The sequence below is a fragment of the Bradyrhizobium sp. IC4060 genome (genome assembly GCF_020193715.1).
GTDB lineage: Bacteria > Pseudomonadota > Alphaproteobacteria > Rhizobiales > Xanthobacteraceae > Bradyrhizobium > Bradyrhizobium yuanmingense.
The window spans coordinates 283,073-385,273 of sequence record NZ_JADYVJ010000006.1; the positions used below are offsets into that span (position 1 = coordinate 283,073).

The window sequence follows — 102,201 nt, forward strand, 5'->3', positions numbered from 1 at the left end:
TGCGAATTATAGGATTCAAGTTGCTGGCTCGTATCAGCCAACCCTAGTTGGACGGGCTGCTCTCCAATCGGCATCGCTCTGTCGGCCGGAAAGTAGGAGAACATTGCTTTCGTGGGATCGAGTTGCTGCTCCAGCGTCGTATACATAAGCTGGCGCACAGGAAACTCGCCGTTGATGGAAGGGGTCGCATGATGGATTGTAAGGTTCAGATCAATACTACTGCTGCCCTTCAGTCTCGTGAGTTCCTCGGTGAGAGCCCTCTGTGCAGCTTGCAATCCTTGCTGCCCCATTGGCGAATTCAAAAAATTCATTGCCTGTGCAGCGTCTGCAAAACGCTGGCCCATGCTCTGGAGTGCAAAGTTCGGAATCATACTAGGAAGAAGAGCTTCGAGGAGACTAATCTCTTCGGGCTCCGCTCTAAAAGAACATTTGACCACGGTTGGACGACTTGGGTCATTTGTAATGGCGGAAGGCAGCAGCCGCTGCGGCATATGCGGAGACAATAGACCCAACTGGAATAACGTTTGTTGGCTCTCGTTTTGAATCCTAGGAGCGAGCAGGCCCTTTGCTAGTCGTATTGCTTCGAGAATGGTGGTCTTTCCAATTGCGTTGGGTCCGATAATGACGTTGACGAGAGCCGTGAATTCTACGTCGATATTCTCCAGTGCTCGAAAATTGCTTATCTGCAATCGCCGCAAGTGCATTCCAATCCTCCACCCTGCTCGGACGTGTACGTTAGCTACGGCCGATCTTCGCTCATCTAGTCCTCTAGCGGAAGTTGAAAGTTATGGGAATGCCGAACGTGCTTCGGTGGCGGGACGGTTGACGAATGCACTGCGAGGCTGGCGGCCTTCTATCGCGGACGCCGCTTCGGCGGCCGCTTCAAAAATTCATCCGGTTCGGCGCCCAGGGTTTGCGCGAGCTTTCCGATTATCTTGATGCTCACGAAGAACGAGCCCTTCTCAAGTTGGCTCAAATAGCTCCGGCTAATTCCAGCCTCGTACGCGAGATCGTCTTGCGATAGCCCCTTAGCGCTACGCAAGCGGCGCAGATTCGTGGCGAACGTATCCCGCAGGTCCATGCGGAAAACGTTGCCTGTTGTTCGATATATTACACCTCGATATACTGAACAATCTGTTCGAGGAGAGGTGCCGATGGCGAATGCGCCGAAAGCCCGAAGTCTGAAAACCCTGGCGGGGCGTCCGCTAGGCCGAGGTGGATTGCGCAGGATGCTAGACGTGGACGAGGTGCTTGCCGTCATTCCGGTAAGCCGAACGACCCTGTTCAGGATGGAGAGGGACCGCTTATTTCCACCCAGCTACAGCATCAGCGCTAACCGCCGTGCGTGGTATGCGGATGAAGTGTTGGCGTGGCAAAAAGCCTTGCCGGTCAACGACCGGATAAGCCGAAGAACCGCGAAAATCGAAATCGGCGTGGCAAACGGTGTCAACTCGGCATGCTGCAACGCAACATCCGGCCCCCGCGCGGTCGCAAAGGGCAGGTCACGAGATGCCAAATCGTTTCACCTGCAAAAGGCTGTGAAACGTAAAAAAGTAGTGCTTGAGTAGGGCTGGAGTAGGGACAGCTAGCGTCAGAAACCGTGGTATTATTGTAAGACGATAGGCAAGCTTTTGATTTTCTTCTTGTATTTTGGTCGGAGCGAGAGGATTTGAACCTCCGACCCCTAGTCTCCCAGACTAGTGCGCTAACCGGGCTGCGCCACGCTCCGAATGCCGTTCCATTAGCTAGGATCGCCGCTTTGCGCAAGGCGAGGCCGCAGCATTTTGGTGTATCCGCCCAAGCGGGGCCGGAACTGCCCCGCAAAGCCGGGGACCGCCCTAGCCCTCCTTCAGGGCCTGATCCAGCATCTCGCGACAGGCGACGAGGTCGCCGAGGACCCGCTCCAGCCGCTCGCGGTCGAGCGCGCTGGGGCCGGCGGGCACGGCGGCGCCGCCTTTGCGGAAGGTGGTGAGGATCTCCTCGTCGTCGACCTCGGTGAAGCGGAAGTCGATGCCTTCCTCTTCATCGCCCTGATAGTCGTCATCGTCGGTGTCGGTGATGCCCTTGATGGGGGCCTCGTCCTCGGGCTCCATCAGGCTGGCGCCGATCGCGTCCTCGATGGCGCCAAAGGAGACCGCGGCCGCGCTGTCGGCGAGGCCCTGCACCGATTTGACGCCGTGCTCTTTCAGGATCCGCTGCACCCCGCGGATGGTATAGCCTTCGCCGTAGAGCAGCCGGCGGATGCCTTTGAGCAGGTCGACGTCGTCAGGGCGATAATAGCGGCGGCCGCCGCTGCGCTTCATCGGCTTGATCTGGGAGAAGCGGGTCTCCCAGAACCGCAGCACGTGCTGCGGAATGTCGAGTTCCTGCGCTACTTCGCTGATGGTTCGGAACGCATCCGGCGCCTTGTCCAAAGGCCAGTCCTTTCCGAAAGGCGGTTACGCCTCTTCTTGAGCCTGGGTGGCGTCACCGTTGGTACGGTGCTGGGCGTTGATCCGCTGCTTCAGGATCGCCGACGGCTTGAACACCATGACGCGGCGCGGCGAGATCGGCACCTCGGTGCCGGTCTTCGGGTTGCGGCCGATGCGCTGGCCCTTCTTGCGCACCATGAAGGAGCCGAACGAGGACAATTTCACCGTCTCGCCCTTCTCCAGGCAGTCGGTGATCTCCTTCAGCACGAGTTCCACGAAGGCAGACGATTCCGTGCGCGATAGGCCCACCTTCTGGTAGACGGCTTCGCACAGATCGACACGCGTTACGGTTTTGCTGGTCTCGCTCATCGCCCTGCCCCACCTCACGGCGAACAATTCTTGTCTGAAATTATGAGCTTACGATACGGCGGTCAACACCGCACATCAATGCACACGTCGCGATAATCGGCGCGGATTCCGGCAAAATTTTATCGGTGTGGCTTACCAGCGCACCAGCGCGGAGCCCCAGGTGAAGCCGCCACCCATGGCCTCCAGCAGGACCATGTCGCCCTTCTTGATGCGGCCGTCCTTGCGCGCCACCGAGAGCGCCAGCGGGATCGAGGCCGCCGAGGTGTTGCCGTGACGGTCCACCGTCAGCACCACCTTCTCCGGCGCGATGTGCAGCTTGTGCGCGGAAGCGTCGATGATTCGCTTGTTGGCCTGGTGCGGCACGAACCAGTCGATGCCGTCGGCATCGAGCCCGGTCGCCTTGAAAGCATCGACGATCACGTCGGTGATCATACCGACCGCGTGCTTGAAGACCTCGCGGCCCTCCATGCGCAGATGGCCGACGGTCTGGGTCGAGGACGGCCCGCCGTCGACGAACAGCTTTGCCTTGTGGCGGCCGTCGGAGCGCAGATGCGTGGTCACGATGCCGCGGTCGGTCGCGGCATTGCCGGGCTGCTCCTGCGCCTCCAGCACCACGGCGCCGGCGCCGTCGCCGAACAGCACGCAGGTGCCGCGATCGTTCCAGTCGAGGATGCGCGAGAAGGTCTCCGCGCCGATCACCAGCGCGCGCTTGTAGGCCCCGGTGCGCAGGAAATTGTCGGCGGTGGCGAGCGCGAACACGAAGCCCGAGCACACTGCCTGCAGATCGAAGGCCGCGCCATGATTGATGCCGAGGCCGTGCTGCACGGCGACGGCGGTCGCGGGGAAGGTGTTGTCGGGCGTCGAGGTCGCCAGCACGATCAGCTCGATCGATTGCGCGTCAACGCCGGCATCGCGGAGCGCCGCCTGTGCCGCCTTGATGGCGAGGTGCGAGGTGAACTCGCCCTCGGCCGCGATGTGCCGCTCGCGAATGCCGGTGCGCTGCACGATCCACTCGTCGGAGGTATCGATGCGCGCCGCCAATTGGGCGTTGGTCACCACCTGCTCCGGCAAGTAAGAGCCGCAGCCGAGCACGACCGAACGAATCTGAGTCACGAAACATCCTCCGGCGCGGGCTGCACGAATTTGAGTGCACCACCCTCGCGGTTGAGCATCTGATTGATCTTGTTCAGGAGATCGTAGTGAGCCATCTCATAGCCAACATCGATCGCATAGGCAAAGCCTTCGGCGTTGGTTCCGCCGTGGCTCTTGACCACCACCCCGTTTAGTCCCAGCAGCACGCCACCATTGGACTTGTTGGGGTCCATTTTGTCGCGCAGGGCCTGGAAGGCGCTGCGCGCGAAGAGGTAGCCGAGCTTGGACATCCAGCTCCGCTGCATCTCGTGACGAAGCAATTCCGCCATCTGCCGTGCGGTTCCCTCGGCCGCCTTCAGCGCGATGTTGCCGCTGAAGCCTTCGGTGACGATCACGTCGGCGAGCCCCTTGCCAATGCCGTCGCCCTCGACGAAACCGATATAGTCGAGCTCCGGCAGGTTCCGCGCCCGCAGGATCTCGCTGGCCTCGCGGATCTCCTCGTGGCCTTTGATCTCCTCGGCGCCGATATTGAGCAGCCCGACCGTGGGCCGGGTTTTGTTGAACAGCACGCTCGCCTTGGCCGCGCCCATCACCGCCATCGACACCAGATGGTGGGCATCGCCGCCGAGGGTGGCGCCGAGGTCGAGCACGACGGACTCCCCGCGCAGGGTCGGCCAGATCGCCGAGATCGCCGGCCGGTCGATGCCCGGCAGGGTGCGCAGATGGAAGCGCGCCATCGCCATCAGCGCGCCGGTGTTGCCGGCGGAGATCGCGACGTCCGCCTCGCCCTTCTTGACCGCGTCGATCGCGAGCCACATCGAGGAGGTCTTGCGGCCGCGCCGCAGCGCCTGGCTCGGCTTGTCCTTCATGCTGACGGCGACGTCGGTATGGATGATCTTGGAGGCGGCCTTCAGCTTCGGGTGCTGGTCGAGCTCGGGCTCGATCCTGGCGCGGTCGCCGACCAGCAGGAACTCGGTGTCGCGATGCCGGCCAAGCGAGATGGCGGCGCCCGGAATGACCACGGCGGGGCCGACATCGCCCCCCATGGCGTCCAGCGCGATGCGAACCTTGCTTGGCATGTAAGTCCTGGAAACCTGGTCTGGTGCGGTCTTGGGATCAGCGGGGCCGCAAAATGGGTTCGCCACCGGTACGGCGGCCGGCCAAGCGCCACGCCGCACCCGGACCGGGGCGCGACAATAGCGTTTTGTACCCCCGAAACAACCTCTTGCCCCCAGCCTTTTGCATTCGGGGCAATCCGGCCGCCGGGCGCGGATTTCGCGAGAAATCCATTGAAATCAGAGAGATAAACAGCTGTCTCAAACCATCAGGGCAAATGGCTCGCGTCCCCTGGCAAGGCAGCCGCGAGCCAAAATGCCCCTCATTGGCCCTTCTTCTTGTCCTGCAATGCCTTCAGCACGGCGAAGGGATGGTCGTCGGGGTCGGGAGCGGTGACCTCCGCCTCGAACACGGCCCCCTCCTTGCGTGGATAGGGATCGATCGCCAGGAACAGGACGTCGGTGGCGAGCCGGCCGAGGTCGATGATGCCGCCCGTGATCGGCTCGGGCGGGTCGGCAACCTCGGGCGGCGCCTCGTCGTCCTGCCCCTCCTCGATCAGATCGGCCAGGCGGCGCGCCTCGGCCTCGGGGGCGAACATCAGGTCCACCTCCTCCTCGATCTCGCTCTCGATCGGATCCAGCGTGACGACGCAGGTCTGGCCGATCCGGCCTCGAACCAGGCCCGTGACCTGGACCCGCCCGCCGCTTTTCGGCACGACATCGAAGCTGGCATGGGCGGACAGGATCTCGCGCAAGCCCGCGACCTCCGCCATCGCCTGCCGCTCGGCCACTGAGGCCTCGAGCTCGCGATGCAACCCGCCGTCCGGGATTTGCGCAACGATAACGGGCGCCCGCCAGGGATCGCGCTCGGTATCTGGTCGGCTCATGGCGTGACATCCTGTGACAGCGCCCGGGGAAACTTGAAGGACGCGCGCAGCAGCGCGGCGTCGTCGGTCCGGCCAAGATCGGCCTCGCTGGCCCTCGCATAGGCCGCGAGCCGCTCCGCCTGGTCGAAGCCGGTCCCATTCAAGATATTCTTGCAGATCGCCGCTGCCAGCGCCTCGCCGCCGGCTTCCATCGCCTGGTCGTAGGCCTGGACGCGGCCGTAGAATGCCTCGCCGAAGGCCCGCATCCGCTTCGGCACGGTCTGGTCGCCCACCCCCATCTCGCGCAGATTGTCGTCCATGTCCTCACAGAAGCGGTCGAACAGCGCCTGCGACAGCTCCGCGGCGCCCTGAACCGCGCGCAGACGGCGCAGCAGCAGCCAGAGATGCAGCAGCAACAGGTCGAAACGCCCGTTAACCGTATCGGGCACACCCAAGACCCGGTAAAACAGGGGTTCTCGCGCCTGCGTCACGATCATGCCATAGATGGCCTCAATGGTGCCAGGCGGGGTTCGCCGGGGTTTCCTGAAGTGATTGAACGGCCAAAGCATTGTGGTTTCCGCAAGCGGGCGCGCGCGAGTTGCATTCAGACGCCCAGCCCGGTACTTCAGCGCCTCGCGCGACGCAAGGGGACGGAATCAGTTCCGCTATGACGACAACGAACCAGATCAGCCTGCGCGCGGACATGCGGCGCGGCCTTCATGCCTGTTGGCGCGGCCTGCGCATGCTCGCGGCCACCGCCGTGATCGGCGTGGCCCTTGCAGCTTGCACCGGCGAGCAGTTCCAGAAAGGCTACATCCTGCCGCCCGGCGCGCTCGAGCAGATTCCGATCGGCGCGAGCCAGGATCAGGTGCTGATCGTGATGGGCACGCCTTCGACGGTCGCGACCCTCGACGGTGAAGTGTTCTACTACATCTCGCAGCGCTCGGAGCGCCCGGTCGCCTTCATGAACCAGAAGGTGGTCGATCAGCGTGTCATCGCAGTCTATTTCGACAAGACCCGGCGCGTGCGCCGGCTTGCGAATTACGGTCTCCAGGACGGCAAGATCTTCGACTTCATCAGCCGCACCACGCCGACGTCGGGTCAGGAGATGAGCTACCTCACCCCGCTGTTCAAGCTGCTCAGCTTCAACTGAGGCCGTCGAAGGATTCGATCGAAGCGGCTTGTCGCTTCGCGTCGAAAATGCGCGTCGAACGAGGCTCCTGAAGCCGCTTAATTCCATCGCAAGGTATATGGGCTTACGCCTGCGTCGTCGTGCCGCTCTCTGCGCGGCACTTGTCGTCGCGCGCGACTTGCGGTCGCACGTGCCGTTCCCTACGGTTCCCGCAAAGCAAAAAGCAGGAGTGGATTCGTGCATAAGCCTTTGTTGTCCCGCCGTCGTGTGCTCGCCGGTGCTGCCGGCCTTTCGGCCGCAGCGATTCTACCGCGATCGAGCCTTGCCGACTGGAAGCCCACTGAAAACGTTCGTCTCATCGTGCCGGCCGCGGCCGGCGGCTCGACGGACGTGATGGGCCGCCTCCTGGCCGCGCATCTGCAAACCGCCTGGGGTCAGTCGACTGTGGTGGAAAACCGCTCCGGCGGCGGCGGCACGATCGGCACCGCCGAGGCCGTGCGCGCCAAGCCGGATGGTCACACCATCCTGGTCGGCAACCCCGGCCCGAACGCGATCGCCTACAGCATCTTCAAGAACCTCAGCTACAAGCCGGACCAGCTTCAGCCGGTCTCGAACATGATCCGGATTCCGAACATCGTCTCGGCGCATCCGAAGACCGGCATCAAAACGATTCCCGAGCTGATCGCGTATCTGAAGGCCAATCCGGACAAGCTCAGCTACGCCTCCTCCGGCGTCGGCCAGAGCCCCCACCTCACCGGCGCCTGGTTTCTCCAGCTCACCGGCCTGAAGATGACGCACATCCCGTTCCGCGGCGCCGGCCCCGCGCTCCAGGCCGCCCTTGCCGGCGACATCCAGATCCTGTTCGACAATCTCTATCCGACCCTGCCTCAGGTGCAGAGCGGCACGCTCAACGGTCTCTGCGTCACCACGCCCGAGCGCAGCGACCTCGCCAAAGACCTGCCGACCATGCGCGAGAGCGCGCCGGAGCTGGCGAATTTCGACGTGTCCTCCTGGTTCGCGGTCTTCCTGCCGAAGGGCGCTTCGCCCGAGGTGCTGGGCGCGCTCAATCTCCAGGTCAAGGCGATGCTGGAGCGCGAGGACGTCAAGAAGCAGATCGCCGCCATGGGCGCCCGCGCCGACTACGGCACGCCCGAGCAGTTCGCCGCCTTCGTGGACGCCGAGACGAAGAAGTTCGCCGGCATCATCCAGAAGGAAGGCCTGCAGATGGACGTGCAGTAGGTCTCTCTCACGTCATTGCGAGAGAAGCGAAGCAATCCAGGCTGTCTCTGCGGAACGATGCTGGATTGCTTCGTCGCAAGAGCTCCTCGCAATGACGTCGGGAGAGCGTCGGATCGCCAAATCAAAAACCCCGCGGCTCACGCCGCGGGGTTTTCTCTTGTCGCGTCAGCGCCGCTCAGTGCGCCAGGATCGCCAGCAGCAGCAGGGCCACGATATTGGTGATCTTGATCATCGGGTTCACCGCAGGTCCCGCCGTGTCCTTGTAGGGATCGCCGACGGTATCGCCGGTCACCGCGGACTTGTGGGCATCAGAGCCCTTGCCGCCGAAATGACCGTCCTCGATGTACTTCTTGGCGTTGTCCCAGGCGCCGCCGCCCGAGGTCATCGAGATCGCGACGAACAGGCCCGTCACGATCACGCCGAGCAGCATGGCGCCGACGGCCGAGAACGCCGCCGACTTGCCCGCCGCGCCGCCGCCCGCGATCGCATAGATCAGGAAGTAGACGACGATCGGCGACAGCACCGGCAGCAGCGAGGGGATGATCATCTCCTTGATTGCCGCGCGCGTGAGCAAGTCGACCGCCTTGCCGTAATCAGGCTTGTCGGTACCCTGCATGATGCCCGGCTTCTCGCGGAATTGGCGACGGACCTCCTCGACGATCGCACCGGCCGCACGGCCGACCGCGGTCATGCCCATCGCGCCGAACAGGTACGGCAACAGACCGCCGAACAGCAAGCCCACCACGACGTAGGGATTGTTCAGTGAGAAGTCCGGATTGACGCCGGCGAAGTAGGGATGCTGGGCGGAGCGGGCCACGAAGAACTTGAGGTCCTCGTTGTAGGCCGCGAACAGCACCAGGGCGCCGAGACCAGCGGAGCCGATCGCGTAGCCTTTGGTGACCGCCTTGGTGGTGTTGCCGACCGCGTCGAGCGCGTCGGTCGACTTGCGCACCTCCTTCGGCAGTCCCGCCATTTCGGCAATGCCGCCGGCATTGTCGGTGACGGGGCCGAAGGCGTCGAGGGCGACGATCATGCCGGCCAGAGCCAGCATGGTGGCGGTCGCGATCGCGATGCCGAACAGCCCGGCGAGGCTGTAGGTGACCAGGATGCCGGCGATGATGACGATCGCAGGCAACGCGGTCGCTTCCATCGAGATGGCGAGGCCCTGGATCACGTTGGTGCCGTGGCCGGTGACCGAGGACTGGGCGATCGACTTCACCGGACGATAGTCGGTCCCGGTGTAGTATTCGGTGATCCAGATGATCAGGGCGGTGACGATGAGACCGACCACGCCGCACTCGAACAGCGCCAGGCCGGTGTAGTTGACGCCCTCGAGCTTGCCGAAGCCGATCAGGTAGTAGATCACCAGGGCGATGCCGATCAGCGACAGGATGCCCGTTGCGATCAGGCCCTTGTAGAGCGCGCCCATGATCGACTGGCTCGGCCCGAGCTTGACGAAGAAGGTGCCGATGATCGAGGTGATGATGCAGATGCCGCCGATCGCGAGCGGCAGCGTCATCATGTTGGCGAGGATCGGCGTCTTGGCGAAGAAGATCGCCGCCAGGACCATGGTGGCGACCGCGGTCACCGCATAGGTCTCGAACAGGTCGGCGGCCATGCCGGCGCAGTCGCCGACGTTGTCGCCGACGTTGTCGGCGATGGTCGCAGGGTTGCGCGGGTCATCCTCGGGAATGCCGGCCTCGACCTTGCCGACGAGGTCGCCGCCGACGTCCGCACCCTTGGTGAAGATGCCGCCGCCGAGACGGGCGAAGATCGAGATCAGCGAGGCGCCGAAGCCGAGCGCCACCAGGGCGTCGACGACGACGCGGCTATCCGGCGCGAGCTTCAGCGAATGGACCAGGAAGCCGAAATAGAGCGTCACGCCGAGCAGCGCCAGACCCGCCACCAGAAGGCCGGTGATGGCGCCCGCCTTGAAGGCGAGCTCCAGGCCGCCGGCCAGCGACGTCGTCGCGGCCTGGGCGGTGCGCACATTGGCGCGGACCGAGACGTTCATGCCGATGAAGCCCGCAGCGCCGGACAGGATCGCGCCGATGGCGAAACCGATCGCGACATAGAGCCCGAGGAAATAGGCAAGAAGCACGAAGATGACGATGCCGACGATACCGATCGTGGTGTATTGCCGCCGGAGATAGGCTTGTGCGCCTTCGCGCACCGCCCCTGCGATCTCCTGCATGCGCGGCGACCCCGCATCCGCGCCCAAGACCGAAGACGTCGCCCAAATCGCGTAGGCGACGGAAAGCGCTCCGCAGAGCACTATCAACCATAATGCTGTCATGTGATGTTTGCCTCAGATCCTTGATGTACCCCCGGCGCCTTTTGTTGTCCGTCGTGCGGTGCAGCGCCTTGATTTTGAACAAAGCCGCCCCCTTGCCCTTAAGGGACGGCTCCAGTCGGCCGCGAGCTTGCCAAAATCACATTGAGGGTGCAACGCCGGATCAGCCCGAAAAGGCCGATCTTGGCAGGTATTTAGGACCAAGCGCTGAGAACTCAGATGCCGGTTTGGAGCAATTCCTAGAAGTGGCTGTAGGACAGCCGCGTCAAAAGCAGATCCTGGCCCTGCCCGTCCAGGAAGCGCAGCGGCTTCTGCCCCTCCGTGATGGTACCGATTGCAGTCACGGCAACGCCGAGGGACTGCCCCGCGGCAATCAGCGTCTCGCATTGTGCCGGCGGAACGGTGCAGAGCACCTCGTAGTCGTCGCCCCCGGCAAGCAGCGTCTCGACAGACGCGACGTTGCGGGCGCGAAGGCCGGCTGCCGCGGCCGAGAGTGGCAGGCTCGTCACGTCGACCGAAGCCGCGACCCCGGAGGCGGCACAGAGCTTGGTCAGATCGCCGGCGAGGCCGTCGGAGACGTCCATCGCCGCGGTGGCATGATCGCGCAGGGCCGGCGCCAGCACGTTGCGTGGCTGCGGCACCCGATAGCGCGAGACCAGAAAATCCCGTGCCGCGGGATCGGAGGTCAGCGCGCTGGCGGCAGCCCCGCCTTTGAGCACGTCGAGGCCGAGCGCGGCATCGCCGATCGTGCCCGTGACCAGGACGCGGTCGCCCGGCCTTGCGCCGGTGCGGCCGATCATCCGCCCCTGAGGCACACGGCCGAAGGCGGTGATCGAGATCATCTGCGGGCCCGGCGTCGACACCGTGTCGCCACCGAGCAGAGGACAAGCGAAGGTCTTCGCATCCTCGCCCAGCGCGTCCGCAAAGGGACGCAGCCAGGCATCCTCCTTGCTGCGCAGCGCCAGCGTCAGCACGAAGCCTGCCGGCGTCGCTCCTTTCGCCGCGAGATCGGACAGGTTCACCCGCAGCGCCTTGCGCGCGATGTTGTCAGGCGGATCGCCGGCAAGATAATGCACGCCCTCCACCACCGCGTCGGTGGTGACGACGATGTCCTCGCCGGACGAGGACAGCACCGCCGCGTCGTCGACCAACCCGAACGCGCCGGGATCGGTCGCCAGCGGTTTGAAATAGCGCGCGATGAGGGAGTCTTCGCCGGAGGGATTTTGTGTGGTTTCCATCGGCGTCAGCCCCATCCACCGCTGTCATCGCCCGGCTTGACCGGGCGATCCAGTATTCGAGAGACAGTCGTGTTAGCCCGATAGGCCGCGGCGTACTGGATCACCCGCCTTCGCGGGTGATGACGACGGAGAATGGGGCAGTCGTCTCGCATCACTTCACCGCCCTCGCGGGAAACTACCCCCGCCCGAACTCGTCGCCGCGAAACTGCCGGCCGATCTGGTCGAGCACGGCGTTGACCATGCCGGTCTCCTCGCGGTCGACGAAAGCATTGGCGACGTCGACATATTCGGAGACCACCACCCGGCCCGGCACGTCCTTGCGATGCTGGAGCTCATAGGCTCCTGCCCGCAGCACTGCCCGCAGGATCGCCTCGATCCGCTTGAGCGGCCAGCCCTTCGACAGCGCCTCGTCGATCAGAGGATCGAGCTTCTTCTGGTCGCGGACGACGCCGGAGACGACGTCGCGGAAAAAGGCGGCTTCCGCCGGCAGATACGTCTCGCCCTCGACCTCGTTGCCGAGCCAATGGCTTTCGAATTCGGCAAAGATGTCGTTGATGCCCGCACCGGCGATGTCCATCTGGTACAGTGCCTGCACGGCTGCGAGCCGTGCCGCACCGCGCCGGTTCGCCTTCTTCTCGACAACGCCGGTCGGCTTCTTGGTGTTATCGGCCATGGCTTCAGGCCCGCGCCAGGCGGCGTTTAATGCGCAGCATCGCAAGCGCGGCGCGCGCGGCATCGCCGCCCTTGTTGAGCTCGCTGGCACGCGCCCGCGCCCAGGCCTGCGCCTCGGTGTTGACGGTGAGGATGCCGTTGCCGAGCGGCAGCTTCCGCGCCACGGCGAGGTCCATCAGCGCGCGCGAGGATTCCTGCGAGACGATCTCGAAATGAATGGTGTCGCCGCGGATCACGCAGCCGAGCGCGATCACCGCATCATAGGGCCTGCCGTTCGCCGCCGCGGCATCGACCGCGATGGCGACTGCCGCGGGGATCTCCAGCGCACCGGGAACCGTAATGACGTCGTGGGTCAGGCCGGCCGCCTTCAGCTCGGCCACCGCGCCGTCCAGCAGCGCATCCTGGAGATCGTCATAGAACCGCGCCTCGACAATCAGCGCGCGCGCGCCGGAAATGTCGGTCTGGTCCTTCAGGGGTGCGCGCCGCGCGTCTGCCATCGTTCAATCCGTTTCGAAAGGGGTCGGCGCTATGTAGTCGCCGGAAGCAGGTAAGCCAAGTTCTAAGAGACCGTCATTTCCGTCAGCCGCGCCGCGTAGCGGGCCATCAGGTCGACCTCGATATTAACCTCATCCCCGGCCTTCCAGCTGCCGATCGTCGTGACATCGAGCGTGTGCGGAATGATCAGCACCGAAAAGGTCACGTCTGCAACCGTATTGATCGTCAGCGAGACGCCGTCGAGCGTGATCGAGCCCTTGGTGGCGATGAACCGTGCCAGCTCCCGCGTCGTCGAGAGCACGAACCGCGCCATATCCGGCAAGTCCTCCCGGCTGACGATGGTTGCAATGCCATCGGCGTGGCCGGCGACGATATGGCCGCCGAGCTCATCGCCGATCTTCAGCGCGCGCTCGAGGTTGAGCCTGGTGCCGACCTTCCAGTGCTTGGCCGTCGTCAGCGCCAGCGTCTCGGCCGCGGTGTCAACGTCGAACCAGGTCCTTTGCTTGGAGTCCCTGCCATCCGCAACGCCCGAGGCAACCACGGTCAGGCACACACCGTTGCAGGCGATCGAGGCGCCGTCCGCAATCGTGCTCTGATCGTAGCGGCAGGCGATCCGCAGCCGGTGCAGCTGCCCCGGCGCCGTTGGCGTGAAGCTGACGATCTCGCCGATATCGGTGACAATGCCGGTGAACATTACGCGCGCTCGTAGATGGTGAGGTTATCCTTGCCGCAGGTCTCGCTAGCATGAACCTTGTAGGCCGGCGACTGCGTGATTTTCGACAGGGGCAATGCATCGAGCGCATCGACGCCGCCTTCGCCGACCGCTTCCGCTCCGCGGAACAGCCAGACCTCGTCGACGAGATCGGCCGCGACGAACGATGCCGCAACGCGGCTGCCGCCCTCGACCATCAGCCGTGTGATGCCCTTGTCCGCCAGCGCATGCAGCACGGCCGAAAGATCGAGCCCGGATGCACTCCCCGGAGGCATGCGCATGATTTGCGCACCGGCCGCGCCAAGGCGCGTCGCGGCGGCCGCTTCCGCAAGCTCAGACGCGATCACCCAAAGCGGCGTCTCGCGCGCGGACCGAACCAGCTGGCTCGATGCGGGAATGCGCAGGCTCCGGTCGAGCACCACACGCACCGGCGAGCGCGCCGCCATGCCCGGCAGGCGGCAGTTGAGCTGCGGATCATCCGCCAGCACCGTGCCGATGCCGACCAGGATGGCATCGCTTTGCGCGCGGAGCAGATGCACGCGGTTGCGTGCCGCCTCCCCCGTGATCGCAAGGGGCTTGCCGCCGGCCGCACCGATCTTGCCGTCAGGCGAGACCGCGAGCTTCAGGATCACATGAGGACGCTGGTCCCGGATGCGGCGGAAATGGCCGGCATGGTCGAACGCGGCCTCCGCCGCGCACAGACCGACGTCCACATTGATGCCGGCGGCGCGCAGGCGCGCATGGCCCTGGCCCGCAACTTCCGGATTGGGGTCCTCGATCGCCGCCACCACGCGCTTGATGCCGGCAGCGATCACAGCATCGGCGCAAGGCGGCGACTTGCCGAAATGAGAGCACGGCTCCAGCGTGACGTAGAGCGTGGCGCCCCGCGCTGCTTCGCCCGCCCGCCGCAACGCCTCGGGCTCACCGTGCGGACGTCCGCCTGCTTGCGTCCAGCCGCGGCCGACGATGACGCCGTCCTTGACGATGACGGCGCCCACGGCCGGATTGGGCCAGGTCCGGCCCTGCCCGCGCCGACCGAGCGCAAGCGCCAGCTCCATGAAACGGCGATCAGCATCCTTGGCCTCGCGGGCCTTCTGCGCGAACTGGTCTTCCAGGATGCGGAAGATCATTTGCGGATCGCGGCGAGCCGCGCTTCCTCCTCGCCGGAGAGCTCGCCGAGCACGTCGGCGAAATCCTTGGCCTCGCGGAAATTGCGGTAGACCGAGGCAAAGCGCACATAGGCGACGTCGTCGAGCGTGCGCAGATGCTCCATCACGGTCTCGCCGATCACCTCCGAGGAGATCTCGGCCTCGCCTCCGGTCTCGAGCTCGCGCACGATGGTGGAGACCATCTTCTCGACGCGCTCCGGCTCGACCTGCCGCTTGCGAAGTGAGATCTGCACCGAGCGCATCAGCTTGTCGCGATCGAACGGCACGCGGCGGCCGTTGCGTTTGATCACCGTGAGCTCGCGCAGCTGTACGCGCTCGAAGGTGGTGAAGCGGAAATTGCAGGCGACGCACACGCGCCGCCTGCGGATCACGGACGAGTCCTCGGTCGGACGCGAGTCCTTTACCTGCGTATCGAGACTGTTGCAGTTCGGGCAGCGCATCCGTGTGACCTTTATTTTCGCATGATCTCTTCGGAAAACCGGTACCCACTTTTCCGGATCATGCGGCGCCTTACTGGTAGATCGGGAACCGGTCGGTGAGCGCCTTGACCCGTTCCTTGATCGCAGCCTCCACCAGCGGCGCCTTGCCGTCGGAGGATTGCGCGATCGCATTGAGGACCTCGGCGATCATGCCGCCGACCTGCTGGAATTCGGCCACGCCGAAGCCGCGGCTGGTCGCAGCCGGCGTGCCGAGCCGAATGCCTGAGGTCACAAAGGGCGATTCCGGGTCGAACGGAATGCCGTTCTTGTTGCAGGTGATGGCGGCGCGAACCAGCGCCTTCTCCGAGACGTTGCCCTTCAGGCCCTTCGGCCGGAGATCGACCAGCATCAGATGATTGTCGGTGCCGCCGGAGACGATATCGAGACCATGGCCCTTCAACGTCTCGGCCAAGGCCTTGGCGTTCTCGACGATGTTCTTGGCGTAGACCTTGAAATCCGGACGCAGCGCCTCGCCGAAGGCGACCGCCTTGGCTGCAATCACGTGCATCAAAGGACCGCCCTGCAGGCCCGGGAAGATCGCCGAGTTGAGCTTCTTGGTCAGCGTCTCGTCATTCCACAGCATCAGGCCGCCGCGCGGACCACGCAGCGACTTGTGCGTCGTGGTGGTGGTGACGTGCGCATACGGCACCGGGGAAGCATGCACGCCGCCGGCGACGAGCCCAGCGAAATGCGCCATGTCGACCAGCAGGTAAGCGCCGACGCTGTCGGCGATCTCGCGGAAACGCTTGAAGTCCCAGGCGCGCGAATAGGCCGAGCCGCCGGCGATGATCAGCTTCGGCTTGACGTCTTCGGCCTGCTTGGCCACCGCATCCATGTCGATGATCTGGTCCTCGCGGCGCACGGTGTAGTGCGCGGCCTTGAACCACTTGCCGCTCATGTTCACGGGCGAGCCATGGGTGAGATGGCCGCCGGCGGCGAGATCCAGGCCCATGAAGGTGTCGCCCGGCTGCAGCAGCGCCAGGAACACCGCCTGGTTCATTTGGCTGCCGGAGTTCGGCTGCACGTTGGCAAAACTGGCGCCGAACAGCTTCTTGGCACGATCGATCGCAAGGTTCTCGGCGACGTCGACCCACTCACAACCGCCGTAATAGCGCGCGCCCGGATAACCTTCCGCGTATTTGTTGGTCATGACCGAACCCTGCGCTTCCAGCACGGCCCGGCTGACGATGTTCTCGGAGGCGATCAGCTCGACCTCGTGGCGCTGCCGACCGAGCTCACCCTTGATGGCGGCAGCGATTTCCGGATCGGCCTGCTCGAGCGAGGCGGTGAAAAACGAATCGGGCGCGGAGGCGGACTTGGGTGCGGTCATCTTGCGAATATCTCCACCGCCGCAGCCTTTTGGCGGGCTACGGGCGGGTCTGGTGTGGCGGTCGGAAGCACGCGCGATCTACCACATCGGCCGACCGCGGCCAAGCATTTGCGGGTCGGGCCTGATATTTATGCAAGATATGGTGGGATTGGAGGTTTTCAGCCCGGGAGCGGTCTTGCGAGATCCGCTCCCCGTCAATATCCGGGTGGGGCCGCTTTGGGCCTTATTTCTTGCCAGCTGCCGCCGGGGCAGCCGGCGTCGTTTTACAGCCCGGTATACCCCGCCTTCACGGGGTCGACGCTGCCGTCGAGCTGGCGCAGATAGGTCAGGCCGCAGACCGTCAACCTATGGGTGTCGGTCTCGCCGGCTTCCATCAGGATGTTGAGGTAGTTCGTGACCTTTTCACGCGCCTCGGCGCTGGCCGCCGCGGTGCGGTTGGCGAGCAGGTCGTAGGTCTGCATGATGCGGTCGATGGCAGCTTCCATGGCATCCTCTGGTTGGTCGGGATCTTGGGGGTTTTGATCAGGCAACCGCTCTGGCCTCGGTCTGCGCCTGGAACCGGGCGATCGCCCTGTTGGCCAGCCTGATCTTGTTGAATTCGCCCTGCTGGAGCAGCTTGACGATCAGGTGAAGCAGGCGGTCGTCGGTGACGAGAGTGTCCGGGATTGCGCCGGAGCGGCGAAGGTAGTTCGCGGCGATGGCGTAGGCCTCGCTGACGAGTTCCACGTTCATCACCCGAAGCCCGCGCTCGACCAGCATCGCCGTTTCTCCGATCCGAAGAAGATAAGCGCCGAGCCCGGAACTGGTTCCTGGCTGCCGGGGGGATTTTTTCGCAGGTGCAAAAAAATATCAACGCACCGGTCCGGGGCAACTCCGGACCAGCGCGCTTGGGGAAGTCAGGCACGTTCGGGAGGGCTGCCGGTCTTGTTGCGGGCCGGCTTCGCCCAGATCCCTTTAGAACTCAGAGGCGATAGAGGATCTGGTCGGTCCAGAACCGCTCCAGGCGGTGCAGCGACTTGTTGAGGGTCGCAAACTCGTCGCCGGAGATGCCGCCGACCTGCTCCACCGTCTTGACGTGCTTCTGGTAGAGCGCATCGACGATGCGGCGGACTTCCTGGCCCTGCGGGGTCAGGCGGATGCGCACCGAGCGGCGATCGACGCGCGAGCGCTGATGATCGAGGAAGCCGAGCTCGACGAGCTTCTTCAGATTGTAGGAGACGTTGGAGCCGAGATAGTAACCGCGCGTGCGCAATTCGCCCGCGGTCAGCTCCTTGTCGCCGATGTTGTAGAGCAAGAGCGCCTGGACCGAGTTGATGTCCGCGCGGCCGCGGCGATCGAATTCGTCCTTGATCACGTCGAGGAGCCGGCGATGCAGCCGCTCCACCAGAGTCAAAGCTTCCAGATAGAGCGACTGCACCGAACCCTGCTGGCCGGAGACGCGCTCTGCGGTATCTGCCGCAGTTGCGACGGCTTTCATCATGACACTTCCCCTGTTGTCGTTTTTATCGACACTTATTCGACGAAACTTGTGTCCCGTCTGATAGGTGCAACTTAAGAGGGGCGTTTGAAGATCGGCTTAAATAAGAGAATAAAGAGATCATGAATTTAAGACAGTGAATTGCGCATTAAGCCTGTGCCACAAGTACTTTTTGAAAGCCTCTGTTGACCTTCGCAAGGTCCTGTTCACCCTCCGTCCGCCGCTGTTGTCGCATTCCAGAACAGCCCCGCCCCGTTTCGAAACGCACGCGTAAGAGCTGTGGCGGAACCGGCTGGTCAATGAAAACTTACCGCGAATTTTAGGCAACCAGCGGTCAACCAAACGCAACATTCTCCTGTCCCGGACAAGCGCAGCAAGCGGCGCGCAGACCCGGGATCCCAGAAGCCAAAAGCGAGATATCGGAAAGATGGGCCCCGGCTCTGCAACGCATCACGCCGCAAACTTCGGCGTGCTGCATTGCGTCCGGGGCACGAGAGCGTGAGCGTGAATCTCTGCGCGCTACGGCGGCCGCTCGCGCGCGGCCATCCAGGCGAGCGCAAGATAAGCGGCAAGCATGAAGACCTCGACGCCGACCACGACGAGGCTGCCGCCGTAGATTCCCGGGAACATCAGCTCGATCACGGCCATCGACACCACGGTCGTCAGCCACACCACCGCGCCCCAGGGCGTCGCCAGCCAGAGGCCGACGGCGGCGACGAGCTCGATCACCGCGAAGTAGACCGTCGCGGCCTGCCAGGCCATCGACTGGTTCTCGAACGCCTCGTCCTCGCCGCCGACGAAGCCCGTGACCTGCGCCCAGTGATAGAGGCCTTTCAGGATCGAGAGCAGCGCCATCACCCGCAGGAACAGCACCAGCCGTCGGGTCCAGACATTGTCGTCGGACTCCGAGCGCTCCGAGGAGATCGCCGCCACTGAGAGCGCGCTCTCTCGGGCAGTGTCACGGGCAGCGTCCCTGGCATTGGCGCCGCCTTGGGCCGCATCGCGGGTGGAGATCTCGGACATGGCCCCTTCTGGCTGCTTCGGCCCGCAAAATCAATCGGCTGCCCAAGTCAGGTTCAGATCTGCCTTGCGGCAGGTCAAGCCGCGGTGACGGGAACCATGCGAGCTGGTATAAGAATAATTCCAGCCGGAGGAAGAGTGATGGCGATCAAATACGGACGTCCGATCGAATTGCGCGACGTTTCGCGCCGGGACAGCACGGCAGTGCCGCATGCCCTCGATCTGACCGTCCGTCCGCGCCGCAACCGCAAGGCCGAGTGGGCCCGGCGCATGGTGCGCGAGAACGTCCTCACCACCGACGACCTGATCTGGCCGCTGTTCCTGATCGACGGCACCAACAAGCGCGAGCAGGTCGCCTCGATGCCCGGCGTCGACCGCCTCAGCGTCGACCAGGCCGTGCGCGAGGCCGAGCGCGCGATGAAGCTGACCATCCCCTGCATCGCGCTGTTTCCCTACACCGATCCGTCCCTGCGCGACGAGGAAGGCTCGGAAGCCACCAACCCGAACAACCTGGTCTGCCAGGCCGTGCGCGCGATCAAGAAGGAGTTTCCGGAGATCGGTATCCTCTGCGACGTCGCGCTCGATCCCTTCACCAGCCACGGCCATGACGGCCTGATCTCCGACGGCAAGATCCTGAATGACGAGACGGTCGCCGTGCTGGTGCGTCAGGCGTTGGTGCAGGCCGAAGCCGGCTGCGACATCATCGCGCCCTCCGACATGATGGACGGCCGCGTCGCCGCGATCCGCGAGGGGCTGGACCGCGCCGGCCTGCTCGACGTGCAGATCATGGCCTATGCCGCGAAATACGCCTCCGCCTTCTATGGCCCGTTCCGCGACGCCATCGGCTCGGCCAAGACGCTCACCGGCGACAAGCGCACCTATCAGATGGATAGCGCCAACACCGATGAAGCGCTGCGCGAGGTCGAGCTCGACATCGCCGAGGGCGCCGACATGGTGATGGTGAAGCCCGGCATGCCCTATCTCGACGTGGTCCGCCGCGTGAAGGACACGTTTGCGATGCCGACCTTCGCCTATCAGGTCTCCGGCGAATACGCGATGATCGCCGCAGCCGCGAACAACGGCTGGCTCGACGGCGACCGTGCCATGATGGAAAGCCTGCTCGCCTTCAAACGCGCCGGCGCCGACGGTGTGCTGAGCTATTTTGCGCCGAAGGCGGCGGAGAAGCTGCGGGGCCAGACGTAAGCTGTCGTAGGGTGGGCCAAGCGAAGCGGGCCCACCGATTCATCCATCGTGTAAGTCGGCGGGCAATGGTGGGCACGGCGCAAGCGCGCCTTGGCCCACCCTAGAGGACCGCCCGATCCACCGCCCCCGAATCGCCGGAATATTTCGGCTTGCTGCCGCCCGCGCGCCCTTGGCACGGGCATGGCCTGTTCCCATGTCCTGCGGGGGGGGCTTCGCTGGGAGAACGGTCCATGTCGTACAACTCGGGCAATTCAGGAGGCTGGCGCGATGACGGCGCCATGCAACCGCATGCCTACGACCCTGACCTGCATCCGGAACTGTTCCGGGGCGTCGCGACGCGGCGGGTGTTCGCCTTCCTGATCGACATGGTCGTGATCTCGGTGCCGGTGATCCTCGGCTACATCTTCATCGCCTTGTTCGGCGTGGTCACCCTCGGCATCGGCTGGGCGCTGTTCTGGATCGCCTGGCCGGCCTCCGTGATCTGGGCTATCGTCTATTACGGCGCCAGCATCGGCGGTGCGTCCTCCGCCACGGTCGGCATGCGCCTGATGGACCTGGAGCTGCGCACCTGGTACGGCGCGCCCGGCTACTTCGTGCTCGGCGCCACCCATGCCGTGCTGTTCTGGGTGACGGTCTCGTTCCTGTCGCCGTTCGTGGTGCTGGTCGGCCTGTTCAACGGCCGCCGTCGCCTGCTGCACGATTTCGTGCTGGGAACGGTCGTGATCAACAATTCGGTTCGCATACCCACTCCGCAGGCGGCGCGGACGTGGTGAGCTAATCGATTGACCGGGGGCTTTTGGAGCGCGATGCTGATGCCTGTTTCGGAGGCCCACGACGTCCCTTGACCCAGCACTCGCGCGACACCCCCCAGTTTTACCTCACGGCGCCCTCACCCTGCCCGTATTTGCCGGGCCGACATGAGCGCAAGGTGTTCACGCATCTGGTCGGGGACCGCGCCGGTGACCTCAACGACCTGCTCACCCATGGCGGTTTCCGCCGCAGCCAGTCGATCGCCTACCGTCCCGCCTGCGACCAGTGCCGGGCCTGCGTCTCGGTCCGGGTCATCGCCAACGAGTTCCGCCCCTCGCGCAACTTCCGCAAGGTGATGGCCCGCAACGCCGACATCATCGGCGAGCAGCGCAGCGCGGTGCCGACCTCCGAGCAATATTCGGTGTTCCGCGCCTATCTCGACGCCCGCCACCGCCACGGCGGGATGGCCGACATGACCGTGCTCGACTACGCCATGATGGTCGAGGACAGCCACGTCGAGACCCGCATCATCGAATACCGCAAGCGCGGCCCCGACAGCGGCATCACCGGCCGCGGCGAGGAGCTGATCGCAGTGGCGCTCACCGACGTTCTCAGCGACGGCCTGTCGATGGTCTATTCGTTCTTCGAGCCTGGCCAGGTCAGCCGCTCGATGGGCACCTTCATGATCCTCGACCATATCGCCCGTGCGCGACGGCAAGGGCTGCCTTACGTCTATCTCGGCTACTGGATCGAAGGCTCCAAGAAGATGGACTACAAGGCCCGCTTCCTGCCGCAGCAGCGCCTCGCCCCCTCAGGCTGGCTGCGCATCGACGCGCAGGGCGACACGGCGTCCGAGCCGCAGGATTAGTGAATGGCGAGTAGCGAATAGGAGAACGCCCCCACTCGCTACTCGCCATTCGCCACTCACCCAAAGAACGTATCTGCCAGCAACTTCAGATTCAAAATCACGATGATGCCCGCGACGATCCAGGCGACCGCGGCAACCGACATCGGGATCGCGAACTTGCCCATCTTGCGCCGATCCGAGACGAAGCGCACCAGCGGGATCACCGCGAAAGGCAGCTGCATCGACAGCACGACCTGGCTGAACACAAGCAAATCCGCGGTGCCGCGCTCACCGTAGATCGCGGTGACGATGATCACGGGAATGATGGCGATGCCGCGGGTCAAGAGGCGGCGCGCCCAGCTCGGCAGGCGCAGGTCGAGAAAGCCCTCCATCACGATCTGGCCAGCGAGCGTCGCGGTGACCGTCGAATTGAGGCCCGAGGCGAGCAGCGCCACCGCGAACAGCGTCGAGGCGATGCCGAGGCCGAGCAGCGGCGACAGCAGTTCGAACGCCTGCTCAATCCCGGCCACGTCGGAGTGGCCGCTCTTGTGGAAGGTCGCAGCAGCGACGACAAGGATCGCGGCGTTGATGAACAGCGCCAGCATCAGCGCGATGGTCGAGTCCGTCGTCGCCCATTTGATCGCTTCGCGCCGGCCGGTGTCGTTGCGTTCATAAGCGCGCGTCTGCACGATCGAGGAGTGCAGGTAGAGATTGTGCGGCATCACGGTGGCGCCGATGATGCCGATCGCGATGTAGAGCATGTCGGAATTGGTGAAGATCTCGCTCTTGGGCACGAAGCCCCGCAAGACCTCTGCCACCGGCGGAGCCGCCGCCGCGATCTGCACCGCGAAGCAAACGGCGATCACCACCAGCAGCGCGATGACGAAAGCCTCCAGGAAGCGGAAGCCCCGGTTCATCAGCAGCAGCAGCAGGAAGGCGTCGAGGGCTGCAATCAATGCGCCGCCAATCAGGGGAATGCCGAACAGCAGCTTCAGCGCGATCGCCGTGCCGATCACCTCGGCGAGATCGCAGGCGATGATGGCCGCCTCGCAGGCGAGCCAGAGCAGGAAGTTCACCACCCGGGGATAGGAGGCGCGGCAGGCCTGCGCGAGATCGCGGTCGGTGACGATGCCGAGCCGAGCCGCCAGCGACTGGAGCAGGATCGCCATCAAGTTCGAGATCAGGATGACGGAGAGCAGCGTGTAGCCGAACTTCGACCCGCCGGCGAGATCGGTCGCCCAATTGCCGGGGTCCATATAGCCGACCGAGACGAGGTAGCCCGGCCCCACGAAGGCCAGCAACCGCCGCCACCACCGGCCGGCGGCCGGAATGGCGACTGTGGAATTGACCTCAGCGAGGCTCTTGGTGATGGGGGCGTCGGCGCGCCAGCCGGCGAGGTCGGGAGTCATGTGGGGTGATCGGGCATCCATATCGGCAGAATACCCAAGTTCATTCTTATTGCAACTCATTTGCAACTGCATCTAGCGGCGGGCATTCCCGCCGCCGACCGCGGAGATCGCCTCTTGTCGGGAAGCGGGTGGGTTTGGTGATCGTCGGGAGCGAACATTGGCGCACATTCGCCTTTGCAGGATATGCGCTATGTCAACGCCGCCTCGCCTCCCGGACACCTTCAACCGCCTCGCCTGGTCCAATCTCGCGGCGCAATCGGCCGAGCAGATTGCGCTCGCGGCAGCGCCCATCGTCGCCGTGCTGACGCTGGGGGTGGCCGAAGGCCAGACCGGCCTGCTGCAGACCGCGCTCACCCTGCCCTTCGTCCTGTTCGCCATCCCCGCCGGCGTGCTTGCAGACCGAATTTCCCGCCGCAGGCTGATGGCGAGCGCCGAGGCGCTGCGGGCGGTGGCGCTCGCGGCCGTCGTGCTGCTGCTCGCGCTGGGAGCCCTCAACCTGCCGCTGCTGGCCCTGCTCGGCTTCGCCGCCGTGTGCGGCACCGTGGTTTACAGCGTGGCCGCGCCGGCGCTGGTGCCCTCGCTGGTGAGCTCCAACCTGTTGCCGGCGGCGAATGCGCGCATCGAGCTGGCGCGCACCATCGCCTTCGCCAGCGGGCCTGCACTCGGCGGTGCGCTGGTTGGGTGGTGGGGCGCGAGCCCGGCGTTCGGCTTTGCCGCGGCGCTCTCGGCCATCGCGGTCGTGCTGCTCTCCGGCATCTACGAGCCCGCACGTGCGCCGGCGCCCCGGCGGCATCCGCTCCAAGAGATCCGCGAGGGCGCGGCCTTCGTGTTTCACCATCCGCTGCTGCGGCCGGTCTTCATCACCCAGTTCATCTTCAACACCGGCTGGTTCCTGCAGATCGCGGTGTTCGTGCCCTACGCCGTGCGCCATCTCGGTCTGAGCGCCGCCGGTGTCGGCACGGTGCTGACGATGTACGGCGTCGGCATGGTGATCGGCGCGCTCCTCGCCACGCGCGTGATGAAGCGCATCGCCTTTGGCACCGTGGTGGGGCTCGGCCCCGTCACCGGCTTTGTCGCCGCCTTGGTGATGGCGCTGACGGTGCTGGTCCCCTCGCCCTGGCTCGCGGGCTTGAGCTTCTTCCTGCTCGGCGTCGGCCCGATCCTATGGGTGATCTCGACCACGACGCTGCGCCAGTCCGTGACGCCGCCGCGCCTGCTCGGCCGCGTCTCCGCCATCAACATCATGAGCTACGGCGCCCGCCCGCTCGGTTCAGTGCTGGGCGCGCTCGTCGGCGGCCTCTGGAGCGCGGAGGCATGCCTCTATCTCGCCGCGGCGTTATTCGGCGTGCAGGCGCTGGTGATCCTGCTGTCACCGGCAGTGGGACTGGACCGGCAGCCAGACATGGTGGGAGATGAGGTGGCGGCGCGGTGCTGACCACAAGTGCATTGCGAGGAGCGTAGCGACGACGCAATCCAAGGTCCCTCCGTTGAGGGACCCTCGATTGCTTCGCTGCGCTCGCAATGACGGCGTCTGTTGAGGCCGCGGAGACTAACCCGCCAGATAGCGCTCGTAGCTGCCCCTGACCGGCTCGCTCGCGTCGACTTCCGGATCGAGCGTGTAGAGATCCTGCGCGCGGCCGATGCCGCGCAGCGCGTAGCGGCCGGTGGAGACGAGGTAGCGGCGGCCGGCGGCATCTAGGCCCTTGTAGAATTCGGACGAGGCCAAGAGCTCGCGATCCACCGAGCGGCTCATCGAGGCGATGCGGCTGACCTCGTTGACGGTCGGGCCGACCACGGTGAAATCAAGCCGGTCCTCGCTGCCGATATTGCCGTAGAAGACCTCGCCGACATGCAGGCCGATATAGGCTGACGTGGTCGGACGGCCCTCCGCCGCCCGCCGTTCGTTCAGCGCAGCGACATTCTTGCGGAACAGGTGCTCGGCGCGGAGCGCGGCCCGCCGCGCATCCGCCATGTCCTCGCCCCAGAACATCGCGAGCACGCCGTCGCCGATCAGCTTCAGTACGTCGCCGCCGGCTTCGTGGATCGGATCGATCACGGCCTGCGCATAGTCGTTGAGGAACGGGATGATCTCGTCGGGACCGATGCTCTCGCTGATGCCGGTCGAGCCGCGCAGGTCCGAATACCAAAGCACGGCATTGATGCGCTCGGTGACGCCGCGCGAGATGCGCCCGCGCAGCACCTGCTCGGAGGCGTCGCGGCCGAGATAGACCCGGCCGAGCGTGCGCGCGATGTCGACCTGCTGCGCCGACTTGATCGCGAGCCCCAACACCGGAACCAGATCGCGCAGCGCTTCCAGCTCCAGTCCGGAGAACCCGCTCGCGCGGCGGGTGGTCCAGCAGGAATAGAGGCAATCCATCAGGCCGAGCGCCCCGTTCTCGCCGAAGCGGTGGACGAAGGCGAGATAGTGCTTGTGGCCCTTCTCGGCGAGCTCGCCGATCTGCGAGAAATCCATCGACGGCGCATCGGCGAGATCGATCACCATCTCGTCGTGGCCATTCTCGAGCATGTGGAAGAACACCGAGCGGCGCCAGCTCTTGGCGGCGTCGCCGTCGGCGGTCGAGCCGTATTCGAAGGCATCGCTCTCGTTGCTGGGACGATCGCTCCAGCGGAAGCCGCGGCCTTCATAGATCGGATGCAGCGTGTCGATGACGACGAGGCCACGCGACAGTTCCAGCCCCTCGGCGCAGCAACGCTCGCAGAAGCCGCGGAGCAGTTCAATTTCAGGCAGGCCCGTGAGCCCCTGGCCGGTCAGCCAGTTCATCAGCGTAAGGCGCGAGGTCAATTGCATGCGCCATTATGGCGTGCATTCGTGACGAGCGGAAGCGGGGTATCTGCATACAACCCAAAGGCTCCCCGCGGGCAGCAGGTCGAATATGCCGCAGACGCGGTTGACGCGCTCTCGCCGCGAGCTGCAAATGCGCCGATGACACGGCCGATCAGAAATACGGGGACATGACCCGGCACCAGCTCCCGATCATCCTGGCGCTCGGCACCACGCAGACCCTCGCCTGGGCCTCCAGCTATTATCTACCGGCGCTACTCGCCGATCCCATGGGACGCGAGCTCGGTGTCTCCTCCAACTGGATCTTCGGTGCGTTTTCGGCCGCGCTGGTGATCTCCGCAATGCTGGGCCCGCGCATTGGACGGCAGATCGATCTCGTCGGCGGCCGTCAGGTGCTGTCGGCGTCCAACGTGACCATTGCCGCCGGCCTCGTGCTGCTTGGCATCTCGCAGTCGGTGATGGTGATGGCGATCGCCTGGCTGGTGCTCGGCATCGGCATGGCAATGGGGCTCTACGATGCCGCCTTCGCCGCTTTGGGGCGCATCTACGGCACCGAGGCGCGCAGGCCGATCACCGGCATCACGCTGATGGCGGGCTTCGCCTCCACCGTCGGCTGGCCGCTCACCGCCTGGGGCCTGTCGCATATCGGCTGGCGCGAAACCTGTTTTGCCTGGGCCGCCGCCAATATCCTGATCGGCCTGCCGCTCAATTTCTTCATGCTGCCGGTCATCAAGGGCGCCAAGCAGGCGGCAGCCGCGGCCGCGAAGCCGCATGTGCCGCTCGACCGCACCATGATGTTGCTGGCCTTCATCTTCGCGGCGGTCTGGACTGTCACCGGCGCGATGGCCGCGCATTTCCCGCGCATCCTGGAAACGATGGGGGCAACGCCAGCCGAGGCGATCGCGGCCGGCGCATTGATCGGGCCGGCGCAAGTTGGTGCCCGCATGCTGGAGGCCGGCTTCCTCAGCCGTTTCCATCCGCTGTGGTCGACGCGGCTCGCCAGCCTCACCCACCCGCTCGGCGCCGTGATCGTTGCGATTTTCGGTGGCGCTGCGGCGAGCGCGTTCGCGTTGTTCCACGGCTCCGGCAACGGCATTCTGACGATCGCCCGCGGCACCCTGCCGCTGTCGATCTTCGGCCCGAAGGATTTCGGCTATCGCCTCGGCATCATCGGCGCGCCGGCACGGATGGCGCAGGCGGTGGCGCCGCTCGCCTTTGGCCTGCTCATCGACCTCATGGGCGCCAAGGTGCTGATCGTCTCATCCGCGCTCAGCCTCTCGGCGCTGGCCGCGCTGTTCCTGATCCGCGCCGGCCGGCGGCCGGATTGACCAGACCTGAGCTTTCGCGCACAAGCGGGCCATGAGCGACGACGACAGCCCGCCCCGCACGTTTAACGGCCTCCTGCGCTGGGCGACCAGGCCGCCGCAGGCCTGGGGCGTTTATCTGCTCGCGATTCTCCTGGTCTGGCTGATCTCGTTCTATGCCGGCACGCTGAAACCGAAGAAGACGCCGGAGGCGAGCCCGCCGACAGCAACCGCGCCGAAGGGCTAAGCCACCTTCGACTCGCTGGTCGCAATCCCGATGCCGGCGAACACTGCGACCAGCCCCGCTAGAAGATTGGGCGTGATCGGCTCGCCGATCAGCAGCGCCGCCAACAGAGCGGCGGCGATCGGATTGACCGTCATCGGTCTGGCGACCCTGGTCGGCGTCGCCCGCGCCAGCGCCATGACCCAGAGGATGAAGGCGAGCGCGCCGCCGCCGATGCCGAGATAAACGCCGGCAATCCATTGCGCCGCCGTGAAGTGCTCGAGCGCTGCAAAGCTGCCTTTCGCCAACCCCGCCAGCACCAGTACGACGGCGCCCACGCCCATGCCGACGGTGAGAAAACCGAGCGCGCTCGAGCGCTGCATCAGCGGTCGCGACAGCACGTTGTAGAACGCCATGCAGAACACCGCACCGGTCATGATCAACTCGCCGCGCCATGCGCCCGGTGGGCTTTGCGCGAGGCCAGCCGCCAGCGCCGCCGACACGCCGAGCACAGCGATACCCACGCCCGTCATCTTGCGCGCCGTCAATCGCTCCACGCCGAGGACTGCGCCCACCAACATGGTGTGCAGCGGCAGCGTCGCGAGCGCGAGACTGGCGCGGGCGGCCGTCGTGTAGGACAGCGCAATGTTGTAGAGGGTGAAGAACAAGCCGAAGAAGCAGATGCCGAGCAGCGCCACGGCGGGCCAGTCCGGCCGCTGCGGCCAGCGCACGCGGAGCAGAAACGCGCAAGGCAACAGGCAGAGAAAGCCGATCCCCCAACGCAGGGCCGCGAGCAGGACGGGATCGGCGCCGCCGACGAGGTAGCGGGTGACGGCCGCGGCAGTCCCGCCGAAGCTGCTCGAGACAAGCGCGATCGTAACTCCGCCCCACTCGCCCACGACCTTCTCCTGTCACGGAGCTTTCGCGGGCCCTAGCATGATGCTGTTGCCACCCTTGTGGCAGCGGCCTCAGGGAAAGGTCAGTCGGTAAAACTCCGGCGCCATCCTCTGGCTGTCGCGCTGGGCGGTTGTCGTGGTTGATCCAGAGCTGCGCCTTCTCCTTGGCGAGCGTGTCTGCGATCTTCTGCATCGAGGCCGGCGGCGGCCGGAAGCTTGCCCCGACCGGATGCCCTTCCAGCTGGCGCGCTCTTCGCCCACATCACGGCGGATAGAGATCGCCATCACCTCGCTTCTCGTCCGGAGGGCTGGCTGGAGCATCGTGCACCGTCAACGGTCGCCGATCCGCAACCAATCGCGCCAGCTGCGGCGCGGCGGCACTGGTACCGATGAGCCGAAACACCACGCCGCTTCGATTGCCCCCGGCACGTACACCCTGCAGAGCATCTGACTCGTCGCAGAACAGCGCATAGTCGGGACCAACTCGCCGTGGGAGCGGCCCGGTTCGTGCGGGGCCCGCCGACGAATAAGGCGACTTGCGTTTCGGCGCCGACAGAATGTAGCCGCCGGCCACCTGCACACCCGCGACGCGGTCCGTACCGATCCCGTTGAGGGTGCCCAGGCGAGAAACAAGCGAGCCGGTCTTGTCAAATTCCCCACCGGCATACGTGCAGCCGGCCTCGGCCGCGCGGCCCGCCTCCCATCCGGCGTCGATGAAGTACGAACGCTTCGCACCCGTGCGCATGTTCATGTTCGGATCGGTACGTGCCACATAGGCATGAACCTCGCTCCCCAACTCGATGCCCTCCACCTTGATCTTCCAATTCCCATGCTCGGGCACCATGCCGGCTCCCGCGATGGTGGGCTCGACCGCAATCAGCCACACCCTGTTGTCACCCCAGTCAACGGGGGCATACGCACCGGTATAGGGCGGAAGCGCCGGTGCAGCGGGCGGCGGGGGTGGGGGACCGGGAGGCGCTGGACCGGCAGTCGACGAGGAGCTACGACCGCCGGGCGAGGTGAGCGTAACAATGACATTGTCCGTGCAGTTCTTCTTCATCCAGACTTCGGCAAAGCAGAGCACGGTATTGTCGGGGGGAAGGCGCCACGTCCATTCGACATGGTCGGGCTCTGCCATGGTTTGCCTGACGAAATGGATGTGCCCATCGCTCAGATAGTTGTTGCCGGCAGGCAGGAAGACGTCGAGCTTTGGACTTACGGAAACGCCGTCATAGTGGGTGACAAGCTCCCTCAGCTTGCCCTCGAGCTCCGACGTGCCGTTGTGAGGTCCGGTTGTCGGCCCGTAGCTGACATTGATCACCACGTTCGTTGTGCCAGAATCGACAAATGACATGATGTAATCGACTGCATCGGCGACGTAACCCTTCAGCCAGACGCCGGTCGCGTCACGAAGGCAGCTCTCGGGAAACTGCACGAACACGATATCTGCTTCGCAAGCGGGATCGGTCAGGGGATCTCCGGGCTGCCAACTTGGCGGATCGCGGCGCGCGATGCGTGCCGAGAGCGGAATGCGTCCGGCGAGGACATCCATTACATGTGCACCATGCGAGGCCTGATGGTTGAGGGTCTTGAAACCTCCACGCGCGTAGCAGCCATCCTCGTCGATCGTGTTTGCCCTCTTGTGCAACTGGATCCAGTCGTTGAGCCCAACCACGCCGGATATGGAGTCTCGAAGGAACTCGAGGCCGTAATTGAAATCGAACGGCTTCTCGCCAAAGACGTCGGCACCTACCGGGATCGGGACTCGGCCTGCGTGCTCGTTCTGATCCCAGACACCGCGCACGCGTGTCCCGGATGCGACACCCGCGATCCTTTTGACAAACTGAGCGGCCGCGAACGGACAGCCATCGTCGATCACGCCGATGAGGAGAGGTGTCGGTGGTTGTTCGCTCGCGGACCTGTTGCGCTGCGCACCCTTTTGTATGGCCGTCGGCTTCAACGGGAGGGACAGCTCGACCCGGGATACGTTGTCGTCCCACGCCCGGAAACTGTCCTTCTCGACAGCCCTTATGTAAGCCCGCATGGTCAGATATCGCGAGTTCGGGCTGGTCAGCCCGAATTCGGCGCCGAAGTCACTAGGACTCATGGCTCTCACAAAATTATCGGCCAGCCCGACGTGCTTAAGCTCCACGAACAGGAATAGCTTGGACTCCTGCTTGTCGAAAAAATCGAAGTTCTTAAATTCGCTCGCGATTGCGTACCGGAGGTACGGGTCGAAGCATCTCGGCAATTCCTCGGCCATGGAATGCTCTCCACTTCGGTTGCAGGGACGTGTTTCCTACGGAAATCTTGTCGAAACTTCGTAGTAGGCCTTGTCCCATAGTTCCTTCATCAGGAGGGACTGCGTAACAGTCCCTCCTGTGGTTTCCGAATAGAACTTGTTGGCATTGAGCGCCTGGTCAGCATGGAAGGGATTGAAATCCGTGCGAGAGTTACTGTCGGCGTGGCTGGCGTTGAATTTGCGGCTCTTGGTTGCCGTGCTCCCGAGACAACGGCCGACGAAGTACTCGCCCAAGGCGATACCCAGCATCCGCCCTGCCATGCTGTCGACTGGAAAATGGACTCCGGCCACGACCCGATTGGTTGCGATTCGTGCGGCCTGCCGGTCGAGCTGCTCGACGATCTCCGGGAATCCGGATGTCGTCTTGTGCAGGCTCAATAGCCGTTTCAGCACGTAGGCTACCGCGTAAGCCTGCGTCGCATGTCCGCTCGGGAAACTTCCGTGTCCCGGCGTCGTGATCATCGGCTGAACCTGGGCGTTGTATTCCACGGGACGCGAGCACCCCAGCGCATGCTTGAAGCGCATTTCCACGTAAACGCAGAATTGCAGGACCATGTTGATGAGCTCGAATGTCCGCCTGGTCCTCTCGGGATGCAGGTAGACGATCGAGGACCAGAAGGCATACTGGGGATCGATCTGCGCCATGATTTCTGTGGCGCGTTCGTTGCGCAGCTCGGCCCAGCTCACGACCATCTCAATCTGGTCTTGAAACGTCGATTGGACCGGACGCCCTAACTCCGCAATCACGTATGCGGGCGAGCGAACCAGGAATGCGTTCGGATCGGCGCCCGACACCTGAAGGGTGATGCCCTGCAGCATCTCCCCGACCGCTGTGTAGGCGCGCACCCACGGCTCCCAGCGATCCAATTGGGCTGGGTCTTCGATCGCCGGCAAGGCCGGCGCGTAGTAGTAAAAATACGGAGAGGTCGGTCGCTCCGGAACAACGATTGTCCCTTCGCGAGCGCGGATGAGTGCATCCACCATGATGGGATTGGCCCAGACGTCGCCGAGCGTGCCAATTATCGCCCCACCGGCCCCTCCAGCGCCGCCCGCTCCGCCTGCACCTCCTGCCCCCCCTGCGCCGCCGGCTCCGCCAGCACCACCTGCGCCGCCTGCTCCTCCCGCCCCGCCTAGTTGAGCCATTGCCTGCCTCCTTATGAAAACAAGTCGGTATGAGGTTAGTCAGCCTGTCGTCGGTAGTCCTGCCACTTCGAGGCAGCGAGCCCAGTGCCTGCCTGTTTCGAGATCCGCATTGGGGAGGCGCCCGATGTATCGATCTAGGGTCAAATGCGGCTCGAGCTCGCGCATCTTGCCCAAGGCTTCGCGGGCCTCCGCGACCCGTCCTTGCGAAACGAGTGCGATAGCGAGGACCCGCCACGTAGACGGATGCATGCGATTGAGAATGAGAGATGAGCGCGCGAGCTCTTCCGCCTCGTCGTATCGATGCGCCGATAGAAGCGCCGTGGCGCCCAGGGACTCGAAATAATACCGCTGCGGATCGAGCGGGGAGAGTTTCAGAGCGCGCCGCGTTGCGTCCACGGCTGCCTCGCCGTCGCCTTTGAAGGCGTCGACGGTGCCCCGGTAGAGCCAGCCCAACGCGTGGCTGGGGTTGGCATCGACGGCCTGCTCGCACCGCTTTCGGGCAGCGTCCAGGTCCTTCAACATGTGACAATAGACGAAGCCTTCGGTCGCAAGCGCAAGCGCGTCGGACGGGTCACGGTCGAGCGCCGCGCGAGTGGCGCTCAAGGCCTCGGCGGCCTCGCGTTTGCGGTCCTCGGACCAGCCGCGCGTCATGCGCAGGATGTACCAGTTGGCGAGCCAGGCGCGCGGGGCAGCTATTCGGCCGTGGCGATTGATCAGTTCCTCCAGCACCGTCCGGGTCTGGAGAAACTCCTCCCTGCTCGACCGGTGCATCAGGCGGATGCTGCCAAGCAGCAGCGAGTAGCTTTCTAGCGTCGGTAACGGCTGGGTCAGGATATGCTCGACCTCGGCATCGAAGACCGACAGATGCACTGCAGCGGCGATGCGGTGAGCCAGTTCGCTCTCCGGCTGCAGCAGATCGCCGATATTGCCGCTCAGGCGGTCGGTCCAGACGACTTGATTGGTTCGCGCCGCGGACAGCTCCGCCGTCACCAGAATCCGGTCCGCATCGACCACATAGCTGCCGCTGAGAATGTAGGTGGCACCGAGATGCGCCGATACTTCCGCCACATCGCTGACCCTGCCGCGAAATATGTTGGTCGACAGACGCGAGATCACCTTGAGGTTCGCCGATCTGGAGAGGCACCAGATCACGCTGTCCGCGATCAGGTTACCAACGTCGAGATGCTCCTCCGCGTCCTTGCGCGCGTCGAAGGGGATGACGGCGATCGTCGGCTCCATGGGAGTTCCATAGTCTCGCCGAGCTGCGAGGCTTGGGTGTGGACTGGCCGGACCAACGCGGTAGGCGCGAACCGGCTTGTCAAAGTGCTTGAGGATACAGTCGCCCAAATCTTCGCACAGCGCATCCACTCCGTGCGTCAGCTCGTCGCGCGCCGCAGCGCTGCCAATCGTCTCCCCCGGACTGGCCAGGCTGGCAAGAGCTGTCGCCAGTTGCTCATGCGCGGCCTCGCTGGCGATGGTTTCACCGGGACCGGCAAGAGTTGCGAGCCGGGCTGCGAGGTTGATGCCGGTGCCATAGATGTCAGTGCCGTCACTCCAGGCGGTGGAGGAGTTGATCCCCGCACGAAGCTGGAAGTGTTGATCTTCAGGCCGCCCGGTGTTCTGAACGGCGATACTCCGGTGCATTTCGGCGGCGGCATTGACGGCATCACGCACGGATTCGAAGCGGGCCATGAGCCCGTCTCCGAGGCTCTTCACGAGGCCGCCGCGATAACGCGGCAGAATTTGGCCGGTGGCAAGTTGGACGAAGTCGGTCCATCGACGCACCGCGGACGCCTCATGCTCCCGCATCAGACGCACGGACTCGACGAGGTCGACCAAGAGGACCACGGTGTCCTGCTGCACGAGGCCCATTGCTCGTCTCTCCGAAGCCCGGCCTCCGCTGACCGAGCTCTCAGGTGAATGGCCCTTAAGGCCGGTACTGCTTCACTACCTTGATGTTGACCGGACCTTGCCCGGCAGTTGCGAACTCAGCGCACGCACGTCCTCATCGAGCGCACGTCAATCCATACTGCGCAGCTGGCCGCTCGGTTATGAACCAGATCACGATTTGCGAAACGCCCGGGTGGGTCGCAATCGCGACAACTCAAAATGAAAACGCAAACTTCTTCTCGTCATGCGCGAAGTCACGTTCACTCACCGCTAATGCGGGCAGGTCTCGACCTCGACCGTGACGTGGCTGAGGCCCTTCAGCCCGGCGAGCCGCCGCTTGTAGACGGCCGGCTGCTTCGGCTTGTCCGACACCACCGAGAGCAGCACGGCACAATGGCCGGGGCCGACCTGCCAGAGATGCAGGTCGGTGACGCGATCCTCACCGACCTCCATGCGGGCGCGGATCACCCGCTCCAGCTTCTCGTCGGCGCGCACGTCGAGCAGCACCGCACCCGATGATTTGATCAGGCCGAATGCCCAGCTCGCGATCACGGCGCTGCCGATCAGACCCACCGCCGGGTCGGCCCAGACCCAGCCGGAATACATGGCAAGGCCGAGCGCTGCGATCGCCAGCACCGAGGTTGCGGCATCGGTCATGACATGGACATAGGCCGCGCGGAGGTTGTTGTCGTGCTGATGGTGGTGATGATCGCGCTCGTGGTCATGCTCGGCGTGGTCATCATGCGCATGGCCATGGCCGTGGTGATGATCGTGGCTGTCGCGCAGCAGCCACACGCTGGCGAGATTGACGCCCAAGCCGAGAGCAGCCACGGCCATGGCCTCGCCGTAGACGATCGGCACCGGATTGACCAAGCGCAGCACGCTCTCATAGGCGATCTCGACCGCGATCAGGCCGAGGATGATCGCGCTGGCGAAGGCGGCAAGATCGCCGAACTTGCCGGTGCCGAAGGTGAAATGCGCATTCCCCAGATGCCGCCGCGCGAAGCGATAGGCGAAGGCGGCAATGCCGAGCGCCGCCGCATGGGTGCCCATGTGCCAGCCGTCGGCGAGCAGCGCCATCGAACCGAACAGCGAGCCGGCGACGATCTCGCCGACCATCATGACCAGCGTCAGCACGACCACGAACCAGGTGCGGCGCTCGTTGTCGTCGTGCTTCTCGCCCAGGAAGGCGTGGTCATGGGTCCATTGTTCGATGGAATGGGAATGCATCGAATTCTCCAGAAGATTCAGCTCTGTTGGCCTCCAATATAGACGGCAGGCACCAATTTTCTAAGGACCAATCGTCCCGCGGATTGACAGTGCTTCTTAGTTTCGCTGTAATCTGCGCCATGGGGATTTGAGCGATCTCCCCACGAGGCGACAGGCCCAAGCATCGCGTCCCGTTTGGTTCTCGAGGACGCATCATGTCTACATTCACGACCATCTCATCCGACAAAATGGCACGGCTGATCGGCACGGCGAATGCGCCTGTTCTGATCGATGTGCGCACCGAGCAGGATTTCGCCGCCGACCGGCGGCTGATTCCCGGCTCCATCAAGCTCGGCCACGACAACGTGGCGGACTGGGGCGGCGCCTTCGCCGGCCGCCGCGCCGTAGTCTCCTGCCTCCGCGGCGAGAAGCTCGCGCAAGGCACCGCGGCCTGGTTACGCCAGCTCGGCGCGCAGGCCGAAACGCTGGAGGGCGGCTTCGAGGGCTGGAAGGCGGCCAAGCTGCCGCTGGTCGACGCCCGCAAGCTGCCGCCGCGCGATGCCAAGGGGCGCACCGTCTGGGTGACGCGGGCGCGGCCGAAGGTCGACCGCATCGCCTGCCCGTGGCTGATCCGCCGCTTCGTCGATCCGGGCGCAGTGTTCCTCTATGTCGCGCCGTCCGAGGTGGTCGCCGTCGGCGAGCGGTTCGGCGCAGCGCCCTTCGACATCGAGAACGTGTTCTGGAGCCACCGCGGCGAGCTCTGCACCTTCGACGTGATGATCGAGGAGTTCGGCATCGCGACCGCGCCCCTGCTGCGTCTCGCGACGCTGGTGCGGGGCGCCGACACCGCGCGACCCGACCTCGCGCAGGAGGCGCCCGGCCTGCTCGCGGCCTCGCTCGGGCTGTCGCGCATGTATGACGACGACCTCGAGCAGCTCGAGGCCGGCATGCTGCTCTATGATGCCTTCTACCGCTGGTGCCGCGACGCCACCACCGAGACTCACAACTGGCCGACCAACAAGGTGAAGGCGTAATGGACGTTCGCGCCGATCAAGCGGGAGCTGGTGCCGGTCACGGCATCAGCTTCAAGGAAGCTTTTCGCGTCTGGCTCCGTGTCGCCTGCCTGAGCTTTGGCGGCCCCGCGGGCCAGATCGCGGTGATGCACCGCATCCTGGTCGAGGAGAAGAAGTGGATCTCCGAAGGCCGTTTCCTGCACGCACTGAACTATTGCATGCTGCTGCCGGGACCTGAGGCGCAGCAGCTCGCGACCTATGTCGGCTGGCTGATGCATCGCACCGCCGGCGGGCTGATGGCGGGCGGGCTGTTCATCCTGCCCGGCATCATCGCCATCATGGGCCTCAGCTACATCTATGCCGCCTTCGGCAATGTCAGCTTCGTCGAGGCGCTGTTCTTCGGGCTCAAGGCGGCCGTGCTCGCCATCGTCGTCGAGGCGGTAGTGCGCGTCGGCAAGCGCGCGCTGAAGAACCGCATCATGATCGCGCTCGCGGCCGCGGCCTTCGTCGCCATCTTCTTCTTCGCGGTCCCCTTCCCGATCATCATCATCGCCGCCGGCCTCATCGGTTATGCCGGCGCCCGAAGCGGCCGTCCGGAATTCGCGCCGGCCGGTCACGCCCATGGCGGCGGCGCCGCGATCGACAGCATGCTCGGCGAGGCCGTGCCCGATCACGTCCGGCCCAACACGGCGCGCGCGATCCGCGTCGGTGCACTGTGGCTGGCGCTTTGGCTGGTGCCGGTGATAGCGCTGCTGATCGCCTTCGGCCAGGCCAACGTATTCAGCCAGATCGCGCTGTTCTTCTCGAAGATGGCGCTGGTCACGTTCGGCGGCGCCTATGCGGTGCTGGCCTATGTCGCCCAGCAGGCGGTCGAGCATTATCATTGGCTCAAGCCGCATGAGATGCTCGACGGTCTCGGCATGGCCGAGACCACGCCGGGCCCGCTGATCATGGTGCTGCAATTCGTGGGCTTCATGGCGGCCTATCGCGACCCTAGCGGCCTGTCGCCGATGCTCGCGGCCACGCTCGGCGGCCTGCTCGCGACCTGGGTCACCTTCACGCCCTGCTTCCTCTGGATCTTCGTCGGCGCGCCCTACATCGAGCGGCTGCGCGGCAACGCGGGCCTCGCCGGCGCGCTCAGCGCGATCACCGCCGCCGTGGTCGGCGTGATACTCAACCTGTCGATTTGGTTCGCGCTGCACATCCTGTTCCGCGAGACCGTGCCGGTGCATGCGTTTCCGCTGAACTTCGACATGCCGGTGCTGAGGAGCGTCGACGTGCCGGCGCTGGTGCTGGCGATCGCGGCGGCCACCGCGATCTTCCGGTTCAAGCTCGGCATGCTGACGGTGCTGGCGGGCAGCTGCGCGGCGGGCGTGGCGTTGCGGATGGCCGGGGTGATCTGATGCCAGGGACGTGACTAATCGTGAGTCCAGGATGAGTTGGAACGCCGCGGCCGAACGCCACCTAGGCAGGGGGCGTTTGGAGAAACAGCGATGCGTTTCCTTCTGGTTTTCAGTTTTCTGATCACCTTGGTCGGCGCTGCCGACGCCGCACAGGCGCGTCATCCACACCGGCGGCACGCGATTGTCCATTCCGGTCAGGGTATGGTCCCGTCCGGTCCAGCTTCGGGCTTCGCCTACGCGCCGCCGCCGGAAACCTCAGCTTATCCTGGCGCCACTGAACCTTATTTCGGCGCTTCTCAAGGTTATGCGCCCGGCGAAAAGGAGCGGTTTCTTCGCAGCTTGTTCAGTCCATAGACCCCGTTCCACCTTGGGCCGGCTCGCTGATGCCGCGGGAAAGCTGCTGAGTCGAACCCTGCAGCCTTCCCTTATTCACGTCGTAAGCGCCGACGTTTGTTAGCGTCGGGTTGGATCGTTTGTGCCGCCCGGACGGATGGTCTGAGGACCGCCCTGGCCGGAACCCGCGCCACTGCCGCCGCCGGCGCCTACGCTGGATCCCGTCGAACTGCCGGTACCTGCATCGCCCGCTCCCGTTCCACCCGCCGCGCCGCTCGTTCCGCCGCTGGTTCCTCCGGCCCCGGCGCTAGCGCCCGCACCCGCGCCGCCCGCTCCACCTGCGCCGGCCCCGCCTCCGGCACCTCCGCCCGCCTGCGCATGGGCGAACCCGATCGACGCGCCGGCAAGCAACGCACACATGGCGACTGAGAAGATTGTCTTTCGCATTGTTCAAACTCCGATTGACGATGACATGCCAATCGAAGCCGCGCGCAAACGTTCCTGATGATATTCATCGGAGGCTTTCAACATTGGTAGGAACGATGTCGCGCAACGTTGAATTGAATCTGGTCCCGCCACTCGCCCATCTTCCGCGACGCGCGCGTGACTCAACACAATGCGCCTTGAATCCCGGCTGCCGGCTACCGCATCATCATCCGCGAGATCGCTTCCCCGATCACCACCGTCGTGAAATGCGTGTTGGCGCGGCAATCGGACGGCATGATCGAGGCGTCGGCTACACGCAGGCCGCCGATTCCTTTCACGGTGCCGTCGGGGTTGACCACGCCATCCGGGTCGTCCAAGCCGCTCATACGGCAGCTGCCGGCGGCATGCTGGATGTCGCCCGTCTCGCGGCGCAGCACCGCTTCGAGCTCGTGATCGGGCAGGCTGGCGGCCTGCGGCAGCGTCAAATCCGTGTCAGCGAGCCTGATCCAGTCGGCGATGCCTGACAGCGCCGGCTGCAACGTGATGACCGCGAGGCGTTTCACCGCATCGATCATGCGCAGCATGTCGCGCGGATCTGCCAGCATGTTCTCCTCGACGACCGGATCGATTGCAGGATCGGTCGAGGCCAGCTTGAGCGTCCCGCGCGAATAGGCGTTGAACAGCCCCGCGCCGATCGCTCCGGGGTTCCCGATGCCGCGATGATTGAAGGCGATCAGGATCATGTCGCGCTTGCCGCCATTGGCGAGGCCCGAGGAATAGGTCACGCAGCAATTGGTGTGGCGCGTATCGGGATCAGTAGGGCGAAGCTCCTCCCGGAGCTGTATGGTGGCGCGAAACAGCGGGTGATCGAAGAAATGGCGGCCGACCGGCAGATCGCGCTCGACCGCGATCCCCATCGCCTTCAACTCCTCAGCCGGCCCGATGCCCGAGCGCAGCAGGATCGCCGGACTGTGGATGGCGCCGGCGCACAGCACGATCTGACGTGCGCTGATCTCGTCGGTGCCCTGCCCCTGGATATGGACGCGGACACCCGTTGCCCGTCCGTCGCTGATCAGCACACGATCGACCAGCGCATGCCCGCGGATCTCCAGATTGGCGCGCCCGCGCGCGGGCTCGAGATAGCCCTCGTTGGTGGTGATGCGGCGCAAGTCGCGGCTGTTGATGGGGTAGCACGCAACGCCCTCGCCGTCCGGGCCATTGACGTCGGCGCACCAGGGATAGCCGCTCGCAAGTGCCGCATCGCGCAAGCCGCGGTCGATCGGACCCCACTTTTGCAAAGGCGCGCGGTAGACCGGCAGTGGCCCGCCGCGGCCGTGGCCCTCGACATCGCCGAATTCCAGATCGTCCTCGATCACCGAAAACAGCGGCATCACCTCTTTCGCCGACCAGCCGGTGCAGCCATTGGCCGCCCATTCGTCGAACGCATCGGCAACGCCGCGGATCGCGATCTGGCCGTTCATCATCGACGAGCCGCCGAGCCCCTTGCCGCGCCAGTAGAAGCGCGGCTCCTGCCCAGCGACGCGGCGCGTCAGAAGATCGGGCCATTGCCATTTCTCCTGGTACTCGCGCTTGTGGATGATCGGGATCGGATTCGGCGTCCGCACCTCCCAGGGCGCCTCGTCGGCGCGCCAGTCGAGCCCCGCCTCGAGCAGCAGGACGCGCCGTGCGGGATCTTCGGAGAGCCGTGCGGCAACTGCGGCGCCGGCGGAGCCGCCGCCGACAACAATGACATCGTGCATCGCGCTACTTCTCAACGTTCCAGAACACTGGGATGGCGGACGGTATCAGACCGCGCAAAGTCGCGCGATGGGCGGCCGGCTGCGCGAACTGGCCCCACGGGATTCCGGGCGCCTGATCGTACATGACCGCCTGGATCTCGCCCGCGATCTTCTTCCGGTCCGCCTCGGCCGGCGCCTTGGCGAAGGCTTCCATCAGAGGGGTGATACGCGCATCGCATTGCCAGCCGGTGAAGTCGGCACAGTTGAAGGCAACCATGACATTGGTCAGCGGCGAGCCGAGGTCGAAGCCGCCGGCGTGGACGCCATAGACGCTCCAGCCCTCCTTCTTGGCGCGGCGCGCCAGCACGCTCGCCCAGTCCATCACCTGCAGATCGACGTTGAAACCTGCAGCCTTCAGCCGCTCGGCGAGCACCTGCGCCGAAACGCGCGGGGCTTCGAGATCGTTGGCCTGCATCACGATGACGGACTCGCCGGCATATTTGGTCGCCTTCAGTGCAGCCTTCGCCGCTTCGATCGAAGGCTTTGCGGCGGCTTCCGTGCCGGCCTTGCTCTCGTATGTGGTGCCGCAGGTGAAGTAGGTCGCGCAAGGCGTGGCGTATTTGGCGTCGAGCCCGAGCGCATCCAGCACTTCGCGCTGGTCGACCAGCTTCCACAGCACGCGGCGGATTTCCGGATCATCGAACGGCTTCGAGGCCGCGTTGAGACGGTAGGCGCCGGCGAACATGTTGCCGCCGGTGAAGTTGACGAGCTTGACGCGCGTGTTCTTCTCCAGCTGCGGCAGCAGATCGAACGGCGCGTACTGCATGAAATCGATTTCGCCGGCCTGCAGCGCAGAGGCGGCAGTCGCACCATCGGGAATGACGCGGACCTCGAGCGTGTCGACATTGACGCGCTTGCCGCCAGCCAGGAAGTCCGCGGGTTCGGGACGCGGCACATAGTCGCCGAACTTCTTCAGGATCATGCGGTCGCCGGTGCGATGGTCGGCCTTGCTGTAGACGAACGGGCCGGAGCCGACGATCTCGGTGATGCGCTGGTCGCCGGGCGTCTTCGCGATGCGCTCGGGCATCATGAAAGCGACCGGGCTGACGGGATTGCCGAGTGCGTCGATGACGAGCCCGGACGGCTCCTTCAGCGTCAGCACGAAGGTTTTCGCATCGACCGGCTCGAGCGAAGCCGTGATCGCAAAAATGCGGCGGCCGAGCGCGCTGCGGGTGCCCCAGCGACGCAGCGAGGCCACGCAATCGGCTGCCGTGACGGGCTGGCCGTCGTGCCATTTCAGGCCGTCGCGCAGCGTGAACGTATAGGTCAAGCCATCGGGCGAGACTTTCCAGTCCTGCACCATTTGCGGCTTGATGTCGCCCTGGGCATCCTTCGCAAACAGCGTATCGAACACCATGTAGCCGAACGTCCGCGAAATATAGGCCGTGGAGAAGTGCGGATCGAGCGTGACGATCTCCGCCTCGAGCACCGCGACGAGATTGCCCGCCGCATGCGCGGGCGCCGCCGCCAGCGCAAGGCCGACCAGCGCGGGAATGAAAGCCTTCAGTTTGAACATTGGAGTGTTTTTGCCTTTTGACCAGTCGTTTACAGTCGCCAGGAAAAGCAATGTTCGTGCCCGCACGTATGCGCTCATAGCTAGCTGCCACGCGCTTGCAGGATGCACATACTTAGGGTTGGAGAGCGAGGCTGTCGCAGCTCGTCATTGCGAGCGCAGCGAAGCAATCCAGAGTCTTTCCGCGGTGGGATTCTGGATTGCTTCGCTGCGCTCGCAATGACGTTGGAGCAGAGAGCACAACACGCGCTGTCGCCGCCCGGCTTGATCGGGCGACCCAGTATTCCAGAGACAGCTGATGGATACGGAGAAGCCGCGGCGTACTGGATGCCCCGCCCCCGTGCGCAATTGCGCACTAGGCGGGGGATGACAGCGTCGTTGTGGCGACAGTTGGGGCCAGTGCCCTACCCGATCACCCGACCGAACTTGTTCGACTTCGGGAAACCCTTCGGCGGCAGGCGGCCGGCGTCGGCGCGGGTGCCCTGCCATTCCGCCAGCTCCTTCATGGTCGCGGAGAATTCGCGTCCTGCGGAATCCTTCCAGGTCAGGCCCGCCTTGGCGTCGAATACCGCAACGTCGGACAGGCCGCCGTCCTTGTATTTCTGCAGGCGCACGCCGCGGCCGCGGGCCATTTCCGGCACCTGGTCGAGCGGGAAGACCAGCATCTTGCGGTTCTCGCCGATGACGGCGACGGTGTCGCCCGTCACCTCGGTGATCGCGCGGGCCTCGTTCGGCATGTCCACGTTGAGGACCTGCTTGCCCTTCTTGGTGGTGCCAACGCAATCGTCCTCGTTGACCACAAAACCCTGGCCCTCGTGGCTGGCGACCAGGAATTTGCGGCCGCCCTTGTTGACGAACAGCGCGACGGGCGCGGCCTCCTGCTCGAGGTCGATGAACAATCGGATCGGCTCGCCATGGCCGCGGCCGCCCGGCAGCTTGGCGACGTCGAGCGAGTAGAACTTGCCGTTGGTGGCGAACAGCAGCAGCTTCGAGGTCGTCTCGGCGAAGAAGGCGAAGCCGAGCTTGTCGTCCTGCTTGAAGGCGAGGCCGGAGAGATCCTCGACATGCCCCTTCATGGTGCGGATCCAGCCCTTGTCGGAGACGACAACCGTCACCGGCTCGCGCTCGACGAAGGCCTCCTCGATCGCGGCGAGGTCGTGCTCGGGCGCATCCGCGAAGGTGGTGCGACGCTTGCCGAGCGGTGTCTTCGGTCCGAACATGTCGCGGACCTTGCCAACCTGCTCGCCGACCTTCTTCCACTGCTCGGCTTCCGAGGCGAGCACCGCATTGATGCCCTTGAGCTCGGCGCGGAGGTTCTTGTCCTCGGTGCGGATCTCCATCTCCTCGAGCTTGCGCAAGGAGCGCAGGCGCATGTTGAGGATGGCTTCCGCCTGCACCTCGGTGAGCTTGAACGCCTTCATCAGCTCAGGCTTCGGCTCGTCCTCGGTGCGGATGATCCTGATCACCTTGTCGATGTTCAGGTATGCGATCAGGAAGCCGCCGAGCACTTCCAGCCGGTGCTCGATCTGCGCCTTGCGGTAGTTGCTGCGGCGGATCAGCACGTCGCGCAGATGGTCGAGCCATTCGCGCAAGCACTCCGCGAGCCCCACGACCTTGGGGATGCGCCCCTTGATCAGGACGTTGAGGTTCAGCGGAATCTTGTTTTCGAGCTCGGTGAGGCGGAACAGCGATTCCATCATCAGCGCCGGATCGACGTTCTTCGACTTCGGCTCGATCACGATGCGGACGTCTTCGGCCGATTCGTCCCTGATGTCGCCGACCAGCGGCAGCTTCTTCTGGTCCAGCAGCTCGGCGACCTTCTCGATCAGACGCGACTTCTGCACCAGGAACGGAATCTCTGTGACGACGACGGCCCAGGTGCCGCGCGCGCCCTCCTCCTGCGTCCACCGCGCCCGGACGCGGAACGAGCCGCGGCCGGTGGTGTAGGCTTCCGCAATCGCCTGCTTGGAATCGACGATGATGCCGCCGGTCGGGAAATCCGGGCCCTTGACCCATTTCAAGAGGGCCTTGGATTTCGCGTCGGGCTTCTCGATCAGGTGCAGCGCGGCGTCGCACAGCTCGGCGGCGTTGTGCGGCGGGATCGAGGTCGCCATGCCGACCGCGATGCCCTGCGCGCCGTTGGCGAGCAGGTTCGGGAAGCCGCCCGGCAGCACGATGGGCTCTTTCGACTGGCCGTCGTAGTTGGCGCGGAATTCGACCCCGTCCTCGTCGATGCCCTCGAGCAGAAGCCGCGCGACGTCGGTCATGCGCGCTTCGGTGTAGCGGTAGGCGGCGGGGTTATCGCCGTCGATATTGCCGAAATTGCCTTGGCCGTCGACCAGCGGATATCGTGAGGAGAAATCCTGCGCGAGGCGGACCATGGCGTCGTAGATCGCCTGGTCGCCGTGCGGATGGAACGAGCCCATCACGTCGCCGACGATCTTGGCCGACTTCTTGAAGGCCGTGCCGGGGTCGAGCCTGAGCAGGCGCATGCCGTAGAGGATGCGCCGGTGCACCGGCTTCAGGCCGTCGCGCGCGTCCGGCAGCGCACGGTGCATGATGGTGGAGAGGGCATAAGCGAGATAGCGCTCTTCCAGCGCCTCACGCAGCGGCACCTCGTGGATTTCAGCCGGTTCTTCCGGCGGAACGATTCGTTTTCCCATGCCGCCCGGTTAAACCGTGGAAGCGAATCGGGCAAGGATCGAATGGTTCCCTGTGGGCGACGTACTAGCCTGCCCAGCCGGCTGTGACGGTCTGGGTTGGGGCTGGACCAGGTGTTTGCGCAGGCGCCGGCGCATTGGTCAGGCAACGGCGGGCGGCCTCGATCTCGGCGTCGGTCGCGCCCCGCGACCGCGCCCATGTCTCTGCAGCGGCAGCGGAATATTTCGCCACATAGTACCGCACCACCGTGCACGAGGCCCGGCGAAACGCCCCGGGCTGCGGCTCGCCAGCCATGGCGTCGGGCGCGAACGCAAGCAGCGTCGCGGACAAGGCGAATCCCCTGATCAACATTTGGGCTGTCCCCCGATGTGGAACCTCAAGCCGCAAGTCCGCGCGGGCCGATTTCGTTCCAGGGAACTGCATGCTGCTGGGCAAGGCTGGGCAGCCATTACGTCATGGCGCCGGGATCGCCGCCCTCGCGTGCTGCCGCATCAGGGCGTTGATGAAGCCGGCTCGCGCATCGGAATGGCCTTGGCCGCGCGGCTCCAGCACGTGGCGGAGCAGGAATAGGCCGGTGAGCCGAAAACCGTCCTGGAGATCCTGCTCGGTGAGATCGCCCGCGGTTTCGCCCTGGCGCAGGAACGGCGGCAGCCGCAACAGCCGGTCGCGCCACGGCTCGCCCGCGCCGCGCGATACCGCGCCGCCTGATTTCGGCGAGACATAGATCAGGTCCGTGGTCTCGCCGGTCACGGCACAATTGTCCAGCGCCAGGCCAAAACCCAGCTCGGCGAGCATCGCCAGCTCGAAATGGATCAGGTGCACGGCCGCGCTGCCGATGTCGTCGAAATCGTCGAGCGAATGCTCAAGCAGCGCAAAGATCTCTTCGTGCGGATCGCGCTCCGGCAGCAGCCGCGCGACGGAGGCGAGATGGGTGACGCCGTAGACGCCGTGGGACGATGCCAGCAGCGTTGCCGCGCGCAGCTTCAATCCCTCGATCGTATAAGTGCCCAGATGCTCGTCGAGCCGCGCCCGCCACACCGCACTGACGCTGTTCCCCGGCTGCAGCAGCGGCCGCATCCGCGAGCCGGCGCCACCGCGGACGAGGCCGAGATGCCGGCCATGCGCGCGCGTCAACAGCTCGACAATGGCGCTGGACTCGCCATGCCGCCGCACCCCCAGCACGATGCCTTCGTCGGACCATTCCATAGGGGAAGTGTAGCGGATTCCGGCGTTCAATCGTAGGGCGGATTAGCCGAAGGCGTAATCCGCCAATCGCCCGTGCACGTCAAAGGTGGATTACGCTTCGCTAATCCACCCTACGGCGCCTCACGCGTTGAACCAGTCCCGCGCGTCGCCGCTGAAGGAGAAATACAGGCCCATCGTCGTCAGCGCGCAGGAGACGATCTCGATGGCGCTGTCGAGCTCCAGGCCCTTCTCGCCGATGATCTGGCCGAGCGAGATCACCGACAACACGAGGGCCGCCGCCAGCACCCAGCGTGGCCAGTTCTTGCGATGATGCGCGGCCAGCCGGACGAAATAGAGCAACAGGAGGATCATGCCGCCGGCGAGCAGCGTCCCGGTCATGATCATCTGCTCGGTCACCGCGGCATTGGGCGTGCGGTCCTGCACGGCGACCGAGACGGCGTCCAGCATCAACGATGCATAGAGCAGCGCTTCGAAGCGCTGGACGTTGGTGGGTAGGCTCATCGAATGCCGATCTTTTCTTGGTTATTCTTTTGGGAAGTCCAGGCCCATCTCGCGATAGCGATCGGGATCGTCGCCCCAGTTCTCGCGCACCTTGACGAACAGGAACAGGTGCACCGGCACGTCCAGAATCTGCATCAGCTCTTTCCGCGAGTCGGCGCCGATCGACTTGATGGTGGCGCCGCCCTTGCCGAGCACGATCTTGCGCTGGCTTTCGCGCTCGACGTAGATCGTCTGCTCGATCCGCACAGACTTGTCCTTGCGCTCCTCCCACTTGTCGGTCTCGACCGTGGACTGGTAGGGCAACTCCTGGTGCAGCTTCTGATAGATCTTCTCGCGGGTGATCTCGGCAGCCAGCTGCCGCATCGGCGCGTCCGACATCTGGTCCTCGGGGTAGAGGAACGGACCCGGCGGCACCATGTCCGCGAGCGTCTTGCGGATGTCGTCGACGCCATCGCCCGAGATCGCCGAGATCATGAAGGTCCTTGCGAACGCCATGCGCTCGTTGGCGGCCCGCGCCAGCGCCAGCAGCTTCTCGCGCTGGACCAGGTCGACCTTGTTGATGACGAGAATCTTGTCGTGATTGACGCTGGCGGCCTTGGCGAGGATCGCCTCCGCCTCCTCGTCGATGCCCGTTTTGGCATCGAGCAGCACGCAGACCAGATCGGCATCATGCGCTCCGCTCCAGGCGGTCGAGACCATGGCGCGGTCGAGCCGGCGCTTGGGCGAGAAGATGCCGGGCGTGTCGACAAGGATAATTTGCGCGTTGTTCTCGATGACGATACCGCGGATCAGCGCGCGCGTGGTTTGCACCTTGCGCGAGACGATCGTGACCTTGGCGCCGACCAGCGCGTTGACCAGCGTCGACTTGCCGACATTCGGCGCGCCGATCAGCGCGACGAAGCCGCAGCGCGTCGCGCCGGGTGCCCCGCCGCTTGCTTCAACCGTCATTGCTGCCGCCGACGCCTTCGCGTTCGATCATCACTGACGCTGCCACTTTCTCTGCCGCGCGCTTGCTGCCGCCGATACCCTCGGCGGGGGCCAGGCCCGGCAGATCGACGGCGACACGGAACTGCGGATCGTGATGCGGGCCGGTGCGCTCGACCTCGCGATAGACAGGCGTCGGCAGTCCCTTGCCTTGCGCCCATTCCTGCAGCACGGTCTTGGGATCGCGCAAGGGCCGGCGCGGCTTGTGCATCCGCTCGGTCCAGTTGCGCTTGACGAATTCGGCTGCCGCCGCATGGCCGCCGTCGAGGTAGATGGCGCCGATCACGGCCTCGCAGATGTCGCCGAGGATGGATTTGCGCAGGCGGGCATCGGCACTGGAGCCGACCGAGCCCAGCTTGATGTCGTCGACGAGACCGAGCGACTTGGCGACGTCCGCGCAGCTCTCCTTGCGCACGAGCTCGGCAAGCCGCTTGGACAGCTCGCCCTCATCGGCGTTCGGGAAGGCGTGATAGAGCATGTCGGAGACGACGAGCCCGAGCACGTGGTCGCCGAGGAATTCCAGCCGCTGATAGCTGTCGCCTCGCTTGCGCCCGGACTTCAGGGCCGAGACATGCGTGATCGCCTGCATCAGCATATTTGGATCGGCGAAGCTGTGGCCGATCCGCGCCTCGAGCGCCGCGTTGGCATTCGTGCCCTTGGCCTTGCTGCTCCGCGGCCGTTTCTTCTTGGCAGGCGCCTTCGCCGCAGCTTCGCCCTCGGGAGCGGCTTGCACCTCGGTCGGTTGGATCGCGATGTCCTTGGCTTCGTCTTTCATCGGACGATTTTGAAGAACCGATTCCAGCGCACCGCCCACGGCCAGCGCCAGAGCATCCAGGCGTGCTCGCCTTCAGCGATGGAGAAGAAGATCATCTGGGCGCGGCCGATCAAGTGCTCCTGCGGGACGTAGCCGACCTGGCCGAGAAAGCGGCTATCGGTGGAGTTGTCGCGGTTGTCACCCATCATGAAGAAGTGGCCGGCCGGGACGGTGTAGACGTTGGTGTTGTCCATGTAGCCGTTGTCGGCGCAGTCCAGCGTCTCATAGGACACGCCGTTCGGCAGCGTCTCCTTCCAGCGCTTCACCCGGGAGATGCCGCCGCCTTCCGAGCCGCAAGGGTCCTCGCCGACATATTCGCTCATGCGCTGCCGCTCGACGGGCGTATCGTTGATGTAGAGCAGCCCGTCCCGCATCTGGACACGGTCGCCGGGAAGGCCGATCACGCGCTTGATGTAGTCGGTGGAATCGTCCTTCGGCAGGCGAAACACGACGATGTCGCCACGAGCGGGGTCCGAGCCCCAGATCCGTCCCGAGAACAGTGGCGGCGAGAATGGAATCGAGTAATGGCTGTAGCCATAGGAATATTTCGAGACGAACAGATAGTCGCCGACCAGCAGCGTCGCCTTCATCGAGCCGGACGGGATGTTGAAAGGCTGAAACAGGAAGGTGCGGATCACGAGCGCGATCAGGAGAGCATGAATGACGACTCGGATCGTTTCGCCGACGCCGCTCTCAGTTTTCGTTCCCGAAGTCACGCTCATTGCTCTCTCAATTCCGGCCGGCGATCATAGAGCGCCCTCCTCCCGCGAACGGCCCACCGGTTCGCGGCGCAAGGAGATTGTCCTGATTCTGATAGTGAGGGCCAATTCCGGCGTAAAGCCGAATTCGCCCAGGCTGATTTGCGTTCGCGGACTTTTAGACGGTTGTCGGAGGCCACGCAATCAAGGATCGCATCAAAACTGATTAAGATATTGATTTATAAAGAAAATCACAAAACGCCCGAGCCGCGATCAAGGTTTCGGCAGCGGGACGGCGGAAATGACGACAAAAGCCTGCGCCAGCGGCCAGTCGTCGGTGATCGAAAGGTCGATCCGCGCCTCGAACCCCTCCGGTGTCAGGGCCTGGAGCCGGGCCAGCGCGCCGCCGGTCAGCTGCATGGTCGGCCGCCCGCCCGGCAGGTTGACCACCCCCATGTCGCGCCACCAGACGCCGCGCCTGATGCCGGTGCCGAGTGCCTTGGAGCAGGCCTCCTTGGCGGCGAAGCGCTTGGCGTAGGTCGCCACCACCATCTTCTCGTTCTTGGCGCGCCGTTCCGCCTTGGCGCGCTCGGCCGCGGTGAAGATGCGGTCGAGAAAACGCTCGCCGTGGCGCTCGATCACCTTGGCGACGCGGGTGATGTCGATCAGGTCGGAGCCGATGCCGATGATCATGCCCGGCTCCGGCCACGATCCATCGCCGCGCGCATGCTGCGCACGGTCTCGGCCAGCCCCACGAACAGCGCCTCGCCGATCATGTAATAGCCGATGTTCAGCTCCATGATTTCGGGCAAGCTCGCGATCTTCTCCGCCGTCGCATAGTCCAGCCCGTGGCCGGCGTGAACCTCGAGTCCCGCGTCCTTCGCCAGCTTCACCCCGGCCACGATCCGCTGCCATTCAGCCTCGGCCTTGTCGGTGTGGCCATCGACGACGGCATCGCACCAGGCACCGGTGTGGATCTCGATCACAGGGGCGCGCAGCCGTGCCGCCATCTCGATCTGGGCGGGATCGGCCGCAATGAACAGCGAGACGCGGATGCCGGCCTCGCTCAGCCGCGCGATATAGGGCGCGAGCGCGCTGCGCTGGCCGACCACGTCCAACCCGCCTTCGGTCGTTACCTCCTGGCGCCGCTCCGGCACCAGGCACACCGCGTGCGGCTTGGTGGCGAGCGAGATCCGCATCATGTCGTCCGTCGCGGCCATCTCGAAATTGAGCGGCTTGGAGATCTCCGCCTTCAGGCGCGCCATGTCCTCGTCGCGGATGTGCCGGCGGTCCTCGCGCAAATGTGCGGTGATGCCGTCGGCGCCGGCCTCGATCGCGAGCAGCGCGGCGCGCACCGGATCGGGATGGCGGCCGCCGCGCGCGTTACGCACGGTTGCGACGTGATCGATATTGACGCCGAGGCGGAGCGGAGGTGCGGGCATTTCAGAACTCGCGAAATCAGAGGGAACGGCGCATGCGAGATGCGCCTATCCATTAACACGTTCGACTTTGGCGACGACCGCCTTCGCGCGCAGCTGGGCCAGGATCGCGCTGAGGTGCTTCAAGTCGTAGACTTCGAGATCGATCGTCGTCTCCGTGAAATCGGGCGAGCGGCGCTGCATGCTGATGTTGTCGATGTTGCCGTCGTGCTCGGCGATCACGGTCGCGATCTGCGCCAGCGCGCCGGGCTCATTGACGTTCTCGACCTTGATGCGGGCCGGGAAGCGCTGCGGCGCGGAATCCTCGATGTCCCAGCGGACGTCGAGCCAGCGCTCCGGCTCCTCCTCGAAATCCTTCAGGGCCGGCGCCTGGATCGGATAGATCGTGATGCCCTCGCCCGGCGTGACGATGCCGACAATGCGATCGCCGGGGACGGCGCCGCCGTTCGGCGCGAACTTCACCGGAAGGTCGGAATTGATGCCGCGGATCGGGATCGCGACCGGGCTGCGCGACTGTTCGGAGACCCCCTTCTCCTTGAGCTTGGCGGCAAGGCCCTTCTTGACGCCGTAGCGCGCGATGCGCTCCTCCTTGTAATCCGGGTACATCGCACGCGCGACATGGGAGGCCTTGATCTCGCCGCGCCCGACCGCCGCCATGACGTCCTCGATCGATGTGCGCGCGAGCCGCGGCAGCGCGCCCTTGAGCTTGTCGTCGGCGTATTCAATCTTGGCGCGCTCGAACAAGCGCTCGACGATGCGCCGGCCGAGCCCGACATATTGGTCGCGCACCGCGGTGCGCGTGGCGCGGCGGATCGCGGCACGCGCCTTGCCGGTGACGGCGAGCGTTTCCCAGGCCGAGGGCGGCGCGGACTGCGCCTCCGAGGTCAGCACCTCGACCTCGTCGCCGTTCTGAAGCTCCGAGGACAGCGGCGCGAATTTGCCGTTGATCTTGCAGCCCACCGCGCTGTTGCCGACGTCGGTATGCACCGCATAGGCGAAGTCGATCACGTTGGCATGGCGCGGCAGCGCGATCAGCTTGCCCTTCGGGGTGAAGCAGAACACCTGGTCGTGGAACAGCTCGAGCTTGGTGTGCTCGAGGAATTCCTCCGGGTTCGCGCTTTCCGAGAGGATGCCGATGGTGTGGCGCAGCCAGGCGAACGCGTTGGACTCGCGCTTGAGGAATTCGGTCGGCGAACCCACGCCCTCCTTGTAGAAAACGTGCGCGGCGATGCCGCGCTCGGCGATCTGGTCCATCGCCTCGGTGCGGATCTGCAGCTCGACGCGCTGGTTGCCGGGGCCGATCACCGTGGTGTGGATCGAGCGGTAGTCGTTCTGCTTCGGCGTCGAGATATAGTCCTTGAAACGTCCGGGCACGACCGGCCAGGTGGTGTGGACGATCCCGAGCGCGCGATAGCAGGCCTCGACGTCGCTGACGACGAGGCGGAAGCCGAAGATGTCGGACAATTGCTCGAAGCCGACCGACTTGCGCTCCATCTTGGTCCAGATCGAGAACGGCTTCTTGCGCCGGCCATAGACCCGCGCCCCCAAGCCCCGGTGGCGCAGATTGTTGGAGAGCTGGTCCTCGATCTCGCCGATCAGGTTGCGGTTGCGCTCAGCCAGCGCGTCGAGCCGCTGCATCACCACCGAATAGGCTTCGGGATCGAGGGTGCGGAAGGACAGATCCTCCAGCTCCTCGCGCATTTCCTGCATGCCCATGCGCCCCGCCAGCGGCGCATAGATGTCGAGCGTCTCCTCGGCGATGCGCCGGCGCGATTCCGTCGGCACGAAGTCCAGCGTGCGCATGTTGTGCAGACGGTCGGCGAGCTTGACCAAAAGCACGCGGACATCGTCGGCAATGGCCAGCAACAATTTGCGCAGATTCTCGGCCTGCTTAGCCTCCCGCGACACCAGCTCCAGCCGCTTCAGCTTGGTCAGGCCATCGACCAGCGCGCCGATCTCCGAGCCGAAGATCTGATCGATCTCAGCCCGCGTTGCCTCGGTGTCCTCGATCGTGTCGTGCAGCAGCGCGGCCACGATGGTGGCGTCGTCGAGCTTGAGGTCGGTGAGAATCGCAGCCACCTCGAGCGGATGCGAGAAATACGGATCGCCCGAGGCGCGGGTCTGCGAGCCGTGGGCCTTCATGGCGTAGACGTAGGCACGGTTCAGCAGGTCTTCGTTGGTGTTGGGATTGTAGGACCTGACGCGCTCGACGAGGTCATATTGACGCATCATCCGGGCGCGAGGCCTGGCGGGGCGCGCGACCGGCGCAGTCGGGGCCACGGCAACCGATTCGGTTGCGGCCTGCATCTGCGTGGATCTGCGGCGCCGATATACCATGCCGTCCTGCCTTCAAACGGGCTTGAGCCGGCCCGCTGCATACATCCTAACTCCGATCGCGCTCGTGTCCGATCAATTCAGTGACAGGGCCAAGCACCGACCGCAGCGCTATGGTAACCACGAAAAGGTCAACAAAAGCAAAGGCCCGAACGATCGTTCGGGCCTTTGATATGATCACAAGAAGAAGATGATCGCGATGGAGGAATTACTCGTCTTCCTCGGGCTGCTCCTCGGGAGGCGCGAGGCCTTCCAGGCCCTTCAGCAGCTCCTCCTCGGTCATGCGCTCCACGGCGACCTCGGTGTCGTCGGCATCGACGCTTGCCCCCGCGGAACCGATCAGCGGCACTGTATCCGGCTCGGGCTCGTCCACCTCGACGAACTTCTGCAACGAGTGGACCAGCTCCTCGCGGAGGTCCTCCGGCGAGATCGTCGTCTCGGCAATTTCACGCAAAGACACAACAGGGTTCTTGTCGTTATCGCGGTCAACCGTTAGTTGTGAACCGGATGAAATCATGCGGGCACGGTGGGCGGCCAGCAGGACCAAGTCAAACCGGTTGTCGACCTTGTCGATACAATCTTCTACGGTGACGCGAGCCATGGACTGTCGCTCCGTTGTGGGTGGGACGAAATATGTGGATGATTGGGGCTAGTTATAGGGGCCGGGACGGTTTCGCAAGACCATTTTGTGATTTGGCCTCGCCAAACCGCTCTGCTACCCCCACATTGGGGCTGGGACGGGTGGTTTTCCGGGCTGCCGTTGGGGGCGGCCCCGGGGTGTATGCAAGTCCGCCATAACTATACCTTGATTGCCCCGACTTCTCCGGATTTGCGGTTTCGACGGGTTTCTGCGGCACTCTAGAACTGCGCGGCCTGTTGTCGCCGCGCCAACAAAAAACGATCAATCACGAACGCTACGCGAGCAAACTGAATGTCACCTTCTCCTACCAACAAGATCGCGCTCTTCATCGACGGGGCCAATCTCTACGCGACGGCGAAAACCCTCGGCTTCGACATCGACTACAAGCGCCTGCTGAAGGAGTTTCAGAGCCGCGGGACGTTATTGCGGGCGTTCTATTACACCGCCATCATCGAAGACCAGGAATACTCCTCGATCCGCCCGCTGATCGACTGGCTGGACTACAACGGCTACACGGTCGTCACCAAGGCGACCAAGGAATTCATCGACGCCTCCGGGCGCCGCAAGGTGAAGGGCAACATGGACATCGAGCTCGCCGTCGACGCCATGGAGCTCGCCGAGCACATCGACCAGATGGTGCTGTTCTCGGGTGACGGCGACTTCCGCTCCCTGGTCGAGGCCGTCCAGCGCCGCGGCGTGCGGGTCACGGTGGTCTCCACCATCGCCAGCCAGCCGCCGATGATCGCCGACGAGCTGCGCCGCCAGGCCGACGTCTTCACCGACCTCGTCGAGCTGCAATCCAAGCTCGGCCGCGATCCGTCCGAGCGCCCCGCCCCGCGTGACCGCGGCGAGCGTGGTGAACGCCACCACGCCCCGCAATTCCTCCAGCGCGCGACCACGACGGCGCCGAGGGGCGATGACGACTTCGAGGAGTGAGGCGGCCCGGTCAAGCCGCCAGCCTCTCACAATCGTTCCCGACCGTGACTGCCCGCTCTGCCCGCGCCTGGTCGCCTTCCGCGAGGCGAACCGCGCGCGCGAGCCCTCGTGGCACAATGCGCCGGTTGCGCCCTTCGGCGACATCAAGGCCCGCCTCCTGATCGTGGGCCTCGCCCCGGGAATGCAGGGCGCCAACCGCACGGGGCGGCCGTTCACGGGCGATTATGCCGGCGACCTGCTCTATGCCACGCTGATCGAATACGGCTTTGCGAGGGGCACCTATCAGGCGCGTCCCGACGACGGCCTGAAACTCGTCGACTGCCGGATCGCCAATGCCGTGCATTGCGTGCCGCCGCAGAACAAGCCGCTGCCGATCGAGATCAACACCTGCCGCCAGTTTCTCGTGGCCAATCTGGCGACGATGCCGAAGCTGCGCGCGATCGTCGCGCTCGGGCGAATTGCGCACGACAGCGTGCTCAAGCCGCTGAATTTGAAGGCCTCGCAAGCCCCCTTCGGCCACGGCGCGGTGCATCAGGCCGGCGCGTTCAGGCTCTACGACAGCTATCACTGCTCCCGCTACAACACGAACACCGGCGTGCTGACGCCAGACATGTTCAGATCCGTGTTCGCGAAGGTGAAGGCGGATCTCGATTAGCTAGAGCATGATCCGGAAAAGTGCGTAGCGGTTTTCCGAAAAGATCATGCTCAAACAATAAGCTAAAGCGCGATGACGATTCATCCTAATCGCATCGCGCCTTATTGACGGGATTTGCCTTGAGCCAGGCCAGCACGTCGCCGGCGTTCCGGTCGGGCGGAAACACCGGATAGAACACGTGCGTGATCCTGGCGTCGTCGATAACAAGCGCGAGGCGCTTGATCAGCGTCAGGCCCGCGACCTCCATGGTCGGCAAGTTCAAGGCGCGCGTCAGCGCCAGCTTCTCGTCCGAAAGCACCGGGAACGGCAGATGCAGGCGCGACGCCATCTCGATCTGATAGTCGTTGCTCTGGGTCGAGAGGCCGAACACGTGCGCGGCGCCGGCGGCCTTCAGCTCGGCGTAGAGATCGCGAAAGGCGCAGGTCTGGGGCGTGCAGCCGCGCGCTCCGGGGATCATGTCCCAATCGTCGACCAGCGCGATCTTGCCGGGCTCGCCGGTGCGGGGATAGGCGAACACCACGGTGCGGCCGCGCAAAGCCGACAGGGTGACCGATGTGTCGTCGGTCGCGAGCAGGCCAATCGGCGGCAACGTCATGCCTTCGAGATGCGCGGCGGCGCCATCGTCGGAAGGCGCGGGAATCTGGCTCCAGTCGACCTCGAGCAGGTTCCGTTGATTCATCTCGTCATCCCCTCGCCCGCAGCAGCCGGCCCTTCTCCCGGCTCCAGTCGCGCTTCTTCTCGGACTCGCGCTTGTCGTGCAGCTTCTTGCCCTTCGCAACCGCCAGCTGCAGCTTGGCCCGGCCGCGCTCGTTGAAGTAAAGCTTGAGCGGGATCAGCGTCATGCCCTCGCGGTCGACCGCGCCGATCAGCTTGTTGATCTGGCGGCGGTGGAGCAGCAGCTTTCGCGGCCGCTTGGGCTCGTGGTTGAAGCGGTTGCCTTGCAGGTATTCGGGAATGGTGGCGTTGATCAGCCAGATCTCGCCGTTCTTCGAATCGGCATATGATTCCGCGATCGTGCTCTTGCCGTTGCGGATCGACTTGACCTCGGTGCCGGTCAGCGCAATGCCCGCCTCGATCGTGTCCTCGATGGCGTAGTTGAAACGCGCCTTGCGATTTTCCGCCATCACCTTGATCGGACGTTCGTTCTTATCGGCCATGACGGGCAAACCTGATCGAGATGCGCTCGGATTCTAACAGTTCGGATGAAGTGGACGCGTCACTTCTTGAGGAGATCGCGGATCTCCGTCAGCAGCTCGACCTCGGCCGACGGCTTTGGCGGAGCAGCGGGTGCCGCCTCCTCCTTGCGCTTCAGCGTATTCATGGCGCGGATTACCAGGAACAGCACGAAGGCGACGATGATGAAGTTGATCGTCAGCGTCAGGAAGCTGCCGTAAGCAAGGACGGCGCCTTGCTTTTTGGCATCCGCCAAGTTGGTTGCGGTGACCGCCTTCGACAAGGGGATGAAGTAGTTCGAGAAGTCGAGGCCACCGGTGACCGCGCCGATGATCGGCATGATGACGTCACCGACCAGCGAGGTGACGATGCCGCCGAAGGCCGCGCCGATGATGACGCCGACCGCGAGATCGACGACGTTGCCCTTCATGGCGAACTCGCGGAACTCCTTGAGCATCCGCGCGCCCTTTTCCTCCACGCTCATGAAAGGCTCCCCCGAACGGCTAATGCGTCAGTTGACCAGACCTGCGTGAACCATCGCGCTGCGCACGGCAACCCGCGTCGGCTCGGACACCGGAACCATCGGCAGCCGCAGCGTCTCGTCCAGCTTGCCGAGCAGCGACATCGCGTACTTGATCGGCGCCGGATTGCTCTCGATGAAGAGGTTGTTGTGCAGCGGCATCAGCTTGTCGTGGATCGCGAGCGCCGCCTTGGTGTCGCCCTTCTGCCAGGCGGCGTGGAACTCCGAGCACAGGCGCGGCGCGACGTTCGAGGTCACCGAGATGCAGCCATGGCCGCCATGGGCCATGTAGCCGATGATGGTGGCGTCCTCGCCCGAGAGCTGGTTGAAGTCCTCGCCCATCGCCGCGCGCTGCTGCGACACGCGGACCATGCTGGCGGTGGCGTCCTTGACCCCGGCGATGTTCTTCAGCTCCCACAGCCGCTTCATGGTGTCGACCGACATGTCGATCACCGAGCGCGGTGGGATGTTGTAGATGATGATCGGAATGCCGATCGCATCGTTGATCGCCTTGAAGTGCTGGTACATGCCTTCTTGCGTCGGCTTGTTGTAATAGGGCGTGACGATCAACACGGCGTCCGCGCCCGCCTTTTCGGCGTGCTGGGAGAGCTCGATCGCCTCCTTGGTCGAGTTGGAGCCGGCGCCGGCGATGACGGGCACGCGGCCCTTGGCTTCAGCGATGCACCATTCCACGACCTTCTTGTGCTCGTCATGACTGAGCGTCGGGCTCTCGCCGGTGGTGCCGACCGGAACGAGGCCGTTGGTGCCCTCGGAAATCTGCCAATTGACCAGGGAGCGAAACGCCGCCTCGTCGAGCGAGCCGTTCTTGAACGGGGTGACCAAGGCGGTGAACGACCCTCGGAATTTCGTCTTGGCTGCCATGGACTTCCTCCGTACGCGGCGATCTCTTGAGCAAGCCCCCTTCATATCGGGTCTATCCGGCCGGTAAAAGACCCGGGGTCGGTGCCAGGCTGGGTTTAGGCCGCGATTTTGCCGCGGTGCTGGTGCAAATCGGCCCGAGGTAAGCGGCTGTTGGTATTTTCTCCGCATATTCAAGCAAATTCAGCTAGGTCTTGAGCCACTTCACTGATTCGGGGCGACGAAACGCCGTGACCTCCTTTGCATCTGCCGCGTGGCGATCCCTGAGTATGGCATTGTGCCTGATGGCCGGGCTGTCGATGGACTGCGCCGCGTTCGCCAAGTCCAACGAGACGGCCGCGGAGACCAAGGATCCCGCCAAGCCAGCAGCCAAGGACGCCTCGAATGGCCCGGCCAAAGGATCGACCAAGGAAACGGCGAAGGATACAGCCAAGGGAACCGGCAAGGACGCCGCGAAGGCCGCAAAGGGTACGCTCGGCACCCCCGCCAAGGACGCCGCGAAGAAGCCGGATGCCGGCAAGAACGCCAGCAAGGAACCGGCGAAGGACAAGCCCAAAGACAAATCCAAGCCTGCGGCCACCGCTCCTGCTGCCACGACCCCTGCAGCTGCACCTAAGGCAGCGCCGACTGCGAGCGGCTCGCCGCCCAAGGCAGCCCCCGCCCCGGCCGTGACTGCCACCGTCAAACCGACTGCGCCGGCCCCGGCCAGACCGGCCGCAGCTCCCATACTGGCGCCTGCAACGCGCCAGCATGCAGCGCCGCGCAAGCCGGTCATCCCGGCCGCCGTGGCTGCGACGTCGTCGACGTCGCAGGCTGACAAGGACACCCTGGAGAGCGTCATCGAGCTCGTGCGCAAGCGCAAGGCCGGCGACGCCACCAATGCCGCGGCCGGCATCTCCGATCCGGTCGCGCGAAAGCTCGCCGAATGGATCATCCTGCGCAGCGAGGACAACGGCGCTACCGTGGAACGCTATCGCGCCTTCCTCTCAGCCAATCCGAGCTGGCCATCGCAGACCTTCCTGCGCCGGCGCCTCGAGGCCGCGATGTGGGACGACAGGCGCGACGAGTCGGTCGCGTGGTCGTGGTTCGAGAACGAATCGCCGATCTCCGCCAAGGGACGCTTCACGCTGGCCAGGGCGATGCTGGCGCGCGGCGACCGCGCCAATGCCGAGCGGCTGGTGCGCGACGCCTGGCGCGCCGATCCGATGTCGGAGGACACCGAGAACAACGCGCTCGACCAGTTCGGCGCCCTGCTCACGCCAGGCGACCAGAAAGCGCGGATGGACAACCTGCTCTACGGCAGCGAGAACGAGGCGGCGCTACGCGCCGCCAAGCGTCTCGGCGCCGGCTATGTCGCACTCGCCAAGGCCCGCATCGCCGCGGTCAAGAAAGCGCCGAACGCGCGGGCGCTGCTCGATGCCGTGCCGCGCGAGTTGCACGGCGATCCCGGCTTCATCTTCAGCAAGATCCAGCTGCTGCGCCGCGAGGAGAAGTTCACTGAAGCCGCCCAGCTGATGCTGTCCGCGCCGAAGGATCCGGGTCGCCTCCACAATCTCGATGAATGGTGGATCGAGCGGCGCCTCCTGGCCCGCAAGATGATCGACACCGAGGAATTCCGCAGCGCCTATCTGATCGCGCGCGACGCCGCCCTGCCCTCGCGCGACATCTACAAGACCGAGCAGGAGTTTACCGCCGGCTGGATCGCGCTGCGATTCCTCAACGATCCCGCGACCGCCGCCCAGCATTTCGCCCGCATCGGGGTCGGCAGCGTCAATCCCACCGCGCTGGCGCGTGCCGGCTATTGGCAGGGCCGCGCTGCCGAGGCGATGGGTCGCCAGCAGGAGGCACGCAATGCCTATGCGCGGGCGGCCGAGCAATCGACCAGCTATTACGGCCAGCTCGCGCGCGCAAAGCTCGGCCTGCCGCAGATCGAGCTCAACAGCCAGCCGCGCGGTCGCGGCGCCGAGCGGCTCGAGATCGTGCGCGCCGCGCAACTGCTCTACGAGCTGGACGAGCGCGAGTTCGCGATACCGCTGCTCGCCGACATGGGCGAGAACGGCGATCCCGAGGCGCTCGCGGGCCTCGGCGAGCTCACCCAGCGCTACAGCGACGCGCGCGGCATGCTGCTGCTCGGCAAGGCCGCGCTCAACCGCGGCCTCCCGTTCGACTTCTACGCCTACCCCGTCAACGGCATCCCTCAGTTCACGCCGATCGGCCCCGAGGTCGAACGCAGCATCATCTATGCGATTGCGCGGCAGGAGAGCGCGTTCAACCCGTCGGTGGTCTCGCCGGCGCAGGCCTACGGGCTGATGCAGGTGACGCCGGATGCCGCCCGCTACGTCTGCAAGCGCCACGGCGCAACCTACGACCTGGGGCGGCTGAAGAACGACTCCGTCTACAACGCCACGCTCGGCTCGGCCGAGCTCGGCGGACTGCTCGAGGATTATCGCGGCTCCTACATCATGACGTTCGCCGCCTACAATGCCGGCCGCGGCAGCGTGAAGAAGTGGGTCGAGCGTTACGGCGATCCGCGCGACCCCAAGGTCGACGCGGTCGACTGGGTCGAGCTGATTCCGTTCTCCGAGACGCGCAACTATGTGCAGCGGATCATGGAAAACCTTCAAGTCTACCGCGCCCGTTTCGGCGGCGGCACCCGCTTGCAGATCGAAGCCGATCTGCGCCGCGGCGCCGTCAGCGTGCAGTAACGGGCGTCGATGGCCCGTTAGAATCAGAGCCTGGTTGCTGGGCAGGGCTCGGCAGGATTCGTCGACGGCACCAGCGACCTGACGATAGAATTGCGCCAAGCGTTCCCACGCACCGGTTAGCTTATGCCTCACAAGGCTGGGAACGTGTCACGCTGCGCGTGGTCGGTGCGTTCCTGTTCGCAGCCGTGATCTCGTCGGGCCTCGCGACCGGCGGCTCCCCCCTTCGGCAAGAACCGCCATCCTGCCCAGCCACAGGTAACCGGCATCCAGAATCGCTATTGCCTGCAAGAACGGCGTTGGGAGAATCCTGGCAACTGCCAGTTGTCCAATTACAGCCAGTGCATGGCGACCGCGTCGGGCACAATCGATGCCTGCGGTCTCAACCCGACCTATGCCTTCAAGGAGTGGAAGGGCCTGAGATGGTAGTTTGATAGCACTTTGCCGACATTCCAGCTTGCGAGCCAACAAGGTCCGCACGTTAGGCGAAGCGCTACGCTCCAAAGAAAAACCCCGGCAGTTTCCTGCCGGGGTTCATGGATCAACCTAGGGTCGATCTTAGAAGTTGCGCTGAGCGCGCAGGAGCATCTGCAGGTTGCCCTGATCCTTCAGCTCGTAGGTCGCTGCGGGCTTGGCAACAGCCAGGTTGGCCGTGTTGGCGCCCGTGACAACGCCAGAGTGCTTCTGGTCGAGCCAGACGTAGCTCACGTCAGCCGTGAAGGCGAGACCCTTGACCGGAGTCCAGACCAAGTTGCCGCCGATAACCGCAAGGTTGAAGTCGGGGTTACAGGTCGAGCCAGCGGCGGGGGCCAGAGCAGCAGCGAAGTTGGCGCAGATCAGAGCCTTGCTTTGATCGCCGTAGCGGAGCGAAGCATAAGCACCGTAGATGCCCGACGCCCAGTTCGGGGACCAGTTGTGGGTATAACCACCGCGGAAGCCCCAGGTCTTGACGGTCTCGATACCGAGACCGGAACCGAACACGCCATCAGCGATACCGGCGAAGCCGATGCTCTGATAAGCGATGCCGCTGCCGCCGTAGATGAAGATGGTCTGCGGGAACAGGCTCTGGAAGTTGTACCGCGAAGCACCGTCGGTGTAGACCGCCTGCAAGTTGATCGAGTCACCCGCACCAGTCGGGATGTTCTTGATCGACAAGGCACCTTGCACCGCCCAGCCCCACTTGTCCGACGGATGACCCGTGAGCTCCGTCGTACCGTAATAAGCCGAGTGGAGTTCGTGCGCCGCCGCCGAGATCTGGAACAGACCCCAAGCCTGATCGACACGGACCTGACCGACGATGTCGGGCATGCGCGTGCCACCCCAATCGTTGACACCGTAGATGCCCTGGATGAAGGCAGCGCCCGCAGCTGCAGTCGTGGCGAAGCCACCCACTGCACCCGCAACGCCGGTCACGCTCGCGTTCCAAAGGTTCGACTGGCCGCCAGCGGCGGTCGTCATATCCTGCAACGCGACCGAACCCGTGATGCCCTGGCCGAAATCAGCCGTGTAGGCGACCTGGTTCACACCGGTGACGTTGTTGCTGCCGCCCGGAAGGAAGTCGGGACCGCCAGCCGGATAGCTCTGCCACGGTGCGTCGAAGATCGAGACGGTGCGGCCGAAGGTGAAACCAGCGAACTGGATGAACGCATGGTAGAGGCCGAGCGAAGCCGAACCGACCGAGAAGGCAGACGGGGCGCTGCCGGTCACCGAGGTGGCATCCCAGCTGAAAACCGTATCGGCGTAGGTGCGGACCACGCCGTACTCGGTTGCCGTGCGGGTATCGATGGTGAAGTCCAAACGAGCGCGGGTCTGGTAGTAGTTGTCCAGACGGTTGTTGGCGCCGCCGGGAGCACCCTGGCCAATGCCGTAGTCGCTGTTCGTGTTAAACAGCATGTCGGCACGCAGATAGCCGCCGAACTTGATGCAGGTGTCGGTGCCCGGGATGTAGTAGAATCCAGCACCGTACAGGGAGCAGATCTTCACGTACTCGACCGCCTTGGCCTTCACGGGGAGATCGGCTGCCTGAGCTCCGCCCACGGCGATCAGACCCGCCGCTGAGCCGAGCAAAAGGCTCTTAACCAACTTCATGTTAAACCTCCAAGTTGCTCTTCAGGGAAGGTCACTGACCGGACGGCCAATTCCCCAACCCCCTCTAAATCACCGCTTTCGGCCCCTTCGCGTCTTCGGACACACCCGCATGAACGCGAGGGACTTAAGCGAATGACCTAAACGGGACGACCTCGGGATGCCCCCCTCCGTCGCTCAGTCACAATTACCGAACGTCCTTGCACACACAACAAGAGAACGCTCCGAAACGGGCCGGTGCAGCGTGTTTTCCAACGGGTGTTGCACAAATAACACGCAGATGTGATCAAACCGCTCTCGTAACGCATTGTTTACATTGACGTTTTCGGAGCGGTTCCAAATGCCATCAAAGTTCCGCACATGAGGCGCCGCGCGCGAGAGCTCGGCTTGAGCCAGCTTTGAGGCGCTCGAATCGTGGAATCAGAAGGAGACTCAATGGGCAGGCATCGACCGCCTCCCCGTCGCGCAATCTGACGCAGGCAGCCTGCAAATACCTCCGCCGTCCGGGGCTCGCCATCACTCTCTATATGGAAGTCACGCTGGCGGGATAATCGGGCCGGACAGCTCGGCGAGCGAGGACGCAGAGGTGCTAGTCCTTCTTTGCACCTTTGAATTTCCTCGAAAATTCAGCGCCACGCCCTGATCCGAGCGCAAACCCGTCTCGTTTCGCAAATCGCTGGGAATATTCGAGCGAAAACACGCGCTTCCAAATTGACCAGCCCGAGCAAATAGATGCATAAGGCTCGCACCGGAGAGGTGGCCGAGTGGCTGAAGGCAACGCTTTGCTAAAGCGTCATACGGTCTCAAGCTGTATCGAGGGTTCGAATCCCTCCCTCTCCGCCACCCGGCAGCAGAATCCCCGGAAGCAGAATCAAGGTCCCTGCGCGCGTCCAGCGGAAGGCGATGGGCGACGCCGGTGCGAAAGTTCCGCACAAGGATGAGGGCGGCGAGCCCGCGCGATTCGCGCGCTCCTTATATATGTGAGCCCCCACCTAAATGCCGGATCGCCAGACCCGCCAATGCGAGGGCGCTATCAGCACGGCCTCATCGGCCCAAACATTGAACCAGATGCCGCCCTTACGCCGGCATGGAAAGGACCATGGCACAATACCTGTTTTGTGCAGACGCCCGAGTTCCAGGTCGCACTCGTCGGGAGCGATCTGAATCGGCAGCCATCGTCCATTCGTAGCCTGGTTGCTCATGCCGTCGGATTCTAGGCGACGCCATGAAGAAGAAACTTGCTCCAGCGCAGCGCGTCCGCCCGTGCGAATGAGCGCAGGCGGCGCGGCCGTTGTTCTCGCCGGCAAAGGTGACTAGAGTTTTTGCACCATTTCGCCCGAGCACAGACCCCCTACGTCGGGTCGAGAACCCATTGCATGTCGCAACAAGGCCGCAACAAGGGAGCCTCGGCCCCCTCCTCACTCCATCCGTCAGCTATTCTGGACCAGGCAATTGCGGCGCACCGTTCGGGCAATCTGTCGGAAGCGGAACGGGCCTACACGACCATTCTGAAGGGAAGCAGAACGCATGCCGTCGCGCTCCATATGCTGGGGCTGTTGCACGCCCAGCGCGGCCATTTTGCGGATGCCGAGCCTTTGCTGAAGAAGGCTGCACGCGTCGACCCCGGCAATCCCGACGTTCTTTTCAACTATGCCAACGTGCTGCGCGCGCTGGACAAGCCGGACGATGCGCTCGTCTGGCTTGCGAAAGTAATCGCCCTGGCTCCGAACTTCGCGGACGCGCATCTCAATCGCGGAGCGATCCTCATTGCACGGCAGCAGCTTCGCGAAGCCATAGCCGAGTTTGATCGCTCCATTGCGATCGCACCGTCGAGCGCCGCGTTCGCCAACCGAGGCAGCGCGTTGCAGCAGCTTGGTCGACTCGTGGAAGCGCGTGACAGCTACGCCCGCGCCATCGAGCTTGCACCGGCCGACCCACAGAACCATTTCGCGTTGTCTGAGGTTCTTGGCCAGCTGGGGCGAGACGACGAAGCGATCGTGGCTCTGGAACGAACGGTCGCACTTGATAAGACGTTCCCGTTTGCGCTGAGCAACCTCGTTGCTTGCAAGCGGAAGCGCGCCGACTGGAGCAGCTTCGAACGTGAACAGGCCACCATGGAAGACGCTGCCGAGGCAGGCGTGCCGGTCGACCCCTTCACCTTCTTTCATGTCTCCTCATCGCCTGCACGCCAATTGACCTGCGCGAAGGCCTATGTCGCCAAGGTGACCCCCGACGGGGGTGCCGCCAGGCCCGGAACGCCGAGACCGGCGTCCCGGCTCCGGGTCGCGTACATGTCGGCCGATTTTCGCAGTCATGCCACCGCGTATTTGATGGCCGGAATCTTCGAGGCGCACGACCGCGAGCGCTTCGACGTCACCGCCATCTCCCACGGGCCCGACGACGACAGCCAGATGCGCAACCGCTTGAGGGCCGCATTCGAACGTTTTGAAGATGTCAGCGATCTCGCCGACGAGGACGTCGTCAAGCTGATCGGCCAGCTCGAGATCGAGGTTCTCGTCGATCTCGGCGGCTTCACTGCCGGTGCACGGCCGAAAATCATTGCGCGCCGGCCGGCTCCTATCCAGGTCAGCTATCTCGGCTTTCCCGGCACGATGGGCGCCCCCTATGTCGACTATCTCATGGCCGACCGGATCGTCATCCCCGAAGCAGAGCAGCCTTATTACGCCGAGAAAGTGATCTATCTTCCCAATAGCTACCAGGCGACCGACGCGAAGCGACCGCTCCCGTCAAATCCACCGAGCCGGAGCCAGCTCGGACTGGCGGACGATGCGTTGGTCTACTGCGCGTTCAACAGAAGCCCCAAGATCACGCCCCCGTTGTTCGGCGTCTGGATGCGGCTGCTCGACAAGACCCCCGGAAGCGTCCTTTGGCTGCTGGATGGCGACCCGGTCGCCACGGAGAATCTGAAGCGTGAAGCCGTTGCGCGGGGGATTGTCGCCGAGAGAATCGTGTTCGCTCCGCGCGTCCCTGCTGAGGAGCATTTGGCGCGCCACCAGGTCGCCGATCTGTTCCTGGACACATTGCCCTACAACGCCCACACCGGGGCCAGCGACGCCCTCTGGGCCGGCTTGCCGGTCCTGACGTGCCTTGGGACCACTTTTGCCGGACGCGTTGCAGCCAGTCTCCTGATCGCCGTAGGCCTTCCCGAGCTGGTGACGCGATCGCTGGAGGAATATGAGGCTTTGGCACTTCGAATCGCGCACGATTCCGAACTTCGCGTCGCGCTCAGGAGCAAGCTGGCGGCGCGCCGGACCACTTGGCCGCTTTTCGATACTGTCCGCATGACGCGGGATATCGAAAAGGCATTCGACGAAATCTGGCGCAGGCATTGCGCGGGCGAAGCGCCGGCCTCGTTTGCCGTGCAAACCTCGACCTGAAGCCGCCTCGGCGCGGTGGCGCCGCCCGGTCAAGGTCCGGTTCCCAAGCGAAGTGACGCTCAGTGCGCGCAGACCCAGGCTCTCGCCTCACGCTGCGCGACGGAGATCTCGGCCTCCGACATCTGCCCGGCGATTTCCTGGCGCAGCGCCACGGCGTCCTTGCGGCCCTTCAGCGCGGCGAGATTGAACCATTTGTGCGCGGCGACGAGATCGACGATGCCGGAGCGGCCGCTCGCCCAATAGATCCCGCGCTCGAACAGCACGTCCGACAGCGCGCTCGCATCGACCGGCGTCGCCGTCTCCAGATCGAAAGTACCCTGAAACATCACGCATCCCCTTTGTTTTTATGCCGCCTCGTCCCCCGAGCGCGGCTCCCGTCCAACCTCTGATGTGCATGACCCGTCACGGGATCGTGCACTGTTCAACTCTTCCCCGTCGCCGTTTGCCGGCTTGTTGGAGGCGATGATGGCGGGCAAATTTGAATGGCAGTTTAAGCATCGCGATGAAGCAGACGTAAACGCGGGCGCGCGCCTCCTGCGCCGAGAATTCAAGAAGTCCATGATTCGCAGGGACTTCTGTCATTCGTCAGATTCGGTTTACCCTGGGATTTCAGGACATCGATAACCATCGCGCGCGGTGGCGCAGGTCATGTGGTTGCTTTTCTTCAACTGGCGTCACCCGCGCCCTCGCTACGCCAAGGCTTCCACGGTATGCGGTCTCGGGCCGCCGAAGCGGCGAAGGTGGCAGGCGGGTGACCCAGTATTCCAGCGGCCGCAATCGTTCCACGACAAGCCGCGCGTGCTGGATCGGCCCGTCGGAGCCGGGCGGCGACACCGCTGGGCGAAACGGCGCGCGATCACGCCACGGGCCGCCTTGCCTCTCCAAGCCAAGCGATCAAGCCGGCACGACAGAAGCGCGCTCGGACGCGACGCGATCAAATCAACGATGTGAGGGGGAGGAATGCCGGCAATGCCCCGGCTTCAAGGGAACGAGGGCGTCGGCGAACACGTCAGGACCAGATTCCACTTTGGCCCGAAGGCCTGTCGTGAAATTGCGGAGCCCGTTTGAGGAGAACCGCACCGAACGAAGAAAACTCGTTTCTTCTGCCGGACCGCGAAAGAGAACGGTCCGACCGTTGACCTGATGTCTCGCCGACACCCTCTATCGTCGACCAGAACCTCTAGGAGGCGCTGATGACGTGCCGGCTATCTGGAGCCGGCAACTTCAGAAGCGAAGTTACTTCTTCTTCTTCGCGACCTTGCGGGTCTTCTTCGCAGTCTTCTTCACTGCGCTCTTCGCCTTCTTCGCCTTCTTCGCTTTCTTGGCCATGTTGCCCTCCGATGTGTGAGATGGCTTTAATCGCTGCGTGCACTCGGGGATCGAATGCACTTCATCCCGAATACACCAACACGAAGAAAAAAACAGCTTCTCACTTAAAGAAGTGTTGACGCAGCAAGGCGCCTGCGCTTGGCGGGCGCGACGCAGGCGCTTCGTACGACGTGCACTTGCGATCATGCAGAGCGCGCGCATCGCCGACGTTCGCGAACGATGCGATTGCACGAAAACACTATGCAGCAAGTATTTTTTCGCGCGCGCGTATCGCGCGCGACCAACGCAGCGATGCGCATCGACAATCGTGCGATCGCCTCGCAAAGGCGTTTCGCGGACTCTGAGTCGCGATTTTTGGCAACGAAAATATTTTCATGCTTAACGGCGCGGGCGCTCGCCGGAGCGCGTTCAAGCCGCCGTTTCGGGCGAATCGCGCGGCGGCGATTCGGCCGCCGCATCGCCGTCGATCAGGATGAAGTTTGCCGTCGAGGATGCGCGCGAACGTCGCAGCGAGAACCGAAAGCGAGGTGACGAAACGCGTCCGTCACCTCGTTCGAATGCGTGAGGCTTAGACGCCGAGCTTGGACTTGAGCAGGTCGTTGACGCTCTGCGGGTTGGCCTTGCCGCCGGATGCCTTCATGACCTGGCCGACGAACCAGCCGAGCGATTGCGGCTTGTCCTTCACCTGCGCCGCCTTGTCGGGATTGGCCGCGATGATGTCGTCGACCACCTTTTCGATCGCTGAGAGATCCGTGACCTGCTTCATGCCGCGGCTTTCGACCAGCGCGCGGGGATCGCCACCCTCCTGCCAGACGATTTCGAACAGATCCTTGGCGATCTTGCCCGAGATCGTACCCTCGCCGATCAGGTCGATGATCGCAGCCAGTTGCCCGGCATTGACGGGCGAGGCCGTAATATCCCGGCCTTCTTTGTTGAGACGGCCGAACAGCTCGTTGATCACCCAGTTCGCCGCCATCTTGCCGTCGCGGGCGCGGTTGGCGAGCTTGTCGAGCACCGTCTCGTAGAACAGCGCGCTCTCGCGCTCGGCGACCAGCACACTCGCATCATAGGCCGAGAGGCCGAAATCGGCGACGAAGCGCGCCTTCTTCTGGTCCGGCAGCTCCGGCAGCTTCGCCTTCAGCGCGTCGACGAAGTCCTGGCTGAACTCCAGCGGCAACAGGTCGGGGTCGGGGAAGTAGCGATAGTCGTGCGCCTCCTCCTTCGACCGCATCGAGCGCGTCTCACCCTTGTTGGGATCGAACCGGCGCGTCTCCTGCTCGATCTCGCCCCCGTCCTCCAGGATCTCAATCTGGCGCCGCGCTTCATACTCGATCGCCTGGCCGATGAAGGCGATCGAGTTCATGTTCTTGATCTCGCAGCGGGTGCCGAGCGGCGCGCCGGGCTTGCGCACGGACACGTTGACGTCGGCGCGCAGGGATCCCTTCTCCATGTCACCGTCGCAGGTGCCGAGGTAGCGCATGATCGAGCGCAGCTTGGTCACATAGGCCTTGGCCTGCTCGGCGTCGCGGATATCAGGCTTCGAGACGATCTCCATCAGCGCCACGCCAGAGCGGTTGAAATCGATGTAGGACAGTGACGGCGACCGGTCGTGCAGCATCTTGCCGGGATCCTGCTCCAGATGCAGCCGCTCGATACCGATGGTGGCCGTCTTGCCGCCGTCGAGATCGATGATCACCTCACCCTCGCCCACGATGGGCGATTTGTACTGGCTGATCTGGTAGCCCTGCGGCAGGTCCGGATAGAAATAGTTCTTGCGGTCGAACACCGAGCGCAGGTTGATCTGCGCGTTGAGGCCGAGCCCGGTCCGGACAGCCTGTCTGACGCATTCCTCGTTGATGACCGGCAGCATGCCTGGCATCGCGACGTCGACCAGCGAGACGTGGCTGTTCGGCTCGCCGCCGAAAGCGGTAGACGCGCCCGAGAACAGTTTGGCGTTCGAGGTCACCTGGGCATGGATCTCCATGCCGATGACCATCTCCCAGTCACCAGTTGAGCCCTTGAGAAGCTTGTGCGTGGCCGTGCTCATGTCCTGCTCCCGAGCAGCGTGGCAGCGATCCGCTCCCACTCCGCTTCCAATGAATCCTTTGCCGCCGGCTGGCCGGCCTGGCGGTACCAATAGCCGGCATTGCCGAGATCGCCTTCGACGCGGTGCAAATAGGCATGCACCCAGGCGGCCTCGCGGCTGCTCTCGTCCTGAACGATCTTGTGCGCGCGGTCCCAGTCGCCCTTCGCCGCCCACCACAGGCCGGCGAGCGGCGCGTTCAGGTCCGGCGCGGGCGCCGCGCCACTGATGCTCGCGATGAAATCGGCGACATTCACCACCACCTCGCGGGCGTGAAGCGGCCGGCGGCCTGCTCGATCACCTCGCCGAGCGAGAACAGCGTCTCCTCGTCGAACGGACGGCCGATCAGTTGCAGTCCGAGCGGCAGGCCCTGCGCGTCCTTGCCGGCGGGAACTGCGATGCCCGGCAGGCCCGCCATGTTCACGGTCACCGTGAAGATGTCGTTGAGATACATCTCGACCGGGTCGGCGCCGCCCTTCTCGCCGATGCCGAAGGCCGCCGACGGCGTCGCCGGGGTGAGGATGGCGTCGACGCCTTTGGCGAAGCAGTCCTCAAAATCCTTCTTGATCAGCGTGCGCACCTTCTGCGCGCGCAGGTAATAGGCATCGTAATAGCCGGCCGAGAGCACGTAAGTGCCGATCATGACGCGGCGGCGCACCTCGGCGCCAAATCCCTCCGCACGGGTGTTCTCGTAGAGCTCGATGATGTTCTTACCCTGCTCGCGCAGGCCGTAGCGCACGCCGTCATAGCGCGCCAGGTTGGACGAGGCCTCTGCCGGCGCCACGATGTAATAGGCCGGCAGCGCGTATTTGGTGTGCGGCAGCGACACCTCGACCAGCTCGGCACCGGCCGCCTTCAGCCACGCCGCGCCCTCACTCCACAGTTTCTCGATCTCGGCCGGCATGCCGTCGAGGCGATACTCCCGGGGGATGCCGATCTTCATGGCCTTCACGGACTTGCCGATCGCCGCCTCGTAGTCCGGCACGGGGATATCGACCGACGTCGTGTCCTTGGGATCGTGGCCGGCCATCGAGCGCAGCAGCATCGCGGCATCGCGTACGCTGCGCGCGATAGGGCCCGCCTGGTCGAGCGAGGAGGCAAAGGCGACGATGCCCCAACGCGAGCAGCGGCCATAGGTCGGCTTGATGCCGACGGTCGCGGTGAACGCGGCCGGTTGGCGGATCGAGCCGCCGGTATCAGTCGCGGTCGCGCCCATGCAGAGCAGCGCCGCCACGGCCGAGGCCGAGCCGCCGGACGAGCCGCCCGGCACCAGCGTGGTGTTGCTGCCCTCGCGCCGCCAGGGATTGCCGACGGGGCCGAAGCACGAGGTCTCGTTCGCCGAGCCCATCGCGAACTCGTCATTGTTGAGCTTGCCGAGCATCACCGCGCCGTCGCGCCAGAGCTGCGAGGTGACGGTGGACTCGTAGGTCGGCACGAAATTGCCGAGGATCTTCGAGCACGCCGTGGTGCGCACGCCCTTGGTCGCGAACAGGTCCTTGATGCCGAGCGGGATGCCGGCGAGCGGGCCCGCATCGCCCTTGGCGATCTTGCTGTCCGCCTCGCGCGCCATGGCGCGCGCCTGGTCGGGCGTCTCCATCACGAAGGCGTTGAGCACGCGCGCTTTCTCGATCGCGGAAAGATGCGCGTCGGTCAGCTCGAGCGACGTGAAAGTTTTTGCCGCGAGACCCTTGCGGGCCTCGGCGAGCGTCAGCGATATCAAATCGGTCATTTATTGATCGGGCTGCAGAAGAACGGAGACAGGGTCTTGTCGTCGGCCGGGTCGTCCTTTTTGGCGGCGGCTTTCGCGGCCGCCTCGAGCTCGTCGAGCACGGCATTGACGGCGACATTGGGGTCGGCAGCCTTGCCCTGCCGCTCCATCTTGTCGAGGTAGTTCATGTAGGCCTGATAGGCCTTCTCATCGTCGCAAAGCAGGCACATCGGACCTAACCTGTTTATTCAACGACCTTCGGCACCAGGAAGAAGTGACCTTCGGTCGCGGGGGCGTTGGCAACGATATCGTCGGCGATCTCGCCGTCATCGACCACGTCCTGCCGCTTCTTCATCTGCATCGGGGTGACCGAGGTCATCGGCTCCACGCCCTCGACATTGACCTCCGAGAGCTGCTCGACGAAAGCGAGCATGGCGTTGAGCTCGCCCTGCAGATGCGGAACCTCGCCCTCGGAAACCGCAATGCGCGCCAGATGCGCGATGCGGCGGACGGTAGCGGCGTCGACGGACATTATATAAGGCCTCTTACGGCAAAACCTATGTGCCGTATAGCAGAGGCCGGTTTTGCGCCGCAACCGGCGCTTCCCCCTATCCGGCGAGGGCCTTCATGCGCCCCAGCGCCGATTTGGCCAGGTCCCGGGTCAATTCGGCGGCGGGAAGCTCGCGGCCCAACGCAACGGCCTGCCCTGCCCAGAGATTGGTGAAATCCACCCTGCCCTGCTTTTCGGCAGCCGCCTTCAGCGGCCCCAGCGCCGTCGCGGCGTGGGGAAACGGCGGCGCATCCGGCGAGATCGGACCGGCCTCGCGCATCAGCCGGTTCTGCACCCCGCGCGCAGGCCGGCCGGTCATGACATTGGTGATGACGGTGGAATCGTCCCGCGCCTCGGCGAGCGCCTTGCGGCCGCCCGCGCTGAGCTTGGATTCCGGGCAGCGCAGATAGGCGCTGCCGATCTGCACGCCGGCGGCACCGAGCGCGAAGGCCGCGGCAATGCCGCGTCCGTCGGCGATGCCGCCCGCCGCGATCACCGGCACCTTCACGGCATCGACGACCTGCGGCACCAGCGCGAAGGTGCCGGGCTGCTCGGCGATCTTGTCAGTCAGGAACATGCCGCGATGGCCGCCCGCCTCGGCACCTTGCGCAATCACGGCATCGACGCCGTGTTCTTCCAGCCAGACCGCCTCCTTCACCGTCGTCGCGGACGAGATGACGAGGCAACCCGCCGCCTTGACGCGCCGCAGCAGCGCTTGCTCCGGCAGGCCGAAGTGGAAGCTGACGATCTCCGGCTTCAGCTCCTCGACCAATTCGCAGAAAGCTGCATCGAACGGCGCGCGGTTCGCAGCCGCGATCGGCGCGGAGGGATCGAGACCGTGCTCGGAATAGTACCCTGCGAGCCGCTGCTTCCACCGCGCCTCGGCTTCGCGCGTCAGATCGACCGGCGTATGGCAGAAGAAGTTTATGTTGACCGGCGCCGTGACGCGCTGGCGAATGAGACCAACCTGCTCGCGCGCCTTCTCCGGCGAGATCATCGCACACGGCAGCGACCCCAGCGCCCCGCCCTGCGCAGCCGCAATCACCAGCTCCGCATCCATCACGCCAGCCATCGGCGCCAGCACGATCGGGAATTCGGTCTTGAACAGATCGATCAGTCGACGGTCAGGCCACATGATGCTTGCCTCGCATTCGCTCTTCCCTCTCCCCTGGTGGGAGAGGGTGGATCGCCGCGATAGCGGCGAGACGGGTGAGGGGTTTGCATCCGCGGAAGCAGACCTCTCAGATTTGACTTCACTCTCCGCGGAAAGAACCCCTCATCCGGCGCTGCGCGCCACCTTCTCCCACAAGGGGAGAAGGAAGAACACCTCTCGCTGAATTCCGGCGTCCAGCCAGCAACTGCTCCGCCTCCGCCGCAATCCGCTCGACGATCTCCGCCGCCGATGGGATATCATGAATCAACCCAACCGCCTCGCCGGCGATCACGGCCGCGACATCGAAATTGCCCGCCGCCCTTGCTGCCGCATACTCGGAAGCGACTGCGGCAACATTCTGCATCAGCTCGACCTCGCGGCCGATCCAGCGCTTGGCATGATCGTTGACCAGGCACCGCCCGGTAAACGGCGCCGGCCAGACATTGTTGCGGGAGAGATCGAAGAGGATGCCGCGCACGGTCGAACCGGAGTTCGCCGCGCAGATGCGGCGCTTGGCCTCCTCCGCACCGTCGGCCTCCTGGCTGGCATAGAAGCGCGTGCCGAGCAGCACGCCGCTCGCGCCCAGCATCATCATGGCCGCTAGGCCGCGCCCATCCGCGATGCCGCCAGCCGCCACCACTGGAACGTGCCCCGCGACGAGATCGACGATGGCGGGCACGAGATCGACAGTGGTGCGCGAAGCGCCATGACCGCCCGCCTCCGTGCCTTGCGCAATCAGGATGTCAGCACCGGCATCGAGCGCCTGCCGCGCCATCGCTTCGTCCTGCACCTGGCAAATCAGGCGCGCGCCGGCGGACTTGATCTTGGGCGCGAACGGCGCGGGATCGCCGAACGACAACATGATCGCAACTGGTTTTGCAGCGAGCGCGACATCGAGAAGCTCGGGCCGCTTGGCGAGGCTCCAGGTGATGAAGCCGATCCCGAACGGTGCACTGAGGTCGGCGAGCTTCGCCGTCTCCTGCTCCAGCCAGATCCGTTCGCCATAGCCGCCGCCAAGAATGCCGAACCCGCCGGCGCGGCTCACCGCCGCGACCAGACGGCTGCCGGCAATGACATCCATCGGCGCCAGCAGGATCGGATGCTCGATCCCCAGCAGCGTGGTCAGCGACGTCGTCATCGGCATGGCTCCTCCCCGATCTGGACAGCGAGACTAGGCGCGACTAGCATTCTCGAAAATTGAATTGTTGCGAACGCTGCCATCTCAAAAGCGAAACGACGCCATGGAACTCAGCGATATCAAGACCTTCGCCGCAGTCGCCCGCGCCGGCGGCATCACCCGCGCCGCCGAGGAGCTCAACACCGTGCAGTCGAACGTCACCCAGCGCGTGAAGGCGCTGGAGGCGGAGATCGGCACACCGCTGTTCGAGCGGCACTCGCGCGGCATGACGCTGACCGGTGCCGGCAAGCGCCTCCTCCCCTATGCGCAAAAGATGGCGGCGCTGTCGCGCGAAGCCGTGCTCGCCGCGCGCGATGATGGCGAGCCGAAAGGACCGCTCGCGATCGGCTCGATGGAGACCACGGCAGCCGTGCGATTGCCGCCGCTGCTCGCTGATTTCCACCGCCGCTTCCCTGCCGTGCGTCTTTCCTTGCGCACCGCACCGACCGCCGACCTCGTCGCACTCGTGCTCGACGGCACGCTCGACGGCGCCTTCATCGCCGGGCCCATCGCGCATGACGACCTCACCGCGACGAGCGCGTTCGGCGAAGAGCTGGTGCTGGTCAGCGCGCGCCGCTGGGCCTCGCTCGCCGAGCTGCGCGCCGGCACGCCGGAGTCGGGTCCGACCGCGCTGGTGTTCCGCACCGGCTGCACCTATCGCCAGCGGCTCGAACAGATCTTCGTCGAATTCGGCTGGCCGTCGGCGGCACGCTTCGAGCTCGGCACGCTCGACGGCATGATCGGCTGCGTCGCCGCCGACATGGGCGTGACCCTGCTGCCGCGCGCCGTCGTGGAACGCAGCGCGATGAACGGCGCCGTCGCCGTCCACACGCTGAGCCCGTCACATGCACGTGTCGAAACACTCTTCATCCAGCGCCGCGCCGGACATCAATACAGCGCGCTGAGCGGTTTTGCCGATTGCCTGAAGAAGGACGAGGACGTCATCGCGGCATGACGGAGCGCCAACGTTCCGCGCCACGAAATTCGTCACAAATCCATCGCGTTTGAATCGATCCGCGCTGCGCCCTGCCATCGCAGCGCAGCACTTCGAAAAGCTTTGAAGCCCGCGCTTCTTCTACGTTAGGATAAGTGACTGGCCAGCGCGAAACCATAAACGAAGCCAAACACCGGCAGAAAACATCGGGAGGACTATTGATGCGCAATACGCTCGTGTTGTGCTGCGTCGCTGCGTTGTCGGCGATTTCAGGAACTGCAAGCGCACAGGACTGGACCAAATCGAAATGGGGGCCGAACGACGAGATCGGCGCCGCCAACTACATGACGCCCGAGCTCGTTGTGAAGGCGGCATCGCTGGTGAAGACCGGCAAGACCTACGCCCTCGGCATCCCCGTCACGCCGCAGACGCCCGCCTACCCGCCGCGCACCTTCAAGCTCACCATCGTGCAGCCCGGACAGGCCGGCACCCCGGGTCTCGGTCCCAACAAGGCCACTTACAACGATGACATCCTCGACAGCTGGGTCGGCATCGGCAGTCAGCTCGACGGGCTCGGCCATCTCGGCGTCGAGCACGTCTACTACAACGGCAACAAGCTGGCCGATTTCGCCGATCCCAATGGCTTGAAGAAGCTCGGCATCGAGAAGGTGCCGCCGATGGTCGCCCGCGGCGTGCTGCTCGACATGGCCGCCTATTTCAAGACCGACGTGGTGAAGGAAGGCACCGCCTTCAACGTCAAGGAATCGAGGAAGCCGCCAAGCAGCAGAACGTCGAGATCCGCCAGGGCGATGTCGTCATCTTCCACACCGGCTGGCTCAGCCTGATCGGCAAGGACGACAAGCGCTACTCGGCCGGCGAGCCCGGCCTCGGCGTCGAAGGCGCGAAGTACCTCGCCGGCAAGGGCGTCGTCGCGGTCGGCGCCGACACCTGGGGGCTCGAGGTGTTGCCGTTCGAAGGCAAGACCGTGTTCGAGGTCCACCAGATTCTGCTCGCGATGAACGGGACCTATATCCTCGAGAACATGGACACCGCGGCGCTCGCGCGCGACAAGGGGTATGAATTCCTGTTCGTGCTGGGCCAGCCGCGCTGGACCGGCGCCGTGCAGGCCATGATCAACCCCATCGCGATCCGCTGAGCTGAAAATCGGGCGAGGAGCCGCTTGCCGCGCGGCAGGCCCCTCGCCCACCCCTTCGTCACCGCGGCCTCAGATGCCACCGCCGCAATGCCACGACGGCCCAGATCGCCTCGACCAGGCCGAACGGCCAGGCGCCTTGCAGGAAGCCATAGGCGGAACCGAGCGCGCAGGACGCCGCGAACAGCAGCACGAACCAGTGGCTGCGATCCTCCAGGGCATAGCAGACCAGCATCGCCGTCACGGCAAACAGGCCGAATAGTGTCAGTGCATCCATGGTTACCAGTTCACCCCGCAGCGCGACGCATGATATGCGCTAAAGCCATGCCGGCTCCTATCCTGCCTCTCATCGATGCTGCAACCCACTGGCCCGCGCGCGGCGCGCTGGTCGGCCTCGATTTGGGCACCAAGACCATCGGCGTTGCGGTATCCGACCCGGACCGGCGGCTTGCGACCGGCGTCGAGACGATCCAGCGCAAGCAGTTCAAGCAGGATGCCGCCAGGCTGCTGGCCATCGCCACCGAGCGCAAGGTGGTCGGCTTCGTGCTGGGCCTGCCCATCAACATGGACGGCAGCGAAGGCCCGCGCGCGCAATCGACCCGCGCCTTCGCGCGCAATCTGGCCGGATTGACCGCGCTGCCCATCGGTCTCTGGGACGAACGTCTTTCGACCGCGGCGGTCGAGCGCGAGCTGATCGGCATGGACGTCAGCCGCGCCAAGCGGGCCGAGGTGATCGACGAGCACGCCGCGATCTTCATCCTGCAAGGCGCGCTCGATCGCCTTGCCAATCTTCGCACGAGCCCGGGACCGGACTGATCCATGGCCGTCGTCATCGCGGCGCTGCTGCCGGTCTTCATCTTGATCGTGCTCGGCATCGTGCTGAAGCGCAGCCTGATGCGCCTCGACACGCAATGGCACGGGTTGGAGCAGCTGACCTATTTCGTGTTGTTTCCGATGCTGCTGATCCAGACCCTGGTAAAAGCCGACCTCTCCAAGGTGCCGGTCGCCGGGGTCGGCGGCGCGCTGCTGCTGTCGGCACTGGCGATGTCGCTGTTGTGCCTCGCATTGCGCCCCGCCCTGTCGCGGCTCGGCATCGACGGCCCCGCCTTCACCTCGATCTTCCAGGGGGCGACGCGCTGGCAGACCTTCGTTGCGCTGTCGATCGCCGCCAATCTGTTCGGCGATGTCGGGCTGGCGCTCGCCTCCGTTGCGATGGTGGCGATCATCCCGCTCGTCAACGTGTTCAGCGTCTCGGTGCTCGCTCGTTACGCATCGCCGGAAAAGCAATCCGGCCGCGCCATCTTCATGACGTTGGTGCGCAATCCCTTGATCTGGGCCTGCGTCATCGGCCTTACTGTCAATGTCACCCATCTGCCGCTGCCAAGGCTCTGGCATGAGGTTGCAGACGCGCTCGGCAGTTCCTCCCTCGCCATCGGCCTGCTCGTCACCGGCGCAGGACTGCATATCGAAGGGCTCTTCCGTCCAAGCCTCGGCGCAGCTGTCGGCGTCGTGTTCAAGCTCTTGCTGATGCCCGCGCTCGCGATGGGTCTCGGTCTCTTGTTCGGGCTTTCCGGCAACAGCCTGGCGATCGTGGCGATCTGCTCGGCGGTGCCGACCTCGTCCAGCGCCTATGTCCTCGCCCGCCAGATGGGCGGCGACGCCCCGCTACTGGCGCAGATCATCACGCTGCAGACGATCTTTGCAGCCATCACGATGCCGATCGCGATCGCCCTGGCGGCTTAGCTCCCCAGCCACATCGTCAGCACCACCGCGGTGAGATTGTTCAGCGCATGCAGCACGATCGTGAGCCACAGCGAGCCGGAGCGGTAGCGCATGTAGCCGAACCACAGGCCGATGGCAAAAACTTCGGCGAGGAAGTACATGTCGTACTGCAGATGGACGATTGTCCACACCAGCGACGACATCAGGATCGCGCCGGGTGCGCGCAGGAAGCTCGCCGACCAGCCACGATAGAGGAAGCCTCGCGCCAGAACCTCTTCCGACATCGGCGCCGCCACCGCGAATGCGGCCAGCAGCAGCAGCGCGGCGCCCTTGTCGCGGCCCGTTTTCAACAGATCGGTCATGAAGCCCGGCGTCGCCTCGCGGCCGAGGGCGCGCGACATCGTCTCCCAGAGCAGCACGATCAGGATGAGGCCGACGGCGCCGAACAGCAGCTGCTTCCAGGACGGCCAATGCAGCGCGAGATAATCGATGAACGAAGCTTTCTTGATGCGAATGGCGAGCCAGACCGCGGCCAGTGTCGCCGGCAAGCCCATGATGACCGAGAGAGCAAGCGTCTGGGGCTCGCGGCCGACGACCTGCAGCGAAGCGAGGTCCATGGGTAGACCACGCTGCGCCGCCAGCAGAAGGACGGCGCCGATCTGCCCGACGAACATCGCAACGAAGATGAAGAGGCCCCACACCGCCGTGCCCCAGAACTTCCAGACACGCGGCGCCGCCGGCGTCGCGGTCAGCGGCGGATGATCGGGATTGAGGGAGTCCATCAGCAGGCTTTCGTCTTGGAGATTCACGGCAGCGCCCGATCCAGCAGCGCGCGCACGTCGGCGCTGTCGAGCTCGACCGCGCCGTACATGCTGGCATGGTTCGTCGCAAGGCGGGTCGCGGCAAACAATTCGGCCTGGCGCGGCGACACGCCATTGAGCGCGGCCGTCGCGGCCAGCAATGCCAGCTTCTCGACCGCAAGCCGCGCGACGCGCTCGCCGTCGGCGCGCCGAAACGTCTTGCCGATGAAGCTGGCCGCCTCGCCCGCCCCCGGCAGCCCCTTGGTCTCGGCCGCCAGCGCTTGCAGCAACGCCGTCGCCGCCTCGCCCTCGCGCGAGAGCGCGCGGAGCACGTCGAGGCACATCACGTTGCCCGAGCCCTCCCAGATCGCGTTGACCGGCGACTCCCGATAGTGGCGCGCCAGAATGCCGTCCTCGACATAACCGTTGCCGCCGAGGCACTCCATCGCCTCAAACAGGAACGGCGGCGCGCTCTTGCAGGTCCAGTATTTGATCGCGGGCGTGAGCAGTCGCATATAAGTCGCCTCCGCCGCATCGTGCGGCGTGCGGTCGAAGGCGCGGCAGAGCCGCATCACCAGCGCCGTGCTCGCCTCCACATGCAGGGCCATGTCCGACAGCACGGCCTGCATCAGGGGCTGATCGGCCAGATGCTTCTGGAACACGCTGCGATGCCGGGCATGGTGCAGCGCATGCGCAAGCCCCGAGCGCATCAGGCCGACGGAGGCGATCGCGCAATCCTGCCGCGTCAGCTGCACCATCTGGATGATGGTGCGGATGCCCTTGCCCTCCTCGCCGACCCTTTCGGCATAGGCGCCCGTGAATTCGACCTCGGATGAGGCATTGGAGCGGTTGCCGAGCTTGTCCTTCAGCCGCTGGAACTGAATGGCGTTGACCGATCCGTCCGGCGCGAAGCGCGGCATGAAGAAGCAGGTCAGCCCGCCTTCGGCCTGCGCCAGCACCAGGAACGCATCGCACATCGGCGCCGACATGAACCATTTGTGGCCGGTGATGCGATAGCCGTCCCCGTCGCGCACCGCACGCGTCATGTTGGCGCGCACGTCGGTGCCGCCCTGCTTCTCGGTCATGCCCATGCCGAGCGTCATGCCGCGTTTCTGCCACCACGGCGCAAAGCTCGGATCGTAGCTCTTGGTCGACAACACCGGCATCACGCGCGCGAGCAAGTCAGGCTGCATCGCCAGCGCACCGACGGAGGCGCGCGTCATCGTGATCGGGCAAAGGTGGCCGGTCTCGACTTGCGCAGCCATGTAGAACTTTGCGGCACGAATGACCTCAGTGGCATCGCCCGCAGGTTTTCCGTCCGCCATCCACGTCGAATTGTGCACGCCGGCATGCGCACTGTGCGCCATCAGCTCGTGATAGGCGGGATGAAACTCGACCTGGTCGCGGCGATTGCCTTTGGCATCGAAGCTGCGCAGCTTCGGCGTGTTCTCGTTCGCAAGGCGCCCGCGATCGGCCATTGCTGCCGAGCCCCAATGCCGGCCGAACTCCGACAGTTCCCGCTCCGCCGCTGCGCCGCCATTGGACCTGACCGCCTCGACCAGCGGCCGGTCCACGGCGAAAAGATCGACGTCCTCGAACGGCGGCGACTGGTTGAAGACCTCGTGGGTCGCAAATGTGGGCTGGGTCATTTTGCGTCCTCGGCGCGGAATCAGTTCCGTCGCGGCTGGATCGGGAAATCATAGGCCGCCCCGCCTGCCCCCGGCAGCGAAAAATGCCACCACTCCTTCGAATAGTTCACAAAGCCTTGCCTGGCCATCGCAGCCACCAGCCGCTTGCGCCAGGCGCGCTGCTCCGGAGTGATCGATGGTGCCGCAGTGTGCCCCTTCGGGTCGGTACAGTCGTAGCCTGTGCCCATGTCGACGCTGCCCTCGGGCGCCCGCGCCTCGACCGGCGCCGTGCAATCCGCATAGGTCTTGGCTGGATCATATTTGGCAGAATTGTCCGCCCTGAGATCGACCAGCGTGAGATCGAGTGCCGCACCGGTCGAATGCTGCGAGCGGCTCGCAATGTAGCCGAGGCGGAACAGCTCGGTCTTGGGGATCTTCGGATTGTAGCGCCGCTCCGACGCCGTCTCGCGGCCGTTCTGCGACCACTTGACCATGTCGAGCGAGGCCCGCGCCGGCCGGTAGCAGTCGAACATCTTGAGCGAGAGATTTTGCGCCGCCAGCTCCTGCTGCACCGCTTTCAGCCGCAGCCCCACCTCGCGCTTCACCACGCATTCGCCTGCTTGGTAGCCGGCGAGCGGACGGCCGACGAAATTGTTCGACGTGGCGTAACGGATATCCTGGATGATGCTGGGATCGATATCGCGCAGATAGACGAAGTCACCGGGCAAGCTCTGCGCCCGCACGGGAACGAGAAACGATAGTGCGAGCAGCACGACAAGCGCGACGCGCGCCGCGGTTCCGGTCCTTGCGGTCATTGCACCGGATCCGAGTTGACCAGAAGTTTCGTGATCGCGGTGTCCGTATATTTGTTGCCGGCCCAGACATCGTCGATGATGAACTGCATCCAATGGGCCGACACCGGTGGCCGCAACATCAGCAATTGCGCCGACAGCTTGTCGTCGAGAACGAAGGTCTGCGACTCGCCGCCCGAGAACAGCACGCGGATCTGGCGGACCCTGTTGTTCTTGGCGAAGATGTCGGGGCTTTTCTGGTAGCCGTTGTGCACGTGGATCGACCTGACCCGCCGCACGGTTTCGAACTCGATGGTGATCCACTCGCCGACGCCGTTGCCGGATGCGCCCTCGACCCAGGCCGTCCCCGTCGAGGCGTCGAACAAATTCGCTGCGCCGTATGAATTGCCGAATTGCGGCTTCAGCATCGAGCTGACGCAATAGGTCTCGAAGCCGCTGCGGGCGCAGCTTTCGCCTGCCGCGGAGGGACGCGGCGGACGCATGGTGGCGCGCTCCGCGACCGCAGGCCTTGCCGGCGGCTTCACCAGCATGCCCGCCACTTTCGGCGCCCCGTTCGACGATTCCGCATTCCAGAGAAAGATGCGCCCGCCGAGCGTCTGGTCGTAATAGGTGGGCGTCTGCTCGTGCGGTGCTGCTTGTCCTCCGGCATCCGTCGCCGTCAGCGCCAGCGCCGCCACGCGCTCGCGCACCTCGACCGCGAGGTCGCCGAGATGCAGCTCGGGCCGCTTGAGCTGCTCGACGAATATCCGCGTGAACACCGAATTGTGCGCCGTATCGTTGCTGCCGAGCTGGTCGAGCGCGGTCTGGCCGATGCCTGCGGAATAGAGCGTGAAGATCCCGCGCGCGGGCCGGGCGTCAGCAAGCCCCCGCGTGTTCCCGATCGAACGGCCGGCGGCGCGCGGAAACGGATTGTCACGGCAGGCATCGATGACGACGAAGGCGACCCGCACTGCCTTGGCCTGAAGCTCCGCGATCACGTCGGGCTCGGCGATCGAGGCCCCGCGCACCCGCGCCTCGGCGCCCTCGTTCACGGTGGGAACGTCGCTCGGCACGAGGTAGTTCACGCCTGCGATCGCAACGCCGTGTCCGGCATAGAAAACGGCGGCGGTATCGCCCGGCTCGAGCCGCGACGTGAAATCCGCAAGCCGGTCGATCATGCCCTGGCGGCCAAGATTGGTCCCGAGCACGATGTCGAACCCGAGCGACCTCAGCGCGTCGGCGACGGTCGTTGCGTCATTGGCGGCCTTCTTCAATTGCCGGTCGGCCGGCAGGTTCGGATAGAGATCGTTGCCGATCACGAGTGCGACGCGTTTTTCGGCCCAAGCCGGTGTCGCAAGGCCAGCCATGCACGCGGTCGCGAGCGCAGCAACATTGCGCGCCAGTCGATTAAAATACCGCGTGCCCGTCATGATCCAGCCCGTGACGCAACCAATGTTGCGAGTCTAGCGCAAAGCGGCTGCCCCGAACACCGGCTGGCGGCGCCGCCTCCACCGCAAAGCGCCGTGGATAAGTCCGGCGGCGGGATTTGAAGCTTGCTCCCCCCGCCGTCCGCCCCTATAGCTCTGCTTTTAATGACATCGAAATCGACCTTCGTCCTCGGCCACCGGCATTTGCTGGGCATCGAGGGCCTTTCCGCGGCCGACATCAGCGGCCTCCTCGACCTGTCCGAAGAATATGTCGAGCTCAACCGCCAGGTTGACAAGAAGCGCACCGTCCTGCGCGGACGGACGCAGGTGAACCTGTTCTTCGAGGCCTCCACCCGGACCCAATCCTCGTTCGAGCTTGCGGGCAAGCGGCTGGGCGCCGACGTCATGAACATGTCGGTCGCCTCCTCGTCCATCAAGAAGGGCGAGACACTGATCGACACCGCGATGACGCTCAATGCGATGCACCCGGACATCCTGGTGATGCGCCATCACGCCTCCGGCGCCGTGGAACTGCTGGCCCGCAAGGTCGACGGTTCCGTGATCAATGCCGGCGACGGCGCGCACGAGCATCCGACCCAGGCGCTGCTCGACGCGCTCACCATCCGCCGCAACAAGGGTCGGATCGAGGGGCTCGTGGTCGCGATCTGCGGCGACGTGATGCATTCGCGCGTCGCCCGCTCCAACATCATCCTGCTCAACACCATGGGCGCCCGCGTCCGCGTCGTCGGGCCCTCCACGCTGCTGCCGCCGGGCATCGAGCGCATGGGCGTCGAGGTCGCGCGCGACATGCGCGAGGGTCTCAACGGCGCCGACATCGTCATGATGCTGCGGCTGCAGCGCGAGCGCATGAACGGCTCCTTCGTGCCCTCGTCGAGCGAATACTTCCACTATTTCGGGCTCGACCAGAAGAAGCTCGCTTACGCCAAGCCGGACGCGCTCGTGATGCATCCCGGCCCCATGAACCGCGGCGTCGAAATCGACACGGCCGTCGCCGACGGTGCGCAATCCCTGATCCGCGAGCAGGTGGAGATGGGCGTCGCCGTGCGCATGGCGGTGCTGGAAGCGCTCGCCCGTAACCTGCCGAACGCGTGATGCCGATGCTGACCGATCGCCGCCCCATCCTGCTGGCCAATGCCCGCGTCGTCGATCCCTCCAGGGATTTCGACGGCGTCGGCGACGTTCTGATCGCGGACGGCAGCATCCGCGAGACCCGCCGCGGCATCGGCGCGGCCGGCGTCCCCGAGGGCACCGACATCGTCAATTGCTCCGGCAAGATCGTCGCACCCGGCCTGATCGACATGCGCGCCTTCGTCGGCGAACCCGGCTTCAGCCACCGCGAGACCTTTGCCACCGCGAGCCAGGCGGCCGCGACCGGCGGCATCACCACCATCATCTGCCAGCCCGACACCTCGCCGGTGATCGACAATTCGGCAACGGTCGACTTTGTGATGCGCCGCGCCCGCGACACCGCGATCGTCAACATCCAGCCGATGGCCGCCCTCACCAAGGGCATGCACGGCCAGGAGATGACCGAGTTCGGCCTGCTCAAAGCCGCTGGCGCCGTCGCCTTCAGCGATGGCGCCAGAAGCGTGACCAATGCGCAGGTGATGCGCCGCGCGCTGACCTATGCGCGCGATTTCGACGCGCTGATCGTGCATTACACCGAGGACCCCGATCTTGTCGGCGAAGGCGTGATGAATGAGGGCGAGTTTGCCTCGCGGCTCGGCCTGATGGGCATCCCGAATGCCGCCGAAGCCGTGATGCTGGAGCGCGATCTGCGCCTCGTCGCCCTCACCGGCGGCCGCTACCACGCGGCGTCGCTGACCTGCATCGATTCCCTCGACATCCTTCAGCGCGCGCGCGATGCCGGGCTCGCCGTCAGCGCCTCGGTCTCGATCAATCATCTGGCGCTGAACGAGAACGACATCGGTCCTTACCGTTCGTTCCTGAAGCTGTCGCCGCCGCTGCGCACCGAGGACGACCGCCGCGCCCTGGTGGCGGCGATCGGCTCCGGTCTGCTCGATGTCATCATGTCCGACCACAATCCGCAGGACGTCGAGGGCAAGCGCCTGCCGTTCGCGGAAGCCGCGCCCGGCGCCGTCGGGCTCGAGACCATGCTGCCGGCCGGCCTGCGGCTGGTCCACAATGGCGAGATCGAGCTGAAGACGCTGATCCGCGCGATGTCGACCCGCCCGGCCGAGCTGCTCGGCCTGTCGGGCGGAACCCTGCGCGCCGGCAGCCCCGCGGATGTCATCGTGATCGACCCCGACGTGCCCTGGGTGGTCGATCCCGCCGACCTCAAGTCGCCCTGCAAGAACACCCCGTTCGACGAGGCCCGCTTTACAGGCCGGGTGGTGCGCACCATTGTCGGCGGACGAACGGTATATGAGCATGTCTGACGTGCGGCTTCGTTCGACGTGGAGAATGGGCCTTTGGAGATGCCGCCATGGCGCTTGAACCGTTTCTGCCGGTGGCTTTCGTCATCGGCTATCTCCTCGGCTCGATTCCGTTCGGGCTGATCCTGACCAGGCTCGCGGGCACCCAGGATATCCGCTCGATCGGCTCCGGCAGCATCGGCGCCACCAACGTGCTGCGCACCGGACGCAAGAGCCTCGCCGCGGGAACCCTGCTGTTCGACGCGCTCAAGGGCACCGTGGCGGTGGTGATCGCCGGCTACATCGCAGGCCCCTACGCCGCAATGGTAGCCGGGCTCGGCGCTTTCCTCGGCCACCTCTTCCCGGTCTGGCTGAAGTTCAAAGGCGGCAAGGGCGTCGCGGTGTATATCGGCATCCTGCTGGGGCTGTTCTGGCCGGGCGCCGTCGTGTTCTGCCTGCTCTGGCTGGCGACCGCCTTCACCACCCGCTATTCCTCGCTCTCGGCGCTGGTGGCGGCGTTCATCACACCGATGTTCCTCTGGTGGTTCGGTCATCTCGCATTGTCGGCGCTCGCCGCCGTGCTGACCCTGCTGTTGTTCTACGCGCATCGCGAGAACATCAAGCGCCTGCAAGCGGGCAAGGAAAGCCGGATCGGCGAGAAGGCCTAGAGCATGATCCGGAAAAGTGCGAAGCGGTTTTCCGAAAAGATCATGCTCAAACAATAACCTAAAGCGTGATGACGATTCCTAATCGCATCGCGCTTAGAGCGTTTTCGAGCGAATTGGATTCCGGTTCGCGTCGCGACAACGCCTCAAACAAGAATTTGAGGTCGGAAAAAGTACGGATACCGCCGCACCCCTTCCGCATTATATGCCAAATCCTGTTCGCAATTCTCCTGCGAGTCACGGCAGGCTGTAGCGAACTGGTTCCATGCCTGTCATCCTGATACGGGAAACGGCGTTAGGCGGTTGCTCAGAATGAGCGAGAAGATTGTCGGCGTGAATGACGGGATCGGCTCGCTCGGTGCTTCCGGCACTGCAGCAAGCCGGCTGCTCTCGGCGACCAATATCTGGTCCGACGCGCCGCTGCCCGCGCCCGCTGCACGGCCAGCGCCGCAGCCGGAGCCTGCAGTCAAGCCTGACGCTCCGCTCGATGTCGCCGTCGCCAAGGCTGCACCGGTCGCGCCCGCGCGGGCGCGTTCCGAGCAATGGCCGCCGCGAAAGCTTTCGCTGGCGCTGCAGGGCGGCGGCACCTTTGCGGCCTTCACCTGGGGCGTGCTGGAGCGCCTGCTCGAAGAGACCTCCATCGAGATCGACACCGTCAGCGGCGCCAGCGCCGGCGCCATCAATGCGCTGCTCCTCGCTTGCGGCCTGGCCGAAGGCGGCCGTGAAGGCGCACGCTCCCGGCTGAACCGGTTCTGGGTCCGGCTGATGCACGAGGCCTCGTTCCGCTCACTGATGCTGATCGGCGGCTTTTCGCCGGCGGGAAGCTCGGTCGCGTTCGGCCCGACCCTGCGCTCCGGGCAGTTCGATCCGTTCGATCTCGATCCGCTGCGGCAGGCGGTCTCCCGCGACATCAATTTTTCCGTCCTGCGCCATGCGCGGTGCCCAAAACTGCTGATCGCGGCGACGCGGATCCGCGACGGGCAGCAGCAGATTTTCGGCAACGAGGCCATCACCGCCGACGTCGCGCTGGCCTCGACCTGTCCTCCGCTGGTCCATTGTGCGGTCGAGATCGATGGCGAGGCCTATTGGGACGGCGGCTTCGGCGGCAATCCGCCGCTGCTGCGCCTGGTGCAGGACACGGCGGCAACGGATCTGCTGCTGGTCCAGGTCACGCCGACGCGCGACAGCTATGTGCCGATCACGCTCGCCGCGATCGACCGCCGGCTCGACCAGATCGCGGCGAACGCCGCGCTCAATGCCGAGATCTCCGCGATCGAATGGGCGCAGTCGCACATGGCCTCTCCGCTGCGGCTCACCAGGATCGCGGCGGAAGACTCCCTTGACGGCCTGGCGCAGCGCTCATCCACCGATCTCGGCCGCGGCTTCATTCGCCTGCTGCACCGGAGCGGCCGCGCAGCCGCCGAGCAATGGCTCGGGCAAGGTGCAGGAGCCGGCGCAGCGCCCTCAGCGCCCGCTCAGGCCCTCGCTCCTTCCGAACCTGTGCTAGCCTGATTTCGCCAGCGCGTCCTCCAGGAACCAAGCCGCCGCGAGCGCCAGCGGATCGTTGCCGAAGCGTGCGATCACCTGCACGCCAACAGGCAGGCCACCGACCTTGAGCACCGGCACGTTGACGCAAGGATTGCCCATCAGCGTCCACAGCCGGTTGTAGCGGGGATCGCCGGTGGTCGCGAGCTCCTTGGCCGGCGCGGTGCCGGGCGCGGAATAGGTCAGCAGCACGTCGAAGCCTTCGAACAATTCACTGAGCTCGCGGCGGCCGCGACGGCTGATGCGGCGCGCCTCGTCATAGTCTTTCGGCGTCAGCCCGACCGTCGCATCGAGACTGGCGCGCAGCATCGGCGCGATCTCGTCGTGACGTTCCGAAAATTCCCAGGCGAGCGCGCGATGCGCTTCATAATCCTGGATGATCGGGTGGATGCGCCAGGCCTCCTGCACCGCCTCGGGCAGATCAATGGTCTGCACGCTGGCACCGGCGCGCATCGCCGCCCTGATCGCAGCCTGCAGCCCCTCTTCGGCGGCCGGCTCCACGGCGCCTGCGAACTCCTGCCTGACCACGCCGATACGCGGCGACTTGGCCGGTGTGATACCGGAGAATTCCGTGCGCCCCGTCATCGCCAAGAGACCGCGCGCAAGATCCTCCGCGCGGGCGCCGAACAGGCCGACCGTGTCGAGCGCCCATGAATAGCACTTGACGCCGACGGTCGGCAGCATCCGGAACGACGGCTTGATCGCGGCCGTCCCGCAATAGGCCGCGGGCCGGATCACCGAGCCGCCGGTCTGGGTGCCCAGCGCCAGCGGGATCATGCCGGCGCCGACCGCCGCCGCCGAACCCGAGGACGAGCCGCCGGGCGAATGCGCCGTATTGTGCGGATTGCGCGTCGGCGTCGGATCGCGCGAGGCGAACGCGGTCGTGGTGGTCTTGCCGATGATGGTGGCCCCGGCTCGCTTCAGCATCATCACGACCGGCGCATCGGCGCGCGGCTGCCAGCCGCGATAGATCTCCGAGCCCATCTCGGTCGGCATGTCAGCGGTGTCGATGATGTCCTTGATGCCGACGGCAATGCCGCGCAGCGGGCCCGAGGCTTGCGCTCTCGCGGATTTGTCGTGCCGGACGAAAGCCTGAACGTCCTTCTCCTTGGCTTCGATCGCCGCATGCGACTGAGCGATGGCGGCGTCGGGCGAAAGCTCCCCCGCTTCAATGCGGCGCTGGAGGTCGGCGAGTGAGATCATGACAACATCCTTCTTATTGGCATCGCTTTTAGCATCGCAGCGAGGTCGTGCAAGCGCACGTCCCTGTTGCGCAACGCCCTCTGGTTGTTCCATGCTGTCGCTGCAAGGAGACGCCGTGGACGCCATCAACAGAAGCGTGGAGCTGACCGAGGCTGAGCGGATCGACCGGCTGCGGCTGATCCGTTCCGACAATGTCGGGCCGCGCACCTTCCGCTCGCTGGTCGATCATTTCGGCAGCCCGCGCGCCGCGCTGGAGCGGCTGCCCGATCTCGCCCGCCGCGGCGGCGCGGCGCGATCGGCGCGCATCTGCAGCGCGGATGAAGCAAAGGCCGAGCTCGCCGCGAGCCGCAAGTTCGGCATGGCCTGGCGCGCGCCCGGCGAGGACGGCTATCCGGAGCGGCTGGCGATGATCGACGATGCGCCGCCGCTGCTCGCGGTGCGCGGCGACACCAAATCCCTGATGCGGCCGATGATCGCGATCGTCGGCTCGCGCAACGCCTCCGGCGCCGGCCTCAAATTTGCCGGCCAGCTCGCGCGCGAGCTCGGCGAAGCCGGCTTCGTGGTCATCTCCGGGCTCGCCCGCGGCGTCGACCAGGCCGCGCATCGCACCAGCGTCGAGAGCGGCACGATCGCGGTGCTCGCCGGCGGCCACGACTGCATCTATCCGCCCGAGCATGGCGACCTGCTCGCCGCGATCCTCGACCACGCCGGCGCTGCGATCTCCGAAATGCCGCTCGGCCATGAGCCGCGCGCCCGCGACTTTCCCCGGCGCAACCGATTGATCTCGGGCGCTTCGCTCGGCGTCGTCGTGATCGAGGCGGCGCACCGCTCGGGCTCGCTGATCACAGCACGCATGGCGGCCGAACAGGGCCGCGAAGTGTTCGCCGTCCCGGGCTCGCCGCTCGATCCGCGCGCCGCCGGCACCAACGACCTGATCAAGCAGGGCGCAACGCTCGTCACGGAAGCTGCCGACATCGTCAACGCGGTTCAGCCGATCATGGAGCGGCCGCTGATGCATCCCGCGGGCGAGCCCGACAGCGAGCCGTTCGAGAGCGATCCGCAAAGCCATGATCGCGACCAGATCACTGCCCTGCTCGGCCCTGCCCCTGTTACGATCGACGACCTCGTCCGGATGTCCGGCGCCTCGCCCGCGATCGTGCGCACCGTGCTGCTGGAGCTCGAGCTCGCCGGCAAGCTCGAACGCCAGGGCGGCGGATTGGTGTCGCTGGTTTAGCCTCCCCAGGTGTCATTCCGGGGCGCGACGAAGTCGCGAGCCCGGAATCCATTCATCCACTTGATCTGTGGCCAAATGGATTCCGGGCTCCCTCGCTTCGCTCAGGCCCCGGAATGACGGGATGAACTATCGAGGCGCAACGCTAGCCGTCGTTGCGCTGGTCGAACTTCGTGCGCGCGGCCTCGATCTGATCCAGATGGTCCTTCGCCCATTTGCCGAGCGCCTCGACGGGGCGCGACAGGCCGCGGCCGAGATCGGTCAGCTCATAGTCCACCCGCGGCGGGATGGTCGGAAAGATCGTGCGCGTAACGAGGCCGTCGCGCTCGAGGCCGCGCAGCGTCAGGGTCAACATCCGCTGCGAGATGCCGTTGATCATGCGCTTGAGCTCGTTGAAGCGCTTTGGCCCGTCGCTCAGCATCATGATGACGAACACGCTCCATTTGTCGCCGACGCGGGACAGCACGGAGGCGACCCCACGGCAATCCGCATGGTTGGGATCCGGCATGGGCCTGGTATCCAGTCTCGGATTTGGCCGCAGCATTGCGGGCAATTCGGTGTGCGCAGGTTTCAATGATGTGCCCATGGCTCAAAAAAGTGCGTTCTTGCGGGGATTTCGATAGTCACACATGTAGCGCTGGTTACAAACTTATACCAGGGTGACCCCACATGAAACTCCTCCATGTCGACTCCAGCGTGCTCGGCCCCCACTCCGTCAGCCGGCAGGTTTCCGCCGCCATCGTCGACCGGCTCCGGCAGGCGGCGCCCTCGCTTCAAGTCGTCTACCGCGACCTGACCCAGACTCCGCTCGCCCACCTCTCCGCCTCGCATCTGGCGGCCGCGCAAGGCGCCCCCGCGCCGGCGGAACTCGGGCCCGACCTTGCCGCAAGCGCCGCGGCGCTGGAGGAGTTCCTGGCCGCCGACATCGTCGTGATCGGCGCGCCCATGTACAATTTCACCATTCCGAGCCAGCTCAAGGCCTGGATCGACCGCATCCTGGTGGCGGGGAAGACTTTTAGGTACGGCGCGGCCGGGCCGGAGGGACTCGCCGGCAGCAAACGCGTGATCGTGGCCATCTCGCGCGGCGGCCACTACGGCGCAGAGACGCCTTACGCAGCCGGCGAGCATCTCGAAACCTACCTGCGCTGGGTGTTCGGCTTCATGGGTATCACCAGCGTCGAATTCATCCCGGCCGACGGTATCCAACTCGGGCCGGAGCACCGCGAGAAGGCGATCGCTGGTGCGCTCCAATCGGCAACAAGCCTGAGCGCAGCCTAGCCGTGGCTAACACTTCGGGCGCAACGCGAATGTTGCGCCCGAGCAGGTTCGCTTGATTTGATCAGCCGCGATAGATCGGCGCGCCGCTCGGCGAGGCCACCGCGCCGCCGTCGACGAAGATTTCCTGGCCCTGCACATGCGCGGAATCGTCGGAGGCGAGGAACAGCACCGTCTTCGCCACGTGATCGGTTTCACCGAGGCGGCCGAGCGGCGTCATCAGCCCGATCCGCTTCTCGAACACCTTCTCGGCTTCCGGTGTCGCGGTCGCAGGCCCCCAGATCGGGGTGCGGATCGCACCCGGCGCGACCACGTTGACGCGGATGCCGCGCGGCGACAGTTCTGAAGCCATGATCCGCGCCATCGCCCGCACGCCGGCCTTCGCCGCGCCATAGGCCGAGTAGCCGGGAATGCCGAGCACCGAGATTACCGAGCCGTTGAGGATGATCGAGGCGTTGTCGTTGAGATGGGGCAGCGCGGATTGAACGGTGAAGAACACGCCGGTGAGGTTCGTGCTGATCACCTTCTCGAACACCTCTGGTATCGCCGATCCTAGCGGTGTGCCGCCGGCGATGCCGGCATTGGCGAACACGATGTCGAACCTGCCGAATTTCTCCGCGCCCTGCTTGATTGCAGCTTCCGTCGCCGCGATGTCCGTCGCGTCGGCTGGCAGCGCGAGCGCGTTCGGCCCGAGCTCCTTCGCGGCCGCCGCCAGCGTCTCCTTGTTGCGCCCGGTGATCACCACCTTGGCGCCCTCGGCCACGAACAGTTTTGCCGTTGCCAGCCCGATGCCGCTATTGCCGCCGGTGATCAGCGCCGTCTTGTCCTTCAGTCTCACGCTCGCCTCCAGTAGTTGCATAATGAAACTACGTTGCCATCTAGGCCATCTAGTTTTATGATGCAACCACACAAGCGCGTGATCGGCGCTGGCGGCGTGTGAATGCGAAAGGACGAACGATGGTGAAACGGACGAGCTTCGAGGGTGATGCCTGCCCGATCGCGCGGTCACTGGAGGCGCTCGGCGACTGGTGGTCGCTCTTGATCATCCGCGAGGCGCTGTTCGGCGTCCGCCGCTTCGGCGAGTTTCAGAACAAGCTCGGCATGGCCAAGAACATTCTGGCGGCGCGGCTGCGATCGCTGCTCGACCACGGCATTCTCGAAACCGCCCCCGCCTCCGACGGCAGTGCCTATCAGGAATATGTGCTGACGCCGAAGGGCCGCGGCACTTTCCCGATCCTGGTCGCGCTGCGGCAGTGGAGCGAGGAGTTCGACGACCGCCCCGAGGAGATTGCGACGATGCTGGTCGATCGCGCGAAGGGCCGTCCGGTGAAGAAGCTGGAAATGCGCGCCGAAGATGGCCGCCTGCTCAGCCCGGCCGACACCACGCTAAAGCCGCGGCCGGCACCGCGACGCAAGTCGGCGTGAAAGTCCCAAGTGGTACCCCCACCGCCATCACGACAGCTTGCGCTTGGTCCGTAGCCGCAGGTGCTCGTCGGCCTCGAGCTTGGTCATGCCTAAGAGATAATGCAGCACGTCCAGCTTGTGGCGCTCGGCCAGCTTGCGTAAGGCCCCGGTCTGCTCGGCGATGAAGGCCACGGCCTCGTCCGCACCGCCCTCCCCCGGTTCCTCGTGACGCGTGCCCCCCGGCGCGCCGAATCCGGCGCGCGCCCGTTTTTTTCCTGGCTTGGTCACCAGTACCCCACCTGAATCCATGCCCCGACAGGACATTACGCCCACATCAGCCGCAACTCAAAGGTGGTATTCTGCAACTTTTTCGATATGAAACTTTTCCCATTGCGGCGCCTTTCAACACCACACGATTTGACAGGGGGCCGCTCACCACCCATGTTCGGGTCGAAACGGCCGACCCGAGTCCTTTCGTTTTCGGCGCAAGATTTTCCCGTAAGCCACTGGAACTAAATGAATATCGTCATTGTGGAGTCGCCGGCGAAAGCCAAGACGATCAACAAATATCTGGGCTCGTCCTATGAGGTTCTGGCCTCGTTCGGCCATGTCCGCGATCTCCCGGCGAAGAACGGTTCCGTCGATCCCGACGCCAATTTCAAGATGATCTGGGAGGTCGACCCCAAGGCGGCCGGCCGGCTCAACGATATCGCGAAGTCGCTGAAGGGTGCCGACCGCCTGATTCTCGCCACCGACCCCGATCGCGAGGGCGAAGCCATCTCCTGGCACGTGCTCGAGGTGATGAAGGAGAAGCGCGCGCTGAAGGATCAGAAGATCGAGCGCGTGGTGTTCAACGCCATCACCAAGCAGGCCGTCTCGGAGGCGATGAAGCATCCGCGCGAGATCGACGGCGCCCTGGTCGACGCCTACATGGCGCGCCGTGCGCTCGACTATCTGGTCGGCTTCACCCTCTCCCCCGTGCTCTGGCGCAAGCTGCCGGGCGCCCGCTCGGCCGGCCGCGTGCAGTCGGTGGCGCTGCGCCTCGTCTGCGACCGCGAGCTCGAGATCGAGAAGTTCGTAGCCCGCGAATATTGGTCGCTGATCGCGACCCTGCTCACCCCGCGGGGCGACGCCTTCGAGGCCCGCCTCGTCGGCGCCGACGGCAAGAAGATCCAGCGCCTCGACATCGGCACCGGCGCGGAAGCCGAAGACTTCAAGAAGGCGCTGGAACTGGCGACTTACGCGGTCACCGCGGTCGACGCCAAGCCGGCCCGTCGCAATCCGCAGGCGCCCTTCACCACCTCGACGCTGCAGCAGGAAGCCAGCCGCAAATACGGCTTTGCGCCGGCGCATACGATGCGCATCGCCCAGCGTCTTTATGAAGGCATCGACATCGGTGGCGAGACCACCGGACTCATTACTTATATGCGTACCGACGGCGTGCAGATCGCCCCCGAGGCGATCAACCAGGCGCGCAAGGTGATCGGCGAGGATTACGGCAACGCCTACGTGCCGGATAGCCCGCGCCAGTACCAGGCCAAGGCCAAGAACGCCCAGGAAGCGCACGAAGCGATCCGCCCGACCGACCTCTCCCGCCGCCCCGACAGCATGAGCCGCAAGCTCGATGCCGATCAGGCCAAGCTGTATGAGCTGATCTGGAAGCGCACCATCGCGAGCCAGATGGAATCCGCCGAGCTCGAGCGGACCACCGTCGACATCACGGCGAAGGCGGGCTCTCGTACGCTGGAGCTGCGCGCCACCGGCCAGGTCGTCAAGTTCGACGGCTTCCTCGCGCTCTACCAGGAAGGCCGCGACGACGAGGAGGACGAGGATTCCCGCCGCCTGCCCGCGATGAGCCAGGGCGAGGCCGTGAAACGGCAGAGCCTGTCCGTCACCCAGCATTTCACCGAGCCGCCGCCGCGATTCTCGGAAGCATCGCTCGTCAAGCGCATGGAGGAGCTCGGCATCGGCCGGCCCTCGACCTATGCCTCCATCCTCCAGGTCCTGAAGGACCGCGGCTACGTCAAGCTGGAGAAGAAGCGTCTGCACGGCGAGGACAAGGGCCGCGTCGTGGTCGCCTTCCTCGAAAGCTTCTTTGCCCGCTATGTCGAGTACGACTTTACGGCGAGCCTCGAAGAGCAGCTCGACCGTATCTCCAACAACGAGATCTCCTGGCAGCAGGTTCTGAAGGACTTTTGGACCGGCTTCATCGGCGCCGTCGACGACATCAAGGAGCTGCGCGTCGCCCAGGTGCTCGACGTGCTCGATGACATGCTGGGCCAGCACATCTATCCGCCCCGCGCCGATGGCGGCGATATCAGGCAGTGCCCGAACTGCGGCACCGGCCGGCTGAACCTCAAGGCCGGCAAGTTCGGCGCCTTCGTCGGCTGCTCGAACTATCCGGAATGCCGCTACACCCGTCAGCTCGCCGCCGATGGCGAGGCGACTGCTGACCGTTCGCTCGGCCAGGATCCCGACACGGGTCGCGATGTCTGGGTCAAGGCCGGCCGCTTCGGCCCCTATATCCAGCTCGGCGAGCAGAAGGATTATGAGGAAGGCGAGAAGCCCAAGCGCGCCGGCATTCCGAAGGGCACCTCGCCCAGCGACGTCGATCTCGAGCTTGCGCTGAAGCTGCTGTCGCTGCCGCGCGAGATCGGCAAGCATCCGGAGACCGGCCAGCCGATCACCGCGGGCCTCGGCCGCTTCGGACCGTTCGTGAAGCACGAGAAGACCTATGCGAGCTTAGAGGCCGGCGACGAGGTATTCGACATCGGCCTCAATCGTGCGGTGACGCTGATCGCGGAGAAGGTTGCCAAGGGCCCGAGCCGCCGCTTCGGCGCCGATCCCGGCAAGGCGCTCGGCGATCATCCGACGCTTGGCACCGTCACCGTGAAGAGCGGCCGTTACGGCGCCTATGTCACCGCGGGCGGCGTCAACGCGACGATCCCGGCCGAGTTCGAGAAGGACACCATCACGCTGCCGCAGGCGATCGCGCTGATCGACGAGCGCGCCGCCAAGGGTGGCGGCAAGGGCGGCGGCAAGGCCAAGAAGGCGGCTAAGCCGGCCAAGGCCAAGAAAGCGTCAGAGAAGGCTGCGGACGGCGAGGACGCCGCACCGAAGCCGAAGAAGCCGGCTGCGAAGAAAGCCGCGGCCAAATCCAAATCCGAATCCACCAGCAAGGCGCGCGCCGCCGTGCCGTCGACCGCAAAGACGTCGCCGACCAAGGCAGCCGCCACCAAGGCTCCCGCCAAGAAGAGTGCCGGCAAGACCTGAGATCAAGAATTAGAGGTTAAGTGAAACCAAAGACAGACCGTGGCTTTCCCGACAGGCAAGCCATCGTCGCCTTCATCAAGGCAAATCCAGGAAAGGTCGGGACTCGCGACATCGCGCGCGAGTTCGGCCTGAAGAACGCCGATCGCGCCGAGCTCAGGCGCATGCTGCGCGAGCTCGCCGACGACGGCATCATCAAGAAGAAGCGCCACAAGGTCTCCGAGCCGGACGCGCTGCCGCCGACGCTGCTCGCCGACATCACCGGCCGCGACTCCGATGGCGAATTGATCGCCTCCCCCGCCGAATGGGACGAGGTCGAGAACGGCGAGCCGCCAAAGATCCTCATCGAGATGCCGCGCCGGCCGAGGCCCGGCACCGCCGCCGGCGTCGGCGACCGCGCGCTGCTGCGCGTCGAACGCAGCGATGACGATGAAGGTCCCGCCTATCGCGGCCGCATCATCAAGGTCATCGACAAGGCCAAGAGCCGCATCCTCGGCGTCTTCCGCAGCCTGCCGGAGGGCGGCGGACGGCTCGTCCCCGTCGACAAGAAGTTCGCCGACCGCGAGCTGAACATCGCGAGGACCGATACGGGCGGCGCTGAGGATGGCGACCTCGTCAGCGTCGACATCGTCCGCACCCGCGGCTTTGGCCTCGCCTCCGGCCGGGTGAAAGAGAAGCTCGGCTCGGTCAAGTCGGAAAAGGCGATCAGCCTGATCGCGATCTACGCCCACGACATCCCCTTGCAATTCTCCTCCGCCGCCGAGCGCGAGGCGGAAGCGGCAGAGCCCGCCAATCTGAAAGGCCGCGAGGACTGGCGCGACGTCCCGCTCGTCACCATCGATCCGCCCGACGCCAAGGATCACGACGACGCGGTGCATGCCGAGCCCGATCCGGATCCCAACAACAAGGGCGGCTTCATCGTCAACGTCGCCATCGCCGATGTCAGCTTCTACGTGCGGCCGGGCACGGCGCTCGACCGCGACGCGCTCGACCGCGGCAACTCGGTCTATTTCCCGGACCGCGTCGTGCCGATGCTGCCCGAGCGCATCTCCAACAATCTCTGCTCGCTGGTGCCCGGCGAGCCGCGCGGCGCGCTGGCGGTGCGCATGGCGCTCGGCCCCGACGGCCGCAAGCGCTCGCACAGTTTTCATCGCATCCTGATGCGGTCGGCCGCCAAGCTCGCTTACGCGCAGGCGCAGGCCGCGATCGACGGCCGGCCTGATGACACCACCGGCCCCCTGCTCGATCCGATCCTGAGGCCGCTCTATGCCGCCTATGCCTGCGCCAAGCGCGCGCGTGACGAGCGTGATCCGCTCAATCTCGATCTGCCCGAGCGCAAGATCCTCCTGAAGAGCGACGGCACCGTGGATCGCGTCGTCGTCCCCGAGCGTCTCGATGCGCACAAGCTGATCGAGGAGTTCATGATCCTCGCCAACGTCGCCGCAGCGGAGACATTGGAGAAGAAATCGCTGCCGCTGATCTACCGCGTGCACGACGAGCCGACCTTGGAAAAGGTTCACGCGCTCGCGGAATTCCTGGAGACACTGGACGTTCCCTTCGCCAAGTCCGGCGCGCTGCGCCCCACCACGTTCAACCGCGTGCTGGCCCAGCTCGAAGGCCACGACTATTACCCGCTGGTGAGCGAGGTCGTGCTGCGCGCGCAGGCGCAGGCCGAATATTCCTCAGAGAATTACGGTCACTTCGGCCTGAACCTGCGCCGCTATGCGCATTTCACCTCGCCGATCCGCCGCTATGCCGACCTCGTCGTGCACCGCGCGCTGGTGCGTGCGCTTGGCCTTGGCGAAGGCGCCCTGCCCGACAGCGAGACGCCGGAAAGCTTGAGCGAAGTCGCCGCGCATATCTCGCTGACCGAGCGGCGCGCCATGAAGGCGGAGCGCGAGACCGTCGACCGCCTGATCGCCCATCACCTCGCCGACCGCATCGGCGCCAGCTTCCAGGGCCGCGTCTCCGGCGTCACCCGCGCCGGCCTGTTCGTGAAGCTCAGCGAGACCGGCGCTGACGGGCTGATCCCGATCCGATCCCTCGGCACGGAATATTTCAACTATGACGAAAGCCGCCATGCCCTCGTCGGCACGCGCAGCGGCACCATGTACCAGCTCGGCGACGTCGTCGACGTCCGCCTGATCGAGGCCGCTCCCATCGCGGGCGCGCTGCGTTTCGAGCTGCTGTCGTCCGAGACCGACAGCGGCCCGCGCCAGCGCAGGCCGCTCCGTCCGCAGCGCAAATCGTCCAAGCCGCAGCCCGGACGCAGCCCGGAGCGAAAACGCAAGCCGGAGAAGAAAAAGTCCGGCAAGGGAAGGAAGGCCAAAGGAAAGAACAAGGGTAAGGGCAAGAAGGGCAAGGCATGGTGACGATGAGCACGGCACCAAAGATCTGGACGCGCGAGAACGGTCTCGTCGAGAAGCGCGACGTCTGGTCAGCAATGAAGCGCGGCTTCCGCGGCCGCTGCCCGCGCTGCGGCGAAGGCAAGCTGTTCCGCGCCTTCCTGAAGACCGCCGACCATTGCGCCAAATGCGGCCTCGACTTCACCCCGCATCGCGCCGACGATCTGCCTGCCTATCTCGTCATCGTCATCGTCGGCCACATCGTGGTGCCGGCCATCCTCTGGATCGAGACCAATTATTCGACGCCGGTCTGGCTCAGCTTCGCAGCCTATCTGCCCTTCACCTTCGTCGCCTCGCTCGCGCTGCTGCAGCCCGTGAAGGGAGCTGTGGTCGGCTTGCAATGGGCTCTGCGCATGCACGGGTTTGACGACAACCCTCCCGATGGTATTCCGCCTGTGTAAACACGTAAAAGAACAGTTCGGGTGAGGACATGACCGATATTTCGCAGGCCGAGGAGAAGACCAGGGTTCACGAGGAGAAGGAAGCCGATCATCATCCTTACTTCCGCCCGAAGGATGCGGCGACGCTGATCCTGGTCGACCGCAGCGGCGCCATTCCGAAAGTGCTGGTCGGCAAGCGCCACGACAAGGTGGTGTTCATGCCGGGAAAATTCGTCTTCCCGGGTGGGCGCGTCGACAAGGCCGATTATCGCGTGCCCTGCGCTGCGCCCATCACCGCCGAACTGGAAGCCAATCTCGCCAAGGGCAGCCCGAAGACGCCGGCCTCGCGCGCGAAATCGCTCGCCATTGCCGCCATCCGCGAAGCCTGCGAGGAGACCGGCCTCTGCCTCGGCCGCAAGGCCGAAGGCAAAGTGCCGAAGCTCGAAGGTCCCTGGCAGCCGTTCGCGGATGCGGGCCTGCTGCCTGATCCCTCCAGCCTGTTCCTGATCGCGCGCGCGATCACCCCGCCCGGCCGCGTCAAGCGCTTCGACACGCGTTTCTTCACCGCCGATGCCTCTGCGATCACCCACCGCGTCGAAGGCGTGATCCATGCCGATGCGGAGCTGGTCGAATTGGTCTGGGTCGAGCTCGGCTCAAAACCGCTCGCCGATCTGCATCCGATGACGCGCAACGTGCTCAACGAGCTCGACACCCGCCTCGCCACCGGCCCGCTCCGTCACGACGCGCCGGTGCCGTTCTTCCACTTCTACGCCGGCAAGATGCAGAAGGACGTTTTGAGCTAGTTGGCGCGCTGGGGCGTAGTTCGATCAAGTCTATCCTCCGTCATTCCGGGGTGCGCCTCTTGGCGCGAGCCCGGAATCCATACTCCGGATGGTGGTTATGGATTCCGGGCTCGCCGCTCCGCGTCGCCCCGGAATGACGTGCTGAGAGAGCTACGAAAAACAAAAAATTCTTCCCGCCTCCCCCAATGGCGGAGTTCCCACTCATGCCTATGTCTTTGCGAGCGTCACCAAGAACGGACACCGGGCGATGGCACAAAGGCAACTCAAGCTTGGCGCGTTCATGCGCCCGATCAGCATCCACACCGGCGCCTGGCGCTATCCCGGGGCCTGGCCCGACGCGAATTTCAATTTCGGCCATATCAAGACGCTGATCCGAAAGCTCGAGGCCGGCAAGTTCGACGCCTTCTTCATGGCCGATCACCTCGCCGTGCTCAACATGCCGATCAACGCGCTCAAGCGCAGCCACACCGTGACCTCGTTCGAGCCGTTCACCCTGCTGTCGGCTTTGTCAGCCGTGACCGAGCGCATCGGCCTGATCGCGACCGGCTCGACCACGTTCGACGAGCCCTATCACGTCGCGCGCCGCTTCGCCTCGCTCGACCATCTCAGCGGCGGCCGCGCCGGCTGGAACATCGTCACCACCTCGAACCCGGACGCGGCGCTGAATTTCGGCCTCGACGATCACATGGAGCACGCCGAGCGCTACAAGCGCGCCCGCGAGTTCTACGACGTCGTCACCGGCCTCTGGGACTCCTTCGCCGACGATGCCTTCATGCGCGACGTCGAGAGCGGCCTGTTCTTCGATCCCGCCAGGATGCACACCCTCGACCACAAGGGCAAATACTTCAAAGTGCGCGGCCCCCTCAACATCGCCCGCCCCGTGCAAGGCTGGCCCCTGATCGTGCAGGCCGGCGCCTCCGAAGACGGCAAGCAGCTCGCCGCCGAGACCGCGGAAGCAGTGTTCACCGGCGGCGGCAGCCTCGCCGACGGCCAGAAACTCTATGCCGACATCAAGGGCCGCATGGAGAAGATCGGCCGCGACCCCGAGCACCTGAAGATCCTCCCCGGCGCCTTCGTCGTCGTGGGCGACAGCGTGGATGAGGCCAAGGAGAAGCGCGCTTTGCTCGACAGCCGCGTGCATTACGACAGCGCCATTGCCTCGCTCTCCGTCATCCTCGGCACCGATGCCTCCGGCTTCGATCCCGATGGGCCGCTTCCCGAAATCCCCGAGACCAATGCCAGCAAGAGCGGCCGGCAGCGCCTGGTCGATCTCGCCGCCCGTGAGAAGCTCACCGTGCGCCAGCTCGCCCAGCGCGTCGGCGGCTATGGCGGCCTGTCCTTCGTCGGCACCGCCAAGACCATCGCCGACCAGATGGAGGAATGGCTGGTCGGACGCGGCTCCGACGGCTTCAACATCATGTTCCCGTTCCTGCCTGCCGGTCTCGACGATTTCGTCGACAAGGTGGTCCCGGAGCTGCAGAAGCGCGGGATTTTCCGCAAAGAGTACGAAGGGCCCACTTTGAGGGAGAATCTGGGCCTGCCGCGGCCGAAAAACCGGTTCTTTGCGGCCTAATGGGCCCGATTTGAGCGGTTTCCGCCGCCTGAAACCTTGACTTCCCGCCGTTTCTGACTAGGTTGCCGGCCAACGCGGGCCGTTTGGCCGGCTCCAGATTCCCCTGATATTCTGAGGTTCAGAACATGGCCAAAGCGGTCACCATCAAGGTCAAGCTCGTGTCCTCGGCCGACACCGGCTTCTACTACGTTGCCAAGAAGAATTCGCGCACCATGACCGACAAGCTGGTCAAGAAGAAGTACGACCCGGTCGCGCGCAAGCACGTCGAATTCCGCGAAGCCAAGATCAAGTAAGATCGCGGCGTAGCGCGCTAAGGTTTTTTTGCGGGGCCCTTGCGGGCCCCGTTGTCGTTTCGGCTCGCATGTCCCTGCTCATGTACCCTGCTACCCAGCGCTGCGCTGCTTAGCGCAGCGAAGCAAATCCGGACCGGCTCTGCGAGATCACACGTGGGACACTCCGGCGTGACGAGAGGAACTCGCTTGAGTCGTGGTTGTTGAGCCAGCATCGTCAAGCGGCTATCTTTCGGAGCGAACCTCTTGCGTTGCCGCTCAACTGACTTGATGGGAGAATCGCATGCGCATCGCTCTGCTCATTGTCGTTATGGTCATCGGATTTTCTTCCGCAGCAAACGCTCAGTATGACTATCCCTGGTGCGTTTTTGGCGGAGGGCTCGGCGCTTCCGGAGACTGCATGTATTCGACGCGGGAACAGTGCCTGGCGTCGGCATCCGGGCGGTCGAACACCTATTGCGATGTGAACCCGCGCGTGAGGTTCAAGCAGCACGCTCCGCAGCGGCCGCGCTGATCATGATGCGCGCGCTTGCCTGTCTGCTCTTCGTCCTGATCACCATGTCCGCGCCCGGTCCAGCGGCAGCGCAGCGGTTCGGCGGCAATTTTCCGGTATGTCTGCAGGAGTGGGAATGGGGCGGCGGCACCTACATCTCTTGCCAGTATCGTTCATTTGACGAATGCAGAGCCAGCGCGGCGGGCCGTTCGGCGATGTGCCTGGAAAACCCATATGTGCAGCGGCCGTCCCCTCCAGGCCGCAGCGCGCGTCCCCGGTAGGGCTAGAGCATGATCGGCCCGTGACGAGCGCCGATCCAGCCATCATTCCGTGCCTTCCGGCCTGCCCCGCAACGTCGACCTTCTCGGTTGAATCCCCTACATGAAACCCGGATTGCGCGGGAAATAGCTACCCCAATCTCCGAATGGTCGATTTGACATCAGCAGCATCGGGAACGTCAGCCGCATCCCGTGGTCGATTGCCGCCTTGAGCGCCGGCTCGCTCGCGCCCGGCACAAAAGCCGAAATGGCCGGACAATCGCTCTGGGCCGCGAACGACAACGCAGCGGCGAAAGCGGACTCAACCAGATCTGGCCTGTGGACTGCAAGCGGACCAATGTGTCCACCCGAAATGTAGACGTACCCGACGCACTCATTGCCGGCGTGGATGGTGAATCCGCGCGTCGTGCTGTCGCCAAGGAGAAATCGATGATGCTTCTCCCTGGAAACGCCGACTGCGCTGACATCGATCTGCGCCAGCCTGTCGTATGGGATCGCGTCGGCCGTGAGAGATTCAAGACGGAGCCGCGGCGCAGCCAACCGTGGCGCCAGGCGGTCACGAGGGACGCTGACCATGTAGATCGGAAAGCGCGGGAACAGTCCGTGGCGGATGTAGAGGCCTTGAGATACGTTGTTGAACGTGAAGGTGATCAGTGCCTTGATGGGTGCTCCGCGCATTTCTGCATGCGCGAATGCCTTGTTGATGAGTTGATTGCCGATGCCGTCGCTCTGACGATCAGGCGCGACGAACAATTGGGCCAGGAACCAAAGCTCGCCACAGACCCAACTCCACGCGAAGCCGACTATTTCTCCGTCGTCATCGGCCACCCATAAGCCCGGGATCATCCGCGAGCGAGAAGGCCTGAAAATTCGGCGGACGAGAGGATGCCATCTTCCCGAACCCCCGCCGTTCGGTTAGCTCATTGATGCTGGCGACCACGATGTCATCGGCCTGCTTCAAGTCGTCGATGCGAGCGGGCCTGCACACGACCGCCATTCTCTAGTCCCTCCCGGGCGTCAGCTCGCCCCGCCCACGATGCATCGGGTCGCGGCTTAGTTTCTACTCACATCTTGATGAGAGCGAGAAATCGTCAGCCGGCAATCAGGCGAGCGGCCGGATGTTCTGGTTCATCCGGAAGAAGTTCGTAGGGTCGTATTTCGCTTTGATCTGCTGCAGGCGCCTGTAGTTCCGCCCATAAGCAGCGGCAACCGGATCGCCTGTCTCATCGTCGTCGAGATAATTGACATAGCGTCCTGAGGCAAAGAAGGGCCGCATCCTTTCATAGGTTGCGCGTGCCCACGAGATGCTGCGGCTGGTATCGCTGGCCTGCGTCCATTGCGCGAGGATCAGGAAATTGTAGCCCTCCTGCCGATGCACAAATGCCGTATCCCCGG

At 64.9% G+C, this 102,201-nt stretch carries 99 protein-coding genes, 2 tRNA genes and 1 pseudogene (1 of these 102 running past the window's edge); 37 read left to right on the forward strand and 65 right to left on the reverse strand.

Going from position 1 to position 102,201, the window contains the following annotated elements:
• Positions 1-704: the start of an AAA family ATPase gene (locus tag I6F16_RS21865; protein WP_225173988.1), read on the reverse strand. It extends 1,357 nt beyond the left edge of the window; the window shows 704 of its 2,061 coding nt (coding positions 1-704); its start codon is at positions 702-704; its stop codon lies off the left edge, out of view.
• Between the two features lie 149 nt (positions 705-853).
• Entirely contained in the window at positions 854-1,261 is a 408-nt protein-coding gene (locus tag I6F16_RS38215; RefSeq protein ID WP_346656560.1) for a helix-turn-helix transcriptional regulator, read from the reverse strand.
• Between I6F16_RS38215 and I6F16_RS21875 the strand changes: the two genes are divergently transcribed.
• Positions 1,239-1,568, forward strand: a complete 330-nt coding sequence (locus I6F16_RS21875) for an AlpA family phage regulatory protein (protein ID WP_346656561.1) — start codon at positions 1,239-1,241, stop codon at positions 1,566-1,568. The two genes, I6F16_RS38215 and I6F16_RS21875, sit on opposite strands and share 23 nt — an antisense overlap.
• An 83-nt stretch (positions 1,569-1,651) precedes the next feature.
• Here I6F16_RS21875 and I6F16_RS21880 read toward each other — a convergent pair.
• The 7 genes from I6F16_RS21880 to I6F16_RS21910 form a co-directional block, all read right to left on the reverse strand.
• Positions 1,652-1,729: transfer RNA gene (locus I6F16_RS21880), tRNA-Pro, on the reverse strand.
• A 109-nt stretch (positions 1,730-1,838) separates the two neighbouring features.
• Positions 1,839-2,414: a MerR family transcriptional regulator gene (locus tag I6F16_RS21885; protein ID WP_057029740.1), complete on the reverse strand. Its 576-nt coding sequence runs from the start codon at positions 2,412-2,414 to the stop codon at positions 1,839-1,841.
• A 24-nt stretch (positions 2,415-2,438) separates the two neighbouring features.
• A complete protein-coding gene (locus tag I6F16_RS21890; RefSeq protein ID WP_036010431.1) occupies positions 2,439-2,780 on the reverse strand; it encodes an integration host factor subunit alpha in 342 nt (113 codons plus the stop codon).
• Between the two features lie 132 nt (positions 2,781-2,912).
• Entirely contained in the window at positions 2,913-3,893 is a 981-nt protein-coding gene (locus I6F16_RS21895) for a beta-ketoacyl-ACP synthase III (protein ID WP_036010434.1), read from the reverse strand.
• Positions 3,890-4,951, reverse strand: coding sequence for a phosphate acyltransferase PlsX (gene plsX, locus I6F16_RS21900; RefSeq protein WP_036010436.1), 1,062 nt, complete (start codon positions 4,949-4,951; stop codon positions 3,890-3,892). Before plsX ends, I6F16_RS21895 begins: the two co-directional genes overlap by 4 nt.
• 299 nt (positions 4,952-5,250) lie before the next feature.
• Positions 5,251-5,814 carry a DUF177 domain-containing protein gene (locus tag I6F16_RS21905; protein ID WP_225113065.1) on the reverse strand — a complete coding sequence of 188 codons (564 nt, stop codon included), beginning with the start codon at positions 5,812-5,814 and terminating at the stop codon, positions 5,251-5,253.
• Complete coding sequence (locus tag I6F16_RS21910) at positions 5,811-6,362, reverse strand: ubiquinol-cytochrome C chaperone family protein (protein ID WP_225113064.1); 552 nt, start codon at positions 6,360-6,362, stop codon at positions 5,811-5,813. The genes I6F16_RS21905 and I6F16_RS21910 overlap by 4 nt, the downstream gene beginning before the upstream one ends.
• Positions 6,363-6,460: 98 nt before the next feature.
• Here I6F16_RS21910 and I6F16_RS21915 point away from each other — a divergent pair, with 98 nt between their 5' ends.
• Both I6F16_RS21915 and I6F16_RS21920 read left to right on the forward strand, forming a co-directional pair.
• Positions 6,461-6,946, forward strand: a complete 486-nt coding sequence (locus tag I6F16_RS21915) for an outer membrane protein assembly factor BamE (protein ID WP_036010444.1) — start codon at positions 6,461-6,463, stop codon at positions 6,944-6,946.
• Between the two features lie 216 nt (positions 6,947-7,162).
• Positions 7,163-8,164, forward strand: a complete 1,002-nt coding sequence (locus I6F16_RS21920) for a tripartite tricarboxylate transporter substrate binding protein (protein WP_036010447.1) — start codon at positions 7,163-7,165, stop codon at positions 8,162-8,164.
• A 175-nt stretch (positions 8,165-8,339) separates the two neighbouring features.
• On the opposite strand, the gene I6F16_RS21925 is transcribed toward I6F16_RS21920, so the two are convergent.
• The 12 genes from I6F16_RS21925 to I6F16_RS21980 form a co-directional block, all read right to left on the reverse strand.
• A complete protein-coding gene (locus tag I6F16_RS21925; RefSeq protein ID WP_036010450.1) occupies positions 8,340-10,460 on the reverse strand; it encodes a sodium-translocating pyrophosphatase in 2,121 nt (706 codons plus the stop codon).
• A 236-nt stretch (positions 10,461-10,696) separates the two neighbouring features.
• Positions 10,697-11,695 (reverse strand): thiamine-phosphate kinase, encoded by a 999-nt coding sequence (thiL, locus tag I6F16_RS21930; protein ID WP_036010463.1) that lies wholly within the window; start codon positions 11,693-11,695, stop codon positions 10,697-10,699.
• Between the two features lie 175 nt (positions 11,696-11,870).
• A complete protein-coding gene (gene nusB, locus I6F16_RS21935) occupies positions 11,871-12,368 on the reverse strand; it encodes a transcription antitermination factor NusB (RefSeq protein ID WP_036010453.1) in 498 nt (165 codons plus the stop codon).
• Between the two features lie 4 nt (positions 12,369-12,372).
• On the reverse strand, positions 12,373-12,864 hold the full coding sequence (gene ribH, locus I6F16_RS21940) for a 6,7-dimethyl-8-ribityllumazine synthase (RefSeq protein WP_036010456.1): 492 nt from the start codon (positions 12,862-12,864) through the stop codon (positions 12,373-12,375).
• Positions 12,865-12,926: 62 nt separating this feature from the next.
• On the reverse strand, positions 12,927-13,556 hold the full coding sequence (locus I6F16_RS21945) for a riboflavin synthase (protein WP_057029743.1): 630 nt from the start codon (positions 13,554-13,556) through the stop codon (positions 12,927-12,929).
• Positions 13,556-14,704, reverse strand: a complete 1,149-nt coding sequence (ribD, locus tag I6F16_RS21950; RefSeq protein WP_036010471.1) for a bifunctional diaminohydroxyphosphoribosylaminopyrimidine deaminase/5-amino-6-(5-phosphoribosylamino)uracil reductase RibD — start codon at positions 14,702-14,704, stop codon at positions 13,556-13,558. The genes I6F16_RS21945 and ribD overlap by 1 nt, the downstream gene beginning before the upstream one ends.
• A complete protein-coding gene (gene nrdR, locus I6F16_RS21955) occupies positions 14,701-15,183 on the reverse strand; it encodes a transcriptional regulator NrdR (RefSeq protein ID WP_011087793.1) in 483 nt (160 codons plus the stop codon). The genes ribD and nrdR overlap by 4 nt, the downstream gene beginning before the upstream one ends.
• 70 nt (positions 15,184-15,253) lie before the next feature.
• Positions 15,254-16,552 carry a serine hydroxymethyltransferase gene (gene glyA, locus I6F16_RS21960; RefSeq protein ID WP_225113063.1) on the reverse strand — a complete coding sequence of 433 codons (1,299 nt, stop codon included), beginning with the start codon at positions 16,550-16,552 and terminating at the stop codon, positions 15,254-15,256.
• A 263-nt stretch (positions 16,553-16,815) separates the two neighbouring features.
• Positions 16,816-17,037: a hypothetical protein gene (locus tag I6F16_RS21965; protein WP_025036694.1), complete on the reverse strand. Its 222-nt coding sequence runs from the start codon at positions 17,035-17,037 to the stop codon at positions 16,816-16,818.
• 37 nt (positions 17,038-17,074) lie between these two features.
• A complete protein-coding gene (locus tag I6F16_RS21970) occupies positions 17,075-17,311 on the reverse strand; it encodes a hypothetical protein (protein ID WP_036010478.1) in 237 nt (78 codons plus the stop codon).
• Positions 17,312-17,513: 202 nt separating this feature from the next.
• The gene (locus tag I6F16_RS21975; RefSeq protein ID WP_025036696.1) at positions 17,514-18,032 is read right to left on the reverse strand and encodes a MarR family winged helix-turn-helix transcriptional regulator; all 519 of its coding nucleotides are present in this window, start codon (positions 18,030-18,032) and stop codon (positions 17,514-17,516) included.
• 516 nt (positions 18,033-18,548) lie between these two features.
• Positions 18,549-19,052, reverse strand: a complete 504-nt coding sequence (locus I6F16_RS21980; RefSeq protein WP_025036697.1) for a DUF6163 family protein — start codon at positions 19,050-19,052, stop codon at positions 18,549-18,551.
• A 138-nt stretch (positions 19,053-19,190) separates the two neighbouring features.
• On the opposite strand from I6F16_RS21980, the gene hemB reads away from it, so the two are divergent.
• The 3 genes from hemB to I6F16_RS21995 all read left to right on the forward strand — a co-directional run bounded on the left by hemB (position 19,191) and on the right by I6F16_RS21995 (position 21,870).
• On the forward strand, positions 19,191-20,252 hold the full coding sequence (gene hemB / locus I6F16_RS21985) for a porphobilinogen synthase (protein ID WP_036025484.1): 1,062 nt from the start codon (positions 19,191-19,193) through the stop codon (positions 20,250-20,252).
• Positions 20,253-20,482: 230 nt separating this feature from the next.
• Entirely contained in the window at positions 20,483-21,025 is a 543-nt protein-coding gene (locus I6F16_RS21990; RefSeq protein ID WP_074448003.1) for an RDD family protein, read from the forward strand.
• A gap of 68 nt (positions 21,026-21,093) precedes the next feature.
• Positions 21,094-21,870 (forward strand): arginyltransferase, encoded by a 777-nt coding sequence (locus tag I6F16_RS21995; RefSeq protein WP_036014979.1) that lies wholly within the window; start codon positions 21,094-21,096, stop codon positions 21,868-21,870.
• A gap of 56 nt (positions 21,871-21,926) precedes the next feature.
• On the opposite strand, the gene I6F16_RS22000 is transcribed toward I6F16_RS21995, so the two are convergent.
• Positions 21,927-23,279 (reverse strand): Nramp family divalent metal transporter, encoded by a 1,353-nt coding sequence (locus I6F16_RS22000; protein WP_225113061.1) that lies wholly within the window; start codon positions 23,277-23,279, stop codon positions 21,927-21,929.
• Positions 23,280-23,448: 169 nt separating this feature from the next.
• Here I6F16_RS22000 and I6F16_RS22005 point away from each other — a divergent pair, with 169 nt between their 5' ends.
• Positions 23,449-24,693, forward strand: a complete 1,245-nt coding sequence (locus I6F16_RS22005) for an MFS transporter (RefSeq protein WP_225113060.1) — start codon at positions 23,449-23,451, stop codon at positions 24,691-24,693.
• 114 nt (positions 24,694-24,807) lie between these two features.
• On the opposite strand, the gene I6F16_RS22010 is transcribed toward I6F16_RS22005, so the two are convergent.
• Positions 24,808-26,067, reverse strand: coding sequence for an adenylate/guanylate cyclase domain-containing protein (locus I6F16_RS22010; RefSeq protein ID WP_036014983.1), 1,260 nt, complete (start codon positions 26,065-26,067; stop codon positions 24,808-24,810).
• 164 nt (positions 26,068-26,231) lie between these two features.
• Here I6F16_RS22010 and I6F16_RS22015 point away from each other — a divergent pair, with 164 nt between their 5' ends.
• Together I6F16_RS22015 and I6F16_RS22020 are read left to right on the forward strand one after the other, a co-directional pair.
• Positions 26,232-27,389 carry an MFS transporter gene (locus I6F16_RS22015; RefSeq protein ID WP_225113059.1) on the forward strand — a complete coding sequence of 386 codons (1,158 nt, stop codon included), beginning with the start codon at positions 26,232-26,234 and terminating at the stop codon, positions 27,387-27,389.
• A 31-nt stretch (positions 27,390-27,420) separates the two neighbouring features.
• Entirely contained in the window at positions 27,421-27,612 is a 192-nt protein-coding gene (locus I6F16_RS22020) for a hypothetical protein (RefSeq protein ID WP_225113058.1), read from the forward strand.
• Here I6F16_RS22020 and I6F16_RS22025 read toward each other — a convergent pair.
• From I6F16_RS22025 to dmeF, 5 genes are all read right to left on the reverse strand, one after another.
• A complete protein-coding gene (locus tag I6F16_RS22025) occupies positions 27,609-28,487 on the reverse strand; it encodes a DMT family transporter (RefSeq protein ID WP_225113057.1) in 879 nt (292 codons plus the stop codon). The two genes, I6F16_RS22020 and I6F16_RS22025, sit on opposite strands and share 4 nt — an antisense overlap.
• A 259-nt stretch (positions 28,488-28,746) precedes the next feature.
• Entirely contained in the window at positions 28,747-30,747 is a 2,001-nt protein-coding gene (locus tag I6F16_RS22030; RefSeq protein WP_225173990.1) for a hypothetical protein, read from the reverse strand.
• 36 nt (positions 30,748-30,783) lie between these two features.
• The gene (locus I6F16_RS22035) at positions 30,784-31,929 is read right to left on the reverse strand and encodes a phosphatase PAP2 family protein (protein ID WP_225173991.1); all 1,146 of its coding nucleotides are present in this window, start codon (positions 31,927-31,929) and stop codon (positions 30,784-30,786) included.
• Between the two features lie 39 nt (positions 31,930-31,968).
• Positions 31,969-33,801, reverse strand: coding sequence for a tetratricopeptide repeat protein (locus I6F16_RS22040; protein ID WP_036014989.1), 1,833 nt, complete (start codon positions 33,799-33,801; stop codon positions 31,969-31,971).
• Positions 33,802-34,089: 288 nt separating this feature from the next.
• Positions 34,090-35,049 carry a CDF family Co(II)/Ni(II) efflux transporter DmeF gene (gene dmeF, locus I6F16_RS22045; RefSeq protein WP_225113875.1) on the reverse strand — a complete coding sequence of 320 codons (960 nt, stop codon included), beginning with the start codon at positions 35,047-35,049 and terminating at the stop codon, positions 34,090-34,092.
• 194 nt (positions 35,050-35,243) lie between these two features.
• Between dmeF and I6F16_RS22050 the strand changes: the two genes are divergently transcribed.
• From I6F16_RS22050 to I6F16_RS22060, 3 genes are all read left to right on the forward strand, one after another.
• Positions 35,244-36,062: a chromate resistance protein ChrB domain-containing protein gene (locus tag I6F16_RS22050; RefSeq protein ID WP_225113874.1), complete on the forward strand. Its 819-nt coding sequence runs from the start codon at positions 35,244-35,246 to the stop codon at positions 36,060-36,062.
• Positions 36,062-37,444: a chromate efflux transporter gene (gene chrA / locus I6F16_RS22055; RefSeq protein WP_225113873.1), complete on the forward strand. Its 1,383-nt coding sequence runs from the start codon at positions 36,062-36,064 to the stop codon at positions 37,442-37,444. Before I6F16_RS22050 ends, chrA begins: the two co-directional genes overlap by 1 nt.
• A gap of 90 nt (positions 37,445-37,534) precedes the next feature.
• A complete protein-coding gene (locus tag I6F16_RS22060) occupies positions 37,535-37,798 on the forward strand; it encodes a hypothetical protein (protein WP_146207726.1) in 264 nt (87 codons plus the stop codon).
• A gap of 620 nt (positions 37,799-38,418) precedes the next feature.
• Here the strand turns inward: I6F16_RS22060 and I6F16_RS22065 are convergent.
• The 13 genes from I6F16_RS22065 to rpoZ all read right to left on the reverse strand — a co-directional run bounded on the left by I6F16_RS22065 (position 38,419) and on the right by rpoZ (position 52,753).
• Complete coding sequence (locus tag I6F16_RS22065; RefSeq protein ID WP_225113872.1) at positions 38,419-39,963, reverse strand: GMC family oxidoreductase N-terminal domain-containing protein; 1,545 nt, start codon at positions 39,961-39,963, stop codon at positions 38,419-38,421.
• Between the two features lie 4 nt (positions 39,964-39,967).
• The gene (locus tag I6F16_RS22070; RefSeq protein ID WP_225113871.1) at positions 39,968-41,518 is read right to left on the reverse strand and encodes an ABC transporter substrate-binding protein; all 1,551 of its coding nucleotides are present in this window, start codon (positions 41,516-41,518) and stop codon (positions 39,968-39,970) included.
• Positions 41,519-41,919: 401 nt separating this feature from the next.
• The gene (gene parC / locus I6F16_RS22075) at positions 41,920-44,178 is read right to left on the reverse strand and encodes a DNA topoisomerase IV subunit A (RefSeq protein WP_036015009.1); all 2,259 of its coding nucleotides are present in this window, start codon (positions 44,176-44,178) and stop codon (positions 41,920-41,922) included.
• 64 nt (positions 44,179-44,242) lie between these two features.
• On the reverse strand, positions 44,243-44,527 hold the full coding sequence (locus tag I6F16_RS22080; RefSeq protein WP_036015015.1) for a hypothetical protein: 285 nt from the start codon (positions 44,525-44,527) through the stop codon (positions 44,243-44,245).
• A gap of 102 nt (positions 44,528-44,629) precedes the next feature.
• Positions 44,630-45,382 (reverse strand): DNA repair protein RecO, encoded by a 753-nt coding sequence (gene recO / locus I6F16_RS22085; protein WP_225113870.1) that lies wholly within the window; start codon positions 45,380-45,382, stop codon positions 44,630-44,632.
• 120 nt (positions 45,383-45,502) lie between these two features.
• Entirely contained in the window at positions 45,503-45,883 is a 381-nt protein-coding gene (locus tag I6F16_RS22090; RefSeq protein ID WP_036039208.1) for a hypothetical protein, read from the reverse strand.
• 21 nt (positions 45,884-45,904) lie between these two features.
• Positions 45,905-46,831: a GTPase Era gene (gene era / locus I6F16_RS22095; protein WP_036025516.1), complete on the reverse strand. Its 927-nt coding sequence runs from the start codon at positions 46,829-46,831 to the stop codon at positions 45,905-45,907.
• Positions 46,821-47,642: a ribonuclease III gene (gene rnc, locus I6F16_RS22100; protein ID WP_036015029.1), complete on the reverse strand. Its 822-nt coding sequence runs from the start codon at positions 47,640-47,642 to the stop codon at positions 46,821-46,823. The genes era and rnc overlap by 11 nt, the downstream gene beginning before the upstream one ends.
• Positions 47,639-48,403: a signal peptidase I gene (gene lepB, locus I6F16_RS22105; RefSeq protein WP_036015031.1), complete on the reverse strand. Its 765-nt coding sequence runs from the start codon at positions 48,401-48,403 to the stop codon at positions 47,639-47,641. The genes rnc and lepB overlap by 4 nt, the downstream gene beginning before the upstream one ends.
• A gap of 249 nt (positions 48,404-48,652) precedes the next feature.
• Positions 48,653-49,072, reverse strand: a complete 420-nt coding sequence (acpS, locus tag I6F16_RS22110) for a holo-ACP synthase (protein ID WP_025036721.1) — start codon at positions 49,070-49,072, stop codon at positions 48,653-48,655.
• Positions 49,069-49,821, reverse strand: a complete 753-nt coding sequence (locus I6F16_RS22115; RefSeq protein WP_057029760.1) for a pyridoxine 5'-phosphate synthase — start codon at positions 49,819-49,821, stop codon at positions 49,069-49,071. The genes acpS and I6F16_RS22115 overlap by 4 nt, the downstream gene beginning before the upstream one ends.
• A 45-nt stretch (positions 49,822-49,866) precedes the next feature.
• Positions 49,867-52,155, reverse strand: a complete 2,289-nt coding sequence (locus I6F16_RS22120) for a bifunctional (p)ppGpp synthetase/guanosine-3',5'-bis(diphosphate) 3'-pyrophosphohydrolase (protein ID WP_036015037.1) — start codon at positions 52,153-52,155, stop codon at positions 49,867-49,869.
• A 205-nt stretch (positions 52,156-52,360) separates the two neighbouring features.
• Positions 52,361-52,753, reverse strand: coding sequence for a DNA-directed RNA polymerase subunit omega (gene rpoZ, locus I6F16_RS22125; protein ID WP_007603391.1), 393 nt, complete (start codon positions 52,751-52,753; stop codon positions 52,361-52,363).
• 330 nt (positions 52,754-53,083) lie between these two features.
• Here rpoZ and I6F16_RS22130 point away from each other — a divergent pair, with 330 nt between their 5' ends.
• Positions 53,084-53,728 carry an NYN domain-containing protein gene (locus tag I6F16_RS22130; protein ID WP_036015038.1) on the forward strand — a complete coding sequence of 215 codons (645 nt, stop codon included), beginning with the start codon at positions 53,084-53,086 and terminating at the stop codon, positions 53,726-53,728.
• Complete coding sequence (locus I6F16_RS22135; RefSeq protein WP_036025518.1) at positions 53,709-54,383, forward strand: uracil-DNA glycosylase; 675 nt, start codon at positions 53,709-53,711, stop codon at positions 54,381-54,383. The genes I6F16_RS22130 and I6F16_RS22135 overlap by 20 nt, the downstream gene beginning before the upstream one ends.
• A gap of 85 nt (positions 54,384-54,468) precedes the next feature.
• Here the strand turns inward: I6F16_RS22135 and I6F16_RS22140 are convergent, their stop codons facing one another.
• From I6F16_RS22140 to dapA, 4 genes are read right to left on the reverse strand one after another with little or no spacing between them, the layout of a single operon-like run.
• Positions 54,469-55,062 carry a peroxiredoxin gene (locus I6F16_RS22140; protein WP_036025520.1) on the reverse strand — a complete coding sequence of 198 codons (594 nt, stop codon included), beginning with the start codon at positions 55,060-55,062 and terminating at the stop codon, positions 54,469-54,471.
• Between the two features lie 4 nt (positions 55,063-55,066).
• The gene (gene smpB / locus I6F16_RS22145; RefSeq protein WP_025036727.1) at positions 55,067-55,540 is read right to left on the reverse strand and encodes an SsrA-binding protein SmpB; all 474 of its coding nucleotides are present in this window, start codon (positions 55,538-55,540) and stop codon (positions 55,067-55,069) included.
• Between the two features lie 59 nt (positions 55,541-55,599).
• Positions 55,600-56,013: a large conductance mechanosensitive channel protein MscL gene (mscL, locus tag I6F16_RS22150; protein ID WP_036039223.1), complete on the reverse strand. Its 414-nt coding sequence runs from the start codon at positions 56,011-56,013 to the stop codon at positions 55,600-55,602.
• A 54-nt stretch (positions 56,014-56,067) separates the two neighbouring features.
• Complete coding sequence (gene dapA / locus I6F16_RS22155) at positions 56,068-56,958, reverse strand: 4-hydroxy-tetrahydrodipicolinate synthase (protein ID WP_036015047.1); 891 nt, start codon at positions 56,956-56,958, stop codon at positions 56,068-56,070.
• A gap of 281 nt (positions 56,959-57,239) precedes the next feature.
• Between dapA and I6F16_RS22160 the strand changes: the two genes are divergently transcribed.
• Positions 57,240-59,660 (forward strand): lytic transglycosylase domain-containing protein, encoded by a 2,421-nt coding sequence (locus I6F16_RS22160; RefSeq protein WP_225113879.1) that lies wholly within the window; start codon positions 57,240-57,242, stop codon positions 59,658-59,660.
• A gap of 264 nt (positions 59,661-59,924) precedes the next feature.
• Positions 59,925-60,086: a DUF3551 domain-containing protein gene (locus I6F16_RS22165; protein ID WP_345960951.1), complete on the forward strand. Its 162-nt coding sequence runs from the start codon at positions 59,925-59,927 to the stop codon at positions 60,084-60,086.
• Positions 60,087-60,215: 129 nt separating this feature from the next.
• On the opposite strand, the gene I6F16_RS22170 is transcribed toward I6F16_RS22165, so the two are convergent.
• Positions 60,216-61,745 carry a porin gene (locus tag I6F16_RS22170; RefSeq protein WP_225113869.1) on the reverse strand — a complete coding sequence of 510 codons (1,530 nt, stop codon included), beginning with the start codon at positions 61,743-61,745 and terminating at the stop codon, positions 60,216-60,218.
• A 747-nt stretch (positions 61,746-62,492) separates the two neighbouring features.
• Here I6F16_RS22170 and I6F16_RS22175 point away from each other — a divergent pair.
• Together I6F16_RS22175 and I6F16_RS22180 are read left to right on the forward strand one after the other, a co-directional pair.
• Positions 62,493-62,585, forward strand: a tRNA-Ser gene (locus tag I6F16_RS22175).
• A gap of 533 nt (positions 62,586-63,118) precedes the next feature.
• Positions 63,119-65,140 (forward strand): tetratricopeptide repeat protein, encoded by a 2,022-nt coding sequence (locus tag I6F16_RS22180; protein ID WP_225113868.1) that lies wholly within the window; start codon positions 63,119-63,121, stop codon positions 65,138-65,140.
• Positions 65,141-65,199: 59 nt separating this feature from the next.
• On the opposite strand, the gene I6F16_RS22185 is transcribed toward I6F16_RS22180, so the two are convergent.
• The 8 genes from I6F16_RS22185 to I6F16_RS22220 all read right to left on the reverse strand — a co-directional run bounded on the left by I6F16_RS22185 (position 65,200) and on the right by I6F16_RS22220 (position 73,107).
• On the reverse strand, positions 65,200-65,466 hold the full coding sequence (locus I6F16_RS22185; protein WP_036025525.1) for a hypothetical protein: 267 nt from the start codon (positions 65,464-65,466) through the stop codon (positions 65,200-65,202).
• 1,571 nt (positions 65,467-67,037) lie between these two features.
• Positions 67,038-68,516 (reverse strand): Asp-tRNA(Asn)/Glu-tRNA(Gln) amidotransferase subunit GatB, encoded by a 1,479-nt coding sequence (gene gatB, locus I6F16_RS22190; RefSeq protein WP_036025527.1) that lies wholly within the window; start codon positions 68,514-68,516, stop codon positions 67,038-67,040.
• Positions 68,513-68,815 carry a hypothetical protein gene (locus I6F16_RS22195; RefSeq protein ID WP_085974545.1) on the reverse strand — a complete coding sequence of 101 codons (303 nt, stop codon included), beginning with the start codon at positions 68,813-68,815 and terminating at the stop codon, positions 68,513-68,515. Before I6F16_RS22195 ends, gatB begins: the two co-directional genes overlap by 4 nt.
• Entirely contained in the window at positions 68,806-70,281 is a 1,476-nt protein-coding gene (gene gatA, locus I6F16_RS22200) for an Asp-tRNA(Asn)/Glu-tRNA(Gln) amidotransferase subunit GatA (protein ID WP_225113867.1), read from the reverse strand. The genes I6F16_RS22195 and gatA overlap by 10 nt, the downstream gene beginning before the upstream one ends.
• On the reverse strand, positions 70,278-70,490 hold the full coding sequence (locus I6F16_RS22205; RefSeq protein WP_109143519.1) for a hypothetical protein: 213 nt from the start codon (positions 70,488-70,490) through the stop codon (positions 70,278-70,280). Before I6F16_RS22205 ends, gatA begins: the two co-directional genes overlap by 4 nt.
• 14 nt (positions 70,491-70,504) lie before the next feature.
• Entirely contained in the window at positions 70,505-70,792 is a 288-nt protein-coding gene (gene gatC / locus I6F16_RS22210) for an Asp-tRNA(Asn)/Glu-tRNA(Gln) amidotransferase subunit GatC (RefSeq protein ID WP_028143922.1), read from the reverse strand.
• Between the two features lie 76 nt (positions 70,793-70,868).
• Complete coding sequence (locus I6F16_RS22215) at positions 70,869-71,945, reverse strand: nitronate monooxygenase family protein (protein ID WP_225113866.1); 1,077 nt, start codon at positions 71,943-71,945, stop codon at positions 70,869-70,871.
• Positions 71,946-72,063: 118 nt separating this feature from the next.
• Entirely contained in the window at positions 72,064-73,107 is a 1,044-nt protein-coding gene (locus tag I6F16_RS22220) for a nitronate monooxygenase (protein ID WP_225113865.1), read from the reverse strand.
• Between the two features lie 97 nt (positions 73,108-73,204).
• Here I6F16_RS22220 and I6F16_RS22225 point away from each other — a divergent pair, with 97 nt between their 5' ends.
• Together I6F16_RS22225 and I6F16_RS38220 are read left to right on the forward strand one after the other, a co-directional pair.
• Positions 73,205-74,095, forward strand: a complete 891-nt coding sequence (locus tag I6F16_RS22225) for a LysR family transcriptional regulator (RefSeq protein ID WP_225113864.1) — start codon at positions 73,205-73,207, stop codon at positions 74,093-74,095.
• A gap of 200 nt (positions 74,096-74,295) precedes the next feature.
• Positions 74,296-75,230 (forward strand): annotated as a pseudogene (locus tag I6F16_RS38220) (cyclase family protein).
• A gap of 58 nt (positions 75,231-75,288) precedes the next feature.
• Here I6F16_RS38220 and I6F16_RS22245 read toward each other — a convergent pair.
• The gene (locus tag I6F16_RS22245) at positions 75,289-75,504 is read right to left on the reverse strand and encodes a hypothetical protein (RefSeq protein ID WP_225113861.1); all 216 of its coding nucleotides are present in this window, start codon (positions 75,502-75,504) and stop codon (positions 75,289-75,291) included.
• A 47-nt stretch (positions 75,505-75,551) separates the two neighbouring features.
• On the opposite strand from I6F16_RS22245, the gene ruvX reads away from it, so the two are divergent.
• Together ruvX and I6F16_RS22255 are read left to right on the forward strand one after the other, a co-directional pair.
• Complete coding sequence (ruvX, locus tag I6F16_RS22250; protein ID WP_036025537.1) at positions 75,552-76,043, forward strand: Holliday junction resolvase RuvX; 492 nt, start codon at positions 75,552-75,554, stop codon at positions 76,041-76,043.
• A 3-nt stretch (positions 76,044-76,046) separates the two neighbouring features.
• Entirely contained in the window at positions 76,047-76,970 is a 924-nt protein-coding gene (locus tag I6F16_RS22255; RefSeq protein WP_225113860.1) for an AEC family transporter, read from the forward strand.
• On the opposite strand, the gene I6F16_RS22260 is transcribed toward I6F16_RS22255, so the two are convergent.
• Genes I6F16_RS22260 through I6F16_RS22275 form a run of 4 tightly spaced genes read right to left on the reverse strand, consistent with a single transcriptional unit; the run spans position 76,967 to position 81,535 of the window.
• On the reverse strand, positions 76,967-77,731 hold the full coding sequence (locus I6F16_RS22260) for a type II CAAX endopeptidase family protein (RefSeq protein WP_225113878.1): 765 nt from the start codon (positions 77,729-77,731) through the stop codon (positions 76,967-76,969). The two genes, I6F16_RS22255 and I6F16_RS22260, sit on opposite strands and share 4 nt — an antisense overlap.
• 23 nt (positions 77,732-77,754) lie before the next feature.
• Positions 77,755-79,398 carry an acyl-CoA dehydrogenase family protein gene (locus I6F16_RS22265; protein ID WP_225173992.1) on the reverse strand — a complete coding sequence of 548 codons (1,644 nt, stop codon included), beginning with the start codon at positions 79,396-79,398 and terminating at the stop codon, positions 77,755-77,757.
• 20 nt (positions 79,399-79,418) lie between these two features.
• Positions 79,419-80,192 carry a M15 family metallopeptidase gene (locus I6F16_RS22270; RefSeq protein ID WP_109143512.1) on the reverse strand — a complete coding sequence of 258 codons (774 nt, stop codon included), beginning with the start codon at positions 80,190-80,192 and terminating at the stop codon, positions 79,419-79,421.
• Complete coding sequence (locus I6F16_RS22275) at positions 80,189-81,535, reverse strand: caspase family protein (RefSeq protein WP_225173993.1); 1,347 nt, start codon at positions 81,533-81,535, stop codon at positions 80,189-80,191. Before I6F16_RS22275 ends, I6F16_RS22270 begins: the two co-directional genes overlap by 4 nt.
• 225 nt (positions 81,536-81,760) lie before the next feature.
• Here I6F16_RS22275 and I6F16_RS22280 point away from each other — a divergent pair, with 225 nt between their 5' ends.
• The 4 genes from I6F16_RS22280 to I6F16_RS22295 all read left to right on the forward strand — a co-directional run bounded on the left by I6F16_RS22280 (position 81,761) and on the right by I6F16_RS22295 (position 86,168).
• A complete protein-coding gene (locus I6F16_RS22280) occupies positions 81,761-82,708 on the forward strand; it encodes an aspartate carbamoyltransferase catalytic subunit (protein WP_036015092.1) in 948 nt (315 codons plus the stop codon).
• Positions 82,709-82,713: 5 nt separating this feature from the next.
• Positions 82,714-84,015: a dihydroorotase gene (locus I6F16_RS22285; RefSeq protein ID WP_036015131.1), complete on the forward strand. Its 1,302-nt coding sequence runs from the start codon at positions 82,714-82,716 to the stop codon at positions 84,013-84,015.
• 47 nt (positions 84,016-84,062) lie between these two features.
• Positions 84,063-84,659 (forward strand): glycerol-3-phosphate 1-O-acyltransferase PlsY, encoded by a 597-nt coding sequence (plsY, locus tag I6F16_RS22290; protein WP_036015094.1) that lies wholly within the window; start codon positions 84,063-84,065, stop codon positions 84,657-84,659.
• 309 nt (positions 84,660-84,968) lie between these two features.
• Positions 84,969-86,168: a patatin-like phospholipase family protein gene (locus I6F16_RS22295; RefSeq protein WP_036015096.1), complete on the forward strand. Its 1,200-nt coding sequence runs from the start codon at positions 84,969-84,971 to the stop codon at positions 86,166-86,168.
• Here the strand turns inward: I6F16_RS22295 and I6F16_RS22300 are convergent.
• Positions 86,160-87,404 (reverse strand): amidase, encoded by a 1,245-nt coding sequence (locus I6F16_RS22300; protein ID WP_225113857.1) that lies wholly within the window; start codon positions 87,402-87,404, stop codon positions 86,160-86,162. The two genes, I6F16_RS22295 and I6F16_RS22300, sit on opposite strands and share 9 nt — an antisense overlap.
• A 91-nt stretch (positions 87,405-87,495) precedes the next feature.
• Between I6F16_RS22300 and dprA the strand changes: the two genes are divergently transcribed.
• A complete protein-coding gene (gene dprA, locus I6F16_RS22305; protein ID WP_225113856.1) occupies positions 87,496-88,638 on the forward strand; it encodes a DNA-processing protein DprA in 1,143 nt (380 codons plus the stop codon).
• A gap of 142 nt (positions 88,639-88,780) precedes the next feature.
• Here dprA and I6F16_RS22310 read toward each other — a convergent pair whose 3' ends face one another.
• Positions 88,781-89,221: a helix-turn-helix domain-containing protein gene (locus I6F16_RS22310; protein ID WP_036015102.1), complete on the reverse strand. Its 441-nt coding sequence runs from the start codon at positions 89,219-89,221 to the stop codon at positions 88,781-88,783.
• A gap of 83 nt (positions 89,222-89,304) precedes the next feature.
• Here I6F16_RS22310 and I6F16_RS22315 point away from each other — a divergent pair, with 83 nt between their 5' ends.
• The gene (locus I6F16_RS22315; RefSeq protein WP_036015105.1) at positions 89,305-89,913 is read left to right on the forward strand and encodes an NAD(P)H-dependent oxidoreductase; all 609 of its coding nucleotides are present in this window, start codon (positions 89,305-89,307) and stop codon (positions 89,911-89,913) included.
• A gap of 61 nt (positions 89,914-89,974) precedes the next feature.
• Here I6F16_RS22315 and I6F16_RS22320 read toward each other — a convergent pair whose 3' ends face one another.
• Positions 89,975-90,748 (reverse strand): SDR family oxidoreductase, encoded by a 774-nt coding sequence (locus I6F16_RS22320; protein WP_225113855.1) that lies wholly within the window; start codon positions 90,746-90,748, stop codon positions 89,975-89,977.
• A 119-nt stretch (positions 90,749-90,867) separates the two neighbouring features.
• On the opposite strand from I6F16_RS22320, the gene I6F16_RS22325 reads away from it, so the two are divergent.
• Positions 90,868-91,335, forward strand: a complete 468-nt coding sequence (locus I6F16_RS22325; protein WP_225113854.1) for a helix-turn-helix domain-containing protein — start codon at positions 90,868-90,870, stop codon at positions 91,333-91,335.
• A 27-nt stretch (positions 91,336-91,362) separates the two neighbouring features.
• On the opposite strand, the gene I6F16_RS22330 is transcribed toward I6F16_RS22325, so the two are convergent.
• Positions 91,363-91,602 carry a hypothetical protein gene (locus I6F16_RS22330; RefSeq protein WP_225113853.1) on the reverse strand — a complete coding sequence of 80 codons (240 nt, stop codon included), beginning with the start codon at positions 91,600-91,602 and terminating at the stop codon, positions 91,363-91,365.
• A 228-nt stretch (positions 91,603-91,830) separates the two neighbouring features.
• On the opposite strand from I6F16_RS22330, the gene topA reads away from it, so the two are divergent.
• The 8 genes from topA to I6F16_RS22370 all read left to right on the forward strand — a co-directional run bounded on the left by topA (position 91,831) and on the right by I6F16_RS22370 (position 100,809).
• Positions 91,831-94,587 (forward strand): type I DNA topoisomerase, encoded by a 2,757-nt coding sequence (gene topA, locus I6F16_RS22335; RefSeq protein ID WP_225113852.1) that lies wholly within the window; start codon positions 91,831-91,833, stop codon positions 94,585-94,587.
• Between the two features lie 20 nt (positions 94,588-94,607).
• Entirely contained in the window at positions 94,608-96,956 is a 2,349-nt protein-coding gene (gene rnr / locus I6F16_RS22340; protein ID WP_225113851.1) for a ribonuclease R, read from the forward strand.
• A complete protein-coding gene (locus I6F16_RS22345) occupies positions 96,950-97,390 on the forward strand; it encodes a DUF983 domain-containing protein (RefSeq protein ID WP_036015117.1) in 441 nt (146 codons plus the stop codon). Before rnr ends, I6F16_RS22345 begins: the two co-directional genes overlap by 7 nt.
• A gap of 29 nt (positions 97,391-97,419) precedes the next feature.
• Positions 97,420-98,172 (forward strand): NUDIX domain-containing protein, encoded by a 753-nt coding sequence (locus I6F16_RS22350; RefSeq protein WP_036015119.1) that lies wholly within the window; start codon positions 97,420-97,422, stop codon positions 98,170-98,172.
• A gap of 247 nt (positions 98,173-98,419) precedes the next feature.
• Positions 98,420-99,745: an LLM class flavin-dependent oxidoreductase gene (locus tag I6F16_RS22355; protein WP_225113850.1), complete on the forward strand. Its 1,326-nt coding sequence runs from the start codon at positions 98,420-98,422 to the stop codon at positions 99,743-99,745.
• A 125-nt stretch (positions 99,746-99,870) separates the two neighbouring features.
• Entirely contained in the window at positions 99,871-100,038 is a 168-nt protein-coding gene (rpmG, locus tag I6F16_RS22360; protein ID WP_007603295.1) for a 50S ribosomal protein L33, read from the forward strand.
• A gap of 280 nt (positions 100,039-100,318) precedes the next feature.
• Positions 100,319-100,549, forward strand: coding sequence for a DUF3551 domain-containing protein (locus I6F16_RS22365; RefSeq protein ID WP_074448008.1), 231 nt, complete (start codon positions 100,319-100,321; stop codon positions 100,547-100,549).
• 5 nt (positions 100,550-100,554) lie between these two features.
• Complete coding sequence (locus I6F16_RS22370) at positions 100,555-100,809, forward strand: DUF3551 domain-containing protein (RefSeq protein WP_074448031.1); 255 nt, start codon at positions 100,555-100,557, stop codon at positions 100,807-100,809.
• 96 nt (positions 100,810-100,905) lie between these two features.
• Here the strand turns inward: I6F16_RS22370 and I6F16_RS22375 are convergent, their stop codons facing one another.
• A complete protein-coding gene (locus I6F16_RS22375) occupies positions 100,906-101,634 on the reverse strand; it encodes a GNAT family N-acetyltransferase (protein WP_345960943.1) in 729 nt (242 codons plus the stop codon).
• 274 nt (positions 101,635-101,908) lie between these two features.
• On the reverse strand, positions 101,909-102,201 hold a 293-nt coding region (locus I6F16_RS22380; protein WP_225173994.1), incomplete at its 5' end, for a BBE domain-containing protein.

Bases quoted from the DNA above. Each gene is read 5' to 3' on its own strand.
- I6F16_RS38215 (WP_346656560.1), bottom strand. From the start codon at position 1,261: ATGACGGCAAGCACCTCGTCCACGTCTAGCATCCTGCGCAATCCACCT.
- I6F16_RS21890 (WP_036010431.1), bottom strand. From the start codon at position 2,780: ATGAGCGAGACCAGCAAAACCGTAACGCGTGTCGATCTGTGCGAAGCC.
- plsX (WP_036010436.1), bottom strand. From the start codon at position 4,951: ATGCCAAGCAAGGTTCGCATCGCGCTGGACGCCATGGGGGGCGATGTC.
- I6F16_RS21905 (WP_225113065.1), bottom strand. From the start codon at position 5,814: ATGAGCCGACCAGATACCGAGCGCGATCCCTGGCGGGCGCCCGTTATC.
- I6F16_RS21910 (WP_225113064.1), bottom strand. From the start codon at position 6,362: ATGCTTTGGCCGTTCAATCACTTCAGGAAACCCCGGCGAACCCCGCCT.
- I6F16_RS21915 (WP_036010444.1), top strand. From the start codon at position 6,461: ATGACGACAACGAACCAGATCAGCCTGCGCGCGGACATGCGGCGCGGC.
- I6F16_RS21925 (WP_036010450.1), bottom strand. From the start codon at position 10,460: ATGACAGCATTATGGTTGATAGTGCTCTGCGGAGCGCTTTCCGTCGCC.
- thiL (WP_036010463.1), bottom strand. From the start codon at position 11,695: ATGGAAACCACACAAAATCCCTCCGGCGAAGACTCCCTCATCGCGCGC.
- nusB (WP_036010453.1), bottom strand. From the start codon at position 12,368: ATGGCCGATAACACCAAGAAGCCGACCGGCGTTGTCGAGAAGAAGGCG.
- ribH (WP_036010456.1), bottom strand. From the start codon at position 12,864: ATGGCAGACGCGCGGCGCGCACCCCTGAAGGACCAGACCGACATTTCC.
- I6F16_RS21945 (WP_057029743.1), bottom strand. From the start codon at position 13,556: ATGTTCACCGGCATTGTCACCGATATCGGCGAGATCGTCAGCTTCACG.
- ribD (WP_036010471.1), bottom strand. From the start codon at position 14,704: ATGATCTTCCGCATCCTGGAAGACCAGTTCGCGCAGAAGGCCCGCGAG.
- nrdR (WP_011087793.1), bottom strand. From the start codon at position 15,183: ATGCGCTGCCCGAACTGCAACAGTCTCGATACGCAGGTAAAGGACTCG.
- glyA (WP_225113063.1), bottom strand. From the start codon at position 16,552: ATGACCGCACCCAAGTCCGCCTCCGCGCCCGATTCGTTTTTCACCGCC.
- I6F16_RS21965 (WP_025036694.1), bottom strand. From the start codon at position 17,037: ATGGAAGCTGCCATCGACCGCATCATGCAGACCTACGACCTGCTCGCC.
- I6F16_RS21970 (WP_036010478.1), bottom strand. From the start codon at position 17,311: ATGCTGGTCGAGCGCGGGCTTCGGGTGATGAACGTGGAACTCGTCAGC.
- I6F16_RS21975 (WP_025036696.1), bottom strand. From the start codon at position 18,032: ATGATGAAAGCCGTCGCAACTGCGGCAGATACCGCAGAGCGCGTCTCC.
- I6F16_RS21980 (WP_025036697.1), bottom strand. From the start codon at position 19,052: ATGTCCGAGATCTCCACCCGCGATGCGGCCCAAGGCGGCGCCAATGCC.
- hemB (WP_036025484.1), top strand. From the start codon at position 19,191: ATGGCGATCAAATACGGACGTCCGATCGAATTGCGCGACGTTTCGCGC.
- I6F16_RS21990 (WP_074448003.1), top strand. From the start codon at position 20,483: ATGTCGTACAACTCGGGCAATTCAGGAGGCTGGCGCGATGACGGCGCC.
- I6F16_RS22000 (WP_225113061.1), bottom strand. From the start codon at position 23,279: ATGGATGCCCGATCACCCCACATGACTCCCGACCTCGCCGGCTGGCGC.
- I6F16_RS22005 (WP_225113060.1), top strand. From the start codon at position 23,449: ATGTCAACGCCGCCTCGCCTCCCGGACACCTTCAACCGCCTCGCCTGG.
- I6F16_RS22010 (WP_036014983.1), bottom strand. From the start codon at position 26,067: ATGCAATTGACCTCGCGCCTTACGCTGATGAACTGGCTGACCGGCCAG.
- I6F16_RS22015 (WP_225113059.1), top strand. From the start codon at position 26,232: ATGACCCGGCACCAGCTCCCGATCATCCTGGCGCTCGGCACCACGCAG.
- I6F16_RS22020 (WP_225113058.1), top strand. From the start codon at position 27,421: ATGAGCGACGACGACAGCCCGCCCCGCACGTTTAACGGCCTCCTGCGC.
- I6F16_RS22030 (WP_225173990.1), bottom strand. From the start codon at position 30,747: ATGGCCGAGGAATTGCCGAGATGCTTCGACCCGTACCTCCGGTACGCA.
- I6F16_RS22035 (WP_225173991.1), bottom strand. From the start codon at position 31,929: ATGGCTCAACTAGGCGGGGCGGGAGGAGCAGGCGGCGCAGGTGGTGCT.
- I6F16_RS22040 (WP_036014989.1), bottom strand. From the start codon at position 33,801: ATGGGCCTCGTGCAGCAGGACACCGTGGTCCTCTTGGTCGACCTCGTC.
- dmeF (WP_225113875.1), bottom strand. From the start codon at position 35,049: ATGCATTCCCATTCCATCGAACAATGGACCCATGACCACGCCTTCCTG.
- I6F16_RS22050 (WP_225113874.1), top strand. From the start codon at position 35,244: ATGTCTACATTCACGACCATCTCATCCGACAAAATGGCACGGCTGATC.
- chrA (WP_225113873.1), top strand. From the start codon at position 36,062: ATGGACGTTCGCGCCGATCAAGCGGGAGCTGGTGCCGGTCACGGCATC.
- I6F16_RS22060 (WP_146207726.1), top strand. From the start codon at position 37,535: ATGCGTTTCCTTCTGGTTTTCAGTTTTCTGATCACCTTGGTCGGCGCT.
- I6F16_RS22065 (WP_225113872.1), bottom strand. From the start codon at position 39,963: ATGCACGATGTCATTGTTGTCGGCGGCGGCTCCGCCGGCGCCGCAGTT.
- I6F16_RS22070 (WP_225113871.1), bottom strand. From the start codon at position 41,518: ATGTTCAAACTGAAGGCTTTCATTCCCGCGCTGGTCGGCCTTGCGCTG.
- parC (WP_036015009.1), bottom strand. From the start codon at position 44,178: ATGGGAAAACGAATCGTTCCGCCGGAAGAACCGGCTGAAATCCACGAG.
- I6F16_RS22080 (WP_036015015.1), bottom strand. From the start codon at position 44,527: ATGTTGATCAGGGGATTCGCCTTGTCCGCGACGCTGCTTGCGTTCGCG.
- recO (WP_225113870.1), bottom strand. From the start codon at position 45,382: ATGGAATGGTCCGACGAAGGCATCGTGCTGGGGGTGCGGCGGCATGGC.
- I6F16_RS22090 (WP_036039208.1), bottom strand. From the start codon at position 45,883: ATGAGCCTACCCACCAACGTCCAGCGCTTCGAAGCGCTGCTCTATGCA.
- era (WP_036025516.1), bottom strand. From the start codon at position 46,831: ATGACGGTTGAAGCAAGCGGCGGGGCACCCGGCGCGACGCGCTGCGGC.
- rnc (WP_036015029.1), bottom strand. From the start codon at position 47,642: ATGAAAGACGAAGCCAAGGACATCGCGATCCAACCGACCGAGGTGCAA.
- lepB (WP_036015031.1), bottom strand. From the start codon at position 48,403: ATGAGCGTGACTTCGGGAACGAAAACTGAGAGCGGCGTCGGCGAAACG.
- acpS (WP_025036721.1), bottom strand. From the start codon at position 49,072: ATGATCATCGGCATCGGCTCCGACCTGATCGACATCACCCGCGTCGCC.
- I6F16_RS22115 (WP_057029760.1), bottom strand. From the start codon at position 49,821: ATGCCCGCACCTCCGCTCCGCCTCGGCGTCAATATCGATCACGTCGCA.
- I6F16_RS22120 (WP_036015037.1), bottom strand. From the start codon at position 52,155: ATGGTATATCGGCGCCGCAGATCCACGCAGATGCAGGCCGCAACCGAA.
- rpoZ (WP_007603391.1), bottom strand. From the start codon at position 52,753: ATGGCTCGCGTCACCGTAGAAGATTGTATCGACAAGGTCGACAACCGG.
- I6F16_RS22130 (WP_036015038.1), top strand. From the start codon at position 53,084: ATGTCACCTTCTCCTACCAACAAGATCGCGCTCTTCATCGACGGGGCC.
- I6F16_RS22135 (WP_036025518.1), top strand. From the start codon at position 53,709: ATGACGACTTCGAGGAGTGAGGCGGCCCGGTCAAGCCGCCAGCCTCTC.
- I6F16_RS22140 (WP_036025520.1), bottom strand. From the start codon at position 55,062: ATGAATCAACGGAACCTGCTCGAGGTCGACTGGAGCCAGATTCCCGCG.
- smpB (WP_025036727.1), bottom strand. From the start codon at position 55,540: ATGGCCGATAAGAACGAACGTCCGATCAAGGTGATGGCGGAAAATCGC.
- mscL (WP_036039223.1), bottom strand. From the start codon at position 56,013: ATGCTCAAGGAGTTCCGCGAGTTCGCCATGAAGGGCAACGTCGTCGAT.
- dapA (WP_036015047.1), bottom strand. From the start codon at position 56,958: ATGGCAGCCAAGACGAAATTCCGAGGGTCGTTCACCGCCTTGGTCACC.
- I6F16_RS22160 (WP_225113879.1), top strand. From the start codon at position 57,240: ATGGCCGGGCTGTCGATGGACTGCGCCGCGTTCGCCAAGTCCAACGAG.
- I6F16_RS22170 (WP_225113869.1), bottom strand. From the start codon at position 61,745: ATGAAGTTGGTTAAGAGCCTTTTGCTCGGCTCAGCGGCGGGTCTGATC.
- I6F16_RS22180 (WP_225113868.1), top strand. From the start codon at position 63,119: ATGTCGCAACAAGGCCGCAACAAGGGAGCCTCGGCCCCCTCCTCACTC.
- I6F16_RS22185 (WP_036025525.1), bottom strand. From the start codon at position 65,466: ATGTTTCAGGGTACTTTCGATCTGGAGACGGCGACGCCGGTCGATGCG.
- gatB (WP_036025527.1), bottom strand. From the start codon at position 68,516: ATGAGCACGGCCACGCACAAGCTTCTCAAGGGCTCAACTGGTGACTGG.
- gatA (WP_225113867.1), bottom strand. From the start codon at position 70,281: ATGACCGATTTGATATCGCTGACGCTCGCCGAGGCCCGCAAGGGTCTC.
- I6F16_RS22205 (WP_109143519.1), bottom strand. From the start codon at position 70,490: ATGTGCCTGCTTTGCGACGATGAGAAGGCCTATCAGGCCTACATGAAC.
- gatC (WP_028143922.1), bottom strand. From the start codon at position 70,792: ATGTCCGTCGACGCCGCTACCGTCCGCCGCATCGCGCATCTGGCGCGC.
- I6F16_RS22215 (WP_225113866.1), bottom strand. From the start codon at position 71,945: ATGTGGCCTGACCGTCGACTGATCGATCTGTTCAAGACCGAATTCCCG.
- I6F16_RS22220 (WP_225113865.1), bottom strand. From the start codon at position 73,107: ATGCCGATGACGACGTCGCTGACCACGCTGCTGGGGATCGAGCATCCG.
- I6F16_RS22225 (WP_225113864.1), top strand. From the start codon at position 73,205: ATGGAACTCAGCGATATCAAGACCTTCGCCGCAGTCGCCCGCGCCGGC.
- I6F16_RS22245 (WP_225113861.1), bottom strand. From the start codon at position 75,504: ATGGATGCACTGACACTATTCGGCCTGTTTGCCGTGACGGCGATGCTG.
- ruvX (WP_036025537.1), top strand. From the start codon at position 75,552: ATGCCGGCTCCTATCCTGCCTCTCATCGATGCTGCAACCCACTGGCCC.
- I6F16_RS22255 (WP_225113860.1), top strand. From the start codon at position 76,047: ATGGCCGTCGTCATCGCGGCGCTGCTGCCGGTCTTCATCTTGATCGTG.
- I6F16_RS22260 (WP_225113878.1), bottom strand. From the start codon at position 77,731: ATGGACTCCCTCAATCCCGATCATCCGCCGCTGACCGCGACGCCGGCG.
- I6F16_RS22265 (WP_225173992.1), bottom strand. From the start codon at position 79,398: ATGACCCAGCCCACATTTGCGACCCACGAGGTCTTCAACCAGTCGCCG.
- I6F16_RS22270 (WP_109143512.1), bottom strand. From the start codon at position 80,192: ATGACCGCAAGGACCGGAACCGCGGCGCGCGTCGCGCTTGTCGTGCTG.
- I6F16_RS22275 (WP_225173993.1), bottom strand. From the start codon at position 81,535: ATGGCTGGCCTTGCGACACCGGCTTGGGCCGAAAAACGCGTCGCACTC.
- I6F16_RS22280 (WP_036015092.1), top strand. From the start codon at position 81,761: ATGACATCGAAATCGACCTTCGTCCTCGGCCACCGGCATTTGCTGGGC.
- I6F16_RS22285 (WP_036015131.1), top strand. From the start codon at position 82,714: ATGCTGACCGATCGCCGCCCCATCCTGCTGGCCAATGCCCGCGTCGTC.
- plsY (WP_036015094.1), top strand. From the start codon at position 84,063: ATGGCGCTTGAACCGTTTCTGCCGGTGGCTTTCGTCATCGGCTATCTC.
- I6F16_RS22295 (WP_036015096.1), top strand. From the start codon at position 84,969: ATGAGCGAGAAGATTGTCGGCGTGAATGACGGGATCGGCTCGCTCGGT.
- I6F16_RS22300 (WP_225113857.1), bottom strand. From the start codon at position 87,404: ATGATCTCACTCGCCGACCTCCAGCGCCGCATTGAAGCGGGGGAGCTT.
- dprA (WP_225113856.1), top strand. From the start codon at position 87,496: ATGCTGTCGCTGCAAGGAGACGCCGTGGACGCCATCAACAGAAGCGTG.
- I6F16_RS22310 (WP_036015102.1), bottom strand. From the start codon at position 89,221: ATGGGCACATCATTGAAACCTGCGCACACCGAATTGCCCGCAATGCTG.
- I6F16_RS22315 (WP_036015105.1), top strand. From the start codon at position 89,305: ATGAAACTCCTCCATGTCGACTCCAGCGTGCTCGGCCCCCACTCCGTC.
- I6F16_RS22325 (WP_225113854.1), top strand. From the start codon at position 90,868: ATGGTGAAACGGACGAGCTTCGAGGGTGATGCCTGCCCGATCGCGCGG.
- topA (WP_225113852.1), top strand. From the start codon at position 91,831: ATGAATATCGTCATTGTGGAGTCGCCGGCGAAAGCCAAGACGATCAAC.
- I6F16_RS22345 (WP_036015117.1), top strand. From the start codon at position 96,950: ATGGTGACGATGAGCACGGCACCAAAGATCTGGACGCGCGAGAACGGT.
- I6F16_RS22350 (WP_036015119.1), top strand. From the start codon at position 97,420: ATGACCGATATTTCGCAGGCCGAGGAGAAGACCAGGGTTCACGAGGAG.
- I6F16_RS22355 (WP_225113850.1), top strand. From the start codon at position 98,420: ATGGCACAAAGGCAACTCAAGCTTGGCGCGTTCATGCGCCCGATCAGC.
- rpmG (WP_007603295.1), top strand. From the start codon at position 99,871: ATGGCCAAAGCGGTCACCATCAAGGTCAAGCTCGTGTCCTCGGCCGAC.
- I6F16_RS22365 (WP_074448008.1), top strand. From the start codon at position 100,319: ATGCGCATCGCTCTGCTCATTGTCGTTATGGTCATCGGATTTTCTTCC.
- I6F16_RS22370 (WP_074448031.1), top strand. From the start codon at position 100,555: ATGCGCGCGCTTGCCTGTCTGCTCTTCGTCCTGATCACCATGTCCGCG.